The 99168-nt window shown below is 72.7% G+C and carries 93 protein-coding genes, 2 pseudogenes and 1 riboswitch; of the genes and pseudogenes, 44 read left to right on the forward strand and 51 right to left on the reverse strand.

Features of this window, described 5'->3' with window-relative positions; genetic code table 11:
- Positions 1-189, forward strand: a 189-nt coding sequence (locus ACFWBN_RS25570) for a hypothetical protein (protein WP_385179375.1), incomplete at its 5' end; no start/stop codon positions are given.
- 171 nt (positions 190-360) lie between these two features.
- On the opposite strand, the gene ACFWBN_RS25575 is transcribed toward ACFWBN_RS25570, so the two are convergent.
- Positions 361-1002 (reverse strand): DNA-3-methyladenine glycosylase, encoded by a 642-nt coding sequence (locus ACFWBN_RS25575; RefSeq protein WP_385179376.1) that lies wholly within the window; start codon positions 1000-1002, stop codon positions 361-363.
- A 97-nt stretch (positions 1003-1099) separates the two neighbouring features.
- Between ACFWBN_RS25575 and ACFWBN_RS25580 the strand changes: the two genes are divergently transcribed.
- The 3 genes from ACFWBN_RS25580 (at position 1100) to ACFWBN_RS25590 (ending at position 3121) form a co-directional block, all read left to right on the forward strand.
- Complete coding sequence (locus ACFWBN_RS25580) at positions 1100-1882, forward strand: sporulation protein (RefSeq protein WP_385179378.1); 783 nt, start codon at positions 1100-1102, stop codon at positions 1880-1882.
- Between the two features lie 52 nt (positions 1883-1934).
- Entirely contained in the window at positions 1935-2468 is a 534-nt protein-coding gene (locus ACFWBN_RS25585; RefSeq protein ID WP_385179380.1) for a YbhB/YbcL family Raf kinase inhibitor-like protein, read from the forward strand.
- A 149-nt stretch (positions 2469-2617) separates the two neighbouring features.
- Positions 2618-3121, forward strand: coding sequence for an HNH endonuclease (locus ACFWBN_RS25590; RefSeq protein ID WP_215011623.1), 504 nt, complete (start codon positions 2618-2620; stop codon positions 3119-3121).
- A 48-nt stretch (positions 3122-3169) separates the two neighbouring features.
- Here ACFWBN_RS25590 and ACFWBN_RS25595 read toward each other — a convergent pair whose 3' ends face one another.
- From ACFWBN_RS25595 to ACFWBN_RS25610, 4 genes are all read right to left on the reverse strand, one after another.
- On the reverse strand, positions 3170-3940 hold the full coding sequence (locus ACFWBN_RS25595; RefSeq protein ID WP_385179523.1) for a sulfite exporter TauE/SafE family protein: 771 nt from the start codon (positions 3938-3940) through the stop codon (positions 3170-3172).
- Positions 3941-4036: 96 nt separating this feature from the next.
- Positions 4037-5023, reverse strand: coding sequence for an SPFH domain-containing protein (locus tag ACFWBN_RS25600; protein WP_385179382.1), 987 nt, complete (start codon positions 5021-5023; stop codon positions 4037-4039).
- Positions 5024-5107: 84 nt separating this feature from the next.
- Positions 5108-5539, reverse strand: coding sequence for an NfeD family protein (locus ACFWBN_RS25605; RefSeq protein ID WP_385179384.1), 432 nt, complete (start codon positions 5537-5539; stop codon positions 5108-5110).
- A 59-nt stretch (positions 5540-5598) separates the two neighbouring features.
- Complete coding sequence (locus ACFWBN_RS25610) at positions 5599-6399, reverse strand: ABC transporter ATP-binding protein (RefSeq protein WP_385179386.1); 801 nt, start codon at positions 6397-6399, stop codon at positions 5599-5601.
- Positions 6400-6532: 133 nt separating this feature from the next.
- On the opposite strand from ACFWBN_RS25610, the gene ACFWBN_RS25615 reads away from it, so the two are divergent.
- A complete protein-coding gene (locus ACFWBN_RS25615; RefSeq protein WP_385179387.1) occupies positions 6533-7315 on the forward strand; it encodes a hypothetical protein in 783 nt (260 codons plus the stop codon).
- 286 nt (positions 7316-7601) lie between these two features.
- Here the strand turns inward: ACFWBN_RS25615 and ACFWBN_RS25620 are convergent, their stop codons facing one another.
- The 3 genes from ACFWBN_RS25620 to ACFWBN_RS25630 all read right to left on the reverse strand — a co-directional run bounded on the left by ACFWBN_RS25620 (position 7602) and on the right by ACFWBN_RS25630 (position 9776).
- The gene (locus ACFWBN_RS25620; protein WP_385179525.1) at positions 7602-7847 is read right to left on the reverse strand and encodes a chaplin; all 246 of its coding nucleotides are present in this window, start codon (positions 7845-7847) and stop codon (positions 7602-7604) included.
- Positions 7848-7996: 149 nt separating this feature from the next.
- Entirely contained in the window at positions 7997-8650 is a 654-nt protein-coding gene (locus ACFWBN_RS25625; protein WP_385179389.1) for a response regulator, read from the reverse strand.
- Positions 8643-9776, reverse strand: coding sequence for a GAF domain-containing sensor histidine kinase (locus ACFWBN_RS25630; protein ID WP_385179527.1), 1134 nt, complete (start codon positions 9774-9776; stop codon positions 8643-8645). The genes ACFWBN_RS25625 and ACFWBN_RS25630 overlap by 8 nt, the downstream gene beginning before the upstream one ends.
- A gap of 173 nt (positions 9777-9949) precedes the next feature.
- Between ACFWBN_RS25630 and ACFWBN_RS25635 the strand changes: the two are divergent.
- The 3 genes and pseudogenes from ACFWBN_RS25635 to ACFWBN_RS25645 form a co-directional block, all read left to right on the forward strand.
- A pseudogene (locus ACFWBN_RS25635) lies at positions 9950-10654 on the forward strand (SDR family NAD(P)-dependent oxidoreductase); the annotation flags it as partial.
- 299 nt (positions 10655-10953) lie between these two features.
- Positions 10954-11946: an S-adenosylmethionine:tRNA ribosyltransferase-isomerase gene (locus ACFWBN_RS25640; RefSeq protein WP_385179529.1), complete on the forward strand. Its 993-nt coding sequence runs from the start codon at positions 10954-10956 to the stop codon at positions 11944-11946.
- Between the two features lie 309 nt (positions 11947-12255).
- On the forward strand, positions 12256-12912 hold the full coding sequence (locus ACFWBN_RS25645) for a transglycosylase SLT domain-containing protein (RefSeq protein WP_385179391.1): 657 nt from the start codon (positions 12256-12258) through the stop codon (positions 12910-12912).
- Between the two features lie 103 nt (positions 12913-13015).
- Here the strand turns inward: ACFWBN_RS25645 and ACFWBN_RS25650 are convergent, their stop codons facing one another.
- Complete coding sequence (locus tag ACFWBN_RS25650; RefSeq protein WP_385179393.1) at positions 13016-15580, reverse strand: FHA domain-containing protein; 2565 nt, start codon at positions 15578-15580, stop codon at positions 13016-13018.
- 221 nt (positions 15581-15801) lie between these two features.
- On the opposite strand from ACFWBN_RS25650, the gene ACFWBN_RS25655 reads away from it, so the two are divergent.
- Both ACFWBN_RS25655 and serB read left to right on the forward strand, forming a co-directional pair.
- Positions 15802-17517 (forward strand): streptophobe family protein, encoded by a 1716-nt coding sequence (locus ACFWBN_RS25655; protein WP_385179395.1) that lies wholly within the window; start codon positions 15802-15804, stop codon positions 17515-17517.
- 786 nt (positions 17518-18303) lie between these two features.
- Positions 18304-19503, forward strand: coding sequence for a phosphoserine phosphatase SerB (serB, locus tag ACFWBN_RS25660; protein WP_385179397.1), 1200 nt, complete (start codon positions 18304-18306; stop codon positions 19501-19503).
- Positions 19504-19589: 86 nt separating this feature from the next.
- Here serB and ACFWBN_RS25665 read toward each other — a convergent pair whose 3' ends face one another.
- From ACFWBN_RS25665 to ACFWBN_RS25680, 4 genes are all read right to left on the reverse strand, one after another.
- On the reverse strand, positions 19590-20111 hold the full coding sequence (locus ACFWBN_RS25665) for a SixA phosphatase family protein (RefSeq protein ID WP_385179398.1): 522 nt from the start codon (positions 20109-20111) through the stop codon (positions 19590-19592).
- Between the two features lie 91 nt (positions 20112-20202).
- Positions 20203-20442, reverse strand: coding sequence for a hypothetical protein (locus ACFWBN_RS25670; protein ID WP_385179400.1), 240 nt, complete (start codon positions 20440-20442; stop codon positions 20203-20205).
- Positions 20443-20600: 158 nt separating this feature from the next.
- A complete protein-coding gene (locus ACFWBN_RS25675) occupies positions 20601-20720 on the reverse strand; it encodes an SGM_5486 family transporter-associated protein (RefSeq protein ID WP_385179402.1) in 120 nt (39 codons plus the stop codon).
- Between the two features lie 5 nt (positions 20721-20725).
- A complete protein-coding gene (locus tag ACFWBN_RS25680) occupies positions 20726-22051 on the reverse strand; it encodes a CynX/NimT family MFS transporter (protein WP_385179404.1) in 1326 nt (441 codons plus the stop codon).
- 57 nt (positions 22052-22108) lie between these two features.
- Here ACFWBN_RS25680 and ACFWBN_RS25685 point away from each other — a divergent pair, with 57 nt between their 5' ends.
- The gene (locus ACFWBN_RS25685) at positions 22109-22786 is read left to right on the forward strand and encodes a FadR/GntR family transcriptional regulator (protein WP_385179406.1); all 678 of its coding nucleotides are present in this window, start codon (positions 22109-22111) and stop codon (positions 22784-22786) included.
- A 19-nt stretch (positions 22787-22805) separates the two neighbouring features.
- On the opposite strand, the gene ACFWBN_RS25690 is transcribed toward ACFWBN_RS25685, so the two are convergent.
- From ACFWBN_RS25690 to fabG, 3 genes are all read right to left on the reverse strand, one after another.
- Positions 22806-23237, reverse strand: coding sequence for a hypothetical protein (locus tag ACFWBN_RS25690; RefSeq protein ID WP_385179407.1), 432 nt, complete (start codon positions 23235-23237; stop codon positions 22806-22808).
- Between the two features lie 211 nt (positions 23238-23448).
- Positions 23449-24219, reverse strand: coding sequence for an enoyl-ACP reductase FabI (gene fabI, locus ACFWBN_RS25695; RefSeq protein ID WP_385179409.1), 771 nt, complete (start codon positions 24217-24219; stop codon positions 23449-23451).
- Between the two features lie 5 nt (positions 24220-24224).
- Positions 24225-24944, reverse strand: coding sequence for a 3-oxoacyl-[acyl-carrier-protein] reductase (gene fabG / locus ACFWBN_RS25700; RefSeq protein ID WP_385179410.1), 720 nt, complete (start codon positions 24942-24944; stop codon positions 24225-24227).
- A gap of 145 nt (positions 24945-25089) precedes the next feature.
- On the opposite strand from fabG, the gene ACFWBN_RS25705 reads away from it, so the two are divergent.
- Genes ACFWBN_RS25705 through tyrS form a run of 3 tightly spaced genes read left to right on the forward strand, consistent with a single transcriptional unit; the run spans position 25090 to position 29367 of the window.
- Positions 25090-26652, forward strand: a complete 1563-nt coding sequence (locus ACFWBN_RS25705) for a TldD/PmbA family protein (RefSeq protein ID WP_385179412.1) — start codon at positions 25090-25092, stop codon at positions 26650-26652.
- Positions 26652-28046: a metallopeptidase TldD-related protein gene (locus ACFWBN_RS25710; RefSeq protein ID WP_385179414.1), complete on the forward strand. Its 1395-nt coding sequence runs from the start codon at positions 26652-26654 to the stop codon at positions 28044-28046. The genes ACFWBN_RS25705 and ACFWBN_RS25710 overlap by 1 nt, the downstream gene beginning before the upstream one ends.
- A gap of 52 nt (positions 28047-28098) precedes the next feature.
- Positions 28099-29367: a tyrosine--tRNA ligase gene (gene tyrS / locus ACFWBN_RS25715; RefSeq protein ID WP_385179416.1), complete on the forward strand. Its 1269-nt coding sequence runs from the start codon at positions 28099-28101 to the stop codon at positions 29365-29367.
- 91 nt (positions 29368-29458) lie between these two features.
- Here tyrS and ACFWBN_RS25720 read toward each other — a convergent pair whose 3' ends face one another.
- Positions 29459-29737, reverse strand: coding sequence for a GlsB/YeaQ/YmgE family stress response membrane protein (locus ACFWBN_RS25720; RefSeq protein WP_385179418.1), 279 nt, complete (start codon positions 29735-29737; stop codon positions 29459-29461).
- Positions 29738-29978: 241 nt separating this feature from the next.
- Here ACFWBN_RS25720 and ACFWBN_RS25725 point away from each other — a divergent pair, with 241 nt between their 5' ends.
- Together ACFWBN_RS25725 and ACFWBN_RS25730 are read left to right on the forward strand one after the other, a co-directional pair.
- A complete protein-coding gene (locus ACFWBN_RS25725) occupies positions 29979-30257 on the forward strand; it encodes a DUF3099 domain-containing protein (protein ID WP_385179531.1) in 279 nt (92 codons plus the stop codon).
- Between the two features lie 136 nt (positions 30258-30393).
- A complete protein-coding gene (locus ACFWBN_RS25730; RefSeq protein ID WP_385179420.1) occupies positions 30394-30654 on the forward strand; it encodes a hypothetical protein in 261 nt (86 codons plus the stop codon).
- Positions 30655-30675: 21 nt separating this feature from the next.
- Here the strand turns inward: ACFWBN_RS25730 and moaA are convergent, their stop codons facing one another.
- The 3 genes from moaA to ACFWBN_RS25745 all read right to left on the reverse strand — a co-directional run bounded on the left by moaA (position 30676) and on the right by ACFWBN_RS25745 (position 33833).
- A complete protein-coding gene (moaA, locus tag ACFWBN_RS25735) occupies positions 30676-31665 on the reverse strand; it encodes a GTP 3',8-cyclase MoaA (protein ID WP_385179422.1) in 990 nt (329 codons plus the stop codon).
- 177 nt (positions 31666-31842) lie between these two features.
- Positions 31843-33471, reverse strand: a complete 1629-nt coding sequence (locus ACFWBN_RS25740; RefSeq protein WP_385179424.1) for a cation acetate symporter — start codon at positions 33469-33471, stop codon at positions 31843-31845.
- On the reverse strand, positions 33468-33833 hold the full coding sequence (locus ACFWBN_RS25745) for a DUF485 domain-containing protein (RefSeq protein ID WP_385179425.1): 366 nt from the start codon (positions 33831-33833) through the stop codon (positions 33468-33470). The genes ACFWBN_RS25740 and ACFWBN_RS25745 overlap by 4 nt, the downstream gene beginning before the upstream one ends.
- Before the next feature lie 257 nt (positions 33834-34090).
- On the opposite strand from ACFWBN_RS25745, the gene ACFWBN_RS25750 reads away from it, so the two are divergent.
- The gene (locus tag ACFWBN_RS25750; RefSeq protein WP_385179427.1) at positions 34091-35638 is read left to right on the forward strand and encodes a S8 family serine peptidase; all 1548 of its coding nucleotides are present in this window, start codon (positions 34091-34093) and stop codon (positions 35636-35638) included.
- Between the two features lie 65 nt (positions 35639-35703).
- Here ACFWBN_RS25750 and ACFWBN_RS25755 read toward each other — a convergent pair whose 3' ends face one another.
- From ACFWBN_RS25755 to ACFWBN_RS25765, 3 genes are read right to left on the reverse strand one after another with little or no spacing between them, the layout of a single operon-like run.
- On the reverse strand, positions 35704-36747 hold the full coding sequence (locus ACFWBN_RS25755; protein ID WP_385179429.1) for a zinc-dependent alcohol dehydrogenase family protein: 1044 nt from the start codon (positions 36745-36747) through the stop codon (positions 35704-35706).
- 49 nt (positions 36748-36796) lie between these two features.
- Positions 36797-37483 carry a lysoplasmalogenase gene (locus ACFWBN_RS25760; RefSeq protein WP_385179430.1) on the reverse strand — a complete coding sequence of 229 codons (687 nt, stop codon included), beginning with the start codon at positions 37481-37483 and terminating at the stop codon, positions 36797-36799.
- Positions 37480-38442, reverse strand: a complete 963-nt coding sequence (locus ACFWBN_RS25765) for a sterol desaturase family protein (RefSeq protein WP_385179432.1) — start codon at positions 38440-38442, stop codon at positions 37480-37482. The genes ACFWBN_RS25760 and ACFWBN_RS25765 overlap by 4 nt, the downstream gene beginning before the upstream one ends.
- Positions 38443-38556: 114 nt before the next feature.
- On the opposite strand from ACFWBN_RS25765, the gene ACFWBN_RS25770 reads away from it, so the two are divergent.
- Entirely contained in the window at positions 38557-41616 is a 3060-nt protein-coding gene (locus ACFWBN_RS25770; protein ID WP_385179434.1) for an NACHT domain-containing protein, read from the forward strand.
- A gap of 22 nt (positions 41617-41638) precedes the next feature.
- On the opposite strand, the gene ACFWBN_RS25775 is transcribed toward ACFWBN_RS25770, so the two are convergent.
- The 4 genes from ACFWBN_RS25775 to ACFWBN_RS25790 are packed head-to-tail and all read right to left on the reverse strand — an operon-like array spanning position 41639 to position 45844.
- Complete coding sequence (locus ACFWBN_RS25775; RefSeq protein WP_385179436.1) at positions 41639-42859, reverse strand: amidohydrolase family protein; 1221 nt, start codon at positions 42857-42859, stop codon at positions 41639-41641.
- Positions 42856-44148, reverse strand: coding sequence for an amidohydrolase family protein (locus ACFWBN_RS25780; protein WP_385179438.1), 1293 nt, complete (start codon positions 44146-44148; stop codon positions 42856-42858). Before ACFWBN_RS25780 ends, ACFWBN_RS25775 begins: the two co-directional genes overlap by 4 nt.
- Before the next feature lie 12 nt (positions 44149-44160).
- Positions 44161-45045 (reverse strand): SDR family NAD(P)-dependent oxidoreductase, encoded by an 885-nt coding sequence (locus tag ACFWBN_RS25785; RefSeq protein WP_385179439.1) that lies wholly within the window; start codon positions 45043-45045, stop codon positions 44161-44163.
- Between the two features lies 1 nt (position 45046).
- Positions 45047-45844, reverse strand: coding sequence for an acetoacetate decarboxylase family protein (locus ACFWBN_RS25790; protein ID WP_385179440.1), 798 nt, complete (start codon positions 45842-45844; stop codon positions 45047-45049).
- A 138-nt stretch (positions 45845-45982) separates the two neighbouring features.
- Here ACFWBN_RS25790 and ACFWBN_RS25795 point away from each other — a divergent pair, with 138 nt between their 5' ends.
- The 6 genes from ACFWBN_RS25795 to ACFWBN_RS25820 all read left to right on the forward strand — a co-directional run bounded on the left by ACFWBN_RS25795 (position 45983) and on the right by ACFWBN_RS25820 (position 52495).
- Complete coding sequence (locus tag ACFWBN_RS25795; RefSeq protein WP_385179442.1) at positions 45983-46651, forward strand: TetR/AcrR family transcriptional regulator; 669 nt, start codon at positions 45983-45985, stop codon at positions 46649-46651.
- A gap of 152 nt (positions 46652-46803) precedes the next feature.
- Positions 46804-49413: an MXAN_6230/SCO0854 family RING domain-containing protein gene (locus ACFWBN_RS25800; protein WP_385179444.1), complete on the forward strand. Its 2610-nt coding sequence runs from the start codon at positions 46804-46806 to the stop codon at positions 49411-49413.
- 43 nt (positions 49414-49456) lie between these two features.
- The gene (locus ACFWBN_RS25805; protein ID WP_385179446.1) at positions 49457-50437 is read left to right on the forward strand and encodes a DEDDh family exonuclease; all 981 of its coding nucleotides are present in this window, start codon (positions 49457-49459) and stop codon (positions 50435-50437) included.
- Positions 50438-50573: 136 nt separating this feature from the next.
- Positions 50574-50807, forward strand: coding sequence for a hypothetical protein (locus tag ACFWBN_RS25810; protein WP_215011552.1), 234 nt, complete (start codon positions 50574-50576; stop codon positions 50805-50807).
- Positions 50808-50935: 128 nt separating this feature from the next.
- On the forward strand, positions 50936-51730 hold the full coding sequence (locus ACFWBN_RS25815; RefSeq protein WP_385179448.1) for an SURF1 family protein: 795 nt from the start codon (positions 50936-50938) through the stop codon (positions 51728-51730).
- 9 nt (positions 51731-51739) lie between these two features.
- Entirely contained in the window at positions 51740-52495 is a 756-nt protein-coding gene (locus ACFWBN_RS25820; protein WP_385179450.1) for an SDR family oxidoreductase, read from the forward strand.
- A gap of 351 nt (positions 52496-52846) precedes the next feature.
- On the opposite strand, the gene amaP is transcribed toward ACFWBN_RS25820, so the two are convergent.
- From amaP to ACFWBN_RS25860, 8 genes are all read right to left on the reverse strand, one after another.
- Positions 52847-53404: an alkaline shock response membrane anchor protein AmaP gene (gene amaP, locus ACFWBN_RS25825; RefSeq protein WP_385179451.1), complete on the reverse strand. Its 558-nt coding sequence runs from the start codon at positions 53402-53404 to the stop codon at positions 52847-52849.
- Between the two features lie 4 nt (positions 53405-53408).
- Positions 53409-53954, reverse strand: coding sequence for a DUF6286 domain-containing protein (locus ACFWBN_RS25830; RefSeq protein ID WP_385179453.1), 546 nt, complete (start codon positions 53952-53954; stop codon positions 53409-53411).
- Positions 53951-54334, reverse strand: coding sequence for a hypothetical protein (locus ACFWBN_RS25835; protein ID WP_385179455.1), 384 nt, complete (start codon positions 54332-54334; stop codon positions 53951-53953). The genes ACFWBN_RS25830 and ACFWBN_RS25835 overlap by 4 nt, the downstream gene beginning before the upstream one ends.
- 7 nt (positions 54335-54341) lie before the next feature.
- Entirely contained in the window at positions 54342-54527 is a 186-nt protein-coding gene (locus tag ACFWBN_RS25840; RefSeq protein ID WP_385179456.1) for a hypothetical protein, read from the reverse strand.
- Between the two features lie 17 nt (positions 54528-54544).
- A complete protein-coding gene (locus ACFWBN_RS25845) occupies positions 54545-54979 on the reverse strand; it encodes an Asp23/Gls24 family envelope stress response protein (protein ID WP_385179458.1) in 435 nt (144 codons plus the stop codon).
- A gap of 195 nt (positions 54980-55174) precedes the next feature.
- Positions 55175-55954 carry an enoyl-CoA hydratase/isomerase family protein gene (locus ACFWBN_RS25850; protein ID WP_385179459.1) on the reverse strand — a complete coding sequence of 260 codons (780 nt, stop codon included), beginning with the start codon at positions 55952-55954 and terminating at the stop codon, positions 55175-55177.
- Between the two features lie 168 nt (positions 55955-56122).
- Positions 56123-56344 carry a helix-turn-helix domain-containing protein gene (locus ACFWBN_RS25855; protein WP_030010789.1) on the reverse strand — a complete coding sequence of 74 codons (222 nt, stop codon included), beginning with the start codon at positions 56342-56344 and terminating at the stop codon, positions 56123-56125.
- A gap of 353 nt (positions 56345-56697) precedes the next feature.
- Complete coding sequence (locus ACFWBN_RS25860) at positions 56698-58296, reverse strand: ABC-F family ATP-binding cassette domain-containing protein (RefSeq protein ID WP_385179461.1); 1599 nt, start codon at positions 58294-58296, stop codon at positions 56698-56700.
- A 277-nt stretch (positions 58297-58573) separates the two neighbouring features.
- Between ACFWBN_RS25860 and ACFWBN_RS25865 the strand changes: the two genes are divergently transcribed.
- Together ACFWBN_RS25865 and ACFWBN_RS25870 are read left to right on the forward strand one after the other, a co-directional pair.
- A complete protein-coding gene (locus tag ACFWBN_RS25865; protein WP_385179463.1) occupies positions 58574-59464 on the forward strand; it encodes a neutral zinc metallopeptidase in 891 nt (296 codons plus the stop codon).
- A 60-nt stretch (positions 59465-59524) separates the two neighbouring features.
- Positions 59525-59920, forward strand: coding sequence for a VOC family protein (locus ACFWBN_RS25870; protein WP_385179465.1), 396 nt, complete (start codon positions 59525-59527; stop codon positions 59918-59920).
- 46 nt (positions 59921-59966) lie between these two features.
- Here the strand turns inward: ACFWBN_RS25870 and ACFWBN_RS25875 are convergent, their stop codons facing one another.
- Together ACFWBN_RS25875 and ACFWBN_RS25880 are read right to left on the reverse strand one after the other, a co-directional pair.
- A complete protein-coding gene (locus ACFWBN_RS25875; protein WP_385179467.1) occupies positions 59967-61382 on the reverse strand; it encodes a hypothetical protein in 1416 nt (471 codons plus the stop codon).
- Between the two features lie 127 nt (positions 61383-61509).
- Positions 61510-62652 (reverse strand): alpha/beta hydrolase family protein, encoded by a 1143-nt coding sequence (locus ACFWBN_RS25880; RefSeq protein WP_385179469.1) that lies wholly within the window; start codon positions 62650-62652, stop codon positions 61510-61512.
- A 321-nt stretch (positions 62653-62973) separates the two neighbouring features.
- Between ACFWBN_RS25880 and ACFWBN_RS25885 the strand changes: the two genes are divergently transcribed.
- From ACFWBN_RS25885 to ACFWBN_RS25915, 7 genes and pseudogenes are all read left to right on the forward strand, one after another.
- Positions 62974-64242 carry an anion permease gene (locus ACFWBN_RS25885; RefSeq protein ID WP_385179471.1) on the forward strand — a complete coding sequence of 423 codons (1269 nt, stop codon included), beginning with the start codon at positions 62974-62976 and terminating at the stop codon, positions 64240-64242.
- Between the two features lie 28 nt (positions 64243-64270).
- Entirely contained in the window at positions 64271-64492 is a 222-nt protein-coding gene (locus ACFWBN_RS25890; RefSeq protein ID WP_385179472.1) for a hypothetical protein, read from the forward strand.
- A 193-nt stretch (positions 64493-64685) separates the two neighbouring features.
- Positions 64686-64772, forward strand: a riboswitch (cobalamin riboswitch).
- Between the two features lie 58 nt (positions 64773-64830).
- On the forward strand, positions 64831-65805 hold the full coding sequence (locus ACFWBN_RS25895; protein WP_385179474.1) for a cobalamin biosynthesis protein: 975 nt from the start codon (positions 64831-64833) through the stop codon (positions 65803-65805).
- A pseudogene (locus ACFWBN_RS25900) lies at positions 65802-67319 on the forward strand (cobyric acid synthase); the annotation flags it as partial. The gene ACFWBN_RS25895 and the pseudogene ACFWBN_RS25900, both read left to right, overlap by 4 nt.
- Positions 67320-67615: 296 nt before the next feature.
- A complete protein-coding gene (locus ACFWBN_RS25905; RefSeq protein WP_385179476.1) occupies positions 67616-69730 on the forward strand; it encodes a putative cobaltochelatase in 2115 nt (704 codons plus the stop codon).
- On the forward strand, positions 69730-70329 hold the full coding sequence (cobO, locus tag ACFWBN_RS25910; protein ID WP_385179478.1) for a cob(I)yrinic acid a,c-diamide adenosyltransferase: 600 nt from the start codon (positions 69730-69732) through the stop codon (positions 70327-70329). Before ACFWBN_RS25905 ends, cobO begins: the two co-directional genes overlap by 1 nt.
- On the forward strand, positions 70323-71876 hold the full coding sequence (locus tag ACFWBN_RS25915; RefSeq protein ID WP_385179480.1) for a cobyrinate a,c-diamide synthase: 1554 nt from the start codon (positions 70323-70325) through the stop codon (positions 71874-71876). Before cobO ends, ACFWBN_RS25915 begins: the two co-directional genes overlap by 7 nt.
- 2 nt (positions 71877-71878) lie before the next feature.
- Here ACFWBN_RS25915 and ACFWBN_RS25920 read toward each other — a convergent pair whose 3' ends face one another.
- Positions 71879-72604 carry a ZIP family metal transporter gene (locus ACFWBN_RS25920; RefSeq protein WP_385179482.1) on the reverse strand — a complete coding sequence of 242 codons (726 nt, stop codon included), beginning with the start codon at positions 72602-72604 and terminating at the stop codon, positions 71879-71881.
- 127 nt (positions 72605-72731) lie between these two features.
- On the opposite strand from ACFWBN_RS25920, the gene cobC reads away from it, so the two are divergent.
- On the forward strand, positions 72732-74153 hold the full coding sequence (cobC, locus tag ACFWBN_RS25925) for an Rv2231c family pyridoxal phosphate-dependent protein CobC (protein ID WP_385179483.1): 1422 nt from the start codon (positions 72732-72734) through the stop codon (positions 74151-74153).
- Between the two features lie 118 nt (positions 74154-74271).
- Positions 74272-75507: a CapA family protein gene (locus tag ACFWBN_RS25930; RefSeq protein ID WP_385179485.1), complete on the forward strand. Its 1236-nt coding sequence runs from the start codon at positions 74272-74274 to the stop codon at positions 75505-75507.
- 58 nt (positions 75508-75565) lie between these two features.
- On the opposite strand, the gene ACFWBN_RS25935 is transcribed toward ACFWBN_RS25930, so the two are convergent.
- Positions 75566-76486, reverse strand: coding sequence for an SCO1860 family LAETG-anchored protein (locus ACFWBN_RS25935; RefSeq protein ID WP_385179487.1), 921 nt, complete (start codon positions 76484-76486; stop codon positions 75566-75568).
- A 326-nt stretch (positions 76487-76812) separates the two neighbouring features.
- Positions 76813-77916: an amidohydrolase family protein gene (locus tag ACFWBN_RS25940; RefSeq protein ID WP_385179489.1), complete on the reverse strand. Its 1104-nt coding sequence runs from the start codon at positions 77914-77916 to the stop codon at positions 76813-76815.
- Between the two features lie 64 nt (positions 77917-77980).
- Here ACFWBN_RS25940 and ACFWBN_RS25945 point away from each other — a divergent pair, with 64 nt between their 5' ends.
- Positions 77981-79063, forward strand: coding sequence for a pyridoxal-phosphate-dependent aminotransferase family protein (locus ACFWBN_RS25945; RefSeq protein ID WP_385179490.1), 1083 nt, complete (start codon positions 77981-77983; stop codon positions 79061-79063).
- A gap of 5 nt (positions 79064-79068) precedes the next feature.
- Here ACFWBN_RS25945 and ACFWBN_RS25950 read toward each other — a convergent pair whose 3' ends face one another.
- From ACFWBN_RS25950 to ACFWBN_RS25985, 8 genes are all read right to left on the reverse strand, one after another.
- The gene (locus ACFWBN_RS25950) at positions 79069-80124 is read right to left on the reverse strand and encodes an aminotransferase class V-fold PLP-dependent enzyme (protein WP_385179491.1); all 1056 of its coding nucleotides are present in this window, start codon (positions 80122-80124) and stop codon (positions 79069-79071) included.
- Positions 80125-80194: 70 nt separating this feature from the next.
- The gene (locus tag ACFWBN_RS25955) at positions 80195-80902 is read right to left on the reverse strand and encodes a DsbA family oxidoreductase (protein ID WP_385179493.1); all 708 of its coding nucleotides are present in this window, start codon (positions 80900-80902) and stop codon (positions 80195-80197) included.
- 66 nt (positions 80903-80968) lie between these two features.
- On the reverse strand, positions 80969-81460 hold the full coding sequence (locus ACFWBN_RS25960; RefSeq protein ID WP_385179495.1) for a GNAT family N-acetyltransferase: 492 nt from the start codon (positions 81458-81460) through the stop codon (positions 80969-80971).
- Between the two features lie 63 nt (positions 81461-81523).
- Positions 81524-82972, reverse strand: a complete 1449-nt coding sequence (locus ACFWBN_RS25965; protein WP_385179497.1) for a peptidoglycan D,D-transpeptidase FtsI family protein — start codon at positions 82970-82972, stop codon at positions 81524-81526.
- A gap of 62 nt (positions 82973-83034) precedes the next feature.
- Complete coding sequence (locus ACFWBN_RS25970) at positions 83035-83712, reverse strand: response regulator (protein WP_385179498.1); 678 nt, start codon at positions 83710-83712, stop codon at positions 83035-83037.
- Entirely contained in the window at positions 83709-84995 is a 1287-nt protein-coding gene (locus ACFWBN_RS25975; RefSeq protein WP_385179500.1) for a sensor histidine kinase, read from the reverse strand. Before ACFWBN_RS25975 ends, ACFWBN_RS25970 begins: the two co-directional genes overlap by 4 nt.
- Complete coding sequence (locus ACFWBN_RS25980) at positions 84995-85981, reverse strand: hypothetical protein (RefSeq protein ID WP_385179502.1); 987 nt, start codon at positions 85979-85981, stop codon at positions 84995-84997. Before ACFWBN_RS25980 ends, ACFWBN_RS25975 begins: the two co-directional genes overlap by 1 nt.
- A gap of 177 nt (positions 85982-86158) precedes the next feature.
- A complete protein-coding gene (locus ACFWBN_RS25985) occupies positions 86159-86941 on the reverse strand; it encodes an IclR family transcriptional regulator (RefSeq protein WP_385179504.1) in 783 nt (260 codons plus the stop codon).
- 127 nt (positions 86942-87068) lie between these two features.
- Here ACFWBN_RS25985 and ACFWBN_RS25990 point away from each other — a divergent pair, with 127 nt between their 5' ends.
- The 4 genes from ACFWBN_RS25990 to ACFWBN_RS26005 all read left to right on the forward strand — a co-directional run bounded on the left by ACFWBN_RS25990 (position 87069) and on the right by ACFWBN_RS26005 (position 90642).
- A complete protein-coding gene (locus tag ACFWBN_RS25990) occupies positions 87069-88592 on the forward strand; it encodes an aldehyde dehydrogenase (NADP(+)) (RefSeq protein WP_385179506.1) in 1524 nt (507 codons plus the stop codon).
- Positions 88593-88812: 220 nt separating this feature from the next.
- Positions 88813-89034, forward strand: a complete 222-nt coding sequence (locus ACFWBN_RS25995; RefSeq protein WP_385179508.1) for a hypothetical protein — start codon at positions 88813-88815, stop codon at positions 89032-89034.
- 72 nt (positions 89035-89106) lie between these two features.
- A complete protein-coding gene (locus ACFWBN_RS26000; RefSeq protein WP_385179532.1) occupies positions 89107-90363 on the forward strand; it encodes a TerD family protein in 1257 nt (418 codons plus the stop codon).
- Positions 90364-90465: 102 nt separating this feature from the next.
- A complete protein-coding gene (locus ACFWBN_RS26005; RefSeq protein ID WP_385179510.1) occupies positions 90466-90642 on the forward strand; it encodes a hypothetical protein in 177 nt (58 codons plus the stop codon).
- Between the two features lie 34 nt (positions 90643-90676).
- Here ACFWBN_RS26005 and ACFWBN_RS26010 read toward each other — a convergent pair whose 3' ends face one another.
- Positions 90677-92116: an alkaline phosphatase PhoX gene (locus ACFWBN_RS26010; protein ID WP_385179511.1), complete on the reverse strand. Its 1440-nt coding sequence runs from the start codon at positions 92114-92116 to the stop codon at positions 90677-90679.
- Between the two features lie 191 nt (positions 92117-92307).
- On the opposite strand from ACFWBN_RS26010, the gene ACFWBN_RS26015 reads away from it, so the two are divergent.
- Positions 92308-92880: a GNAT family N-acetyltransferase gene (locus tag ACFWBN_RS26015; protein ID WP_385179513.1), complete on the forward strand. Its 573-nt coding sequence runs from the start codon at positions 92308-92310 to the stop codon at positions 92878-92880.
- A gap of 81 nt (positions 92881-92961) precedes the next feature.
- Here ACFWBN_RS26015 and argG read toward each other — a convergent pair whose 3' ends face one another.
- The gene (gene argG / locus ACFWBN_RS26020) at positions 92962-94407 is read right to left on the reverse strand and encodes an argininosuccinate synthase (protein WP_385179514.1); all 1446 of its coding nucleotides are present in this window, start codon (positions 94405-94407) and stop codon (positions 92962-92964) included.
- Between the two features lie 79 nt (positions 94408-94486).
- Complete coding sequence (locus ACFWBN_RS26025; RefSeq protein ID WP_385179515.1) at positions 94487-95968, reverse strand: hypothetical protein; 1482 nt, start codon at positions 95966-95968, stop codon at positions 94487-94489.
- 343 nt (positions 95969-96311) lie between these two features.
- Here ACFWBN_RS26025 and ACFWBN_RS26030 point away from each other — a divergent pair, with 343 nt between their 5' ends.
- From ACFWBN_RS26030 to ACFWBN_RS26040, 3 genes are all read left to right on the forward strand, one after another.
- Positions 96312-98153, forward strand: coding sequence for an endonuclease/exonuclease/phosphatase family protein (locus tag ACFWBN_RS26030; RefSeq protein ID WP_385179517.1), 1842 nt, complete (start codon positions 96312-96314; stop codon positions 98151-98153).
- A gap of 71 nt (positions 98154-98224) precedes the next feature.
- Positions 98225-98680, forward strand: a complete 456-nt coding sequence (locus tag ACFWBN_RS26035; RefSeq protein ID WP_385179519.1) for a GNAT family N-acetyltransferase — start codon at positions 98225-98227, stop codon at positions 98678-98680.
- A gap of 175 nt (positions 98681-98855) precedes the next feature.
- Entirely contained in the window at positions 98856-99110 is a 255-nt protein-coding gene (locus tag ACFWBN_RS26040) for a hypothetical protein (RefSeq protein ID WP_385179521.1), read from the forward strand.
- Positions 99111-99168 lie beyond the last annotated feature (58 nt).

A 99168-nucleotide genomic window follows, 5' to 3' on the forward strand; every position in this document is an offset into this window, starting at 1 on the left:
TTTGGCACGCTGTTGAGTTCTCAAGGAACGGACGCTTCCTTTGTACTCACCCTCTCGGGCTTTCCTCCGGGCTTTCGTTCTGTTCTTGCGTTTCCAACTCTACCAGATCATTTCCGTGTCGTTTCCGACTTGGATTTGAATTCCAGTGGCCGTTGGGGGCCTTTGCCTTTCGGCGCTCCACCACATTAGCGCTTATCCCTTGCGGCTCATAATCGAGTCACCGGCCGGGAATTCGGGCATGCCGAATAGGACCCCGCCAGGGGTAAGTCGTAGGTAGTGGGTTGGCCGCTCTGGGGGTCTGCCGATAGCAGTGCCCCGTTCAAGCGGCTCGGGCTACGTTAGGCGTCCGGCAGGGCCGAGTCAAGTTGAGCGCCGGCGTGGCGCGTGGGCTCGGTACGGGCTCACCGTCGGGTCGTGCGTGATCCAGAAGCGGTACGGGTGGGCCGCGCCGGCGCCGCCGACGCCCGTGCGGGGACCACTGCTCACCAGGTCGGGTGAGGTGGCGGTGCCCGTAAGGAGGGACAGGGGGGACTCGGGGCCCCCGCAGAGGTCGGTGCCGTCGAGCGAGCGGTCCACGTCCAGGGCCGTGGCCAGGCGGGCCGGGCCTTTGGCGAGTTCTCGTGGGTATCTGGCGGAGAGTCGGCGTTTGGCGGCCAGCTCGGCGCCCACCGTGATGTCGCCGGCGCGGATCAGGACCCCGCTCGCGCGGTCGGCCGGGCCGCACACCAGGTTGAGGCTGAACCACATGCCGTAGATGAAGTAGACGTACGCGTGTCCGGGTGGACCGAACATCGACGCGTTGCGCGCCGTGCGGCCGCGGTAGGCGTGCGAACCGGGGTCGGACTCCCCCTCGTACGCCTCCACCTCCGTGATGCGCAGTTCGATGGGGCCGTCCGGGGTACGGCGTACCAGGGTGCGGCCGAGGAGGTCCGGGGCCACCGTGAGGACCGGGCGGTCGAAGAAGGACCTGGGCAGGGGCGTACGGTCGGGGCGCGCGCTCATCCGGTCGAGCGTAGTGGAACGCGCACACCTGCAACCGGGGCCTAAGGTTCCGCGTTGATAAGGGGTAGTCGCACAAGCCTTCAAGGGGAGTCAGAGCATGGGGTTCAGGAAGCTGTTCGCGAGCCTGGGTGCCGGTGGTGCTTCGGTGGACACGATCATCACCGAGCCGAACGTCGTGCCGGGCGGCATCGTCCAGGGCGAGGTCCGGATCCAGGGCGGATCCGTGGAGCAGCAGATCGAGGGGCTGTCCGTCGGGCTCCAGGCGCGGGTCGAGGTGGAGGGCGGCGACCAGGAGTACAAGCAGGACGTCGTCTTCACCAAGCAGCGCCTCGGCGGTGCCTTCCAGGTGCAGGCCGGCGCGCTGCACGTGGTGCCCTTCGGGCTGGAGATCCCGTGGGAGACGCCGATCACCCACTTCGGGGGTCAGCACCTGCACGGGATGAACATCGGGGTCAGCACCGAGCTGGAGATCGCGCGGGCGGTCGACGCGGGCGACCTCGACCCGATCAACGTGCACCCGGTCCCGGCGCAGCAGGCGATCCTCGACGCGTTCCGTCAGCTGGGCTTCACCTTCCGCAGTGCGGACATGGAGCGCGGGCACATCCGCGGGACGCGGCAGACGCTGCCCTTCTACCAGGAGATCGAGTTCCTTCCGCCGTCGCAGTACCGGGGGCTGAACCAGGTCGAGCTCACCTTCGTCTCGGACGGCCGGGAGATGGACGTGGTCCTGGAGATGGACAAGAAGCCGGGGCTGTTCAGCGAGGGCAGCGACACCTACCGCTGCTTCCAGGTGGGGTTGCAGTCGTACCAGGGCACCGACTGGGCGGCGTACCTGAACCAGTGGATCGCGTCCGTCGGTTCCCAGCGCAACTGGTTCTAGGCTCCTAGGCTCGGGCCGTTACACGTATCCGATCCGAGCAGGAGGATCAGCAGTGACCGAGCAGAGCAGGGCTCCTCTTCCGCACGACTTCCATCCCGAGGTGCACGAGTTCACCGTGACCAGCACGGATCTCGCGCCCGGTGCCGATCTGGGTGACGCCCAGGTGAAATCGGGCGGGGACCGCTCGCCGCAGCTGCGGTGGGAGGGTTTCCCGGAGGGGACGAAGAGCTTCGCCGTGACGTGCTTCGACCCGGACGCGCCCACGGGCAGCGGGTTCTGGCACTGGGTGCTCTTCGATCTGCCGGTCTCGGTCACCGAGCTGCCGGCCGGGGCGGGCGGCGGGAAGTTCGAGGGGCTGCCCGCCGGGGCCGTGCACGTACGGAACGACTACGGGACCAAGGACTTCGGCGGGGCGGCTCCGCCGGCCGGGGAGCGGCACCGGTACGTCTTCACCGTGTACGCGGTGGATCGGGAGAAGCTCGGTCCCGGTGACGACGTGTCCCCTGCCGTGGTCGGATTCAACCTCCGCTTCCACGCGCTCGGGCGGGCTCAGCTGATCGGCGAGTACGAGGCGCCCGCGCACTGATCTTTCTCCGAGCGTTTGCCCGGTCCTGGTCTAAAGAAGGCCTGGACCGGGCATTTTTATTGCGTTGTCCCGCGTGGCGCGCGCGGCCAGAGTGGTCGCGGGCCCTGCCGCCGCTGTGGTCGCGGGCCTGCACACGGGAGGTGGGCGAGATGCGGGACACGCTGGTGCTGAATGCGAGCTTCGAGCCGCTGTCGACGGTGACCTTGAACCGGGCGGTGGTCCTGGTGCTCCAGGACAAGGCCGTCGTCGAACAGTCGCACCCGGATCTGCGTGTGCGCGCGGCCACCATGGATCTTCCGATGCCCCGGGTGATCAGGCTCTGCAGGTACGTCCGGGTGCCCTTCCGAAGACATGCTCCCTGGTCGCGGAGGGGGGTGTTGGTCCGGGACCAACACCGGTGCGCGTACTGCGGGAAGCGCGCGACGACCGTGGACCACGTGCTGCCCCGCGCCCAAGGGGGTGGGGACACCTGGTTGAACACGGTGGCCTCCTGCGCCGAGGACAACCACCGCAAGGCGGCCCGGACTCCGGAGGAGGCGGGGATGCCGCTCCTCCGGAAGCCCTTCGTGCCGTCTCCGGCGGACGCGATGCTGCTGGCGCTGGGGGTGGCCGGGCGGGAGGCGCTGCCCGAGTGGCTGGAGCGCTCCGCCTAGTAAGCCCGCGCGGTGGGCGACGTAGCGTGCGTAATTTCGCTACGTCGCTCAGCGGACCAGCAGCTGGACGATCGCGAGGAGGCCGACGGTCACGATGACCGCGCGCAGGACGGTCGGCGGGAGGCGGCGGCCGACCTTGGCCCCGATCTGGCCGCCGATGGTGGAGCCGACGGCGATGAGCAGGACGGCCGTCCAGTCGAACTCGGCGACGAAGAGGAAGAAGACGGCCGCGATGCCGTTCACCATGGCCGCGATGACGTTCTTGACGGCGTTGATGCGCTGGAGGTCCTCGCGGAGCAGCAGGCCCATGAGGCCGAGGTAGAGCACGCCCTGGGCGGCGCCGAAGTAGCCTCCGTACGCGCTGGAGACAAGCATTCCGGTGAGGAGGGCCGGGCCGCCGTCGGGGTGGCCCGGCTCCGCGCCCTGGGCTTCCTGGCGCTTGCGCAGGGCGGCGGCGAGCCGCGGCTGGAGGACGACGAGGACGAGGGCGAGTCCGATGAGGACCGGCACGATGGTGTCGAAGGAGTCGGACGGCAGGGTGAGGAGCAGGATGGCGCCCGCGAGCCCGCCGACGAGGGATACGGCGCCGAGCCGCAGGATGCGGGCGCGCTGGCCCTGGAGCTCCTTGCGGTAGCCGATGGCTCCGCTGATGGAACCGGGCACCAGGCCGAGGGTGTTGGACACGTTGGCGGTGACCGGTGGCAGACCGGTGGCGAGCAGCACCGGGAAGGTGATCAGGGTGCCTGAGCCGACGATCGTGTTGATCGTGCCTGCGCCGATGCCGGCCGCGAAGACGGCGAGTGATTCCCAGATGGACATGGACATGGACGGAGCCATCCCCTTTGCGTGAGTGAGTCGCCTCCCCGCCATGAAGGTCGAGGGGCCTCACTGATCATGCCGGAGGGGATGCCCCGCTCAGTCGATGGGGGGCTGTTCGCGGCGGGCGGCGCCGGACTGGTCGGCGGCGTTGCCGTTGTTGCCGCCGTCCTTGCCGGAGTTCTGCGGGTTGAAGCCCGAACCGCCGCCCATGGGGCCGAAGTTGCCCATGGCGCCGGAGAGGCCCTTGAGGGCGTCGCCGATCTCGCTGGGCACGATCCAGAGCTTGTTGGCATCGCCTTCGGCGATCTTCGGGAGCATCTGGAGGTACTGGTAGGCGAGGAGCTTCTGGTCGGCGTCGCCGGCGTGGATGGACTCGAAGACCGTACGGATGGCCTGCGCCTCACCCTCGGCGCGCAGGGCGGCGGCCTTGGCCTCACCCTCGGCGCGCAGGATGGAGGACTGCTTCTCACCTTCGGCGCGCAGGATTTCGGACTGCCGGACGCCTTCGGCCTGGAGGATCGCGGCGCGCTTGTCGCGGTCGGCGCGCATCTGCTTCTCCATCGAGTCCTGGATGGAGGTCGGCGGCTCGATGGCCTTGAGCTCGACGCGGTTGACGCGGATGCCCCACTTGCCGGTGGCCTCGTCGAGGACCCCGCGCAGGGCGGCGTTGATCTCCTCGCGGGAGGTGAGGGTCCGCTCCAGGTCCATGCCGCCGATGATGTTGCGCAGCGTGGTGACGGTGAGCTGCTCGATGGCCTGGATGTAGCTGGCCACCTCGTACGTCGCGGCGCGGGCGTCGGTCACCTGGTAGTAGATGACGGTGTCGATGTTGACGACCAGGTTGTCCTGGGTGATGACCGGCTGCGGCGGGAAGGGGACGACCTGCTCGCGGAGGTCGATCCGGTTGCGGATCGAGTCGATGAACGGGACGACGATGTTGAGGCCCGCGTTGAGGGTGCGGGTGTAGCGGCCGAAGCGTTCGACGATGGCGGCGCTGGCCTGCGGGATCACCTGGATCGTCTTGACCAGTGCGATGAAGACCAGAACCACCAGAATGATCAGGACGATGATGATCGGTTGCATGCGGTTCCCCGTGCCCTTCCGGCTGTCTGTGCTGCCCCGTTGAACGGAGTCTCGCAGACCGGGGGCCCGCGAGCAGGCTGCTTGTCACATGACGACCGCGGTCGCCCCGTCGATCTCCACCACGTCCACGGACTGGCCGGGTTCGAAGCTGCTGTCCGCGTCGAGGGTGCGCGCGGACCAGATCTCGCCGGCCAGCTTGATGCGGCCGCCGGAGCCGTCGACGCGTTCGAGGACGACGGCGCTTCTGCCCTTCAACGCGTCGATCCCGCTGCGGTGTTGGGGTCGCTGGTCGCGGTGCCGGTTGGCGATGGGCCGGACGACGGCGATGAGGGCGACCGACACGATCACGAAGACGAGGACCTGGGCCACCACTCCCCCGCCGAGGGCCGCCGTGACGGCGGCCGCCACCGCGCCGACGGCGAACATGCCGAACTCCGGCATCGCGGTCAGGACGAGGGGGATGCCCAGTCCGACCGCGCCGACGAGCCACCACACCCATGCGTCGATGTCGTCCACATGGTCATGGTAGGTCGGGTGGGCGCGGTCGGGACAGGGTGCGAGCGCCTGTTGCCGTACTAGCGGAGCGGCAGGCCCTGCGCGGTCCAGCGGTCGTGGTCGTTGCGCTCGACGATCAGCGGGAGGCCGAAGCAGAGCGACAGGTTGCGGGAGGTCAGTTCGAGGTCGATGGGGCCCGCGGCGACCACCTTGCCCTGGCGGATCATCAGGACGTGGGTGAAGCCGGGGGCGATCTCCTCGACGTGGTGCGTGACCATCACCATGGAGGGGGCGAGCGGGTCGCGGGCCAGGCGGCCGAGGCGGCGTACGAGGTCCTCGCGGCCGCCGAGGTCCAGGCCGGCGGCGGGCTCGTCGAGGAGCAGCAGCTCGGGGTCGGTCATCAGGGCGCGGGCGATCAGGGTGCGCTTGCGCTCGCCCTCGGAGAGGGTGCCGAACTTGCGGTCGAGGTAGTCCGACATGCCGAGGCGGTCGAGGAACGCGCGGGCGCGCTGCTCGTCGATGTCCTCGTACTCCTCCTGCCAGGTCGCGGTCATGCCGTAGGCGGCGGTGAGCACGGTCTGGAGGACGGTCTGCCGCTTGGGCAGCTTGTCGGCGAGCGCGATGCCGGCGACGCCGATGCGCGGGCGCAGCTCGAAGACGTCGCTGCCGGGCTTGCCGAGGGTGCTGCCGAGGATGGTGGCGGCGCCCTTGGTGGGGAAGAGGTAGCTGGAGGCGAGGTTCAGCAGCGTGGTCTTGCCGGCACCGTTGGGGCCGAGGATCACCCAGCGCTCGCCCTCCTTCACCGACCAGGAGATCTGGTCCACCAGCGCCCGGCCCTCGCGGACCACGGATACGTCCACCAGCTCCAGAACATCGCTCATGAGCGTGTTGTCACCCCTTGCAGTCACGGTTCTGTGCGCGCCTGTAGGCGCGGCCCCAGGGGAAAACCTACGCCACTCGGGGAGGGGTCCGGGGCCGGGGCCCCGGCCCGGGACCGATCCGTAAAGTAGGGGGATGCTTTTCGAACCACGTTCAGGGCGGCTGGCCGCCTGGGGGAACGCTCTGCTGGCCGGTCTGGTCTCGCCCGACGAGGCCGTGTTGTCGATCGTGGGCGAGGACGCCGTGCACCGGGTGGAGGGCCTGCCCGGGGAGGCGGGTCCGGTGGGGCTCACGCTGGCGCTGGGGCGCCTGCGGGCGCTGGGGGTGTCCGGGCTGCGGGTGGCGCTGCCGGCGCCGGGGCATCCGCTGGGGCTGAGCGGGCCGCCGGAGTTCAACGCGCGGGCGCTGGACGCCGAGGAGGCGGTGATCGCGGTGGGCGCGGCGGTGGGGCTGGTGCCGGAGGTGTACGAGGCCGGGCCGCCCGGGGACGTGCACGTGTCGGTGACCTGGCACTGCCTGCCGGTACGGGAGGCTCCGCCGGCGGACGTGCCGTCGCTCGGCGAGGCGGAGCGGGAGCTGGCGGAGGCGCTGCGCGAGGCGACCGTGGCGCTGACCCGGCTGGACGTGGCGGGGTCCGGGCCGGTGGCGGATGCGGCGCTGTCGGCGTACCGGGCGCGGGCGGAGGCGGGGCGGGAGGTTCTGGCCCCGGGGTATCCGCCGCGGGCGGTACGGGTGCTGGCGCTGGCGCAGCGGGTGGACCTGATGGTGTCGCTGGCGTACGAGAACGGGCACGGCGGGGCCGTGGCAGCCTCGGAGATGGCGGCTCGGGCGGAGGCGTTGCGGCCCGTGGAGCGGGTGGCTCGGCGGGCGCTTGTCGCCGCGTACAACTCGGCCGTTGAGGGGCGGGAGCCGGGCTAGCCGCTGGCCTCCGGCTCGGGGGGCGGGGTGCGGGGTGGCTGCGGCCGGCCTCCTGGGGCTCCGCCCCAGACCCCGCGCCTCAAACGCCGGCGAGGCTGGATTTGCCCGCCCTGAGTGTGCGGGTGCGGCTACAAGATCGGGGCTCCGCCCCGGACCCTCCCCCAGACTCCGTCCGGGGGGACCCCCGCGCCTCAAACGCCGGCGGGGCTGGATTCAAGGGCTCGGCCCCGCTTCCCGGGGAGAGGGGGGACGCGGGGCCGAGGTGGTGCCGGTTAGGCGGGGGGCATCAGGCGTTGATGCCGGTGTTGCCCCAGACAGGGTTCAGCAGGCCGATCACGTTGACCGAGTTGCCGACCGCGTTGACCGGGACGTGCACGGGAACCTGGACCAGGTTCCCGGAGGCCACGCCGGGCGAGTTCTGGGCCACGCCCTCCGCCGACGCACCGCCGTGCGCCGCGGAGACACCGGCGCCGGCGGCGACGAGGCCGCCCGCGATCATGGTGACGGCTGCGGCCTTCTTGAAGTTCTTCACGTTCTCGTCCTCCAGTACGTCTGCCGCGACCAGCCGTCGCGGCACGTCATCAAGAACGGTCATCCGACGAACGGGATACGCCATGTGGGCGACATACACCCGACCGTATGAATCCCAGGTCGGAAGGAGACGCTCCGTTCAGTGCCTGTTCAGTCCGTGATTCCGTGTCTGACCGCCCACAACGCCGCCTGTGTCCGGTCCGAGAGGTCCAGCTTCATCAGGATGTTCGAGACGTGGGTCTTGACCGTCTTTTCGGAGAGGACCAGCGCGCGGGCGATCTCCCGGTTGGAGCGGCCGTCCGCGATGTGGCCCAGGACCTCGCGTTCGCGGTCGGTCAGCGTGCCTCCGCGGCCGGCCGACGGGCTCTGCTCCTCCTGCGCGAGCAGGGTCGACGCCACCTCCGGCTGGAGGAGGACATGGCCGGCGTGGACGGAGCGGATGGCTCCGGCCAGGGCGTCGGGGTCGATGTCCTTGTAGACGTATCCCGCCGCGCCGGCCCGCAGGGCGGGGACCACCGTCCGCTGTTCCGTGAAGCTGGTGACGATGAGGACCCGGGCCGGGTTCGCCTGGTCCCGCAGCCTGCGCAGGGCTTCGATGCCGTCGGTGCCCGGCATCTTGATGTCCATGAGGATCACGTCGGGTCGCAGCTCCTCGGCGCGGGCGATGCCCTCCTCGCCGTCGGAGGCCTCTCCGACCACCTCGATGTCGTCCTGGACCTCCAGGAAGGTGCGCAGGCCCCGGCGGACCACCTGGTGGTCGTCGACCAGCAGGACGCGGATTCGGCCGGTGCCGTTGTCAGCCACCGGGGACCTCCATCTCGATCGTGGTGCCCTTGCCGGGCTCCGAGTGCACGGTGAGCCGGCCGCCGACACCGCTCGCGCGGTCCCGCATCGAGACCAGGCCCAGGTGGCGGCCCGCGCGGCGGACCGACTTGGGGTCGAAGCCCTTGCCGGAGTCGGTGACCTTGAGGACCGCTCCCCCGCTGCCGGACCGGGCCAGGGTGACCTCGACGCGGTCGGCGTCCGAGTGGCGCAGGGCATTGTGGAGGGCCTCCTGGGCCACGCGCAGCAGGGCGTCCTCCTGGGTCGCGGGGAGGGCCCGTACGCCGTCACAGGTGAAGGTGACGTGGGCGGTGTGCGCGCGGTCGAGCACGTGGACGTGGGTCCGGAGGGTGGCGACGAGGCCGTCCTCGTCCAGGGCGGCCGGGCGGAGCTCGGTCACGGCGGCGCGCAGTTCGTCGGCGGCCTCGGCCGCGAGGGCGGCGACCTGCTGGAGCTCGCCCTTGGCGCGGGCCGGGTCGCGGTCCACGAGGGCGGCGGCGGCCTGTGCGGTGAGGCGGAGCGAGAAGAGCTTCTGGCTGACGGCGTCGTGCAGCTCGTGGGCGAGCCGGGAGCGCTCCTCGGCGATGGTGAGCTCGCGGCTGCGCTCGTAGAGCCGGGCGTTGGTGAGGGCGATGGCCGCGTGCTGGGCGAGGAGGGAGAGGAGTTCCTCGTCCTCGTCGGTGAAGCCGTGCGGACCCTTCTTGTTCGCGAGGAAGAGGGCGCCGAGGATCTCCTCGCCGTCCCGCACGGGCAGGCCGAGGAAGTCGGACATCTCGGGGTGGGCGGACGGCCAGCCCTCGAAGCGCGGGTCCTGGCGTACGTCGGCCAGCCGCTGGGGGCCGTCCTGGTGGAGCATCGCGGCGAGGATGCCGTGCTGGCGGGGCAGGGGGCCGATGGCCCGCCACTGCTCCGCGCTGACGCCGTCCACGACGAACTGGGCGAAGCCGCCGTGGTCGTCCGGGACGCCCAGGGCCGCGTACTCGGCGTCCAGGAGTTCGCGGGCCGACACGACGATCGTGCGCAGGACGTCGCGGACCTCCAGGCGGCGGCTCATGGCGAGCAGCGCGGTGCTCACGGCGGCGAGGCCGCTGCGGGTTCCGCCGTACATGGGGCTACCGGTCATGGCCTCACCGTACCCGCGGCTCTGACCTGCGGAATCGGGCTGTGGGCGTAGGTCGAAGGGACCTCCCGGGGTGGGGCTCGCGGCCGACGCGGGGGTGGGGTCCGGCTTCCTAGCGTGGGGGCATCTGCTGATGGGGACGGAAGGCAAGGGGTGCGGTCATGTCGGTGGCGTTGGTGACGGGGGCTTCGCGGGGGCTGGGCCGGGCGCTGGCCGGGGAGCTGGCGGCGCGCGGCTGGGACCTGGTGCTGAGTGCGCGGGGGGCCTCGGCGCTGGAGGAGACGGCGGCCGGGCTGGCAGGGGCGGCGGGGGTCCGGGTCGTGGCGGTGGCGGGGGACGTGTCCTCGGGGGCGCACCGGGCGGCGCTGGTGGCTGCGGCGTGGGAGCTGGGCGGGCTGGACCTGCTGGTGAACAACGCGGGGGTGCTGGGGGCGGAGCCGCTGGTGCCGCTGGCGGAGCACTCGCTGGACGGGCTGCGGGAGGCGTTCGAGGTGAACGTGGTGGGGCCGCTGGGGCTGGTCCAGGAGGCGTTGCCGCTGCTGCGGGCCGCGGAGGCGGGGGCGGTGCTGAACATCAGCTCGGACGCGGCGGTGGTGGCGTACGCGACGTGGGGGGCGTACGGGGCGACGAAGGCGGCGGGGGACCTGATGTCGGCGGTCCTGGCGGTGGAGGAGCCGGGGCTGCGGGTGTGGTGGGCGGATCCGGGGTCGATGCGGACGCGGATGATGGCGGCGGCCGAGCCCGGGGAGGACCTGGCGGGGCTGCCGACGCCGGAGGAGGTTGCCCCGGCGCTGCTGCGGCTGGTGGCGGAGCGGCTGCCGAGCGGGCGGTACACGGCCGAGGGCCTCGCGGCGGGCCGGGCGGACGAGGACGGTGGCGGGCTGCCGGCGGAGCCGGGGGGTGCGGAGGCTGGAGACACGGACCGAGGAGGCGAAGAGCCGGGAGGCGCAGTCTCCGGGTCGCCGGGGGCCGGTGCGGCACCATCCGGTACGCCGGGGGCGGGCGCGGTGGGGTCCGGCGCCGCGCGGACGGGCGCGGGTGTGGCTGTGGGGATGGAGGGCGGGCGGTGAGGGGGGCGGCGGCGCTACCGGAGAAGGGACTGCATATACCGGACATTCCGCCAGGGCTTTCGGCCCGGGTGCCTGCCGAGCAGCGCGGTCCGGGGATGGGGCGGGACTCGGTACGACTGCTGGTCTCGCGGGGGGCCGCGGAGGTGTCGCTGCACGCCTTCCGGGAGCTGCCGGGGCTGCTGCGGGCCGGGGACGTGCTGGTGGTCAACACCTCGGCCACGCTGGCGGCCGCCGTGGACGGCCGGCTGGGCCGCCAGGAGGTGGTGGTGCACTTCTCGACCCGGGGGGACGACAGCCGCTGGGCGGTGGAGCTGCGGGACCCGGCCGGCCGGGGCACGACCCGGCCGCGGGCCGGGGGGCCCGCGGGGGCCCTCGTAGGGCTGCCGGGCGGGCACGGCCTCGTACTGGAGGAGCCGCTCGCGGCGGGGGCGGACCGGCTGTGGTGGGCGCGGCCCTCGACGGATGACGTGCCGGGCCTGCTCGCGGCGTACGGGCGGCCGATCCGGTACGCGTACACGGAGCGGGACCAGCCGCTGTCGGCGTACCAGACGGTGTTCGCGGTGCCGGCCGCCGACGGCGCGGGGTCGGCGGAGATGCCGAGCGCCGGGCGGCCCTTCACCGCGGAGCTGGTGGCGCGGCTGGTGACGCGGGGGGTGCGGTTCGCACCGCTGACCCTGCACACGGGGGTGGCATCGCAGGAGGCGCACGAGCCGCCGTACCCGGAGCGGTACGAGGTGCCCGCGACGACGGCACGGCTGGTGAACGCCGCCAGGGCCGACGGCGCGAGGGTGATCGCGGTGGGGACGACGGCGGTGCGGGCGCTGGAGTCGGCCGCGGACGGGGCAGGGGTGGTGCGGGCGGCCGGGGGCTGGACGGATCTGGTGGTGACTCCGGAGCGCGGGGTGCGGGTGGTGGACGGGCTGCTGACCGGTCTGCACGAGCCGGAGGCGTCCCATCTGCTGATGCTGGAGGCGGTCGCGGGGCGTGCGGCCGTACGGCTCGGGTATGCGGAGGCGGTGGCCCGGCTCTGCCTTTGGCACGAGTTCGGGGACGTCCATCTGCTACTCAAGGATGAGAGCGGTCACTGATTGCGTTGCTACAGCAACGCACGGTGAGACTGTTACGTGCTCGATGTGAGCCCGGGCATAGGACGCACATCACTTACGAAGGACCCTAGTGGACGGATAAAGGTCCCGTCAGCACGGGTGCGCGTAGCGCCGAGGCCGGAAATCGGGCCTCGGCGCCCGCCCGTGATCCACTAAGCGGGATCGTACGTCACACCTTTGCCACAAGTTTTTGCCACCGCTAAGAATTGCCCTCGTCGCACAGCGCCGCGGATCCCCGATCGTCGCGGCGCTTTCCTGCGGCCCCCGCTATTCGAAGAGGTTGCCCCCGCCATGTCTGCTTCCAGCACTCCCGGTCACAGTCGTCTGACGAAGGCACACAAGCTGTCCATCGCCGGTGTCGCCACGTTCAGTGCCGCCGCGCTCGCCTTCTCCCTCGTCCCGGCCGACGCCGCCGAGGCCGAGACCGTCGCCATCGCCCCCGTCGCCTGGTCCCAGGTCGTCGACGGCGTGCAGACGAAGGCCGTACAGCAGCACCTCTCCGTGCAGCAGGTCGTCGCCGACAAGGCCGCGAAGGACGCCGCCAAGGCCAAGGCCGAGGCCGCCGCGAAGAAGGACCGCGAGCAGAAGGCGGCCGCGAGCCGCTCCGCCGCCCGCACCCCGGTCTTCGCGAACAACCTGGACGGCTGGATCAAGGAAGCCCTCTTCATCATGAAGAAGGAGGGCATTCCGGGCACCTACGCCGGAATCCACAAGAACATCATGCGCGAGTCCAGCGGTAACCCGATGGCGATCAACAACTGGGACATCAACGCCCAGAACGGCATCCCCAGCAAGGGTCTGCTCCAGGTCATCTACCCGACCTTCAAGACGTACCACGTCAAGGGCACCAAGTTCGACCAGTACGACCCGGTCGCGAACATCGTCGCCGCCTGCAACTACGCGGCCGACCGCTACGGCTCCATGGACAACGTCAACAGCGCCTACTAGGCCCTGCCGACTTCTCCATCCCCCATGCGCCTCAGGGCGGCACCCGGTACCGGGTGCCGCCCTGAGGCGTTTCGCATGTGCGTACGGGTGACCGTACGGGGTGTTACTTGCCGGCCCGCATGACCTCGGGCTCGTGGCGGCGCAGCAGGCGCTGGACCAGGAAGCCGCAGGCGATGCCGATGAGCAGCAGGACGATGATGTTCAGGCTCCACTGGCCGACCGTGGCGTCCCAGAGCGGGTCGGTGTTGGTCGGGTTGTCGCGGTCCCACGGCGGCATGAGCTTGCCGAGGTTCAGCGTGGTGCCGGCGGCGGCGACGGCCCAGCGGGACGGCATCAGCCAGGCGAACTGCTCCAGGCCCGGGGAGTCGTAGACCTGGAAGAGGATGCCGGTGAAGACGACCTGGATGATCGCGAACATGACCAGCAGCGGCATGGTCTTCTCGGCGGTCTTCACCAGCGAGGAGATGACCAGGCCGAACATCATCGAGGTGAAGCCGAGCGCGATGACCGACAGGCAGAGCTCGACGGCCGGCGGCATGAGCAGGCCCTCAGTGGGCAGGTCGCGCGGGGTGAAGCCGATCGCGCAGATGATCACGCCCTGGATGGCCGTGATGACGCCGAGGACGATCACCTTCGACATGAGGTACGCCGACCGGGACAGGCCGGTGGCGCGCTCACGCTCGTAGATGACCCGTTCCTTGATCAGCTCTCGGACCGAGTTCGCCGCACCCGAGAAGCACATGCCGACGCAGAGGATCAGCATGATCGTGCCCGCGTCGCCGTTGAACTGGGACGGCGGCGTCGGCGGCGCGAGGCCGAAGGTCGCCGGGATCACCGTCGAGACCACGCCCAGGACCGCCGGCAGGATCAGCATCAGGCCGAGGAAGCCCCGGTCGGAGGCGATCACGGAGACGTAGCGCCGGATCAGCGTGAGGAGCTGGGAGCCCCAGCCCTGCGGCTTCGGCGGGCGCATCTGCTGGGCCGGGGGCATCGCGACGGACTGCGGGGCGACCGCGTCGATGTCGGCGGCGTAGAGCTGGTAGTGCTGGGAGCCCTTCCAGCGGCCCGCCCAGTCGTAGTCGCGGTAGTTCTCGAAGGCCGAGAAGACGTCCGCCCACGTGGTGTAGCCGAAGAAGTTCAGCGCCTCGTCCGGCGGGCCGAAGTACGCGACCGAACCGCCCGGGGCCATGACCAGCAGCTTGTCGCAGATGGACAGCTCGGCGACCGAGTGGGTGACGACGAGGACCGTGCGGCCGTCGTCGGCGAGGCCGCGCAGCAGCTGCATGACGTCGCGGTCCATGCCCGGGTCGAGGCCGGAGGTCGGCTCGTCCAGGAAGATCAGGGACGGCTTGGTGAGCAGCTCCAGGGCCACGGACACGCGCTTGCGCTGACCACCCGAGAGCGCGGTGATCTTCTTGTCCTTGTGGATGTCGAGCTTGAGCTCGCGCAGCACCTCGTTGATCCGGGCCTCGCGCTCGGACTCGGCGGTGTCGCCGGGGAAGCGGAGCTTGGCCGCGTACTTGAGCGCGGTGCTGACCTTCAGCTCCTTGTGCAGGATGTCGTCCTGCGGGACCAGGCCGATGCGCTGGCGGAGCTCCGCGAACTGCTTGTACAGGTTGCGGTTGTCGTAGAGGACGTCGCCCTCGTTGGCGGGCCGGTAGCCGGTCAGCGCCTTGAGCAGGGTCGACTTTCCGGAACCGGACGGGCCGATCACTCCGATCAGCGACTTCTCCGGGACGCCGAAGGTGACGTCCTTGAGGATCTGCTTGCCGCCGTCGACCGTGACCGTGAGGTGGCGGGCCGAGAAGGAGACCTCGCCGGTGTCGACGAACTCCTCGAGGCGGTCGCCGACGATGCGGAACGTCGAGTGGCCGACGCCGACGATGTCGTTCGGTCCGAGCAGCTGGGTGCCGGACTTGGCCAGCGGCTGGCCGTTGACGTAGGTGCCGTTGTGGCTGCCGAGGTCGTGGATCTCGAAGCGGCCGCCGGGCATCGAGCGGAACTCGGCGTGGTGGCGGGAGACCTGGAGGTCGGAGACGACCAGCTCGTTCTCCAGCGCACGGCCGATCCGCATGACGTGGCCCAGCGAGAGCTGGTGGAACGTCGTCGGGCTGCGGTCGCCGCCGTAGCCGGGGGCCGCGCCCTGCGCCGGGCGGGAGGCGGCGGGGCCGCCGCCCTGCTGCTGCGGGAGGTGCGGCTGGGGCTGCGCCTGCTGCTGCGGGTACTGCTGCTGCTGCGCGTGCTGCTGCTGTTCCCAGGCTTGCTGCTGGGGCTGCTGCTGCGGGGCCTGGTAGGCCGGGGCGGCCGCCTGCTGCGGCTGGGCGTACGCCTGCTGGGCCTGCTGGGCCTGCTGGGCCACGGCCGGTTGGGGCGCCGCGGCGGCGACGGGATTCAGCCGCGGGCCGTCGGTGGCGTTGCCCAGGTGGACCGGCGTGCCTGGCACGAGCTCGGCCTGCTGCACCCGAGCCCCGTGCACGTAGGTGCCGTTGGTGCTGCCGTGGTCCTCGATGCCCCAACCACGGCCGTTCCAGCTGATGGTGGCGTGTCGCCACGACACCCGGGCGTCATCGATCACCACATCTCCCTGGGGATCACGCCCCAGCGAGTACGACCTGGACGGATCGAGCGTCCAGGTCCTTCCATTCAATTCCAGTACGAGTTCCGGCACTCCAGCCCCACTTAAGTCCCCCGAGATCCCCCATGACGTCAGGGAGTCTAGGGATGGCGAACATCCGGGGGAACTATTTCAGGCCCACAGCCGTATGTGGAATCCGGGCCTTGCCGGGGCGTCTACGACCGCCCGTTGACGGGGTCGAAAGTCGCCCGGAGAGTGAGATACGGGACTTCTCGCCCGGCCTGCTCGGGCCGACGCTCATCGGGGGACCGCGCATGCGCCGTATTCGTTGGGGAGACGTGATCCTGTCCGGTGTCGCCGCCGTGGGCTGGTCCCTGGCCGTGATGGCGGGGGTCGCCGCGCTCGGACTGCACCTGCTGGGCGCGGACGAGGCCGGGGGCTCGCTCGGGGCGATGACGGCGGCCGTGGTGGTCCTGGCCGTCGGCGGGACCGTGACCCCCTCGGGGGACCTCTCGGTCTTCGGGGTCGGCGGGGCCGGGGCCGAAACCTCCCTGGACGTCATGCCCTTGGGGGTGGGGCTGGCCGGAGCCCTGGTCCTGGCGGGGGTGTTCCTCCGCTCGCTGCGGACCGGTGCGGCCGCCGGCGAGCAGGTCGCGCGGGCGGTGGTGGTCGTCGCACTGCTCGTCGGCGCGGCGGGTGGGCTGGCGTGGGTCGGGCACGACATGGTCACCCTCGACGGGGCCGTGCTGCCGCTGCCGAAGGTTCCGCCGAAGATCGAGATCCCGGGGGTCGGGGACATCGGCGGGCTGCTCCCGGACCGCGTCGGGGACCTGATCGAGGCGCGGGCCCGGGTGGGGTTCTCGGTGGAGCCGGGGCCGACGCTGGTGGGCGCGGGCCTATGGGCCCTCGGGGTCCTGGCGGTGGCCCTCGCCGCCTCGCGGCGCGGACCGGCGGCGCTCGCCCGCATCCGGCCGGCCGTGACGGCGGTGGTGACGGTGCTGCTGGTGGCGGTGGCGGCCGGGCTGGCCGCGGCGGTGTGGGCGGCACTGGGCGACGAACATCCGCGGCAGGTGCTCGGGGCCGCGCTGCTGGGGGCTCCGAACGGGGCCTGGCTGGGGGTGCTGCTCGGGCTGTTCGTACCGCTGCGGGGGCAGGCCACGGGGGCGGCGGGGCGGCTGCTGCCCGATCCGGTGGACGAGTTGCTGGGCGCGGGTGCGGGTGCGGGCGCGGGCACCCGGGAGCCGGTGACGGTGTTCCGGCTCGCGGAGTACGACGGGCGGGTGTGGCTGCTGGTCGTGGGGGCGGGCCTGCTGCTGCTTGCCGCGGGGGTGCTGGCGGCCGTACGGACTCCAGGGCGCGGGATCGGGGGGTGCGCGGCGCGGCTGTCGGTGGTGACGGGGGTGGCGGCGGGCGTGGTGGTGTGGGGAACGGGGCTCTCGGCCGACGCGTCGGTGGCGGTGCTGGGGGTGGACGCGGTGGGGGCGGGGGTGGAGCTGCGGGCGGTGGCGGCGTACGCGGTGCTGCTGGGGGCGGTGTGGGGCGCGGCGGCGGGGGCGGCGGGCGCCCTCCTGGCGGGCCGCCCCCGCCGATCCCGCCCGACGCCGACCCGGCCGGCCCCGGCCTGGCCTGACCCGGCCTGGCCTGACCCCACCCGGCCGAACCCTGCGTGGCCCGACCCTGCCCGGTCGGACCCCGGCTGGCCCGACCCTGCCCGGTCCGACCCCGCCCGGTCGGACCCGCGGCCCGGAGCGGGGGCTGGGCCCGACGCGCCGACGGCCCCGGGGTTGCCCGGCCCCGATGGGGGGACGGCCCCGTACGACCACGGCCACGGCCACGACCACGGCCATCGGGGCGGGGCCCACCCGTACCGGGATCCGGACGTCTCCTGGGACGTGACGGTCACCGGCATCCCGCCGCGGCCCCCTCGGCCCGCGCGTCCTTCCCGGCGGCCGCCGTTCACCCCGCCTCCCCCGCCGGAAGCTCCGCCGCCCCCGCCCAAGCCGCAGGGTCCGCCGGACCCGCCCCGGTGACGGCCGGTGCCGCTGCGCGGAGCTGGTCCCCTACCCGCCCTTCCACCGTTCCCCGGGCTCTGCCCGGACCCGGTCCTCAAACGCCGGACGGGCTGAACAGATGCCGGCGAGGCTGGATGGGGCCGGTGGGGCTGGGCGGGTGCGGCTCAAGGATTCGGGGCTCCGCCCCGGACCCCGCTCCTCAAACGCCGGAGGGGCTGGAAGTGCCCGGCGGGGCTGGAAGTGCCCGGCGGGGCTGAAGGGGTCCGGGGCTGAAGGGCGCGGAGCGCCATTTCAGCCCGCCCGGCGTTTGAGGGCACGGGCGCGCAGCGCACGTACAGGGGTCCGGGGCGGAGCCCCGGGGAACGGTGGAAGGGCGGGTAGGGGACACGCCCCGCAGGGCCACCCACACGCCACCGACCCACCGCCCTCCAGACCACGCCCAACTTCGCCTCCGCCTCCGCGCCCGCCTCCCCCACCGCCGCGCCCGCCCACCCACCTGCTCACCCGCCCGGCTGCCCGCTCACCCGCCCGGCCGCCCGCTCACCCACCAGCCGGCCCGCTCCCACAAGGGCAGCGCCCACGACCACGGCCGGCCCCCGACCAGGCACCGGCGGACGGAGTCCGACGCAGCGGCGCGAAGCCGGGGAGGCCCCCCAGGGGCGAGCCGCGTGAGTGGTGCGTCGAGAAGGAGCGGCCCCCCAGGGCCGAGCCGTGCGAGTGGCGCGTTAAGAAGGAGCGCCGGGGCGTCTGACAGGTGGGACGGGGGTCCTGGTGACGGGGTGGGGAAGATACGGTGAGGGCACCATGAGCGCATCGCAGACCTCCGACGTCCCCACCCTCCTCGTCAAGATCTTCGGCAAGGACCGTCCCGGGATCACCGCCGGGCTGTTCGACACCCTCGCCGCCTACTCCGTCGACGTCGTCGACATCGAGCAGGTCGTCACCCGTGGCCGCATCGTCCTGTGCGCCCTCGTCACCAAGCCCACCGTCGGCTCCGAGGGCGAGCTGCGGGCCACCGTCCACAGCTGGGCCGAGTCGTTGAAGCTCCAGGCCGAGATCCTCTCCGGTACCGGTGACAACCGGCCGCGCGGTAGTGGCCGTTCCCACGTCACCGTGCTCGGGCACCCCCTCACCGCCGAGTCGACGGCCGCCATCGCCGCCCGGATCACCGCGACCGGCGGCAACATCGACCGTATCTTCCGGCTCGCCAAGTACCCGGTGACGGCGGTGGAGTTCGCCGTCTCCGGCGTCGAGACCGAGCCGCTTCGCACCGCGCTGGCCACCGCCGCCTCGCACATCGGCGTCGACGTGGCCGTGGTCTCGGCCGGGCTGCACCGCCGGGCGCAGCGCCTGGTCGTGATGGACGTCGACTCGACGCTCATCCAGGACGAGGTCATCGAGCTGTTCGCCGCGCACGCCGGCTGCGAGGCCGAGGTCGCCGAGGTCACCGAGCGCGCCATGCGCGGCGAGCTGGACTTCGAGCAGTCGCTGCACGCCCGCGTGGCGCTGCTGGCCGGCCTGGACGCCTCCGTCGTGGACAAGGTGCGCGCCGAGGTGCAGCTGACCCCGGGCGCCCGGACCCTGATCCGCACGCTGAAGCGGCTCGGCTACCAGGTGGGCGTGGTCTCCGGCGGTTTCACCCAGGTGACGGACGACCTCCGCGAGCGGCTGGGGCTGGACTTCGCCTCCGCCAACACCCTGGAGATCGTCGACGGGAAGCTGACCGGCCGGGTCACCGGGGAGATCGTGGACCGGGCGGGCAAGGCCCGGCTGCTGCGCCGCTTCGCCGCGGAGGCCGACGTACCGCTGTCCCAGACGGTGGCCATCGGTGACGGTGCCAACGACCTGGACATGCTGAACGCGGCCGGCCTGGGCGTGGCCTTCAATGCCAAGCCGGTGGTCCGCGAGGCCGCGCACACGGCGGTGAACGTGCCGTTCCTGGACGCGGTGCTGTACCTGCTCGGGATCACCCGCGAGGAGATCGAGGCCGCCGACCTCGCCTGATCGATCCGTAGGACGTCGCACGAGCGGGCCCGGCTGCGGCCGGGCCCGCTCACGTCTACCGCGTACCGCGTACCGCGCACCGCCGGTCAGTGCTCCTTGGGGGTCCAGAAGTCGAGCAGCGTGCCCACGCCGTGCTCCAGGGACTTCCACGAGCCGGTGAAGGAGACGACGGCGAGGGCCGCGGTCGGGAATCCGGTACGGGTCATCCGTGCCAGGGTGTCGCCCTCGGCGCGCCCGGAGAGGGCGTCGGCCAGGGCGTGCATCCCGGGGTTGTGGCCGATGACGAGGAGGTTGTCGACCTCGTCGGAGGTCTCGTTCAGCAGGGCGATGAGCTCGCCCAGCGAGGCGTCGTAGAGCCTCTCCTCGTACGAGGTCTTCGGCCGGTGCGGCAGCTCCTGGACGGCGAGCTTCCATGTCTCGCGCGTGCGGGCGGCGGTGGAGCAGAGGGCCAGGTCGAAGGCGATGCCGGTTTCGGCGAGCTTCAGACCGACGGCCGGTGCGTCCTTGCGCCCGCGCTCCGCCAGCGGGCGGTCGTGGTCGGACACCTGGGGCCAGTCGGCCTTGGCGTGCCGGAGGAGGGCGATCCTGCGGGGTGTGTCGGCGCTCATGACTCCCAGCTTCGCATGAAACGAGCCACGGGGCGCAGGGTGTTGAGGGGCCGCACCCGCCGGTGTGACGCACCCCGGCGCACGCGGGCTCTCAGCCGACGGCGCCGACGGCGTGCAGGAACTGCCGGCTGACGTGGAGCAGCCCGGAGGCTTCGCCGGAGGCCGCGTGGGCCTCGCCGGATCCGGCGAGGAGCAGCAGCAGGAGGCCGAAGGCGAGGGCGGGGAGGGCCAGGGCCCACCAGTGCAGGCGGGCGTCGGCGACGCCCGTCCGGGTGGCGGGGCCGACGCCGTGGCGGGAGGGGAGGGACCGGGGGTGCGTGGGGGCCGACATGGCCGCCTCCGTGGGTGTGCGGGTGGGCTGGCTCGCTGTCTTCGAATCTATGGATTCGAGGAAGCGGTTCCCATCCGGGGCGCACCCCACTTCACCCTGAGCCTGGCCCCCTAGGGGTTGGTGGGGGTAGCCCTACCCGTCCCCGGGGGCCGCCCGGGTCATGGGGAGGCGAGCGTCGCGATCACGGAGATGATCACGGTCACGAGCAGCATCCCGCCGAGCACGAGGCCGAGCTTCTTGTGGCCGTTCTGCGGGTTCGGTTCAAGTACGGGCGACATGCCGATCAGTCTCGCATGCCGCATTCGTCCTCGATCGTGCGGTCCCGGCCGGCCAGGACGCCCAGGAAGATCTGCGGGACGAGCAGCCCCGCCATCAGGGCGAGCGGCAGGTCCCAGCCGCCGCTGTGCTGGTAGAGGGTGCCGATGAGGAGGGGGCCGGGGATGGAGATGAGGTAGCCGGTGCTCTGGGCGAAGGCGGAGAGCTTGACGACGCCGGCCGGGGACTTGGCGCGCAGCCCGATGAGGGTGATGACGAGCGGGAAGGCGCAGTTGGAGATGCCGAGCATGAGCGCCCAGGCCCAGGCGCCGGCGGCGGGCGCGAGGTAGAGACCGAGGTAGCCGGCGAAGCCGAACAGGCCGAGGGTGACGGCGATGGCGCCCTGGTTCTTCATCCGGCCGGCGAGGCCGGGGATGACGAAGGCGAGCGGGACGCCCATGACCATGGTGACGGCGAGCAGCACCCCGGCGGTGGAGGCGGAGACCCCGGCGTCGCGGAAGATCTGCGGGAGCCAGCCCATGGTGATGTACGCGCCGGTGGCCTGGAGGCCGAAGTAGCAGGCCAGCGCCCAGGCGGTGCGGCTGCGGACGACGGACGGGCCGGCGCTCTCGCGTACGGCGGCGGGCGCGGCGGCCTTCTCGCGGCGGCTCGCGGCGGCGATGGGCAGCCAGGGCAGTACGGCGACCAGTGCGAGCACGGCCCAGATCAGCAGGCCGGTGCGCCAGCTGCCGCCGAGGGCGTCGGTCAGCGGGACGGTCGCGGCGGCGGCGAGCGAGGTGCCGGCGGCCAGCGCCATGGAGTACAGGCCGATCATGGTGCCGACGCGGTCCGGGAAGTAGCGCTTGACGATCACCGGGAGCAGCACGTTGGTCAGGGCTATGCCGGCCAGGGACAGGGCGCTGGCCGCCAGGAATCCGGCGGCGTTGTCCGTGAAGGGGCGGATCAGCAGGCCCGCGGCGACGGCGGCCATGCCGGCGCAGACCACGGCGGCGGGGCCGAAGCGGCGGGAGAGCCGGGGCGCGGTGACGCCGAAGACGGCGAAGCACAGGGCGGGGACGGAGGTGATCAGTCCGGCGACGGTGCCGCTCATGCCGAGGCCCGTGCGGGTCTCCTCGAAGAGGGCGCCGAGGCTGGTGATGGCGGGCCGCAGGTTGAGGGCGGCGAGCACGATGCCGACGATGAGCACCGGACCGAGCCAGGTCGGCTGCGCCGTCGGCTCCGGGGTGGCGGCCGTGGTGCGGTCTGCGGCGTCCCGGGCCGCGCCGGCGGCCGACCGCGCGGGCTTGTGGCCCCCGGCGGGTCGGTCGAGCGTCTGGATTTCTTCGTCGGACATTCAACCATCATAGAATCATGGGATGATTGGTTGTCCAGTCGCCCTTGAGAGGAACCCATGCCGCTGACCTCGCCCCGGCGCTCCGCGCTCGTCGACCAGGTGATCGCCCAGCTGCGGAACCAGATCACCTCCGGCGAGTGGCCGGTCGGCGCCCGCATCCCCACCGAACCGGAGCTGGTGGAGCTGCTCGGCGTCGCCCGCAACACCGTGCGCGAGGCCGTACGGGCGCTGGCGCACAACGGCCTGCTCGACATCCGCCAGGGCTCGGGCACCTACGTCATCGCCACCAGCGAGCTGGCCGGGGTGATGCACCGCCGCTTCGCTGGGGCCGAGCCCCGGCACATCGCGGAGCTGCGCTCGACGCTGGAGTCCTCGGCGGCCCGCCTCGCGGCGGAGCGGCGGACCGAGCGGGACCTCGTACAGCTGGACGCGCTGCTTGCGCGGCGCGAGGAGGCCTGGGCGAGCGGGGACGCGGAGCTGTTCGTGGCGGCGGACGTGAGCCTGCACATGGCCGTGGTGACGGCCTCGCACAACGACGTGCTGATCGAGCTGTACGCGGACCTCGGCGATCTGGTGGCGGACTGGCTCCGGTCGGACGTCGGCACGGAGCTGGACCCGGCCTCCCACCTGGACCACGCCCGGCTGATCGAGGCGATCCGGCGCGGGGACGGGGACGCGGCCGCCTCGGAGGCGGCGGGCTATCCCTTCGTCTGCCTCGGCCGAGACCCTCGGTAGGGGTGTCCCCCGGGGCCGCTCACGGGCGCTGGTGGCTGACCCAGGCCGAGCGGACCTCCTTCCAGCAGCGGCTGGTGAGTTCGATGCGCCCGGCCGGGCCGACGGCCACGGCGGGGCCGTCGTTGTCCACGTCCCACCAGCGGTCGCACTCGACGTGCAGCCGTACGAGGTCGGTCTCCGGGTAGCCGTTGTGGCAGTACGCCGTCACCTGCGAGCCGTTGATCTCGGTGTCGCAGTCCGCGCCGAAGAGCTCCCGCGGGGCGGTCCGCGCGGGCTGTACGGGTGGCTCGACGGGGATCTCGGCGAGGTCGACGACGGCCGGGGCCCCCACCTCGGGGCCGGGCGCCGCCTCCTCGCCCGCGGGCTCCGCGGCCGCCCCCGGAACCATGAGTCCCGTCAGGATCACTGAGGTGACCAGCAGCGATACCGCTCGGCTCGGCCTCGCGCGCACTCCCGTACCTCCTCCCCGCAGGAGCCGGGAAGATCCCGACTCGGCCAGTTTGCAGGCATCTGTCCCGGTTTTCGACTCGGGAAGATCCGGTCGGCCGGTGAACATCCGATCGAACCCGGCGCCGCGGCCCCTCCCGCAGCGCGCGAAAACGGCGGCGGCCGCGCCTCCCCGGAGGAAAGCGCGGCCGCCGCCGTACGGACGCGAGGGGCCGTCAGGCACCCATGGCGTGCAGGCCGCCGTCCACGTGGACGATCTCGCCGGTCGTCTTCGGGAACCAGTCGGACAGCAGGGCCACGACGCCCTTGCCCGTCGGCTCCGGGTCGCTCATGTCCCAGTCCAGCATGGAGCGGGAGTTCCACACCTCGGCCAGCTCGCCGAAGCCCGGGATGGACTTCGCGGCCATGGAGCCGATCGGACCGGCCGAGATCAGGTTGCAGCGGATGTTCTCCTTGCCCAGGTCGCGGGCGAGGTAGCGGCTGGTGGCCTCCAGCGCGGCCTTGGCCGGGCCCATCCAGTCGTACTGCGGCCAGGCGAACTGCGCGTCGAAGGTGAGGCCGACGACGGCCGCGCCCTCCGCCGGGAACAGCGGCTTGCAGGCCATGGTCAGCGACTTCAGCGAGAACGCCGAGACGTGCATGGCGGTCGCGACCGACTCGAACGGGGTGTTCAGGAAGTTGCCGCCGAGGGCGTCCTGCGGGGCGAAGCCGATGGAGTGCACGACGCCGTCGAGGCCGCCCAGCTCCTCGCGGACGAGGCCCTCCAGGCGGGCCAGGTGCTCGTCGTTGGTGACGTCGAGCTCGATCACCTTGACCGGCTTGGGCAGCTTCTTGGCGATGCGCTCGGTCAGCGACGGACGGGGCCACGCGGTCAGGATGACCTCGGCGCCCTGCTCCTGGGCCAGCCTGGCGGTGTGGAACGCGATGGAGGACTCCATCAGCACACCGGTGATGAGGATGCGCTTGCCCTCGAGAATTCCGCTCATGGTGATCAGTGACCCATGCCCAATCCGCCGTCAACGGGAATGACGGCTCCGGTGATGTACGCGGCGTCGTCGGACGCCAGGAAGCTCACGGCTGCCGCGATCTCCTCGGGCTGCGCGTAACGGCCGAGCGGCACCTGGCCCACGATGCCGGCGCGCTGCTCGTCGGTGAGCACCTTAGTCATGTCCGTGTCGACGAACCCGGGGGCGACCACGTTGAAGGTGATGTTGCGGGAGCCCAGCTCGCGGGCGAGGGAGCGGGCGAAGCCGACCAGCGCGGCCTTGGAGGCGGCGTAGTTGGCCTGGCCGGCCGAGCCCAGCAGGCCGACGACCGAGGAGATCAGGACGACGCGGCCCTTCTTGGCGCGGAGCATGCCGCGGTTCGCGCGCTTGACCACGCGGAAGGTGCCGGTGAGGTTGGTGTCGACGACCGACGCGAAGTCCTCCTCGGACATGCGCATCAGCAGCGTGTCCTTGGTGATGCCGGCGTTGGCCACCAGCACCTCGACCGCGCCGTGCGCGTCCTCGATCTGCTTGTAGGCCTGCTCCACCTGCTCGGAGTCCGTGATGTCGCAGCGGACCGCCAGGACGCCGAGCGCCGTGAGCTCCGCGGGCGGCTCACCCGACCGGTACGTGATCGCGACCTTGTCGCCGGCCTCCGCGAAGGCTCGGGCGATGGCGAGGCCGATGCCCCGGTTACCTCCGGTGACGAGAACCGAGCGGCTCAACGGATCACCCTTTCGCTAGCGGTCTGAATACCGAAAACCTATAGGTCGCACCGCTCGTACGGAGAATCGACCTCCGACAGGGCCTTGCGACGGGCTCTGTCGAGTCCCTACAGAAAGATGTAGGCACAAGGGCCGCGATCGCGACATGATCGGAGCGACCGGCCCCGACCCCGGGAGGACTTCCGTGCCCCATTCCATCGACGCGGCCTTCACCGCGCTGCCCTTGCGGGCGCTCGCCGACGCGGCGCTCGCCCGGGCGCGTGCGCTGGGCGCCGACCATGCCGACTTCCGGCTGGAGCGGATCCGCAGCGCCTCCTGGCGGCTGCGCGACGCCAAGCCCTCCGGAGGGTCCGACACCACCGACCTCGGGTACGCGGTCCGGGTGGTGCACGGGGGCAGCTGGGGGTTCGCCTCCGGTGTGGACCTGACCATGGACGCCGCCGCCCGGGTGGCCTCGCAGGCCGTGGCCATGGCGAAGCTGTCGGCCCAGGTGATCAAGGCGGCCGGTTCCGACGAGCGGGTGGAGCTGGCCGAGGAGCCGGTGCACGCGGACCGCACCTGGATCTCCGCCTACGACGTGAACCCCTTCGAGGTGCCGGACGCGGAGAAGGCGGCGCTGCTCGCCGACTGGAGCTCGCGGCTACTGGCGGCCGACGCCGTCACGCACGTGGACGCCTCGCTGCTCGCCGTGCACGAGAACAAGTTCTACGCCGACACCGCGGGCACATCCACCACGCAGCAGCGGGTGCGGATCCACCCGCAGCTCACGGCGGTCGCGGTGAACGAGACCACCGGCGAGTTCGACTCGATGCGCACCATCGCCCCGCCCGCCGGGCGCGGCTGGGAGTACCTGACCGGCACCGGCTGGGACTGGAACTCCGAGCTGGAGCAGATCCCCGACCTGCTCGACGAGAAGATGCGGGCGCCGAGCGTGCAGGCGGGGCGCTACGACCTGGTGGTCGACCCGTCCAACCTGTGGCTGACCATCCACGAGTCCATCGGCCACGCCACCGAGCTGGACCGGGCGCTGGGCTACGAGGCGGCGTACGCGGGGACCTCCTTCGCCACCTTCGACCAGCTGGGCAAGCTCAGGTACGGCTCCCCGATCATGAACGTGACGGGCGACCGCACCGCCGAGCACGGGCTGGCCACGATCGGCTTCGACGACGAGGGCGTCGAGGCGCAGAGCTGGGACCTGGTCAAGGACGGCACCCTGGTCGGCTACCAGCTGGACCGGCGGATCGCGAAGCTGACCGGCCTCGGGCGCTCCAACGGCTGCGCCTACGCCGACTCCCCCGGGCACGTGCCGGTGCAGCGCATGGCGAACGTGTCGCTCCAACCGGATCCGGGCGGCCTGTCCACCGAGGACCTGATCGGCGGGGTGGAGCGCGGGATCTACGTGGTCGGCGACCGCTCCTGGTCGATCGACATGCAGCGCTACAACTTCCAGTTCACCGGGCAGCGGTTCTTCCGGATCGAGAACGGCCGGCTGGCCGGGCAGCTGCGCGATGTCGCGTACCAGGCCACGACCACCGACTTCTGGGGCTCGATGGAGAAGGTCGGCGGTCCGCAGACCTACGTCCTGGGCGGCGCCTTCAACTGCGGGAAGGCCCAGCCGGGCCAGGTCGCGGCGGTCTCGCACGGCTGCCCGTCCGCTCTGTTCCGCGACGTGAACATCTTGAACACCACGCAGGAGGCCGGACGCTGATGTCGATGATTCGCACGAAGCCCCACGAGATCGTCGAGCGGGCGCTGGAGCTGTCCACCGCGGACGGCTGTGTCGTCATCGCCGACGAGGAGTCGACGGCCAATCTGCGCTGGGCGGGCAACGCGCTGACGACGAACGGCGTCACCCGCGGCCGGACCCTGACCGTGATCGCGACGGTCGACGGCAAGGAGGGGACGGCCTCGGGGGTCGTCTCGCGCTCCGCCGTCACCGCCGAGGACCTGGAGCCGCTGGTGCGGGCCGCCGAGGCGGCCGCGCGCGGGGCGGGACCGGCCGAGGACGCCCAGCCGCTGGTGACCGGGACCCCGGCTTCGCCGGACTTCACCGACGCCCCGGCCGAGACCTCCTCCGCGGTGTTCGCGGACTTCGCCCCGGCGCTCGGCGAGGCCTTCGCCCGGGCCCGCGCGGGCGGCCGGGAGCTGTACGGCTTCGCCAACCACGAGCTGGTGTCCACGTACGTCGGCACCTCGACGGGCCTGCGGCTGCGCCACGACCAGCCCAAGGGCACCCTGGAGCTCAACGCCAAGAGCCCCGACATGCAGCGCTCGGCCTGGGCCGGCCGCGCCACCCGGGACTTCAAGGACGTGGACCCGACCGTGCTGGACGCGGAGCTCGCCGTCCGCCTGGGCTGGGCGCAGCGGCGGATCGAGCTGCCCGCCGGGCGGTACGAGACGCTGCTGCCGCCGACGGCCGTGGCCGACCTGCTGATCTACCAGATGTGGTCGGCGGCGGCGCGGGACGCGGTGGAGGGCCGCACGGTCTTCTCCAAGCCCGGCGGCGGCACCCGGCTCGGCGAGAAGCTGTCCGAGCTGCCGCTGACCCTGCGCAGCGACCCGAACGCGCCGGGCCTGGAGTCCGCGCCGTTCGTCGTCGCGCACAGCTCCGGCGACGACGCCTCGGTGTTCGACAACGGCCTGCCGGTCCCGGCGACCGAGTGGATCAGCGGCGGCGAGCTGGCCCGGCTGACCACGACCCGGCACACCGCGGGGCTGACCGGCCTGCCGCTCTCCCCCGCCTTCGGGAACCTGATCCTGGACGGGGGCGGCGACAAGTCGCTGGAGGAGATGGTGGCGGCGACCGAGCGGGGTCTGCTGCTGACCTGCCTCTGGTACATCCGCGAGGTCGACCCGGCCACCCTGCTGCTCACGGGCCTGACCCGGGACGGCGTGTACCTGGTGGAGAACGGGCAGGTCACGGGGCAGGTCAACAACTTCCGGTTCAACGAGTCCCCGGTGGACCTGCTGTCGCGGGCCACCGAGGCCGGCCGGACCGAGAAGACCCTGCCGCGCGAGTGGGGAGACTGGTTCACCAGGGCCGCGATGCCGGCTCTCCGTATCCCGGACTTCAACATGAGTTCGGTCAGCAAGGGCGTCTGACCCACCTAGACTGACCTTGGCAATTTCAGACATTCAAAGGAGTCGAGAGACCGTGACGGACATCGTCGACGAACTGAAGTGGCGCGGGCTGTTCGCCCAGTCCACCGACGAAGAAGCGCTGCGCAAGGCGTTCGCGGACGGTCCGGTCACGTTCTATTGCGGCTTCGACCCGACGGCCGCCTCGCTGCACGTGGGGCACCTGGTCCAGGTGCTCACCGTGCGCCGGCTCCAGATGGCCGGGAACCGGCCGCTGGCGCTGGTCGGCGGGGCCACCGGGCAGATCGGCGACCCGCGGCCGACCGCGGAGCGGACCCTGCACGACCCGGAGACCATCGCGAACTGGGTGACGCGGCTGCGCACCCAGATCGAGCCGTTCCTGTCCTTCGAGGGCGAGAACGCGGCGGTCATGGTGAACAACCTGGACTGGACGGCGGGCATGTCCGCCATCGAGTTCCTCCGGGACATCGGCAAGCACTTCCGCGTCAACAAGATGCTGACGAAGGACTCGGTCGCCAAGCGGCTCGACTCCGACCAGGGCATCAGCTACACCGAGTTCAGCTACCAGATCCTGCAGGGCATGGACTTCCTGGAGCTGTACCGGCGCCACGGCTGCGTGCTCCAGCAGGGCGGCTCCGACCAGTGGGGCAACCTGACGGCCGGTCTCGACCTGATCCACCGTCTGGAGCCGGGCGCGGTCGTGCACGCGCTGGCGACCCCGCTGATGGTCAAGGCGGACGGCACCAAGTTCGGCAAGTCCGAGAGCGGCGCCGTCTGGCTCGACCCGGAGATGACCACCCCGTACGCGTTCTACCAGTTCTGGCTGAACGTAGACGACCGGGACATCTCCACCTACATGCGGATCCTGTCCTTCCGGAGCCGTGAGGAGCTGGAGGAGCTGGAGGCGCAGACCGCCGAGCGGCCGCAGGCGCGCGCCGCCCAGCGGGCGCTGGCGGAGGAGCTGACGACGCTGGTGCACGGGGCCGACCAGTGCGCCGCCGTGATCGCCGCGTCGAAGGCGCTGTTCGGTCAGGGCGAGCTGGCGGACCTGGACGAGGCCACGCTGGCCGCGGCCCTGTCCGAGCTGCCGCACGCCCAGGTGGCGGAGCCCGGCCTGGTGGTGGACCTGCTCGCGGAGACCGGGCTGGTCGCGAGCAAGTCGGCCGGCCGCCGGACCGTGAAGGAGGGCGGGGCCTACGTGAACAACGTGAAGGTCACCGCCGAGGACGCGGTCCCCGCCAAGGAGGACCTGCTGCACGGGCGCTGGCTGGTGCTGCGCCGGGGCAAGAAGAACCTGGCCGCGGTCGAGGTCACGGGCGCCTGACGCACCGTAGGACGCACGGCACACGGCGAAGGGGCCGGCCGGACACCATTGTCCGGCCGGCCCCTCCGTCGTGCCCCCGCGCCGGGGGCCGCTAGGTCATCTGCTTCCTGCCGCCGCGGATCGCTCCGTAGGCCATGTCGCCGACACCGACGACCAGGACGGCTCCGGCAAGCTGCAGCAAGTGCCGGATCCAGTCGATGCCCTTGGTGTCCTCGACGCCGATCCACCGCGAGACGGCGTTGCCGAGGAGCGCTCCGGCGATGCCGAAGAGGGTGGTCAGCCACAGGGGCTGGTGCTGCTTGCCCGGCAGGATGGCCCGGGCTATCAGGCCCAGCACGAAACCGACGATGATCGCCCACAACCATTGCATGTCGAGCCTCCTCGTGGCGCGTTGTGCGCATGTGGGCCCAGTCTCGACCCGTAGGGCGTACGACGCATTTCGGACAGCTCCATTCGGGGGCACCCCCTCTCCTCGCGGGCGGGGCGGCGGCGTACCGTGGAAGGGGTCCGGGCCGGGGAGTGTCCGGCGGCTGATCGGGTGGTGGAGCGTGGAGCGGACGAAGCGGCAGAAGCGGAACGGGGCCGAGGTCTTCCGGATCACCGGGGCGCGGATGGGTCTCGCCGAGGACGTACGGGGCCGCCAGCGCCGCTACGTGGTGTCCATGGTCATCAGGACCCTGTCGGTCATCGCGACCGTGGTCTTGTGGAACGTGCAGCGCGAGGTGGCGATCGTGACGCTGGTCGCCGGCGCCCTGCTCCCCTACGTCGCCGTGGTCATCGCGAACGCGGGGCGCGAGTCGGCCCCTTCGCTGCCCTCGCACTTCATCCCGGCTCCCGTACGGCCGGCGCTGGACGCGGGAAACCTCAGGAAGAGCTCAGATCAATCATGAAGTTCCGGTGCACCGCACCGGGTCCTGCGTGACATACTGCCTACGCGCTCCGCATCCCCCGTCGGAGCGACGGACCGACGCCGGGCAGCTCCCCCCGTGGCTGCTCGGCGTCGCCTTTCCGTTCTAGGGTTGAGGCGTGACTTCCTCTGACTTCCCCGGCAACTCCCCCGGCCCTGAGACCGAAACCCCCAGCTGCTCCGCCAAGGGCTGCCGTGACGCGGCCGTCTGGGTCCTGGCGTGGAACAACCCGAAGCTGCACACGCCGGAGCGGCGCAAGACGTGGCTGGCGTGCGAGGAGCACCGCGAACACCTCTCCCAGTTCCTGGGGGTCCGCGGTTTCCTCAAGGACGTCGTGAAGCTCGACGAGTGGGTGCAGCCGGAGGGCTCGGAGCGCTAGCCCCGGCGCCCGGCTTCGGCGCTAGCCGCCGATCGCCGACATCGGGCGGTCGGGCTGGAGGAAGGACGGGTCGTCGAGGCCGGATCCGGCCTTCTTCCCCCACATCGCCAGCTTCCACAGCCGGGCGATCTCCTCGTCCGGGGCGCCCGAGCGCAGGGCTGCGCGCAGGTCCGACTCCTCGGTGGCGAACAGGCACGTACGGACCTGGCCGTCGGCCGTGAGCCGCGTACGGTCGCAGGCGCCGCAGAACGGGCGGGTGACCGAGGCGATGACTCCGACGGTGGCCGGGCCGCCGTCGACCACCCAGCGCTCGGCCGGGGCGGAGCCGCGCTCCTCGGCACCCTCCTCGGTGAGCGTGAAGCGGGTGCGCAGCGACTGGAGGATGTCGCCGGCGGTGATCATGCCCTCGCGCTTCCAGCCGTGCTGGGCGTCGAGCGGCATCTGCTCGATGAAGCGGAGCTCGTACTCGTTCTCCACGGCCCAGGCCAGCAGGTCGGGGGCCTCGTCGTCGTTCAGCCCCGGCATCAGCACGGCGTTGACCTTGACGGGGGTGAGGCCGGCCTCGCGGGCCGCGGCCATGCCGTCGATGACGTCCTTGTGCCGGTCACGGCGGGTGAGGGTCTTGAAGACCTCGGGCCGCAGGGTGTCCAGGGAGACGTTCACCCGGTCCAGGCCGGCGGCCTTCAGGGCCTGCGCGGTGCGCTTGAGGCCTATGCCGTTGGTGGTCAGGGACATCTTGGGGCGGGGCTCCAGGGCCGCGCACTGCTCGACGATCCCGACCAGGCCGGGGCGGAGCAGCGGCTCGCCGCCGGTGAAGCGGACCTCGGTGATCCCGAGCTGGGTGACCGCGATGCGGATCAGCCGGACGATCTCGTCGTCACTCAGCAGGTCGGACTTCCCGAGCCACTGCAGTCCCTCCTCGGGCATGCAGTACGTACAGCGCAGATTGCACCGGTCGGTGAGCGAGACGCGCAGGTCAGTGGCCACGCGGCCGTAGGTGTCGAGAAGCACTGTGGGCCCCCTCCCCTGTCCGGATGTAGAGGTACGCGCGAGGTTGGATCTACTTCACGCGTTCTATTTCGAGACTACGCGACGCGCATGTCCAGGAGAGGTGCCCGAATGAACGATACGTAACGTGGCCGCGTCGTAGGGACCTACGACGCGGCCACGCTGGGTGTTCGGAGGATCTCAGTGAGCGCCTGTTCCGGTGAGGGAGCGGACTTCCAGCTCGGCGAACTTCTCGGGGTCGGCCTTCTCCTTGGACAGGACCGTTCCCAGCCACCCGAGGAGGAAGCCGAGGGGGATGGAGATGATGCCCGGGTTCTCCAGCGGGAACCAGTAGAAGTCGGCGTCCTTGAACATCGAGGTGGGCTTGCCGGAGACCACCGGCGAGAAGAGCACCAGGCCGACCGCCGAGATCAGGCCGCCGTAGATGGACCACAGCGCGCCCTGGGTGGTGAAGCGCTTCCAGAAGAGGCTGTAGAGGATCGTCGGCAGGTTGGCGGAGGCGGCGACCGCGAAGGCGAGCGCGACGAGGCCGGCCACGTTCAGGTCGCGGGCCAGCGCCCCGAGCCCGATGGCGACGGCGCCGATGACCACGGTCGACCAGCGGGCCGCGCGGACCTCCTCCTGCTCGGTGGCCTTGCCCCTGCGGATGACGTTGACGTAGAGGTCGTGCGCGAAGGACGAGGAGGAGGCCAGGGTCAGGCCCGCGACCACCGCCAGGATGGTGGCGAAGGCGACCGCGGAGATCACGGCGAGCAGGATCGCGCCGCCGGTGGAGCCCGCGCCGCCGCCGATCTCCTGGGCGAGCAGCGGGGCCGCGGTGTTGCCGGCCTTGTTGGAGGCCAGGATGTCGGCCCGCTTGAGCAGGGCGGCGGCGCCGAAGCCGAGGGCGATCGTCATCAGGTAGAAGGCGCCGATGATGCCGATGGCCCAGTTCACGGACTTGCGGGCGGCCTTGGCGGTGGGGACGGTGTAGAAGCGGATCAGGATGTGCGGCAGGCCGGCGGTGCCCAGGACCAGGGCGAGGCCCAGCGAGATGAAGTCGAGCTTGGTGATCCCGTCCTTGCCGTACTTCAGCCCCGGCTCCAGGAACTTGACGCCCTGTCCGCTGTTCTCGGCGGCCTTGCCCAGCAGGTCGGAGACATTGAAGTTGAACTCCAGCAGCACCAGGAAGGTGATCAGCAGCGCGCCCGCGATCAGCAGGACGGCCTTGATCATCTGGACCCAGGTGGTGCCCTTCATGCCGCCGATGGTCACGTAGACGATCATCAGGACGCCGACCAGCGCGACGACGGCGACCTTGCCGCCGTCGCTCGTGATGCCCAGGAGCAGCGAGACGAGCACGCCGGCGCCGGCCATCTGGGCAAGCAGGTAGAAGATCGAGACGACGATGGTGGAGGTGCCGGCGGCGGTACGGACCGGCCGCTGGCGCATCCGGTACGCGAGGACGTCGCCCATCGTGTAACGGCCGGAGTTGCGCAGCGGCTCGGCGACGAGCAGCAGGGCGACCAGCCAGGCGACGAGGAAGCCGATGGAGTAGAGGAAGCCGTCGTAGCCGAAGAGGGCGATGGCGCCGGCGATGCCGAGGAAGGACGCGGCGGACATGTAGTCGCCGGAGATCGCCAGGCCGTTCTGGAAGCCGGTGAACTGGCGGCCGCCGGCGTAGAAGTCGGCGGCGTCCTTGGTCTGGCGGCCGGCCCAGATCGTGATGATCAGGGTGGCCACGACGAACAGCCCGAACAGGGTGATGATCAGCGGACGGTGTTCGGTGGCGCCGGCGGCGACCGTCGTCAGCGGGAGCGCGGCGCTCATTCTCCGGCCTCCATGCGCTTCTTGATGGCAGCCGCCTTGGGGTCGAGCTTGGCGGCGGCGTGCCGGGAGTACAGCCAGGCGATCAGGAAGGTCGTCGCGAACTGGGCGAGGCCGAGGACGAGTGCGACGTTGATGTTGCCGAAGAGCTTCGTCCCCATGAAGCCGCCCGCGTAGTTGGACAGCAGGACGTAGAGCAGGTACCAGGCGATGAAGGCCACGGTGAGCGGGAAGGCGAAGGAGCGGTAGGAGCTTCGCAGTTCGGCGAACTCCGCGCTCTGCTGGACGTGTCCGAACTCTTCGGCCGTGGGGCGCGCCAACGGCGTTCCCGCGCTGCCCGGCGGCGGCGCTGCTTCGGTGGTCACGGGGGACTCTCCTTGTGACGCGGGTGCGGTGGGGACGACGGACAAAACAACCTCCGTGTGGGGGGACGGTGGTGCTGATCCCCCCTGTCAACGGCACGGCCGGCGTGTCGGGACGGTTCAACACCCACTGTTTCTTCGGAAACTGATTTCTCGAACTGATGGCGTAGAGGGGAACAGCGGCGCTAGGTTCCCTTGTCATGAACCCGTCCGCCGTGACCGCGACCGGACGGCTTTTTCAAGGATGATCTGGAGAACCCATGGCTCATCTGGGATCCGGCCGCCGGCGTGCTCTCGCCGTTCCGGTCGGCCTGGTGCTCACCGCCTCGCTCGCCTTCCTGCCCTCGGTAGCGGCCTCCGCCGCGCCGCTCGGCAACACGGCGGACTCGGCGACGGCCTCGAAGGCCGACACCACCGGCCCCAAGCTGTCCTACGTGGCGAACCTGACCGCGTACGGCACGGTGAAGCAGGCGAAGAAGGCCATCGAGCGCGCCGGTGGAACGGTGGTGACGTCCTATGAGCAGATCGGGGTCGTCGTCGCACATTCCCAGAACCCGGACTTCGCCAAGCAGCTGCGGACGCAGCGCGGCCTCTTCGTGTCGGTGGGCGCCACCCGTACGGCCCCCCTCCAGACGGTGCAGACCACCGAGGAGGGCTCGACGCAGCAGCTGAGCGCGGCGGACGCCGCCAAGGCGGCGGCAGTAGCCCAGGAGGGTCAGGAGCCGCTGGAGCCCAACCAGTGGGACCTGCGGACGATCAAGGCCGATCAGGCGCACAAGATCAACGATGGCAGCCGGAACGTCACGGTGGGCGTCATCGACACGGGTATCGACGACACCCACCCGGATCTCGCCGCGAACTTCTCCAAGGAGCAGTCGGCCAACTGCGTCGGCGGCGTCGCGGACACCAGCGAGGGCGCCTGGCGCCCGTACGCGGACGGCAGCGACCACGGCACGCACGTGGCCGGCACCATCGCGGCCCCGCGCAACGGCGTGGGCGTCAGCGGTGTCGCGCCCGGCGTGAAGGTCGCCGCGATCAAGGTGAGCGAGCCCGGCACCAGCCTCTTCTTCACCGAGGCGGTCGTCTGCGGCTTCATGTTCGCCGCCGAGAAGGGGATCGAGGTGACCAACAACAGCTACTACGTCGACCCCTGGCTCTACAACTGCAAGACGGACGACGACCAGAAGGCGCTGGTGGAGGCCATCGGGCGGGCCAGCAAGTACGCCGAGCGCAAGGGCGTGCTCAACGTGGCCTCGGCGGGCAACTCCGACCACGACCTGGCCGGCGACTCCATCCTGGACAACACCAGCCCGGACGACACCACCACGCCGGTGCCGCGCACCATCGACCCGAAGGTCTGCCTGGACCTGCCCACCCAGCTCCCGGGTGTGGTCACGGTCTCGGCGACCGGCGACAAGGGCCTCCGGTCGTACTACTCCAGCTACGGCCTCGGGGTCGTGGACGTCGCCGCTCCCGGTGGCGACAAGTGGCAGATCCCGGCCACGCCGGACGCCAACGGCCGCGTGCTGTCGACCGTGCCGGGCGGGCTCTACGGCTACAAGCAGGGCACCTCGATGGCCGCCCCGCACGTCGCGGGCGTCGCGGCCCTGATCAAGAGCGCGCACCCGGGGGCGACCCCGTCGCAGATCCAGGCGATGCTCAAGGGCCAGGCCACGAAGACGGCCTGCCCGGCCCAGATATACGACAGCACGGGCACGCTGATCAACGCGACCACCTGCGCCGCCAAGTGGGGCCAGACGGGCTACTACGGCTACGGCGTGATCGACGCGCTGAAGGCCGTCAGGTAGTCGACGGACACGCGAACGGGCCGGGCGGGGATGCTCCCGCCCGGCCCGTTCGTCCGTTCACCGGGTCAGGGCTTGATCAGCACCTTGAGCGCGCTGCGGTCGTCCATCGCGCGGTAGCCGTCCGGGACCTCGTCCAGGGACACGGCCCGGTCGAAGACGGGCGCCGGGTCGATCGCGCCGCTCAGCACGTCCTCCAGCAGCTCCGGGATGTAGGCCCGGACCGGGGCCACGCCGCCGCGCAGGGTGATGTTGCGGTCGAACATGACGCCGAGGTCGAGTCCGGTGCCGCTGCCGTGCGGGACGCCGACGTAGCCGATGGCCCCGCCGTCGCGGGTGATGTTCACGGCGGTGCGCATCGACTGCTCGGTGCCGACCGCCTCGATGACGGCGTGCGCGCCCCGGCCGCCGAGCAGCTCGCGGACGGCCGCCTCGGCGGCTTCGCCGCGCTCGGCGACGACGTCGGTGGCCCCGAAGAGCTTGGCGATGTCCGTACGGGCCGTGTGGCGGCCCAGTGCGATGATCCGGTCGGCGCCCAGGCGCTTGGCGGCGAGGACGCCGCACAGGCCCACCGCGCCGTCGCCGACGACGGCGACCGTGGAGCCCTCGCGCACGCCGGCGCCGAGCGCTGCGTGGTGGCCGGTGCCCATGACGTCGGACAGCGCGAGCAGACCGGTCAGCAGGTGGTCGTCGGAGACGGCCTCGGCGGGCAGCTTGACCAGGGTGCCGTCGGCGTGCGGGACGCGGACGGCCTCGCCCTGGCCGCCGTCGTGGCCGACCGAGCCCCAGAAGCCGCCGTGCTCGCAGGAGGTGTACAGGCCCTCGGAGCAGTACTCGCAGGTGCCGTCGGACCACATGAAGGGGGCGACGACGAGGTCCCCGGCGCGCAGGCCCGAGACGGCGGAGCCGGTCTCCTCGACGACGCCGAGGAACTCGTGGCCGATGCGCTGGCCGGGCTGGCGCGCGGCCTCGCCGCGGTAGGCCCACAGGTCGCTGCCGCAGATACAGGCACGCAGGACGCGGACGACGGCGTCCTCGGGTCGCTGGATCGCAGCGTCGGGCACCTCCTCCACGCGTATGTCGTGCGGGGCGTGGATGACGGTGGCGCGCATGGTGGTGCAGTCCTCCGGCTCGGGATCGTTCAGTCTTGTATGACCCGACCTACCGTACGCCTCGTCGCGCGGCGAGCGCGCCAGTGGCCAGCAGGTACTGGGCGGCGACATAGGTGGCCATGATCCAGAAGTCGGGGCGGGGCAGCTGGGGCCACTCGGCCACGCCGGTGGCGATGAGGGTGTCGGAGAGCAGGAACAGCGCCCCGCCGATGCCCGCGGCGCGGCCGAGGGCGCTGGAGCGGTAGGCCATGGCGGTGAGCAGCAGGCTGTAGCCGGCGACGGGGATGCGCAGATCGGCCGGGAGGTCCGCCCAGAGCAGGGCGACGGTCCCGACGAGCGCGAGTCCGTACGCGCCTCCGAGCAGCGGGTTCGTGGCGCGGCGGCCGAAGAGGACCAGGTAGCAGACGTGCCCGGCGGCGAAGGAGCCCATGCCGACGAGGAAGGCGGGCTCGGCGTCGAAGAGCAGGGCGAGGTCCCCGCCCCAGCCGAACAGCAGGGCGGCGACCAGCAGCCGGGGCCCGCCGCGGGTGATGACGTAGGCGACGAGCAGCGGCATCAGCAGCGGCTTGGCGAGCACGTGTCCGAGGTGCCAGTCGGCGAGCAGCGAGCCGAGGTCGACGGCGGTGGCCGCGGCGAAGCCGGCGAGGGCGGCCCGGGCGAGGCGGGCCCGGCCGGGCGTCGCCCGGGCGGCGGCCCAGGAGGGGGCGGGGCGGCCCGGGGACTCTGCGGTGCTCACGCGCTGGTCTCCCGTACGGACGCCCGGACGTCGGCGGCGATGACCGCGTCGGCGGCGGGAGCCGCGGCCGGAGCCTGGTCCTTGGCCTCGGCCTTGATCTCGGCCTTGATCTCGGCCTTGGCCGGCGAGGCCACGGGCTGCCAGCCGGGGCCGCGGAAGACGCGGCCCGCTCGCTCGCGCCAGCTGCCGGCGGCCCGGACGTCGCGCGCGATGGCGGCGTACTCGTGGGTGGCCACGCGCAGCGGATTGTGGGTGCCGATGTTCTTGGTGAGCCCGTAGACGGGCCGCTCCGTCTCCCCCACCCAGGAGCCGAACATCCGGTCCCAGACGATCAGGATCCCGCCGAAGTTGCGGTCCAGGTACCCGCCCTGGGAGGCGTGGTGGACGCGGTGGTGGGAGGGGGTGTTGAAGACGTACTCGTAGGCGCGGGGCAGCTTGCCGATGCGCTCGGTGTGGACCCAGAACTGGTAGAGGAGGTTGATCCCGTAGCAGAACGGGATCGCCGCGGGGTGGACGCCGAGGGCGACCATCGGCAGGTAGAACCACCAGGTGGTGGCGCTGGTCCAGGGCTGGCGCAGGGCGGTGGTGAGGTTGAACCGCCGACTGCTGTGGTGCACCACGTGGCAGGCCCACAGGATGCGGATGACGTGGTGGAGCCGGTGCTGCCAGTAGTAGAGGAAGTCCTGGGCGAGCAGCATCAGCAGGGCGGTCCACCACAGGAACGGCACCCTCAGCGGGGTGAGTTCGTAGACCGCGGTGAAGACCGCGACGACCGGGATCTTCCAGAGCAGGTCGAAGCCGATGCTGCCGAGCCCCATGGTGACGCTCGTGACCGCGTCCTTGGTGTCGTACCCGGCGGCATCCTCGTCGGGATGGAGGCGGTAGCTCACCAGCTCTATGACGGTGAGCAGCACGAAGGCTGGTATGGACCACAGCACGACATCGGGCAGGTTCGGCATGTCCGCACCATAGAGGCGCTCTCAGGGGTGCCGCTAGGGGTTGTTACCGATCGGTATCCATCCGGGTTACCGACGGTTCGCGAGATGATGTCCGAGCCAAGGGGAGGGCGGGGGATGACGGGTTTCGAGACGGTTCTCTTACGGGTGGCGAGTACGGCGGCGGGGTCACTGCTGAGGTCGCGCCTCGGGCAGGTACCCGGCGCCGGTCTCACGGACGAACCGGTACGTCCGGCGCAGCGCTGGCGCCGCCCGGCGCAGCTCGGCACGACCGAACTCCGCCGGCTCGCCGCAGGTTTGGCGGACCGGCTGGGCGAGGCCGCGGCACGGCTGCCGGAGCACGAACGGCTGGCGGCGCTGGACGCGGTCGCCGACGCCTTCGCCGGACTGGGCGAGGTCGACGCCGATGCCCTGTTCGCGGCGGACCTGGATCCGGCGGTTTTGGCGGCCCGGCTGCCGGTGCCGGCGGCGGCCGGCCTGAGCCCGGCGGCCGAGGCCGCCTGCCGGGACCTGATCCGACTGGCGTGCGCCCACTCCGTCGAGTACCTGACGACGCTGCCGGGGTTCGGGGCCCGGGCCGACGTGGAACTCGTCCGCCGGACCGGCGAGCTGACCCGTGCGGTGGACCGGCTGGCGGACCGCTCCGACGGGACGGCGCACGCCTTCGAGGAGCGGTACGCGCGGTACGTCGCCGAGACCCACGGCCGCCTCCAGCTCTTCGGGCTCACCCTCAGCCGCTCCCGCCAGGAATGGCCGCTGGACGTGGCCTACATCAGCCTCGCGGTCAGCGGCGAGCAGCTGGTGGTGCCGGGCGGGCCGGAGGTGCATCAGACCCCGGTGAGGGCCGAGCAGGCCCTGGCCGCGAGCGAGCGGGTGCTGCTGCGCGGCCCGGCCGGCTCGGGCAAGAGCACCCTGGTGCAGTGGCTGGCCCTCAACGCGGCCCGGCAGACCGACGGGCCGTGGAGCACATGCGTCCCGTTCGTGCTGCGCCTGCGCTCCTTCACCTCGTCCGACAGCCTGCCGCTCCCCGAGGACTTCCTTCGCGCCTCCGGCGTCCCCCTGTCCGCCCCGCCCGGCTGGGTGGAGGACCTCATGGTCAGCGGCCGGGCACTGGTCCTCGTGGACGGCGTCGACGAGGTCCCGCAGCGGCTGCGCACCCGTACGGAGACCTGGCTGCGCTCCCTCGTCTCCGCGTTCCCGCAGGCCCGGTACGTGGTGACCACCCGGCCGTCCGCGATCCCGGAGGACTGGCTCGCGGGCCAGGGGTTCACCACGCACTCAATGCTGGCGATGGAGCAGAAGGACATCCGGACCTTCGTCGCGCACTGGCACGCGGCGGCCCGGGCGGCGGGGCAGGAGGTGGACGCGTACGAGGCCTCGCTGCTGGAGGCGGTCGGCAGCCGGCGCGATCTGGCCCGGCTGGCGACCAATCCGCTGATGTGCGCACTGCTGTGCGCGTTGAACCAGGACCGGCGGATGCAGCTGCCGCGGGCCCGCAAGGAGCTGTACGACGCCGCCCTGGAGATGCTGCTGGTCCGGCGGGACACGGAGCGGGAGATCAGCGGGGTCGAGGGGGTCTACCTGACCCGCGACGAGCAGCTGGCACTGCTGCAGCGGTTCGCGTACTGGCTGATCCGCAACGGGCAGGTGGAGGCGGGCCTCGACGAGGCGGTCGAGATGGTCGGCGAGTGGCTCGGCGCGATGCCGCAGGTACAGGGCACCGCGGACCAGGTCTTCTCGCACCTGCTGATCCGCAGCGGGCTGCTGCGCGAACCGGTGAAGGGCTCGGTGGACTTCGTCCACCGCACCTTCCAGGACTACCTGGGCGCCAAGGCGGCCGTCGAGTCCCGGGACTTCGGCGTGCTGGTGAAGAACGCGCAGGACGACACGTGGGACGACGTGGTCCGCATGGCGGTGGGCCACGCCCGCCCGGACGAGCGGATACGCATCCTGCGGGGTCTGCTGAAGCGCGCCGACAAGGTCAAGGGCGCCCGCAGCCGGCTGGTGCTGCTGGCGGCAGCCTGCCTGGAACACGCTCCGGAACTGGACCCGGCCCTCCGCGCCGAGATCCAGTCCCGGATGGCTGAACTCATGCCGCCGCGCAGCCGCCGCCAGGCCGAGGCCCTGGCCAAGGCGGGGGACCTCGTCCTCGAACTGCTCCCCCGCGACGGTGACCTGGACGACTCGACAGCCGAGGCAGTCGTCCTCACCGCAGCCGAGATCGGCGGCCCCCGGGCCCTGGAGGTGATCGCCCGGTTCCGGTCGGACGGGCGCACGGGCGTGGGATACGCAGTCTCCGAGAGCTGGGGCCGCTTCGACACTGCGGAGTACGCCGCCGCGGTCCTCAGCGGCGCCGACCTGGGCCTTGCGAGCCTGCTGGTGAGCACGGCGGAGCAAGCCGCACACCTCGACCGGCTCACCCACCTCAAGCGGGTGAACCTGCATTGGGCTCCGGGCCTGTCCGGCGTACTGGAGCACCGCCGGGACCTGGAGTGGCTGTTCGTCTTCCGCAACGAGGCCCTGACCGAGCTGGCCCCGCTGCGCCGCCTCGATCGCCTCGACTTCCTCGGTCTGTCCATGTGCCCCAACATCAGCGACCTGGGGCCCCTGGCAGACCTCCCGCTGCGGAACGTGAGCCTTTTCGGCCTCCGGGACGGACTGCCGCTCGGTTCGTTGCGCGCACTCGCCCTTGAATCGCTGAGCCTGGGCTACCGGGCCCCGGTGGACCGTGTCGGCGATCTGCCGGTCTCCGAAGGGTTGCAGTCGCTGACCCTGGGCCTGGACGCCCGCCACATTCCCCTCGACGGGCTGGACCGCTGGCCGGAGCTCCGCAGTCTGGCCGTATGCGGCGACGATCAGGTGCGGCAGCTCGTGACGCACCGCCCCCGCCTGACGGTGACCCACCTGAACATCGCCGAGGCAACGGTCGATCCGGCCCGGCTGAGCCGTTTCGACCAGCTCACCTATCTGTCACTGACCCGGTGTGAGATCACGGGCTCGCTGGAGCCGCTCGGCTCGCTTCCGCACCTCAGCAGCCTCGTCTTCAACCAGCGCGACGGCTGCGTGGACCTCACCCCGCTCGCGGGTGCGGAGCGGCTCACGATCCAGGTGAACGGCGAGGTGGCGGTCAGCGGGGCCGAGGCCATCCCGCCGGAGCGGCTCACCTACGTCTGGTGAGCCGCCCGGCGGGAGCCGTTCGTCACCAGACCCGGACCGAACCCCCTCGCGCGAAGGCCGGGCTGGTGGCCTCCGGCGGGACGGTCGCCAGCGGCTCGGCGATCTCCGCGACCGTCGGGCCGTGCTTGGCGGCCAGCGCGTCCAGCTGCGCGAGGTCGAAGCCGTAGACGCGGGCCGCGTTGCCGCCGACCATCGCGGCGACCTCTTCCCGGGGGAGGCCCGCGTAGGCGATGCGGAGGCCCTCGCGGGAGAAGGGCGTGGTGCCCTCGTCGTGGGGGTAGTCGCTGCCCCACATGATCTTGTCGAGGCCGATCCGCTCCCGCAGCGGGACCTCGTGGGGGCGCATGAAGCTCGCTCCCACGAAGCAGTTGTCCCGCCAGACCTCGCCCGGGCCCTTGCCCATCGCCTCCGCGAGGCCCGCCCCGAATTTGGACTCGGCCGTGGCCGTCGCCGCGACCAGGCGGCCGTGGTAGTAGTCCAGCATCTCCATCACGCCCGGGATCCAGCCGGAGCCCTGTTCCGTCAGGACCAGCTTGAGGCCCGGGTGGCGGCGGAAGGCGCCGCCGAAGATGAGGTGCCACAGGGCGCGGTGCGAGAACCAGGTGGTTTCGACCATGAAGACCGCCCGGGCCGCCGGTTCGTCGCCCAGCGGCGGGGACGCCGACCCGCCGTGGTGGTTGACCGGGACGTCCAGCTCGTCGCAGACCGCCCAGATGGGGTCGTACGCGGCCGAGTAGAGCTCGGGCACCGACGAGCCGGGCGGGACTCCGGGCAGCAGGACGCCGCCCGTGAGGCCCGCCTCCTTCGTGCGGCGGATCTCCCGCACCGCCGCGTCCACGTCGTTGAGGAGGATCTGCGCCACGCCCGCCCGCCGGCCCGGCGCGTCCGCGCAGAAGTCCGCCAGCCAGCGGTTGTGGGCCTGGAGCCCGGCCCAGCGCATCTCGTACTCCGCCGCCGTCGGGGGCTGGGCCATCAGGGAGGCCTTGGGGAAGAACGGCGGGATGGTGTTGGGGAAGACGACCTCGGCGACGATGCCGTCCGCCTCCAGCTCGGAGAGGCGCCGCCGGGAGTTCCAGTTGCGGTCCGCCGTGTCCGCGAGGAGGTCCTCGTACGGGTTCACGTAGCCGGTGGCCCAGGCGTCGAAGTCGTCGTGGTACCGCTTCTCCAGGTACGGCTTGTAGTCCAGGAGGTCGGCGCCCGCGTGGCAGTCCGCCGAGATCACGGTGTAGCGGTCGCCGGTCATTCCGAGACCCCCAGTACCGGGAAGTCGTTGTCCGTCAGCCAGTGCCGGCCCACCTCGCGGGAGCGGGCCCAGGAGGCCTCCACCGCCGCCTGGTCGGGGCTCTGGCCCAGCTCGGCCGGGGTGGGGCCGATCCGGCGGGCGATCGGGGCGAGTGTGGCGGTGTCGAAGCCGAAGACCTCCGCGGCCGCCAGACCGAGCATGCGGCGGGTCTCCTCCACCGGGATGTCGTGGAAGGTCTTCTTCAGCCAGTTGCGGGTGGCCGGCCAGGTGCCCTCGGGGTGCGGGAAGTCCGAGCCCCACAGGATGTTGTCCACGCCGATCTCGTAGCGCTGGGCGAGCTCCCGGCGCTTCGTGTTCGTCGCGCAGATGAAGACCTGCCGGTCGAGGTACTCGCTCGGCGGGCGCTTGAGCTCCTCGAACGGGGACAGCTTCTTGCCGCCGTGGGCGCCGAGGTAGAGGCGGTCCATGAACCAGAGCTGGTTCGGCAGCCACCAGCAGCCCGATTCCGCCACGCCGAACTTGAGGCCGGGGTGCCGCTCGAAGACCCCGGACCACAGCAGGAACCAGAGCGGGCGGGCCGGCCACCAGGTGACCTCGGAGACGAAGATGCCCAGGTGGTCGCCGTACTCGTGGCGCGGCGAGGAGCCGGAGTGGGTGACGATCGGCATCTGCGTCTCGGCGGCCGCCGCCCACACGGGGTCGTAACGGCGGTCGTGGTAGGGCGCCTTGTCCACCCACATCGCGGGGATCATCAGCGCGCCCAGCCCGGACTCCTTGGCCCGGTGGATCTCCGCGACGACCTTGTCCGGCTCGCCGGTGATGGGGAGGAGGGCGACGCCGCAGTGGCGTTCGGGATGCTCGGAGACGAACTCGGCCAGCCAGCGGTTGTGCGCCTGCGCGCCAGCCATGCCCAGCTCGGGGTCCTGGTCGCCGGAGAGGCCCAGGCCCACCCCGAAGGGGGCCGCGGTCTGGCTGTCGACGGCGTCCGCGTCGGGGAAGACGACCTCGGCGGCCACGCCGTCGCCGTCGAGTTCCTTCAGCCGCTGCCCCGTGTCCCAGCCGCCCTTGAGGCCTTCCTCGTGGTCGTGGAACCACTTCTCGGCGAAGGCCTCGTTGCGGACGCCCAGCCGGGTGGCCTCCGCGCGGCGCGCGACGCGCTCGCCGAGGAACTCGTCGAACTGGGGGTGGAAGCGGGAATCGAGGTAGGGGCGGTACTGCTCGGTGGGCAGGCCGGCGTGGCAGTCGGAGGAGATGATCAGGTACGGGTCTTCGTACGGTGTGTCACTCACGCGAAACGCTCCTCAGTCGAGGATGAAGCTCTCCAGGTAGGCGGGGTTGGCGCGGTCGAGCATCGACTGCGACCGGGCGCGGATCTGCCGGTCGCTGTGCTCGCTGGCCGGAAGCATCCAGAAGCGGTCGGCGCGGATGCCGTCGAGGACGTGCTCGGCGACCTCCTCGACGGGGGTGAAGTTCACCTCGTGGCCGGCCTGCTTCATCGCGGCCTCGTACTGGTCGAGGCTGCGGTACGGGGTCTTGCGCGGGCGCTGCTTCGCGTAGCGCTCGGGCCGGTTGCGGTGGGACTCCCACAGTCCCGTGCGCAGCATGTGCGGCCCGGGGAAGAGGACGGAGGCGCCGATGGCCGCGCCCTCCGCCTTGAGGTGGGCGTAGAGGGACTCGGTCATGGTGACCACGGCCGCCTTGGTGACGGCGTAGACGGAGGCGGTGGGCAGCGGGGCGATGCCGCCGTCGCCGGATGAGGTGTTGACGACGTGGCCGGGGCCGCCGCTCGCGATCATGCGGGGGACGAAGGCCTGGATGCCGTGGAAGACGCCCCACACGTTGACGGAGAAGGCCCACTTCCAGTCGTTGGGCTCGTGTTCCCACATCCGGCCCTCGGCGCCCGAGCCGACGCCCGCGTTGTTGCAGAGCACGTGCACGGCGCCGAAGGTCTCGTACGCGGCGTCGGCCAGCGCGATCACGGAGTCGCGGTCGCTGACGTCGACGGTCCTGGCGAGTACCTGGGCGCCGTCGGCGACGAGTTCGTCGGCGGCCTTGCGCAGGGCGCCCTCCTCCACGTCGGCGAGGACCACCTTCAGTCCCTCGGAGGCAAAGCGGCGGGCCATCGCGAGGCCGATGCCGCTGGCGGCGCCGGTGACGACGGCCACCTGTCCGGGTTCGAGTCGCACGTCACACGCTCCCCTCGGGCGGCCCGTCCAGGATCTGCATCGGGTCGTCGTAGCGCTGGTGGATGTACGGGAGCAGGGCCTGGGCGCTGACCCGCTCCACGACCCTGCCCTTCTGGTCGGTGGTCTTCTCGCCGATGGTGATCTCCACGATCCGGCGGACGGGGAGGTCGGCGACGGGGTCGAACATCGACTCGCGGAGCACCACGTCACCGGTGATGTGCTCCAGCTTGCGGACCTTCTCGTTGCGCGTGCAGTGCACGAGGACCGGGTCGGCGTCGAAGCCCGAACCGTCCACCGCGGGCAGGAACTTGAAGTAGAAGTCGGTCTTCTGCGTGGGCTCGGGCAGCGGCAGCTCGCGGTCCACCGCCCCGCGCACCTCGACGAAGGCGATCCCGTGCCGGGCGAGGGAGGCCCGTACGACGAGCCCCTCGCGCTCGACGGTGATCTCGCCCAGCTTCTTGGGCTCGCCGAAGACCTCGCGGCCGCCGATCAGGGCGCGCTCCAGGCTCATCGGCATGACCAGCGGGTACCAGCCCTCGACGCCGCCGTGCTGGGCGGCGACGGCCACCGAGCCGGCGCCGAGCGGGTAGCCGGGCAGGTCGACCTTGCTGATGTTGGCCCGTACGAGGGGCCGGTCGGCGGGCTTGAGCGGCGGCGGCAGGACCGCCGCCACCACGTCCGGGTCGCTCTCCCAGACGGCCACCACGCCGGTGGACCAGATGTCGGGGAGGTTGGAACTCTTCTCGCGCGACGCCGCGATCTCGGCCTCGGTGCGCGCTCCGTACCGTACGCGTGCCATGTCTCGCACCACCCTTCTGGGCCCCTCCCGGCGGCAGCCGGGGAAGGTTCTGTAACACAGTTACACCGCCACCGATGAAGGGTAAAGACCCCTGCACGCACGAGAACTGACGTTCCGACAGATTGGCGGCCCGCTGACATGGCCAGAAGCACGCTGACCCGCCGGGAGGTACTGGACGCCGCCGCGTCCCTGGTCAAGCAGCACGGCCCGGCCGCCCTCACGATGCGCAAACTCGCCGCCGAGCTGGGCACCGCGGTGACCTCCATCTACTGGCACGTCGGCAACCGCGAATCGCTGCTCGACGCGCTCGTGGAGCGGACGGTCGAGGAGATGGGCGCGATCAGCCCCGCCGGCCGCACCCCCGCCGAACGGATCCTGTCGGTGGCCCGGATCCTGCGCCGCGAACTGCGCGAGCGCCCGCACCTGATCGCGATGGTCCACGAACGCGGGCTCACCGAGCGGATGTTCCTGCCCGCGCAGCAGGCGCTCGTGCACGAGGTGCACGCGGCCGGGCTGCGCGGCGCCCGGGCGGCCGACGCGGTGCGGGCGATCCAGTTCCAGGTCGTCGGCTTCCTCCTCGTCGAGCGCAACCGCGAACGCTCCCCCGCCCAGTCGCCGGCCGAGAGCGAGCTCTGGGACCCGGTCGACGCCCCCCACGACCCGGCCCTCGCCCGCGCCCTGGCCCGGCCCGCCGACCCGGAGCGGATCTTCCTGCTCTCCGTACGGGCCCTGGTGGCCTCCCTGCTGGCGGGGCCGCGGGGGCCGGCCGCGGTGCCCCGGGGGCGGGCCGGTGAAGCGGGCCCGTAAATCGGTTTGCGCCTGCCCGCGGCCGTGGTTGGATCTGTTTCCGCGGGGGCGGCTCCGCGATGTGCTTCCTTCTCATCCTCCAATGACACCGCAGCGCATCCCCTCTCCGCCCCCGCCCCACCTCTCTCCCCGGTTCCGGAGGAATCCCCCCTTTGCCCGAGCTGTCGACCGTCCTGTTGCGCCGTCTGCACACCGTCTACGTCGACCAGGCCGGGCCGCGCCCGGGCGATCCGCCGACAACCGCGGGCCTGACGGCCCTGGAGGCCGAACTCCTCGACCGTGGCCACGTCCTGACGGCCCCGCTACGGGCCGCGCTCGCCTGGCTGGGCCCCACCGGACTGGCCCAGGCCGGCACCCAGCTGGTCCGCGACATCGACACCTTCCTGGGCGCCGACCGCACCCACATGCCGCTGTTCCGCACCTTCCCGGCCTCCGTGCCCGACGACACCCACGGGCTCTGGGTCGACCGCGTCCGCACACTGCTCGCGCAGTGGCCGGACCAGCCGTGCGTGCTCTGCACGACCGCGGGCAGCGTCCACCCCGTCTCCCCGTGCGCCCACCTGGTGTGCCGGACCTGCTGGGACGGCGCCGACTACAGCGGCTGCCCGATCTGCCACCGGCGCGTGGACCCGGCCGACCCGTTCCTGCGGCCCGCCGCCGTCAGCGCGGCGGGCGGGACGAAATCCGCGGGGGACGACGGGTACGCGGGACCGCTGCGGCTGCTGTCCTTCGGCACCGACCGGGCGGGCGACTCGGTCACCGCGCTCGGCAAACTGCTCGCGCGCCGCACCCCCCTCTCCCCGCAGGACACCGAGGAGACCCGGGTGCTCCTCGCCCACGCCCCCGCCGACCTCGGCTGGCTCCCCGACGCGATACCCGTACGGGAGACCAAGGCCCTGCTCCTCGGCACCCTGCTGCGCGAACGCCGCACCCGCGAGACCGTCCGGGCCCTGCTGCCCGAGCGGCTCACCACCGCGACCGACGTGCTCCGCCTGCTCGCCGTGTGGTCCGGCGGGGAGGCCGACCTGCTGGAACCGCCGCGGCTGCGGTCGCTGCCCCGGCCGCTGCGCCGCGAACTGCTCGCCGTCCTGGACGCGCTCGCCCCGGCCGTGCTCGTCGAGGACGTCCTGCGCCACGCCGACCTGTGGAAGCGCGCCGCCGAGATCCTCCACCCCTTCGAGCAGTACGCCCGCCACCCGCGCGCCGCGCTCGCCTTCGCCGTGCTGCGCGCAACCGCCACCACGGGCACCGCCCTCGGCGCCGCCCTGCTCGCCACCGCCGCCGCGCACCCGGACGCCGTACGCGTCGACGGCGACCGGATCCGGGCGGCCACCTGGAAGGGCCGGGCCGAGGAGGCCCTGCGCGGCACGGACCCGGACCGCGCCCTCGCCGTGCTGGCGGAGCGGCCCGGAGAACTCGTACGGCGCCTCGACCACCTGCTGCGCCGGTACGCGGCCGACACCCTGCCCGACCAGGTCGCGGAGGTGCTGGCGGAGCGGCTGCCGAAGGCGGGGCCCGGGCCGGTGCTGTCCGCGCTGGGGCGGCTGCGGATCCGCCATCTGCCCGGTACCCGGCGGGTGTTCTTCCCCCGCGGCCAGGTCGCGCACTCCTTCACCGTGGACGACGTCCGGGCCCCGCTGGCCGAGCCGGTGACCCGTGCGGTGAGCGAGCTGTTCGAGCGGGAGGTGCTGCGCCGGCTGGCGGCTGCCGACCCGTACGACGTTGCGGTCCTCGACTCGCGCCTGGCCCACCTGCACGTGCCCTCCGCCGAGCGGGCGGCGGCCAAGGCGCTGGTCACCGTCCCCAAGGGCAGTTTCCAGGCGCTGCCCGACGGCGAGGTGCTGCGGATGTTCCTGCACTGGATGGAGCCGCCGAAGAAGACCGTGGACCTCGACCTGTCGGTGGTGCTCTTCGACGCCGACTGGAACTACGCGGGCCTGTGCGACTACACCAACCTCGTGTACGGCGGGCGGGCCGTCGTCCACTCCGGGGACCTCACCTCCGCCCCCGCGCCCGCCGGGGCGAGCGAGTACGTGGACATCGACCTCGACGCCCTCGCCGACACCGGTGTGCGCTTCGCCATGCCGGTCGTCTTCAGCTACAACAACATCCCCTTCGAGCTGCTGCCCGACGCCTTCGCCGGCTTCATGGCACTGCCGAGCCGCTCCGGGCGCACCGCGCGCTACGACCCGCGGACCGTGCGGCAGCGCTACGACCTGGTCGGGAACTCGCGGATCCACGTGCCGCTCCTCGTCGACCTGGAGCGGCGCGGCTTCCTGTGGACCGACGTGCACCTGCCGGATGACGAGGGCTACCACAGCGTGCGGGCGCACCAGGAGGACCTGGCCCGGATCGGCCGCGACCTGTTCCAGTACTTCTCCACCGGCCGTACCACCCTGTGGGAGCTGGCGGGCTGGCACGCGGCCGCGCGCTGCGGCGAGGTCGTCGTCCTGCGGCGCACGCCCCGGCCGAGCGACCCCGACGAGCTGTGGACCTACCGGCGGCGTGCGGGCGAGGACACCGCGGCCTTCGCGGCGCGGCTGGTCGCGCTGGGCGATCCGGACACCGTGCTGGCCTCGCCGGAGGTGGAGGCCCTCGCGGGCGCCGCGGCCTCGGGGAGGTCCGTCCTCCTCGCGCTGGTTGACGGCGACGTGGCGCCGGCCGGTGCGCGCGGGTCCGTATACCGCCTGCTGCCGGGGCCCGTTGACGGCTGCGGCCTCGAACAGCTGGCGGCCGGCGACCTCGTCGCGGCGCTGGGCTGATCCCCGGCGGGGCCACGGCTGTCAGTCCGTGCCGATATCCTCTGTGACCATGCTCGACGACCGTACGACCGCAGAGACGATGTGGCCGACCGCGTACCCACAGGGGTACGCGGTCGTCGACGTGGAGACGACCGGGCTCGCTCGCGACGACCGGATAGTCTCCGCCGCCGTCTACCGGCTCGACGCCCAGGGCAATGTGGAGGACCACTGGTACACCCTGGTCAACCCGCAGCGGGATCCGGGGCCGGTGTGGATCCACGGTCTGACCAGTGCGATGCTCGCCGACGCTCCGCTCTTCAAGGACATCGCCGAGGAGTTCGCCGACCGGCTCGCGGACCGGGTGCTCGTCGCGCACAACGCCATCTTCGACTGGCAGATGATCGCCCGGGAGTACGCGCGGGCCGCCGAGACCGCGCCCGTCCGCCAGCGGCTGTGCACCATCGCCCTGTCGAAGGAGCTGAACCTCCCGCTGCCCAACCACAAGCTGGAGTCGCTCGCCGCGCACTTCGGCGTGGTCCAGCAGCGCGCCCACCACGCGCTCGACGACGCCCGGGTGCTGGCGGAGGCCTTCCGCCCGTCGCTGCACGCGGCCGCGCGGGACGGCGTGCGGCTGCCCCTGCTGGAATGCCGGCCGCTGACGGAGTGGTCCGACTCCCCCGCCACCCCGCGGGTGGGCTACCAGGCCTCCTACGGGGGCGGCGGCACCTGGCGGGCCTCGCGCAAGCGGCCGCCGTGCCCGTACCCGAACCCGGGGCGCTTCGAGGACGGCAAGCCGCTGAAGCAGGGCATGCGGATCGCCTTCTCCGGTGACACCTCGGTGGACCGGGAGCTGCTGGAGGACCGCGCGGTCGAGGCCGGCCTGCACGTCGCGACGAGTGTGTCGCGGCTCACCAGCCTGCTCGTGACGAACGACCCCGACTCGGCGACCTCGAAGACCGTCAAGGCGAAGTCCTTCGGCACCCCGGTCCTCGACGAGGCGGCCTTCACCCAACTCCTGCGGGACGTGGCGGCGGCCGAGGACTGAGCGGGGCGGATCGAGGAGGGGCGAAGCGGTCCGGAAGGGCCGGATCCGCGCGGGCGTTGCGCCGGGTGGGTGCAGGCGCGGCGACTCACCCCGGTGGATCTTGTTCCCACCCGCCGTCGTGCGGAGCATGCGGCGCATGGCACGTTGTGAGGTCTGCGGAAACGATTACGGCATGTCCTTCGAGGTGCACGCGCAGGGCGCCGTGCACGTCTTCGACTGCTTCTCCTGCGCCATTCACCGCATGGCGCCCATCTGCGAGCACTGCCGGGTCCAGATCATCGGGCAGGGCGTCGAGGTCGAGGGGCAGTGGTTCTGCGGGGCGCACTGCGCCCGCGCCGAGGGGAAGGTGGGCGTTATCGACCGCGTCTGAGCCCCTCCCGCACGCACGGCTCCGGGCACGAGTCCCGGTACGCATCCCGCCAAGGCTCCCCGTACACCCCGACCCCGGACGGCCACCCGGCCGCCGGGGTCGACCGCGCTGGGGGTACCGTCGTGGGCGTGTACCGCTTTGTGCTGACCCGGCAGTGGGTGTGCCTCACCCTCATCGCCCTCGTCCTGATCCCTGCGATGATCAAGCTGGGGTTCTGGCAGTTCCACCGCCATGAGCACCGGGTCGCGCAGAACCAGCTCATCGACGCGAACCTGCGGGCGAAGCCGGTCCCCATGACCGAGATCACCTCCCCCGGCCACACGGTCCCGCGCGCGGACTTCTGGCGCGCCGTCACCGCGGCCGGCACCTACGACACCGCGCACGAGGTGGTCGTACGGATGCGGACCTCGGGCGACGACAAGGTGGGATTCCACGTCCTGACCCCGCTGGTGCTCGGCGACGGCCGGGTGGTGCTGGTCAACCGGGGCTGGGTGCCCGGCGGTGACGACCCGCGCGCCTACCCGCCGGTGCCGGCCGCCCCCGCGGGCGAGGTCACCGTCACCGGCCGGCTGAAGGCCGACGAGACCAGCGCCGGCAGCGGCATCAAGGACCGCAAGGGCCTCCCGGACCGCCAGGTGATGCTGATCAACAGCGCGCAGCAGGCGGAGTACCTGGGCAGGCCCGTCCTCGGCGGCTACCTCGAACTGACCGCTCCGGACCCGGCGGACGGCAGCCCCGAGATCATCCCCGAGCCCGACCACGACTCGATCGGCGCACACATGGCGTACGCCGTCCAGTGGTGGCTGTTCGCGTCCGCGGTGCCGGTGGGCTGGGTGATCCTCGTACGGCGCGAGAAGCGCGACCGTGAGGAAGCCGCCGCGAAGGCCGAATCCGGCGCCGAACCGGAGCCCGCGACGGCGTAGCGTGTCGGCATGGATCTTGGACTGAAGGACCGTGTCTACATCGTCACCGGGGCCACGCGCGGCCTCGGCTTCGCCTCCGCCCGTGAACTGATCGCCGACGGCGCGAAGGTCCTCGTGACGGGCCGGGACGAGAAGCGGGCGGCCGACGCGGCCGCCGAGCTCGGCCCGAACGCCGTGGGTGTGGCGGCCGACAACTCCGACCCGGAGGCCGCCGGGCGGCTCATCGCGACCGTGCGCGAGCGGTTCGGCCGCTTCGACGGCATCCTCATCAGCGTCGGGGGCCCGGCCCCGGGGATGGCGGCGGACAACACCGACGCGCAGTGGTCGACGGCCTTCGAGTCGGTCTTCCTGGGCGCGGTCCGCCTCGCGCGGGCGGCCGCCGCCGAGCTGGGCGACGGCGGGGTCATCGGCTTCGTGCTGTCGAGCTCGGTGCACGAGCCGGTCCCCGGCCTGACCATCTCCAACGGGCTGCGCCCGGGGCTGGCGGGCTTCGCGAAGTCCCTCTCCGTGGACCTCGGCCCGCGCGGGATCCGGGTGGTCGGCCTGCTGCCGGCGCGGATCGACACGGACCGGGTGCGGGAGCTGGACGAGCTGACCGGCGACGCCGCCGCCACCCGGGCGGGGCGCGAGTCGGGCATCCCGCTGCGGCGATATGGCGCCCCGGAGGAGTTCGGCCGCGCGGCGGCCTTCCTGCTGTCCCCCGCGGCCTCTTACCTGACGGGCGTCATGCTGCCGGTGGACGGCGGAGCCCGGCACGGCTTCTGACCCGCCGCCCCTCGGGGCCCCGCCCCGCACCCCGCGCCTCAATCGCCGGCGGGGCTGGATTTCGGCTCGCGCCGCGGCTTGCCTGCGGGCCGTCTGCTGGGGCTCCGCCCCAGACCCCGCGCCTCAAACGCCGGCGGGGCTGGATTTGGCTCGGCTCCGGGTGAACGAGCCGCACCTGGCAGACGGCCGGGGGCAAAAACCAGCCCCGCCGGCGTTTGAGGCGCGGGGCGCGGGGCGGAGCCCCGGTGTTTGAGCCGCACCGGCGCGCCGGCGCGAGCCAAATCCAGCCCCGCCGGCGATTGAGGCGCGGGGGCGTGGGGGCGGAGCCCCCGGGCGGCGCCGCGCCACGGGCTACGTCACGCGCTGGGCCCGGTGCGACGTCACCCTCAGGCGCGCCTCCGTCGGGAGATCGGCGAGGCCCGCCGAGGTACGGGCATGGGTCAGGACCGGACCCGCGAGCGCGGCCAGGGTGTCGGCGGGGACCGCATGGGGCTCCAGTTCCAGCGCGACCCGCAGGGCCGGCGAGCCGCGCCGCCCGCGCAGGGCGACCCGGCAGCGGGCCACCCCCTCCAGCGCACCCACCTCCGCGGTCACCGCCTCCTCCAGCGCGCGCCCCCGCAGCAGGGCGAAGGCCCCGTCCCCGGTGTCCACGACCACCGCCTGCAGCCGCGAGCGCCTCAGCTGGGACAACAGCCACCACAGCGCCAGCAGGACGCACAGCCCGAGCCCCGCGAGCAGCGCCCACCACCACCAGCCCTCGACATGCCAGTACCGGCGCCGGGCCTCCTCCGTCAGCAGCGGCGCGTGCCGGCCGCCGAGCGGCCACGACGCCGTCAGCACCGAGACCCCGGCCGCCAGCAGGACCAGCCCGGCCACCGCCAGCAGGATCCGGTTCACCACCCCGAGCATCCGCTCACCTCCTGACCCGTACCCGCGGATGCAGCGGGTGCGCGAGTCCCAGTTCCTCGATGCCGACGGCGAGCACGGCGTCCAGGTCGGCCCGTACGTCGTCCAGCTCCCGGAAGTGCGAAGTGGCCCGTACCCCGACGTGGGACCGGCCCACCTTGACGCGGACGGACCGCACCCCGGACACCTCCAGGGCCCGGTCCCGCAGCACCTGCGCCGCGTCCTTCCGCCCGAGCCCGGCCCGTACGGCGGCGCCCACGGCCGGATCCGGGGTCCGCATCGGCAGGATCCCGCGCAGCCCGGGGGTGAGCGCCAGCAGCAGGAGCACCGCCCCGACCACGGCGAGGGCCCCGCCGCCCAGCAGCACCCACAGGTCCGCCGGAGTGTGCCGGTCCAGCTGGTCGGCGAGCTGGCGGCGCCAGCTCATGCCGGGCCGGTCGGCCCGTACGGCGGCCAGGTCGTACAGGAACAACCCCGCCACCCCCAGCAGCACGAGGGCGGCGAGCGCGGCCGGGATCCGCCGGGCGGAGCGGAACCGGCGCGTGCCGGTCACCGCAGCCGCCGGTCCCGGCCGGCGGCGGACCGGGTGTGCGTGGAGTGCAGGTGCTCGATGTCGATGTCCACCTCGGGTACGGACATCTGCGCGTACTCCTCGATGCGCCGGGCCACCCGGCTGCGTACGGCGGCGCACTGGGCGGCGAGGTCGGAGGGGTAGTCGAGCTCCAGGCTCACCCGTACGCGTGCGATGTCGTGGTGCACGGTGACGGTCGCGTGCGGAGCGGCGGCCTGCTCCGGGCGCCGCTCCGGGCGTGCGGTGAGTGCCTCCCGGGCGGCCTGGGCCGCGATCTTGGCGACGACCCGGTCGGCGATACGGGTGGCCCCCCGCTCGGCGGGCGGCACCCTGGGCGGCGTGGTCCGGGGCGGAGTGCTCATCGGCGGCTCACCCGCGCCGGTCGTCGCGGCGGCGGAAGAGGTCCCCGGGTTCCAGGTCCCCGTCGAGGAACCGTCCGACGACGAAGCCGATGGCGCCGAGGGACGCCACCAGCAGGAAGGCTCCGAAGCCGCCGAAGTAGCCGGCGAACGCCAGGGCCATGCCGGCGAAGAGACCGGCGATCGCCATGCTCATTGCGTGGCTCCTCTCGGCTACTGGAGCCGGGATTCGGGTTCCTCGTCGGGCTCGTCGGGCAGTTTGACGTCGCTGACCGCGATGTTGACCTCGACGACTTCCAGGCCGGTCATCCGCTCGACCGCCGAGATGACGTTCTCACGGACCGCCCGGGCCACGTCGCGGATCGACACGCCGTAGTCGACGACGATCTCCAGGTCGAGGGCGGTCTGCACCTCGCCGACCTCCGCCTTGACCCCGCGGCTGACGGCGGCCTTCTGGCCGCCGGGGACGCGGTCGCGGACGGCGCCGAAGGTACGGGAGAGGCCGCTGCCGCTGCCCATGGCGTGGACGCCGACCACTTCGCGCGCGGCGAGCCCGGCGATCTTCTCGACCACTCCGCCCTCGATGGTGGTGCGGCCCCGGTCGCCGGGCTCCTTGGCGGAGCCGCCGCCTGATGCGGATTCGGTCATGGCGTGTCCCTTCGCGCGTGCGGAGTCACTCCGCACCACGGTAAGCGTGCGACTCCGGCCCCGCCCCGGGACTAGGCCGGTCGGCCGGAACCACGCCTCAATCGCCGGCGCGGCTCAAAGATCCGGGGCTCCGCCCCGTACCCCGCTCCTCAAACGCCGGAGGGGCTGGATATTCCAGCCCCGCCGCACCCGCGGTCAGTCGGACAGGCCCGCCAGGTCTCGCAGGCGGCGTGCCTGGGCGGCACGTTCGGCCGTGCGCTGGTCGTCGTACGCCCGCGTCGGCGCGGCCCGCAGGAGGGCCTTGGTCTCGATCACGGCGTCCCTCGGCGGGGCCAGCAGTGCGGTGGTGAGGTCCTGGACGGCGGCGTCGAGCTCCGCCACCGGGACCACGAGGTTGGCGAGGCCGACCCGCTCCGCCTCCTCGGCATGCACGAAGCGGCCCGTGGCGCAGATCTCCAGCGCACGGGCGTAACCGACCAGCGAGGTCAGCGGCTGGGTGCCGGCCAGGTCGGGCACCAGACCCAGGCTGGTCTCGCGCATGGCGAACTGCACGTCGTCCGCGACCACGCGCAGGTCGCACGCGAGCGCGAGCTGGAAGCCGGCGCCGATCGCGTGCCCCTGCACGGCGGCGACGGAGATGATGTCGTTACGCCGCCACCAGGTGAATGCCTCCTGGTATTCGGCGATGGTGGAGTCGAGCAATTCGTCCGAACCGCGTGCCAGGTCGAGGAAGGACGGCTCGCCCTCGAAACCCTCGGGGGTGAACGCCTGCCGATCGAGCCCGGCGGAGAAGGACTTGCCCTCGCCGCGCAGCACGACGACCCGGACGGTGCCCGGCAACGACCTTCCGGCCTCCGCCAAAGCCCGCCAGAGCGCGGGGGATTGGGCGTTTCGCTTGGCCGGATTGGTCAGTGTCACCGTGGCGACCGTGTCGTCGACGGTGAGTCGTACGCCGTCCTTGTCGAGCAGAGTCATCTGTATGCCTCCGGGTGTGCAGTCGGCCGCGAGCCGGGCCTAAGTGACTGCACAGTAACCACCCAGTCGACCGCATGGCCGACCGGGGGTCACCGAAGGTACCGCTGCAACATATGACGCCTTTTGGAGCCTAGAAGCGGTGAAGCGTCGGAACCACTGAGGCCGGGGTCAGGCCGTAGCCGCCTTCTTGCCCCGCGTCGCGCCACCGCGACCGCGCAGCGAAACCCCGGACTCACTGAGCATCCGGTGGACGAATCCATAGGACCGGCCGGTCTCTTCGGCCAGCGCCCGGATACTCGCACCGGAGTCGTACTTCTTCTTCAGGTCTGCCGCGAGCTTGTCGCGCGCGGCGCCGGTTACCCGGCTGCCCTTCTTCAGAGTCTCGGCCACCCGTGCCTCCTCATGGGAAGTGCGCTCTGGACTTCTCATGATCACCCCTCCCACGCTTCCTGGCCACCCATTCAGCAAGGTCGGTACGACGGCATTTCCCGACTGGTGGACACCCGAGCAGAACGGAATCTCCTCTTCCGCCGCATGACCTCCGTCACACTTCACCGCCCTCGCGGGGAATCGCCAGGTCAGGGGCGGGGCGCCGGAAAACGCAAGACCCCGGCCGCCCCCGCTCGGGGGTGCGGCCGGGGCCGTCGTGCGCCGTGCAACGGTACGAGACCGTCTCACTCAGATGATGGATCACCCCTGAGCCGAATGATCCATAAGGAATTGGATCAGGGGCCCGGGAGCGGTCAGGCGAGGGCCACCAGGTCCCGGTAGTCCGGTCCCCACAGGTCCTCGACGCCGTCCGGGAGCAGGATGATCCGCTCCGGCTCCAGCGCCTCCACGGCGCCCTCGTCGTGCGTGACGAGGATGACGGCGCCCTTGTACGTGCGCAGCGCGCCCAGGATCTCCTCGCGGCTGGCCGGGTCGAGGTTGTTCGTGGGCTCGTCGAGCAGCAGCACGTTCGCCGAGGAGACGACCAGCGTGGCCAGGGCCAGGCGGGTCTTCTCGCCGCCGGAGAGCACGCCGGCCGGCTTGTCCACGTCGTCGCCGGAGAACAGGAAGGAACCCAGCGTCTTGCGTACGGCGACCAGGTCCAGGTCGGGCGCGGAGGACCGCATGTTCTCCAGGACCGTGCGCTCCGGGTCCAGGGTCTCGTGCTCCTGGGCGTAGTAGCCGAGCTTGAGGCCGTGGCCGGGGACGACCGTGCCGGTGTCGGGCTTCTCGGTGCCCGACAGCAGGCGGAGCAGGGTGGTCTTGCCGGCGCCGTTGAGGCCGAGGATGACCACGCGGGAGCCCTTGTCGATGGCCAGGTCGACGTCGGTGAAGATCTCCAGGGAGCCGTACGACTTCGAGAGGCCCTCGGCGGTCAGCGGGGTCTTGCCGCAGGGCGCCGGGTCCGGGAAGCGCAGCTTGGCGACCTTGTCGGAGACGCGGACGGCCTCCAGGCCGGAGAGCAGCCGCTCGGCGCGCTTGGCCATGTTCTGCGCGGCGACGGTCTTGGTCGCCTTGGCGCGCATCTTGTCGGCCTGCGAGTTCAGGGCCGCGGCCTTCTTCTCCGCGTTCTGGCGCTCGCGCTTGCGGCGCTTCTCGTCGGCCTCGCGCTGCTGCTGGTAGAGCTTCCAGCCCATGTTGTAGACGTCGATCTGGGAGCGGTTGGCGTCGAGGTAGAAGACCTTGTTGACGACGGTCTCGACCAGGTCGACATCGTGGGAGATCACGATGAAGCCGCCGCGGTAGTTCTTCAGGTAGTCCCGCAGCCACACGATGGAGTCGGCGTCGAGGTGGTTGGTGGGCTCGTCGAGGAGCAGGGTGTCGGCGTCCGAGAAGAGGATCCGGGCGAGCTCGACGCGGCGGCGCTGACCACCGGAGAGGGTGTGCAGCGGCTGGCCGAGGACCCGGTCGGGCAGGCCGAGGGCGGCCGAGATGGTCGCGGCCTCGGACTCGGCGGCGTACCCGCCCTTGGTGAGGAACTCGGTCTCCTGGCGCTCGTACTGGCGCAGCGCCTTCTCGCGGGTGGCGCCGGAGCCGCTGGAGATGCGCTCCTCGTTCATCCGCATCTTCTTGAGCAGGACGTCGAGGCCGCGTGCGGACAGGATCCGGTCGCTGGCCAGGACGTCGAGGTCGCCGGTGCGCGGGTCCTGCGGGAGGTAGCCGACCTCGCCCGAGCGGGTGATGGAGCCGGCGGCGGGCTGGCCCTCGCCGGCGAGGCACTTGGTGAGGGTGGTCTTGCCCGCTCCGTTGCGGCCGACCAGGCCGATGCGGTCGCCCTTGGCGATGCGGAAGGAGGCGGACTCGATGAGGACGCGGGCGCCGGCGCGCAGCTCGACGCCGGTGGCGGTGATCACGGAAATACTCCAGGGCGGTGGGGACGGCGGAAGGGGGGCAGGACGCGATGCTTCGACGCCGCTAATCCGCGAGGAGATTTGCCATGGGATTCATTCTACCGGGGGTGCGCAACCACTTTTGGGGGTGCCGGGGCCTCGGGGGCCTCTCGATGGTGTCCCCCGTTCGGCTCAGGGAGCGCACCGGTGGGCCGTGGGACGTATCAGGATGAAGAGGTTGATACTCGCCGCAGGGGCGGACGCGTGGCCCCTGGGGTCCACGAATCGAGGGCGGTGCGGGATGCAGTTCGACGACGACGCCAATCTGGACACTTCCGAGGTCAAGGATGTGCGCGGGAGCCGCATCCCGGGCGGGAGGGCCACGGTCGGCGGCGGCATCATCGGCTTCATCGCGCTGCTCCTCGGACTGTTCTTCGGCGTGGGCCCGGAGCAGCTGGGGCTGTCCTCCGGGGACCAGGAGCCCGCGCCGTCCTCCTCGTCCGTCAACCAGGTGCAGCAGTCCTGCAAGACCGGGCAGGACGCGAACGCGCGGGAGGACTGTCGGCTGGTCGCGGTGGTGAACAGCACACAGGACTTCTGGAAGCAGGAGTTCACCAAGCGCGGGGGCACCTACTCCCCGGCGTCGACGGTCTTCTTCACGGGCCGCGTGAACACGGCCTGCGGGGCGGCGACCGCCGCGGTGGGCCCCTTCTACTGCCCCGGCGACCGGCAGGTCTATCTGGACCTGGGCTTCTTCAACGACCTGCGGACGAAGTTCGGCGCGAGCGGCGGCCCCTTCGCCCAGGCGTACGTGGTCGCGCACGAGTACGGGCACCACATCCAGAACCTGACCGGGACGCTCCAGCGGGCCCAGGACGGGCGGCCGGGCGCGAACAGCAACGCCGTGAAGGTGGAGCTGCAGGCCGACTGCTACGCCGGGGTGTGGGCGCACAACGCGACGCGCACCCCGGACGAGTCCACGGGGCGGCCGCTGATCACGAAGCTGACCGACGAGGACATCAAGGACGGGCTGGACGCGGCGGCCGCGGTCGGCGACGACCGGATCCAGGAGAAGTTCCAGGGCCGGGTGACCCCGGAGTCCTGGACGCACGGATCCGCCGAGCAGCGCCAGCAGTGGTTCTACCAGGGCTACCGCACCGGTGACATGGCCCAGTGCAACACCTTCCGCTGACTGTCGGTGGCGCCTGCCATGCTGTGGCGTGGGTCACAAGCACGAGAGGGAGTGATGGCCATGGCAGGCGTTCCGTCCATCTGTCCGACACTGCTCTACCGCGACGCCAAGGCGGCGATCCAGCAGCTCACGGAGGCGTTCGGGTTCACCCAGGTCGCCGTGTACGAGGGGGACGACGGCGCGGTGATGCACGCCGAGCTGTCGTACGGGAACGGCCTGGTGATGCTCGGCAGCAAGGGCCGCGGCGGCGCCTTCGACAAGGCCATGGAGGCGGCCGGGCCCACGGGGGTCTATGTGGTGGTCGAAGACGTGGACGCCCACCACCGGCGGGCCGCGGAGCACGGCGCGGAGATCCTGATGGAGCCCACCGACCAGGACTACGGCTCCCGCGACTACATGGCCAAGGACGCCGAGGGCAACATCTGGAGCTTCGGGACGTACGCGCCACAGGCCTGAGCCCTTCGGGGACCCGCGGCGCGTCCGTCCGTACCGCTACGGGGCGCTACGCGCCGCCGGTGTGGAGCTGGAAGGCCGCCCGGCGGACCGCCTTGGCCAGGGCCGGGTCGGGATGGGCGGCGGCCAGTGCGACCAGGACCTGCACGGTGCGCGGATGCCCGACCGCCCGGACCTCGTCCAGCAGCCGCGGGACCGTGGTCCGGACGGCCGAGTCGAGGTGGCGGGCCAGCAGGTCGGCTTCCCCGTGGTCGGCGATGGCCGCCGCGGTGTCCACCCAGAGCCAGGTCGACTCCTCGCGGGTGAGCACGTCCTGCGCCTCGTCGGGGTCGACCCCGTCGTGCTCGGCGAGCCAGAGCAGTGCGTAGGGGCGCAGCGCGGGTTCCCGTACGGTGGCGCGCACCTCGGGTTCGGCGGGGGCGCCGACCACGCGCAGCGCCTCGAAGGCGAGGCCGCGCAGCAGGGCGTCCTCGCCGCGGGCGGCCTGGAGGAGCTCGGCGACGGCGTGCCCGACGGGGCGGGCGGCGAGCCAGGCCTGGTACTCGGCGCGGGCCGGGCCGGGGGTGAGCCGGGCGCAGCCGTGCAGCATGGCGGCGGCGGACTGCTCGATGTTCCCGGCGGGGCTCTGCGCGGCGACGCAGATCTGCTCCAGCTTGACCCAGACCGCCCAGCTGCCGAGCGGGGTGAGGGTGGCCCGGGCGGGGCCGAGGGTGACGGCGTCCACGGCGGCGAGTCCGCCGAGTGCCCAGCGCAGCAGCCGGGCGAGCGGGACGGGCCGGTTCTCGGCGGTGCCGGCGGCCGGGGCCGCGGACTCCGCGTCGTACGGGACTTCGCACCGCTCGTCGCGCAGTTCGGTGACGCGCTGCCCGAGCAGGTCGAGGAGGTCGGGGACGGTCACGGGGCCGGCGGACAGCTGGAGCAGGGACAGGAGTTGGGGCATCGCCTCGACGACCTCGGCGACGGCCGCGGGGGCGATGTCGGCCGGGGCCGGGTGGACGAGCGACCAGGCGTCGAAGAGCGCGACCCAGCCGCGCAGTACGGCGGTGTCGTCGCGGTCCCACGCGCGCAGCCGCCAGCCGGGCCGGGCGTGGCCGCCGTGGACCTCGACGAGGCCGGCGAGCCGGGCGCGGTCCCAGCCGACTCTGATCTGGCCGTGCGTCAGGTTCAGTTCCCCGGCGGCGCGTTCGACGTCGGCGGCGGGCAGGGCGCCCGCGGGGGCGGGCCGGCCCCCGTCCCCGGCACCGAGGTTGCGCTCGGCCCAGCGGGTCAGGCACACGGCGTCGGCGAGCGAGGCCCTGGCCCGGTTCGCGAGGTCGGCCGTGGCGGGCGTGCCCGCCGGAGGCCTCGGGGCGGGCCGGGTACGTCGGTCCGTCACCGCCTTGCGGGCCGTGGCGACGGAACGCGGCGAGACGAGTCGGAGTCTGGAGTCGCGAGCCAACTGCTCATCAGGCTTTCGGGACGTCACGGAAGCAGTCTCGCCCGTCACTGGCCGAAAGCCCAAACGGAACCGGCCGTTTCCACTCCCCGCCGAGGTGCATACCGGCACGAACGGCCCTCGGGGCCCCGGCCGCCACAACCCCTTTACCGCGGCGTCACATGAGGGGGGTGAGGAAACGGCGCAGCGCTTCCTCGTATCCGGCCGGGTCGGCGTTCCACATCGCCCCGTGTCCGGCCTCGCGCACGGTGCGCAGGGTGACGAGATCGGGGCGGGCGGCGGCCAGCCTGCGGGAGGGCTCCCAGGGGGCGAGCGTGTCGTCCGGGCCGTGGAAGATCAGTACGGGCACGCGCAGCGCGCCGGGGTCCGCGCCCGGGGCCCGGCGGTCGGCGCGCAGCCCCGCGCGGCTCTCGGCGGCCCGGACCGCGAGCGGCAGCACCACGGCCGGGGTGTGGCGCGCCGCGGCGAGTGCGCGCAGGGTGGCGTGCCAGTCGAGTACGGGCGAGTCCAGTACGAGACCGGCGATGCGGTCGGCCAGCGCCGAGCGCTCGGCGGCGTGCAGGGCCATGGCGGCGCCGGTGGACCAGCCGTGCAGGATCACGCGCCGGGCTCCGTAGCGCAGGGCGTAGCGGATGGCGGCGTCCACGTCCCGCCACTCCGACTCGCCGAGGTGGCCGAGGCCGTCCGGGGAGGCGGGGGCGCCGAGGTCCCCGCGGTAGGCGAGGTCGAGGACGGGCATCCGGTGGCGGTTCAGGAAGGGCATGACCACCATCGGGTGCTCCCGGCTGCTGCCGAGCCCGTGCACGGTGATGACCCAGGTGTCGCGGGCGGCGGGTACGAACCAGGCGGGCAGCGCGCCGAGCTCCCCGGGGATGTCCACGTCGGCGTGGTCGAGGCCGAGGGCGGTGCGCGGGTTCCCGAGGTGGACCTGGGGGGTGAGGGTGACCCGGGTGCCGGGGTCGAGGCTGCCGTGGGTGACGGCGACGAGCCGGCGCACGACGGTGTCCGGGCCGTGTTCGGCGTCGGGGAGGACCGGCCCGACGACGGCGTGCACCCCGGGCGCGTCGAGTCCGTACGTGCCGGGGCGCAGGGAGCCGAGGGAGCGGGTGAGGGCGACCCGGCCGGCGGCGGTGGAGTGGACGGTGAGGCGCGGCCCGCCGGGCAGCGGGCGCCCCGGTTCGGGGCGCAGGGCCGCGTCGGCGGCATACCGGGCGCCCGCGACGGCGGCCGCGACCGCGGCCGCGCCGGCTCCCAGGAGGGTCGTGGTGACGGCTGCTGCCGTCGCTGTGGCGGTACGCACCGCTCCAGTGTCGAGGCGCACGCTCCGGCGGGCCACCGGAGGAGATCGTTCCCTCCGCCGTCCACGGGGGGCGGAAGCGGAGTGATGTGGGTCTCTTTCGGGGTCCCGGAGGGGGCGGCCGAGGGGGTGGACCAGCCGTGCGGAGGGGACCGTTCACCCGGCTTTGACGTGCATTAATCGATATATCTGCGGCAGAATCCGGACGAACAGCCCGATCGCGTGCCGTCCCAGTACACCGCTCCGCCCGGGTCAGTTCACCTTCCGTTCATCCAGGTTGCCTACGGTCGCCGAGCCACTGACGTCAAACAGAAGCCTGGGTAAATGGAGCACATAACGCTTCTCCTCGGGATCGTGATCATCACCGCTCTCGTGTTCGACTTCACGAACGGTTTCCACGACACAGCCAACGCGATGGCCACCACCATCTCGACCGGCGCCCTCAAGCCCAAGACGGCGGTGGCCATGTCCGCCGTGCTCAACCTCGTCGGCGCTTTCATGTCCGTGGAGGTCGCCAAGACGATCTCCAAGGGCCTGGTCAACGAGGAAGGCATCCAGCCAGAGGTGATCTTCGCCGCCCTGGTCGGCGCGATCCTCTGGAACCTCGTCACCTGGCTGGTCGGACTGCCCTCCAGCTCCTCCCACGCCCTGATGGGCGGCCTGATCGGTGCCGCGGTCGCGTCCGCCGGCCTCGACGCCGTCAACGGCAGCGTGGTCGTCACCAAGGTGCTCATCCCCGCGATCGCCGCGCCGATCGTGGCCGGTGTGGCCGCGATGCTGGCCGCCAAGGTCACGTACAAGCTGGGCAACAAGGTCGGCGAGAAGACCTCCACCAAGGGCTACCGCACCGGTCAGATCGCCTCGGCCGGTCTCGTTTCCCTCGCCCACGGCACCAACGACGCTCAGAAGACGATGGGCATCATCACCCTGGCGCTCGTCGCCGGCGGCGCGCTCTCCCCCGGCTCCAACCCGCCGGTCTGGGTCATCGTCTCCGCCGGCATGGCCATCGCCATGGGCACCTACCTGGGCGGCTGGCGCATCATCCGCACCATGGGCAAGGGTCTGACCGACCTCCAGCCGCAGCAGGGCTTCGCCGCCCAGACCTCGGCCGCCAGCGTCATCCTGGCCTCCTCCACCCTCGGCTTCTCCCTCTCCACCACCCACGCGTGCTCCGGCGCCGTCATGGGTGCGGGCCTGGGACGCAAGGGCGGCGTGGTCCGCTGGTCCACCGCCACCCGCATGTTCATCGCCTGGGGCCTGACCCTGCCGGCCGCAGCCCTCGTCGCCTCCGGCGCCGAGCTGGTCATGCGCACCGGTGACGTCGGCGTCGCCGCCGTCGCGGTCTTCCTGGTCGCCTCCTGCGTCGCCATCTGGTTCATCTCCCGCCGCCAGGTCGTCGACCACCACAACGTCAACGACGTGCAGCCGGCCGGCGCCGAGGAGCCGGGTGTCGTCACCACGGCGATGGCGGCCGTCACCGTTCCGCCGACCGTCGCCGCCGCCGGTACCACCGCGGCAGTGACCGACGAGGACCTCAAGGCCACCATCCCGGCCGCGACGGCAACCCCGACGGCTCCGGCCGCCGCGGTCTGACCCCGAGAACGACAGAGGAATCAGCGGTATGAAGATCGACTGGGAAGCCCTCGGCTCCGTCTTCGGAGTCAGCCTCTCCGCCACCGTCGCCCTCGTGGCCCTGTTCACCCTGGGCCTGGTGGGCCTGTCCAAGCACGAGGCCGCCACCGAGCAGGGCGGGACCGCCACCCTGGCCCGCAGCGGCGCCTACGCCTGCTTCGCGCTGGTCGCGGCGGCCGTGGGGTACGGGATCTACCTGATCGTCGCCTGACGCGCACGTCACCGTGTGAACGCTCCCTCCGGGTTTCCCCGGGGGGAGCTTTCGCATGCCCGCCACGCATCCCGCCTCACATCCCACCGCATGTCCCGCCACACGCCCCACCGCAGCCCCGCCGCAGGTCAACGGCGAGTTGACGGGCGTTCGCGGTGCGTGGTGGACTGCCCGAGCCAATACGGCGGCATGGAGAGGAAGTCCGGTGCGAATCCGGCGCGGTCCCGCCACTGTCACCGGGGAGCGCACAACGCCAGTGCGACCCGGGAGCCAGGAACTCTCGCCGCCGGACACGTCGAACCAGGGCGCGGACCCTGAGTGAGGACATACCTGCCACCATGCGTGCCGACCGCGTCTTCGCGTACGGCGTCACGGCGGGCCTGATCGGCGACCGGATCCTCGGGGATCCGCGCCGGGGGCACCCCGTGGCCGCCTTCGGACGAGCCGCCGCCGCCGTCGAGGGCGCCCTGTGGCGCGACGACCGCGCCCGGGGCGTCCTGCACACCCTGGTCTGCGCCGGGGGCGCGGCCGCCGTCGGCGCGCTGGGCGCCCGCGCCGTGCGCTCCCGGCCCGCTGCCTCCCGTATCGCGCTGACCGCCGCCGCCACCTGGGCCGTCGTGGGCGGCACCTCGCTGGGCCGGGAGGCCCGCGCCATCGGCGGGGCGCTCGCCGCCGGGGACGCCGAAGTCGCCCGGGAGCGGCTGCCGCACCTGTGCGGGCGCGACCCGCAGGCCCTGGACGAGCAGCAGATGGCCCGCGCGGTGGTCGAATCGGTCGCCGAGAACACCTCCGACGCCGTGGTCGGGGCCCTCGTGTGGGGCGCCGTCGCCGGGGTCCCCGGGCTGCTCGCCTTCCGCGCCGTGAACACCCTGGACGCGATGGTCGGCCACAAGTCCCCCCGCTACCTGCGCTACGGCTGGGCCTCCGCCCGGCTCGACGACCTGGCGGGCTGGCCGGGGGCCCGGCTGACCGCGCTGGCCGCCGTCCTGGCAGGCCCCGACCGGCGGGGAGCCGTACGGGCCTGGCGCGCGGACGCCGCCGAGCACCCGAGCCCGAACGCCGGGCCCGTGGAGGCCTCCTTCGCGGGGGCCCTCGGCGTACGGCTGGGCGGAACCCTGGCGTACGGCGGGCGGGTCGAGCACCGTGCGGTCCTCAACGGCGCGGCGGGCCGGCCCGTGGAGGTCGCGGACATCGAACGGGCCGTGCGGCTGTCGCGGCAGGTCACCTGGCTGGCCCTGGGCGCCTGCGTGGCCGCCCGGGCGCTGGCCGCACGAGTACGGAAGGGCTGCCACATGAGGGGGGCGGGGGCATGAGCGGCGCGAAGCGCGGCGGCGGACTGCTGGTCGCGGGCACCACGTCGGACGCGGGCAAGAGCGTGGTCACGGCGGGCATCTGCCGCTGGCTGTCCCGGCAGGGCGTGAAGGTGTCGCCCTTCAAGGCGCAGAACATGTCGCTGAACTCCTTCGTGACCCTGGAGGGCGCCGAGATCGGCCGCGCCCAGGCCATGCAGGCCCAGGCGGCCCGGGTGGAGCCGACCGCGCTGATGAACCCGGTGCTGCTCAAGCCCGGCAGCGACCGCAGCAGCCAGGTGGTGCTGCTGGGCAAGCCGGTGGGCGAGATGAGCGCCCGCGGCTACCACGGGGGCCGGCAGGAGCAGCTCCTCGGCATCGTCACGGACTGCCTGGAGCAGCTGCGGGGCACGTATGACGCCGTGATCTGCGAGGGGGCGGGCAGTCCGGCGGAGATCAACCTGCGCCGGACCGACATCGTGAACATGGGCATCGCGCGGGCCGCGCGGTTCCCGGTGGTCGTGGTCGGGGACATCGACCGGGGCGGCGTCTTCGCGTCCTTCTTCGGGACGACGGCGCTGCTGTCGCCGGAGGACCAGTCGCTGATCGCCGGGTACATGGTCAACAAGTTCCGCGGCGACGTGACGCTGCTGGAACCGGGCATGGAGATGCTGCGCGGGCTCACGGGCCGGTCGACGTACGGGGTGCTGCCCTTCCGGCACGGCCTGGGCATCGACGAGGAGGACGGCCTGCGGGTCTCCCTGCGCGGTGCCGTACGGGAATCGGTGGTGGCCCCGCCCGTCGGCGAGGACGTGCTGCGGGTCGCCGTGTGCGCGGTGCCGCTGATGTCGAACTTCACGGACGTCGACGCGCTGGCGGCGGAGCCGGGGGTCGTGGTGCGGTTCGTGGACCGGGCCGAGGAACTGGCCGACGCGGACCTGGTCGTCGTACCGGGTACGCGGGGCACGGTGAAGGCGCTGGAGTGGCTCCGGGAGCGGGGGCTCGCGGACGCGCTGGCGCGGCGGGCCGCGGAGGGGCGGCCGGTGCTGGGCATCTGCGGCGGGTTCCAGGTGCTGGGCGAGCGGATCTCCGACGAGGTCGAGTCCCGGGCGGGGGAGGTGGAGGGCCTCGGGCTGCTGCCGGTGCGGGTCCGCTTCGAGCGGGAGAAGACCCTGGCGCGGCCGGTGGGTTCGGCGCTGGGCGAGGACGTCTCGGGGTACGAGATCCACCACGGCGTGGCCGAAGTCCTGGGCGGGGAGCCCTTCCTGGACGGGTGCCGGGTCGGGGCGGTGTGGGGCACGCACTGGCACGGCTCGCTGGAGTCGGACGGCTTCCGCCGGGCGTTCCTCCGGGAGGTGGCCTCGGCCGCCGGGCGCCGCTTCGTGCCGGCTCCGGACACGTCGTTCTCCGCGCTGCGGGAGGAACAGCTGGACCTGCTGGGCGACCTGATCGAGGAGCACGCCGATACCGGTGCGCTGCTGAGCCTGATCGAGTCCGGTGCCCCGGCCGGGCTTCCGTTCCTGCCCCCGGGTGCGCCGTGACGGGCCGTGCCCTGCGGGGCTCTCCCCCACCCCGCCCCTTCCCGAAACCGGGGCTCCGCCCCGGACCCCTCAGCTGTGCGGCGCCGCTGCCGGGGGCTCTGCCCCCGGACCCCCGCGCCTCAATCGCCGGCGAGGCTGAGTTTGCCTCCGGCAGCGGCCAAATCCAGCCCCTCCGGCGTTTGAGGAGTGGGGGTCCCCCCGGACTGAGTCTGGGGGAGGGTCCGGGGCGGAGCCCCGGCAACGGCGCCGCACACGGCAACGGTCCGCACCACCCTCGAAGGAGTGAACAACACATGAGCACCCCCTACCCGTTCACCGCAGTCGTCGGCCAGGCCGACCTGCGGCTGGCGCTCCTGCTCAACGCCGTGAGCCCAGCGGTCGGTGGTGTGCTCGTGCGCGGCGAGAAGGGGACCGCCAAGTCCACCGCCGTGCGCGCGCTGTCGGCGCTGCTGCCGCAGGTGGACGTCGTGCCCGGGTGCCGGTTCTCGTGCGCGCCCGGCGCGCCGGATCCGGCCTGCCCCGACGGCCCGCACGAGCCCGGCCCCGGCCAGGCCCGCCCCGCCCGCATGGTGGAGCTGCCCGTCGGCGCCTCCGAGGACCGGCTCGTCGGCGCCCTCGACATCGAGCGGGCCCTCGCCGAAGGCGTCAAGGCCTTCGAGCCCGGGCTGCTCGCCGACGCGCACCGCGGGATCCTGTACGTCGACGAGGTCAACCTGCTCCACGACCACCTGATCGACCTCCTCCTGGACGCCGCCGCGATGGGCGCCTCGTACGTCGAGCGCGAGGGCGTCTCCGTCCGGCACGCCGCCCGGTTCCTGCTCGTCGGCACGATGAACCCCGAGGAGGGCGAGCTGCGGCCGCAGCTCCTCGACCGCTTCGGGCTGACCGTCGAGGTCGCCGCCTCCCGCGAGCCCGCCCAGCGCGTCGAGGTGGTGCGCCGCCGGCTCGCCTACGAGGACGACCCCGCCGGTTTCGCGACCCGCTGGGCCGATGACGAACACGACGTACGGGCCCGGGTCGTGGCCGCGCGGGCCCTGCTCCCGAAGGTGGCGCTCGGCGACACCGCGCTGCTGCAGATCGCCGCGACCTGCGCCGGCTTCGAGGTCGACGGCATGCGGGCCGACATCGTGATGGCCCGGACCGCGACCGCGCTGGCCGCCTGGGCCGGGCGGACCGACGTACGGAAGGAAGACGTACGGCAGGCCGCGCTGCTGGCGCTCCCCCACCGGCGCCGCCGCAACCCCTTTGACGCGCCGGGTCTGGACGAGGACAAGCTGGACGAGATCCTGGACCGGTTCGAGGACGAGGAGCCGGAGCCCGACCCGGACCCCGAGCCGGGGCCCGAGGGCCCGGACGGCGGCGGCGGTGACGGTGACGGCGGCGACGGCCCCGACGGCGGTGGAGTGCCCCCGCAGGGCAACGGCCCCCAGGCGTCCGACGCCCCGCCGGAGTCCACCGAAGACGCCCCCGCGGACGCCCCCGAGTCCCCGCAGCCCTCCGCCCGGGGAGCCGGTGGGCCCGAGCAGGCCGCCGTACGGGCCTCCGAGCCGTTCCGGACCCGGATGCTGAGCGTGCCGGGGCTCGGCGAGGGCGCCTCCGGGCGGCGTTCGCGCGCCCGCACCGCCCACGGCCGGACCACCGGGGCCCAGCGCCCCCGGGGCCACCTGACCAAGCTGCACCTGGCGGCCACCGTGCACGCGGCCGCCCCGCACCAGAAGGCGCGCGGGCGCAGCGGGCCCGGTCTGGTCATCCGCAAGGACGATCTGCGTCAGGCCACGCGGGAGGGCCGCGAGGGCAACCTGGTCCTCTTCGTCGTCGACGCCTCCGGCTCGATGGCCGCCCGGCAGCGCATGAGCGCGGTCAAGGGCGCCGTCCTGTCGCTGCTGCTGGACGCCTACCAGCGCCGGGACAAGGTCGGCCTGATCACCTTCCGGGGTGCCACGGCCGAGCTGGCGCTGCCGCCCACCTCCTCGGTGGACGCCGCCGCGACCCGGCTGGAGCGGCTGCCCACCGGCGGCCGCACCCCGCTGGCCGCGGGGCTGCTGAAGGCCCGGGAGGTGCTGCGGATCGAGCGGTTGCGCGATCCGAGCCGCCGGCCGCTGCTCGTCGTCGTCACCGACGGGCGGGCCACCTCGGCCGGTGCCGTCGGCGGCCTGCCGGACAGTACGCCGCGGGAGCTCTCCGCGCGCAGCGCCCGGCTGCTGGCCGCCGAAGGGGTCGCGTCGGTGGTCGTGGACTGCGAGACGGGGCCGGTCCGGCTGGGGCTGGCCGGGGTGCTCGCCGCCGACCTGGGCGGGCCCGCCGTCACGCTCGACGGGCTGCGGGCCGACTCGCTGGCCGGGCTCGTGAAGAACGTACGTACCGCGGTGACATCTGCCGCATCCGACACCAACAGGAGGGCCGCGTAATGCCTCAGGGACAGCCGTCCGTCGTTCCGGAAGACGGACTCACGACGCGCCAGCGCCGCAACCGTCCGCTCGTCTTCGTCCACACCGGCCCCGGCAAGGGCAAGTCCACGGCGGCCTTCGGGCTGGCGCTGCGCGCCTGGAACCAGGGCTGGCCGATCGGGGTGTTCCAGTTCGTCAAGTCGGCGAAGTGGAAGGTCGGCGAGGAGAACGCGCTCAAGGTGCTCGGCGCCTCCGGCGAGGGCGGCTCCGTCGTCTGGCACAAGATGGGCGAGGGCTGGTCCTGGGTCCAGCGGGACGCGCAGCTCGACAACGAGCAGGCGGCCAAGGAGGGCTGGGAGCAGGTCAAGCGCGACCTGGCCGCCGAGACGCACAAGCTGTACGTGCTCGACGAGTTCGCGTACCCGATGCACTGGGGCTGGATCGACGTCGACGAGGTCATCGAGGTGCTGCGGAACCGTCCCGGTACGCAGCACGTGGTGATCACCGGGCGCAACGCGCCGGAGAAGCTGCTGGAGTTCGCGGATCTCGTCACCGAGATGACCAAGGTCAAGCACCCGATGGACGCCGGCCAGAAGGGCCAGAAGGGCATCGAGTGGTGACGTCGTTCAACGTTCCCCGGCTGGTCATTGCCGCGCCGTCCTCCGGCAGCGGCAAGACCACCGTGGCCACGGGCCTGATGGCGGCCTTCTCGGAGCGCGGCCTCGCCGTGTCCCCGCACAAGGCCGGGCCCGACTACATCGACCCCGGCTACCACGCGCTGGCCACCGGCCGGCCGGGGCGCAACCTGGACGCCTTCATGTGCGGGCCGGAGCTGGTCGCTCCGCTGTTCGCGCACGCGGCGGCCGGGTGCGGGCTCGCCGTGGTCGAGGGCGTGATGGGCCTCTACGACGGGGCCGCGGGCCGGGGTGAGCTGGCGTCGACGGCGCACGTGGCGAAGCTGCTGCGGGCGCCGGTGGTGCTGGTGGTGGACGCCTCGTCGCAGTCGCGGTCGGTGGCGGCGCTGGTGCACGGCTTCGCGTCCTTCGACCCGCAGGTGCGGCTGGGTGGCGTGATCCTGAACAAGGTCGGCTCCGACCGGCACGAGGCGATGCTGCGGGAGGCGCTCGATGAGGCGGGGATGCCGGTGCTCGGCGTCCTGCGGCGGGCTCCGCAGGTGGCGGCGCCGTCGCGGCACCTGGGTCTGGTGCCGGTCGCCGAGCGGCGGGCCGATGCCGTTGCCGCGGTGGCGGCTCTCGCGGACCAGGTCCGGGCCGGCTGCGACCTGGACGCGCTGCTGGCCCTGGCCCGCACGGCCCCGGCGCTGTCCTGCGAGGCCTGGTCGCCGGCCACTGCGCTGGCGCGCAGCCGGGGCTCCGCCCCAGACCCCGCTCCTCAAACGCCGGAGGGGCTGGAAGTGCCGCTCGGGCTGGGCGCGCAAGCAGGGTGGGAAGCACCCGCGCCAGGCGGACGGCAGTGGCCACATCCAGCCTCGCCGGCGTTTGAGGCGCGGGGTCTGGGGCGGAGCCCCAGCAGCGGCGCCGCAGCCGCAGACACCGGCCGGCGGCCCGTCGTCGCCGTCGCGGGCGGGGCCGCGTTCACGTTCTCGTACGCCGAGCACGCCGAGCTGCTCACCGCGGCCGGGGCGGACGTCGTCACCTTCGACCCCCTTCGGGACGAGGCCCTCCCCACCGGCACCACCGGCCTGGTGATCGGCGGCGGGTTCCCCGAGGTGTACGCGCCCGAGCTGTCCGCCAACGAGCCGCTCCGCAAGGCCGTCGCCGGCTTCGCCGCGGCCGGCGGACCCGTGGCCGCCGAGTGCGCCGGGCTGCTGTACCTGGCCCGCTCGCTGGACGGGAAGCCCATGTGCGGGGTGCTCGACGCCGACGCCCGGATGTCGGAGCGCCTCACCCTCGGCTACCGCGAGGCGGTGGCGGTGTCCGACAGCGCGCTCGCACCCGCCGGGACCCGGCTGCGCGGGCACGAGTTCCACCGGACGGTGATCGAGCCCGGTGCCGGTACCGCCCCCGCGTGGGGGTTCACGCACCCGGAACGCCGCGTCGAGGGCTTCGTACAGCAGGGTGTGCACGCGAGCTACCTGCACACGCACTGGGCGGCGGAGCCGTCCGTCGCCCTCCGCTTCGTCGAAGCGGCGGCGGCCCGGCCGTGAGATCAGTCCGCGAGGCCCACCACGAGCCAGATCCCGGCCACCCCGCCCACCGTGCACATCAGCGTGGACAGGGCGGGGTGCTTGTGGTGCGCCTCGGGCAGGATCTCGGCGGCGGCCAGGTAGAGCAGGACCCCGCCGAAGAAACCGAGGTACGCGCCGAGCGGTTCCTCCGGAAGGGTGAACAGCAGAGTGGACGCCGCGCCGACCACGGGTGCGGCCGCGTCCGCGAAGAGCATCAGCAGGGCCTTGCGGCGGGCGTTCCCGTAGAGGCTGGTGAGGGTGTACGTGTTGAACCCGTCGGCGAAGTCGTGGGTGATGACGGCCAGGGCCACGGCCACGCCCATGCCCCCGCCGACCTGGAAGGCCGCGCCCAGCGCGACGCCGTCGGCGAGGCTGTGGCCGACCATCGCGGCGGCGGCCGTCAGCCCGACCTGCGGGACGCGGGCGCCGTTCTCGGCTCCGTGCGCGGCCTGACGTACGGCCAGGAGCCGTTCCACGACGTGCGCGACGAGGAACCCGCCCACGAAGAGCAGCAGGGCGAGGGGGACGCCGAAGACCTCTGCGCCCGCCGCGTGGAGGGCCTCCGGAAGCAGGTCGAGGCCGACGACGCCGAGCATGAGCCCGCCGGCCAGGCCCAGCACGAGGTGGCGGCGGTCGGTGACGCGTTGCGCCGTCCATCCGCCCGCCAGGGTCATCAGGAACGCGCCCAACGCCACCAGTACGGCCATGTGCCCCTGAATACCGACTCCTCGCCCCGCGCGCACTTCCGCGCGCGGGTGGCCTGTGGCGGACTGTTGACGACTGACCGGTGGCGGTGACGTGCCGGTGACGGTGACTACGGAGGGAGGACCCCCGGTGGGCGAGTACGACACGCAGCTGGTGGTCGGGGTCGGCGGACGCGCGGGGGTTTCCGTGGCGGAGGTCTGCGCCCTGGTCGAGGAGACGCTGCGGGGGGCCGGGCTGGCCTCGGGGGCGGTGACGGCGCTGGCCACGGTGGACTCGAAGGCGGGCGAGTCGGGGATAACGGGCGCGGCGGAACGTTTCGGCGTGCCCCTCCTCAGCTACCCCGCCCAGCAGCTGGCCGCGATCACGGTGCCGCATCCCTCGGACGCGGCGCGCACCGCCGCCGGCACGCCCTCGGTGGCGGAGGCCGCGGCGCTGGCGGGGGGCGGGGAACTCCTCGTACCGAAGCGGCGGTCGGTGGCGGCGACCTGCGCGGTGGCCACGGCCCAGGCTCACGACCTGCGCCATCACGGGGACGCGGAAGTGATGGACGCGGGCTCGGCGCTGGTGGACCTCGCGGTCAACGTACGGGCGGACACACCCCCGGAGTGGCTCAAGCAGCGGATCGCGGCCTCCCTCGGGGATCTCGCCGCGTACCCCGACGGGCGGTCCGCCCGCGCGGCGGTGGCGGCTCGGCACGGGCTGCCGGTCGAGCGGGTGCTTTTGACGGCCGGGGCGGCGGAGGCCTTCGTGCTGATCGCGCGGGCCCTGGGCGCCGTACGGCCGGTCGTGGTGCATCCGCAGTTCACCGAGCCGGAGGCGGCCCTGCGGGACGCCGGGCACCGGGTGGAGCGGGTGGTGCTGCGGGCGGCGGACGGGTTCCGGCTCGACCCGGCGGCGGTGCCCGAGGAGGCGGACCTGGTGGTGGTCGGCAATCCGACCAACCCGACGTCGGTCCTGCACCCGGCACAGACGCTGGCCTCGCTGGCCCGCCCGGGCCGGATCCTGGTCGTGGACGAGGCGTTCATGGACGCCGTCCCGGGCGAGCGGGAGGCCCTCGCCGGGCGGATGGACGTGCCGGGTCTGGTGGTGCTGCGGAGCCTGACGAAGACGTGGGGGCTGGCGGGGCTGCGGATCGGCTACGTGCTGGCCGAGCCCGAGGTCATCGCGAAGCTGGCGGCGGCGCAGCCGCTGTGGCCGGTGTCCACGCCGGCGCTGGTGGCGGCCGAGGCCTGTGTGGCTCCGGCGGCGCTGGCCGAGGCGGAGGAGGCCGCGCGGCGGATCGCGGTGGACCGGGCGCACCTGCTGGCCGGGCTCGCGGAGTTCGATGAGGTCACGGTCGTCGGGGTGGCGGAGGGGCCGTTCGTCCTGATCCAGGTGGCGGGCGGGGCGGAGGTCCGCACCCGGCTGCGCGCGCTGGGCTTCGCCGTCCGCCGCGGGGACACCTTCCCGGGGCTGGGCCACTCCTGGCTCCGGCTGGCGGTCCGCGACCGGGCGACGACGGGCCGGCTGCTCCAGGCCCTGGACCACGCCCTTTCGCTGGCCGCGCACTGACCGAACCGGCGCGGCCACCCAGCCACTCCTGAAGGCGCATACCGCCCAACGGGCCTACCATCAGGCCTGGGGGCGGGCGCACGAGCCCTCATGGGGCGTGTGGCAACAGGGGGCAGCGATGAAGGCATCCGCACGCATGGGCGTGGCCGTGGCCGGGCTGGCCGTCGTGGGCGGCGGGGTCCTCGCCGTGCCACGACTGCTCGACGACGGCGGCAAGGCGGCGGAGCAGCGGCTCCAGGGCGGCCCCGCCCCGGCGGTGAGCGCCACGTCCCCCGCTCCCGCCGGGCCAGGGCAAGGGCAAGGGCCGTTCACGCTGGTGGCGACCGGCGACATCATCCCGTACCCCTCGATCGTCCAGCGGTCGGCGGACGACGCCGGCAAGGCCGGGGAGTACGACTTCCGGAAGATACTCGCCGGGGTCAAACCCCTGGTCTCCGCCGCCGACCTGGCGATGTGCCACCACGAGATACCGTACGGGCGGCCCGGCGGCCCCTACACCGGCTACCCGACCTTCAAGGCCCCGCACCAGCTGGCCGACGCCCTCAAGGACGCCGGGTACGACAGCTGTTCCACCGCCTCGAACCACACCCTGGACGACGGCTACGAGGGTCTCGCCCGCACCCTCGAACACCTCGACCGGGTCGGCGTCGGGCACGTCGGCTCGGCCCGCAGCGCGGAGGAGGCCAGGGCCCCGGCGCTGGTCTCGGCCGGCGGCGCGAAGGTCGCCCAGCTCTCGTACACGTACGGCACGAACGGCATACCGCTCCCCCAGGACAAGCCGTGGGCGGTCAACCTGATCGACAAGGACCGCGTCATAGCCGACGCCCGCGCCGCCCGGGCGGCCGGCGCGAACGTGGTGACGGTGAGCGTCCACTGGGGGACCGAGTGGCAGACCGCGCCCGATGAGCAGCAGCGCGAGCTGGCGCAGGCGTTGACCGCCTCCCGCGGCGCCGACGGCCTCCCCGACATCGATCTGATCCTCGGTACGCACAACCACGTGCCGCAGCCCTACGAGAAGATCAACGGCACCTGGGTGGTCTTCGGCATGGGCGACCAGGTCGCCAGCTTCGTGCCGGCCGACAAGCTGCGCGGCAACCAGTCGTCGATCCCCCGGTTCACCTTCGCACCGGCGGCGGCCCACAAGGGCCGCTGGGAGGTGGTGAAGGCCGAATTCCTCACGCAGTACTCGGACATGGGGCCGCCGTTCCGCGTCGTCTGCGCCTCCTGCGCGGCGTCCGACGGCTCGCTCCCGGCCGCCAAGCGGAGCGAGTACGCCCGGATCGACGAGCAGGTCAGCGCCGCCGTGCTGTCACGCGGCGCGGCCGCGCAGGGCCTGGAGCACGCCACCCGCTGAGCGGCCGCCCGCCGAGCACTCCCCTCCGTGTGCTCCTCGGGCGGCGCGCCCGGCGGTGCTACGAGGCCCTGCCCCGCCGGGAGACGACGAGCGCGCCCGCCCCGATGCCGAGCAGGATCAGCGCGCCGCCCGCGACGTACGGGGTAAGCGAACCGCCGCCGGTCTCGGCCAGGTTGGCGTTGGTGGTGAGGGCGGACCCGGTCCCGGACCCCGTCCCGGCCTGGGGCTTGACGTCGGGCTTCGCGGGCGGGGTCGGCGCCGGCCCCGTCGGGGACTCGCAGTGCGCCTCGGCGAGTACGACCTCTCCCTCCACCTCGGCCACGTTGAGGTTCAGCGGGTTCACCGACACCTTCAGGCGGAGCGCGGCCGCGGCGGCCGTGGTGGAGGTGGTCTGCGTACCGGACAGCTCCAGGCTGACCAGGCCCACGCCCGGGACCTCGACCTTCGTGGGGCCGCCCGCCGTCAGGGTGATCCTCTTGCCGAGCGCGGTCACCGTCCCGAGGACGTTCGCGCTGGCCACGGGCTGCTTGCCGGCTTCGCAGACGGCCTTGGATGTGACCTTCTCGACCTCGATGAGGGAGAGCGCCGGCAGGCCCGGCACGTGCACCCGGGCCTTGGCGAGGTTGGCCTCCGCCTGGGCCCGGGTCTTGTCCGCGGTCGCCTTGGAGGTGGCCACGTCGGCGCGGAGCACACTGACCGGCGCACCTCCCTCGACCCCGTCCAGGGTGACCGTCAGCGCCGTCTTCTCGGCGGGCGCCGCCGGGGCGCTGACCTCGTTGAGGGTCGCCTTCAGCGGGACGTGCACGGTCTTGTTGAGCAGGCCCACGTCCAGTCCGGTGCGCAGGACGACGGCGCCGGCCTTGCCCTCGCTCCCGGCCCCGGCGCCGCCCGTGGCGAAGGCGGGCGGGGCGGTGAGCAGGGCTACCGCTCCCGTGGCGAGCAGGACGGCCGCGGGCATGCGGAAGGTGTTGCTGTTCAAGATGGTGGAACCCCCAGGGAGATGGGTGCCGTCGCGCCGCCGATGGGGGACATCGCGCGCGCCGACGGCTTCGTCCCCGGAATCTTTACGCACTGTGAGTGAACGGGCGGCAACCTGACGTGAGTTCACCCCAAAGGGTGGTTTCCACGCATGTATTCGATTTTCTGCGCCTCACGAAGAACGTGCGTGCCCTCCTTTCACAGCCGTGCCGGACACCGGCCGCCCGGGCGGGCGTTCACAACGACCGAAGGGCCGCCGATGTCACGCGTCGTCAACACGGAGACGGGACGTCGGCAGGTCGCGCCCGGGCGGCGAGGGCGTGCCGCTCAGGCCCGGACCGTGCCGTTCACGACGACCCGCAGCGGCTGCGCCAGCGCCCGTACGTCCTCCCGCGGGTCGGCGGCGTAGACCACGAGGTCCGCCGGCGCCCCCTCGGTCAGACCTGGCCTGCCGAGCCACGCGCGTGCCGCCCAAGCCGTCGCCGAGAGGGCCTCCAGCGGCGGGATCCCGGCCTTCACCAGCTCCGAAACCTCCGCCGCGACCAGGCCGTGCGGCAGGGAACCCCCCGCGTCGGTGCCGACGTACACCTGGATACCCGCGTCGTAGGCGGCCCGGACGACGTCGTACCGCTTCTCGTGGAGCCGCCGCATGTGCGCCGCCCAGTCCGGGAACTTCGCCTCGCCGCCCGCCGCCAGCTTCGGAAACGTCGCGGTGTTCACGAGCGTCGGGACGATCGCGACCCCGCGCTCCGCGAACAGCGGAATGGTCTCCTCGGTGAGGCCCGTGGCGTGCTCGATGCAGTCGATCCCCGCCTCCACCAGGTCGCGCAGCGATTCCTCGGCGAAGCAGTGCGCCGTCACCCGGGCGCCCAGCCGGTGCGCCTCGGCGATGGCCGCCTCCACCTCGGCGCGCGGCCAGCAGGCGGTCAGGTCCCCGACCCCGCGGTCGATCCAGTCGCCGACCAGCTTCACCCAGCCGTCGCCGCGGCGCGCCTCGCGGCCCACGTACTCGACGAGGTCGGCGGGCTCGATCTCGTGCGCGTAGTTGCGGATGTAGCGGCGGGTGCGCGCGATGTGCCGGCCGGCCCGGATGATCTTCGGCAGGTCCTCGCGGTCGTCGATCCAGCGGGTGTCGGAAGGCGATCCGGCGTCGCGGATGAGGAGGGTGCCGGCGTCCCGGTCGGTCAGGGCCTGGCGCTCGGCGGTCGCGGCGTCGACCGGGCCGTGCGCGTCCAGGCCCACGTGGCAGTGCGCGTCGACCAGTCCGGGCAGGGCCCAGCCGGTCACGGTGGTGATCTCGCGGGCGGCGGGCGGCCGCTCGTAGGAGATCCGGCCCCCGACCACCCAGAGTTCGTCGCGGACCTCGTCGGGCCCGACGAGCACCCGCCCCTTCACGTGCAGCACATCGCTCGCGGCGCTCACATCGCTCATGTCGGCACTGTACGTGCGGGCTCGGTACGCTCGGCGGGTAACCCCGGACGAAGAGAGCACCACCGTGACCCACCCCCTCCTGGACCTTCCGCCGCTCACCGCGGAGCGCTTCGCGTCGATCGAACAGGGGGTCGCGGACCTCCTCGCCACCCGGCAGGACGTGGTGATCACCCAGGGCGAGGCACTGCTGCCGCTGGAGGGGTGCATCCGGTCGGGCGCCCGGCCCGGTTCGACGGCGCTGAACGTCGTCACCGGCCCCTACGGGACCACCTTCGGCAACTGGCTGCGCGACTGCGGCGCCACCGTGGTGGACCTGGCGGTCCCCTTCGACACGGCGGTGACGGCGGAGCTGGTGGCGGGAGCGCTGGCCGAGCACCCGGAGATCGACTTCGTCTCGCTGGTCCACGCGGAGGCGGCGACCGGCAACACGAACCCGGTGGCGGAGATCGGCGAGGTCGTACGGGCGCACGGGGCGCTGTTCATGCTGGACGCGGTGGCGTCGGTGGGCGCGGAGCCGCTGCTCCCGGACGCGTGGGGCGTGGACCTGTGCGTGATCGGCGCGCAGAAGGCCACGGGCGGCCCGGCGGGCGTGTCCGCGGTGTCGGTGTCGCAGCGCGCGTGGGAGCGGTTCGCGCAGAACCCGGCGGCGCCGCGCCGCTCGTACCTCTCGCTCCTGGACTGGAAGGAGCGCTGGATCGACGGCGGGCGCGAGACCCTGCTGCACGCCCCGGCGCAGCTGGAGATGCTGGCGCTGGAGGCCTGCCTGGACCGGATCGCGGCGGAGGGGCTGTCGTCGGTGACGGCCCGCCACGCGGCAGCCGCGGCGGCGACGCGCGCGGGCGCGGCGGAGCTCGGCATCGCCCCGTACGTGGGCCGGGCGGCGGAGGCCGCGCCGGTGGCCACCACCCTCAGGATCGCGGGCGCCTCGCAGGTGGTGGCCAAGGCCCTGGCCGCGGACCCGTCGGCCCCCCTCGCCGCGGGCGGCGGCGCGCTCGCGCAGGAGATGGTGCGGGTCAACCACTACGGCACGGCGGCTTCGCTGCCCGTGGTCCGGGCCTCGCTGACGGCCCTCGCGGCGGCCCTGGGGGCCGAGCCCGCCGCGGCGCTCGCCGCGGCGGAGTCGGCCTGGGCGGCCGCTCGGGCCTGAGCCCGTCAGGACAGGGCGTCCAGCAGCCGGTCCACGTCCGCCTCGGTGGTGTAGAGGTGGAACGAGGCCCGCAGGGCGCCCCCGCGGGCGGAGGTGGCGATGCCGGCCGCCAGCAGGGCGGGCTGGCGGTCGGCGAGCCCCGGCACCGAGACGATGGCCGCCTCGCCGGGCACCGGCGCGTGGCCCAGGCGGGCGAGGCCGGCCCGGTAGCGGGCGGCCAGGGCGGTGTCGTGCGCGTGGATGGCCTCGATGCCGATCCGCTCCAGCAGGCCCAGCGAGGCCTCGGCCGCGTGGTAGGCGAGGAAGGCGGGGGACTCGTCGAACCGCCGTGCGTCGTGGGCCAGTTCCCGCATGGGTCCGTAGATGTCGTCCCACAGGGACTCCGCCGTCACCCAGCCGGCGTGCAGCGGGGTCAGGGTGCGCTGGGCCTCCTCCGACACGGTCAGGTACGAGGCCCCGCGCACGGCGAGCAGCCACTTGTACCCGCCGGTGACCGTGTAGTCGTACGGGGAGGCGTCGAAGGGCAGCCAGCCCACCGCCTGCGTCGCGTCGACCAGCATCCGGGCCCCGTGCGCGGTGGTCGCCGCGCGCACGGCGGCCAGGTCCGCCATCCGCCCGTCCGCGGACTGCACGGCGCTCAGCGAGACCAGTGCGGTGTCCGGGCCGACGGCCTCGGCGAGGGTCTCCAGCGGCGCGAAGCGGACCTTGAGGTCGCCCCGCACCATGAAGGGGTTGATCACGGAGCCGAAGTCGTCCTCCGCGCAGAGGACTTCGGCGCCGGACGGGAGGGAGGCGGAGACGAGGCCGACGTGGGTGGACACGGCCGAGCCGACGGCCACCCGCTCCACGTCCACCCCGACGAGCCTCGCGAAGACGGCCCGGGCCCCGTTCACCCGGTCGAAGTCGCCGAATCCGGCGGGGATTCCGGCCCCCGCCGCCTCGGCCAGCTCCCGTACGGCGGCGACGGCGGAACGCGGCAGCACCCCGCAGTTGGCGGTGTTGAGGTAGGCGGTGGAGTGGGTGAACTCGGCACGGGCCGCTTCGGCGAGGGGAAGATCCATGCGTTCCACTCTGCGCCAGGACGGACCCAAAGTCCATTGCCTGGTTTTACGTGTCGAGCCAAAGAAGTGCTTATACCTGCGGGACCGCACACGCCCCGTCGGGCTCGCACGCCTCGGCTCCGGCGGCCGGTTCGGGCACCTCGCGCCCGGCCCAGGCCTGCTCCAGGGCGCGGGTGAACACCTCGGCCGGCTGTCCGCCGGAGATCCCGTAGCGGCGGTCGAGGACGAAGAACGGCACGGCGTTGGCGCCCAGTTCGGCGGCCTCGCGCTCGTCGGCCCGGACCTGGTCGGCGTAGGCGGAGTCGTCGGCGAGAACGGCGCGGGCCTCGGCCTCGTCCAGCCCGGCCTCGACGGCGAGCGCGACCAGCACCTCGGGGTCGAAGACGGACCGCTCCTCACCGAAGTTGGCCCGGTAGGCCAGGTCGAGGAGCTCCTCCTGGCGGCCCCGGGCCTCGGCCAGGTGCAGCAGCCGGTGGATGTCGAAGGTGCTGCCGTGGTCCCGCCCGTCGATCCGGTACTGCAGACCCTCGGCGCGGGCACTGGCCGCGACGTGCTCCTCCATGCCGCGCGCCTCTTCGAGGGTGCGGCCGTACTTCTTGGCGAGCATCTCGGTGACGGGCGCGGTGACGCCCTTGGCGGCGTTGGGGTCGAGCTCGAAGGACCGGAAGACGACCTCCACCTCGTCGCGGTGCGCGAACTCGGCCAGCCCCTTGGTGAAACGGGCCTTGCCGATGTAGCACCAGGGGCAGGCGATGTCGCTCCAGATCTCGACGCGCATGATCCTTCTTCTCTCCGGGTCCGGTGGGACGAAACAGTTCTCGCTTCAACGACCCGGGGGCCCGTCTCATTCCCCGGACGGCGGGGGCACCGAGAGCCACAGGACGCGGTGGGAGCCGGCGGCGGCGGAGTGCGGGTCCGGGAGCCAGCCGTGGGTGGCGTAGAAGGCCTGGGCGCGGAGGTTGTGCGCGTAGACCTCGAGGCGGACCCGGTGGATTCCGGCGCGGCGCCAGGCGTCGAGGCAGGCCGCGTGGAGGGCGGCCCCGGTGCCCTTGCGCCAGTGGACCGGGTCGACGTGGAGCTGGGTGAGGGTGGTCTCGCCGTCCGCGGTGCGGAAGGCGGCGACCCCGGTGAGTTCGCCGTCCTGCTCGGCGCACAGGACCCCGCCGTCGGCCTGGGCGCGGGCGACGGCCCGGGACCAACCCTCGCGGGTGCGGGCGAGCTCGGCCGCGCCGCTGTAGACCTCCTCGGGGACGCGGCCCTTGTAGTAGGTCGCGCGGGCCCGGGTGTGGAGGGCGGCGATCGCGTCGAGGTCGGCGGGGCGCGCGGCTCTGATCATGGAAAGGGAAACGCGCCGGGAACCTTGTCGGTTCCCGGCGCGTCGGCCGCACGGCCCGCGTGGCTACTTCTTCAGCCACGCCTCCATCATCTTCTGGGCGATGGGGGCGGCCAGCTTGCCGCCGCCGATCTCGGAGCGGTCGGTGTCGGAGTTCTCGATCACGATGGCGACGGCGATCTGCTTGCCGTTCAACTTTCCGTACGAGGTGAACCAGGCCAGCGGAGGCAGGCTGTTGTTCACGCCACGCTGGGCGGTACCGGTCTTGCCGCCCACCTCGGCGCCCGGCACCTGGGCGCTCTTGCCGCCGCCCTCGGTGGCGACCGTCTTCATGGCGTCGCGCAGCATCGAGGCGGTCTTCTCGCTCATGACCTGCTGGGACTTCGGGTCCTTGAAGCTCTCCAGCACGTTGCCGCCGGCGTCGGTGACCTCGGAGACCATGTGCGGGGCGACGAGCTTGCCGCCGTTCTCGATCGCGGCCGTCACCATCGCCATCTGGAGCGGGGTGGCCTGCACGTCGAACTGGCCGATACCCGTCTGCGCGACCTGGTCGACGGACATCTTCTTCGTCGGGTACTTGCTCGGCGGGTTGGTGCGGACCGGGGTGTCGATCTGCGTGTTGAAGCCGAGCTTCTCGGCCATCGCGCGCATCTTCTCCTGGCCCAGCCTGTGCGCGAGGTCGGCGAAGACGTTGTTGCAGGACAGCCTGAGGGCGGTGCGCGGCGAGACGTTGTTGCACATCTCGTCCGGCACCTCGCTCTTCAGCTTGGTCTTCGTGCCGGGGATCGTGTAGTCGCCGGGAACGGAGGTGTTCTGGTCGATGGAGGAGACCAGCCCGTCCTCGATCGCCGCGGCGAGGGTCACCAGCTTGAAGGTGGAGCCGGGGGCCTGCGGCTTGCGCAGGGCGACGTTCTCCATCGCCTTGCCCTTGTCGGCGGACAGCTCCTCCCAGGCCTCCTGGTCGTTGGCACCCGTGATCCGGCCCGGGTCGAAGGAGGGGTTGTTGACGACGCCGAGGATCCGGCCCGTCGCGGGGTCGATGGCGACGGCCGCGCCCTGCTTGCCCTGGAGCGCGTCGTACGCGGCCTTCTGCACGTCCGGGTCGATGGTGGTCAGGACGTTGCCCGGGGCGGCCCGCTTGTTGGTGAGCATGTCCATCATCGTCTTCAGCCGGCTGTCGGAGCCGTTGAGGATGTTCTTGTAGACACCCTCCAGCATGCTCGTGCCGAAGGCCTGGGAGCTGTAGCCGGTGATCGGCGCGTAGAGCGGGCCGTTGGTGTAGGTCCGCTTGTAGCCGAAGTCCTTGCCGCCCGTCTTGGCCGAGCCGGTGATCGCCTCCCCGCCCACGATGATGTTGCCGAGCGGGTTCTCGTACTGCCCGATGAGGTTCCGCCGGTTGTTCTTGTCGTCTGCGAGGGCCTGGCCTTGGTATGCCTGCACCCAGGTGACACGGACCAGCAGGGCCAGCACCAGAAGCAGACAGAAGACCGACGCACGCCTGATCGTCTTGTTCATCCCCCAGAAGGACGCACCAGCGGCCCCGGGCGTTCCGCTCTGCCCCGATTGTGGCGGGGTTCTCAGCTTTTCCTCATGAAACCTCCCTCGTAGGCCGCGATGACGGCCTGGGTGCGGTCGCGCGAGCCGGTCTTGGCGAGGACCGCCGCGACGTGGGTCTTGACCGTCTGCGGGCCGACCCCGAGGCACTCGCTCATCTCGTGGTTGGACAGTCCGGTGGCCATCAGGCGCAGGACGTCGGCCTCCCGGTCGGTGAGCCGGGCCACCCAGGGCGCGGCGGGCGGGGCGCCGGCCGTGTGCGCCGCGGCGAGGGAGCGGACGGCGGCCGGGAAGAGCAGCGAGTCCCCGCGGGCGACGAGCCGGACCGCGCCGATCAGCTCGTCCGGGTCGGCCCGCTTGAGCAGGAACCCGGAGGCTCCCGCGCGCAGCGCCCCGTAGACGTACGAGTCGTTCTCGAAGGTGGTGACGACCACGATGCGGGGCGGCTCGGCCATGGTCGCGAGGATCTGCTCGGTCGCCCGGATCCCGTCGATCTCGGGCATCCGGACGTCCATCAGCACCACGTCGGGCGCGAGGGACCGGACCAGCGGCACGGCCTCGGCGCCGGTGGCCGCCTCGCCCACGACCTCCAGGTCGGCTTCGGATTCGAGGATGACCCGCAGGGCGGTGCGGACCATCCGCTCGTCGTCGCAGAGCACGATGCGCAGGGGCGGCCGGGCCGCCGGGGCCGGTGCGCTCATCGGTCGCCGCCCGCGAGCGGGAGGACGGCCCGCAGCCGCCACCGGCCCTCGTGCGGGCCGGCCTCGACACTGCCGCCGAGGAGCGCGGCCCGTTCGGCGGCGCCGCGCAGACCGCGGCCCCCGGTGGTCCGGGGCTCCCGGTCCTGCGGTGCGGCGGGCGGATTGGTCATGGTGATCTCCAATTCACGGTGTCCGGTCCCTTCCCGGCCCCGGACGCGGATCCGCAGTTCCACCGGGCCCGCGCCGTGGCGCAGTGCGTTGCTGAGGCCTTCCTGGACGATCCGGTACGCCTCGCGGGAGGCGATGGCCGGAAGGCCCTCCCAGTCCTGGGCGGGTCCCGGGTCCTGGTGGGCGGTGACGGGGGTGCCGGCGGCCCGGGTGCGGGCGAGGAGCCCGTCGAGGTCGGCGGCGAGGGTCGGCGCGGGCGCGGCGTCCGGCCGGGCCGGGTCCCCGTCCCGCAGCAGGCCCAGTACGGCGTCCAGCTCGCCCACCGTCCGCCGGGTGGTGTCCTCGATCGCGGCCAGCGCCTCCCGTACGAAGGCGGGGTCGCTGTCGAGCACCCGGCGGGCGGCGACCGCCTGGAGGGTGACGGCGCTCAGCGCGTGCCCCACCGCGTCGTGCAGCTCCCGGGCGAGCCGGTTGCGCACGGCCAGGTCCGCGGCCCGCTCCTCGGCCGCGGCCAGCCGGTCGGCGGCCGTCGGCCCGAGCAGTACGGGCGCCAGCCGGGCCAGCAGCGCCCCGGCCCCGGCGGCGCACAGCGCGAGGGCGGCCAGCAGGCCGAACCCGAGCAGGGGGGCCACGTACGGATCGGCGCTCGTGGAGAACCAGCCCAGTCCGAGCTCGATCGTCCGCGGTTCGCTCACGAGCGGCAGGCTGATCAGCAGCACCGCCATGGGCGGGACCGCCAGGGTCATCCCGCTGATCACCGCGCCGACCCCCAGGTGCAGGGTCCACCAGGCCGAGGCCCGTCCCCGAGCGGCCCAGGACCGCGCCGGCCCCTCGGCCAGCCCCTCCCCCGGCACCCCGCACATGGCCCGTACGGCGGTCACCGACAGCGGCCGGACGAGCCCGAAGACGGCGGTGGCCGCGGCGATGGGCAGGGCCGCCGCGTAGGCGGCGAGCATCAGCGGGAAGGAGCTGAAGGCATTGACCCCGCCGGCCGCCATGCCGACCCCCACCTGGGCGAGCAGGAAGTAGGGCATCAGCAGCGCCCCGCCGAGGATCAGGTGGATCCAGCGCAGCCGGGCCCGCGCCCCCAACAGCCTGCTCAGGCCCTCGCGCATCACCCCTCGCGTCGGGATATGAGGAACCGGGCGAGGACGGCGGCGGCGAGTGATCCGGTGATCATCTGGCCAGCGTAGATCAACTGGGCCGTCCCGGAGGGCCCTTCACCACCGTCCAACTGCGGTCCCAGCGTGGCGATCAGCATCCAGGTCCCCCAGCTCAGGGTCGCCCCCGCCCCGATCCAGGCGAGGCCGAGCGGCCACCGCGCCCGTATCTCCCCGCCGCGGGCCAGGAGCAGCGCCCCCGCTCCGGCGCCTAGCGCGCACATCCCGTGGACCGCGGTGACCACGGCCCTCGCCGTGGAGAACCCGGCCACCTGCTCGGCATCCAGCCCGGCCGTACCGCCGAAGGCCCAGTAGGCGTGCACCGCCGCGATCGCCAGACCGGTCGCTGCCGCGGCTGCCGCCACCACCCCCGTGGACGACGGCAGCCCCAGCCCCAGCACGCCCTGCCACCGCCGGCCCCAGCGCTCCCGCGCATAGGGCACGAACAGTCCGGCCAGGGCGAGTCCTTGGACCGTGAATCCGGTGTAGACGACGTTGAACACCCAGGGATCCAGGAAGGGCTCCCGCACCGCCTCGGCGGCGGGATCCGCCCCGAAACCGAGCGCCCGTATGAGCAGTTGCCCCGGGAACGCGAGGAGGATCGGGGTCAGCAGTCCGGTCGCGACGAACACCGGGACGGCGAGCGTCCAGGCCGGCACCCGTATGCCCCAGGGCCTGGTGAACACCAGCACGAGCAGGATCACGCAGGCGTCCATCGCCACCGTGACGGCATTCGCCGCGATGAGGAACGGCTCCGGATCCAGCAGCGGGCTGCCGTCCGGTATCCCGATCCGGCTCCCGGCCAGCCAGGCGGTCTTGAGCGCCAGATAGGGCACGGTGGCGGTCAGGGCGACCGCCCGCAGGATCTGCCGCCCGGTCCCCGGGGCGGGGGCCGACCGCTGGGACTCGTACGTCGACGGGTGGACTGCTCGTGTGGTCATGCCTCAACGGTCCCGTGTCCGCCGCCCCGCCACCTCCCCCTCCAAGGGGAACCGCCTCCCCCGGGCGGGGGAGGAACCGTCACCTCCGCCGCGTCACCTCCGCCGCGTCACCTCCGCCGCGCGACCTCCGCCGCCTCGGATCCACCGCCTCGGATCCGCCGCCTCGGATCCGCCCCGTCACATGCGCCGCGTGACCACCGACAGCCGGTCCCGCGCCTCGAACAGCGCCGCCTTGATGACCTGTTCGTGCCCCGCCGTCAGCCGCGCCACCGGCACCGAGCAGCTCACCGCGTCCCGCGCCGGCGTCCGGTACGGCACCGCCACCCCGAAGCAGCGCAGCCCGAGCGTGTTCTCCTCCCGGTCCACCGCGTACCCCTGCTCCCGCACCAGCGCCAGCTCCTCGATCAGCTGCTCCCGGTCGGTGATCGTGTGCTCGGTGACCGCTTCCAGCCGCCGCGGCAGCAGCCCCCGCACCTCCTCGTCCGTGTGCGTGGCCAGCAGCGCCTTGCCCAGCGCCGTGGAGTGCACCGGCAGCCGCCGCCCGACCCGGGTGAAGGGCCGCAGGTAGTGCTGGGACTGACGGGTCGCGAGGTACACCACGCTCGTCCCGTCCATCCGGGCCAGGTGGATGGTCTCCGTCGTGTCGTCGGAGAGCCGGTCCAGGGTGGGCCGGGCCGCGGCGACCACCTCGTCGCCGTCGATGTACGAGCTGCCGACCAGCAGCGCCCGTACGCCGATGCCGTAGCGCGTGCCCGTCGCGTCCGTCTCCACCCACCCCAGGTTCACCAGCGTGCGCAGCAGCATGTACAGGCTGGACTTGGGCAGGGAGAGGTCGTTCTGGATGTCGGCCAGGCTGTGCAGCCCGGGCCGGGCCGCGAAGTGTTCCAGCAGCACGACGGTCCGGACCGCCGATTTGACCGCCGCCGCCTGGGCCGGGGGCCCCGCCTCGGTCGTCGTCATGCGCGCGCTTCCCCTCTGGTCGCCTCTTGTCACGCGGAGGACGCGGAAATAGAGTCCGCAGCAGATGTGATCATTCATCCACCGGAACGGCGTTCAGAATACTGAACGATCCAGGAGGCAGCGGGTCATGACGACGACACCAGTCTGGAGTGTGGACCCCCGCACCGGGAAGCAGCGCGAGCAGGTTGCGGTGGAGGCCACACCCCGGGAGGTGGACGAAGCCGTACGAGCCGCCCACGCGGCCCGCGGCGCGCTCGCCGACGCCGGCGCCCGCGCCGCCTTCCTGCGTACGGCCGCCGCGCTGCTCGACGAGGCCGCCGCGCACGTCATCGAGGCCGCCGATGCCGAGACCGCGCTCGGCCCGGGCCGGCTCACCGGCGAGCTGGCCCGCACCACCGGCCAGCTGCGCGCCTTCGCGGACGCCGTGGACGAGGGGGCCTACCTCGACGTCCGGATCGACCGCGCCGATCCCTCCCTCAGCCCCCCGCGCCCCGAACTGCGCCGCTACAAGGTGCCGCTCGGCGTGGTCGCCGTCTACGCCGCCTCCAACTTCCCGCTCGCCTTCTCCGTCCCCGGCGGGGACACCGCGAGCGCCTTGGCCGCCGGCTGCCCGGTGGTCGTCAAGGCGCACCCCGACCACCCCGCCACCTCCGAGCTGTGCGCCTCGCTGCTGCGCCGGGCGGCGGTCGCCGCCGGGCTGCCGGCCGAGGTGGTCTCCGTGGTCCACGGGTTCGAGGCCGGTCTGGAGCTCATCCGCCACCCGCTGGTGGCCGCCGCCGGATTCACCGGTTCCATCCGGGGCGGGCGGGCCCTGTTCGACGCGGCCGCCGCCCGGCCCGTGCCCATCCCCTTCCACGGGGAGCTCGGCTCCCTCAACCCCGTCGTGGTCACCCCGGCCGCGGCCGCCGAGCGCGCCGAGGAGATCGGTACGGGCCTCGCGGGCTCGGTCACCCTCGGCGTCGGCCAGTTCTGCGTGAAGCCCGGCCTGGTCCTGGTCCCCGAGGGCACGGACGGCGACCGGCTGGCCGGTGCGCTGACCAAGGCGCTCGGGGAGACCGAGCCGGGGGTGCTGCTCGACCACCGGATGCGGGAGAACTTCGTCGCCGGGGTCCGCGAGCGGGCCGCGCTGCCCGGCGTCGCCGCACCCGTCACCCCCGGCTCGGGCGGGGAGCACACCGTCGGGGCGGGCTACCTGACCGTGCCGGCGCCGCGCCTGCTGGAAGGCGGGTCGTACGAGGTCCTGCTGGAGGAGTGCTTCGGTCCGGTGACCGTCGTCGTCCGGTACGCCGACCAGCGCGAGGCGGCCGCGGTGCTCGGCCTGCTCGACGGGAACCTGAGCGCCACCCTCCAGCTGTCGGCCGCCGAGACCGAGGGCGCGCCGGGCCCGGCCTCCGAGCTGATCGCCCAGGTCACGGGGCTGGCGGGCCGGATCGTGGTCAACGGCTGGCCGACCGGGGTCGCCGTGGCCCCGGCCCAGCACCACGGCGGGCCGTACCCGGCCGCGACCTCGCACTCCACCTCCGTCGGCGGGACCGCCATCGAGCGCTGGCTGCGGCCGGTGGCATACCAGTCCGTGCCGGACGCGCTCCTTCCGGCCGAGCTGCGCGAGGCCAACCCGCTGGGGCTGCCGCGCAGGGTGACGGGGGGCTGAGCGGAGGCGGCCACGGGCCGGTCCGGGGCCGAAGGCGCCACGGGGCCGGGCCGGGGCCGCCACGGGTCGGGACCGGGGCCCGGCGGTCCGGCGGTCCGGGCCGGGCGAAGGCCGCCGGGTCGGTGTCGGGACACCGACAGCCGGGCGGGGTGCCGGGCGGCGGCTCCGATGCCGCTAATTGCGTTGCCGCCTCCGCCCCGGGCGGGGCAGGCTGCGGCTCATGCCGAAGCCGCACGGGTTCACGTACGAACAACACCGCGACCACTCCGTCGTCATCACCCACCAGGGCCGCACCGCAGCCACCCTCCGCGGGAGCCGGGCCGACAAGTTCCTCGCCGAGGTGGGGGCCGGCGACGCGCAGCTGGTGATGGCCCGCTGGACCGGCTCGTACAAGTTCGGCAACGAGCGGACGGCGAGGAACCACCCCCGCAACCGTCGCTGAATCCGTACGGAATCCCGCGCGAGGGTAAGGGAACGGCAAAGCACCCTCGGTCGTTCTCCGGGCATGACCGCTATGACCCCTGGATCCAACCTGCCGCTCAATGCCGTCCGTGTGACGGTGGACGTGGCCGCGCCGGTGCGACTCGACGTATCGGCCCTGCTCCTCACGGCGGACGGCAAGGTGCGCTCCGACGCCGACTTCATCTTCTTCAACCAGCCCACCGGGCCCGGCGTCGGCTACCGGTCCGGCGGCGGCGCGGCGCCCGACTCGATCACCGTGGACACCGGCGCCCTGCCCCCGGGCATCGAGCGGATCGTGGTCACGGCCAGCCCCGACGCGGCCGGGCAGACCTTCCAGGGCGTCGAGCCCACCGCCACCGTGCGCAACGCCGACGGCGGCGCGGTGATCGCCACCTTCACCCCGCCGCAGCTGGGCTCCGAGACCGCGCTCGTCGTGGTCGAGGTCTACCAGCGCGGCGGCGTGTGGAAGGTGCGCGCGGTCGGCCAGGGGTACGCGAACGGCCTCGCCGGCATCGCGACCGACTTCGGCGTCTCCGTGGACGAGGAGCCGGCGGCCGCGGCCCCCGCGCCCGCGGCCGTCGCCCCGCCCGCGCCTCCGGCGCCCCCCGCTCCCCCGGCCTCCTACCCGGCCTCCCCCTGGCTCGGCGGCGCCACGACGCCCACGCAGCCGACCCCGGCCGCGCCCCCGGTCCCGGCGGCCCCCGCCCCCGCGGCCGCCGCACCCGGCACCGGGAAGATCAACCTGGACAAGGGTCGGGTGAGCCTCCAGAAGAACCAGACCGTCTCCCTGGTCAAGGGCGGCCGCCCGCTGCTCTCCCAGGTCAAGATGGGCCTGGGCTGGGAGCCCGCCTTCGGCGGCCGCGCCATCGACCTCGACGCGTCCGTCATCGCGTACGGCCCGCAGCGCAACCACATCGACAGCTGCTACTTCGGCAAGCTGTCGATCCTCGGCGGCGCGATCAAGCACTCGGGCGACAACCTGACGGGCGAGGGCGCGGGCGACGACGAGGTCATCGTCGTGGACCTCGGCCGGATCCCCGCCGACGCCACCGGCCTGGTCTTCACGGTCAACTCCTTCTCCGGGCAGAAGTTCACCGAGGTGGCCAAGGCCTACTGCCGGCTGATCGACGCGGCGAGCGGAGAGGAGCTGGTGCGCTTCGACCTCACCGGTGCCGAGCCGCAGACCGGGGTCATGATGGCGAAGCTGATCAAGCAGTTCTCCGGGGAGTGGGAGATGACGGCCATGGGCGAGTTTGTGAAGTCCCGCACAGTGCGCGGGATGGTCAAGCCCGCCGCACAGGCACTCTGAGCAGGTGGGCGGGCACATGGCGGCACACCGGGATGCGGCGGGTGATGGATGCCACGCGTAATCCGGGGGTGGCTGTCAGTGTCCGCCCGTAGCCTTGAAGGCATGCACCAGTCACTCACCCCCGCGGGGCCCGCCCGCCCGTCCGCCGCAGAGGCGAACGAGGCGATACGGCACCTTGTCGAGACCCGGGTGGACGGCGAGTGGCCCTCGGAGGCGTATGAGTTCCTCCTCGCCGAGTGGGCCGCGGCCTCCCGGTCGGAGGTTTCCGCGGCCCAGTAGGCGCCGCCGCGCCGGCGGCGTCGGCGGCGCGGCGTCAGTGCGCGCGCCGCCACGGCCCGGTGATGGCCAGCATGATGCCCGGGTCCTGGATGTTGGCGTACAGCGTGCGCCCGTCGGGCGAGAAGCAGACACCGGTGAACTCGGAGTACTCCGGCTCCTCGGCCGTCCCCACGTTCAGCTCGTTGCGCGCCAGCGGGTAGGTGCGGCCCGATTCGGTCGCGCCGAACAGGTGCTGGAGGCCCGAGCCGTCCTCGGCGATGACGAGGCCTCCGTACGGCGACACGGTGATGTTGTCGGGGCCGTCGTAGCCGCCGTCCACCGACGGGTCGGCGTTCACCCCGATCAGGACGGTCAGCCGGACCGTGCGCCGCTTGGGGTCGTAGAACCACACCTGGCCGTCGTGCGCCGCGCCCGGGCTCTCCTCACGGGCGTAGGAGGAGACGAAGTACGCGCCGCCGTCGGCCCACCACATGCCCTCCAGCTTGCGCGCCCGCGTCACGACCCCGTCCGCGAACTGCTTGCGCACGGGCACGGTCCGCGCGTCACGGTCCGTCACGTCCACCCAGTCGACCCCGTACACGGTGCCGATCTTCGTGGCGCGCGAGAGGTCGTCGACGAAGCGGCCCGAGCTGTCGATGCACTTGGCGGCCTGGAGCACGCCGGCGTCGGCCGCGAGCGTACGGAGCCTGCCGCGCCCGTGGCGGAAGCCGCGGGGCGGGGTCCATCGGTAGAGCAGTCCGTTGGGGCCGGAGGCGTCCTCGGTCAGGTAGGCGTGGCCCTGGCGCGGGTCGATGACGACGGCCTCGTGCGCGTACCGCCCGAAGGCCTTGATCGGCTTCGGGTCGCGGTTGGCGCGGCGGTCGTGCGGGTCGACCTCGAAGACGTAGCCGTGGTCCTTGGTCATGCCGTTCTTGCCGGCCAGGTCCTCGGTCTCCTCGCAGGTGAGCCAGGTGTCCCAGGGGGTGGACCCGCCCGCGCAGTTGGTCGACGTACCAGCGACGCCCACCCATTCGGCGACCTCGCCGCCGCGCCTGACCTCGACGACCGTGCAGCCGCCGGCCGCGGCCGGGTCGTAGACCAGGCCCTCGGTGAGCGGGACGGGGTGGGCCCAGCTCTCCCGCTTGCCCTTGAGCTCGTGGTTGTTGACGAGGAGGGTGACCCCCCGGTGGCCCTCGAAGGCGGCGGTCCCGTCGTGGTTGGACGGGGTGATCTCGCCGGACTCCAGCTTGGTGACCCCGCTGTGCGTGATCACGCGGTACGCGAATCCGGCGGGGAGGGCGAGGATGCCGGCCGGGTCGGGGACGAGGGGGCCGTAGCCGGGCTCGCAGGGCCGCCCGTGCTCGTCGCGGCTCGCGCTGTCGTCCGCGGCCAGTGCCCCGGGTGCGGTGGCGAGGGCGCCGACGGTCCCGGTGAGCGCGACTCCCGCGCCGGCGATGACGGTGCGGGCGGTGAAATCTCTACGGCTGAGCGGCATCGGGTCTCCAGGGGTGGGGAGGTGGTGCGCCTGTCGTGCGGTCGTCGGCGCACACGCTCCCGCCCGCAGGTGAACGGCGGCTGAACTACCCGCTACGCCGAGCCGACCCCTTGTCCGCGGCCGGAATGGCCAACTCCGCCCCATGAACGGCGCGTTGTCGACGCCCTGCCCGGACGTGACAGTGTGGTGCCATGACCATTGAGGTGCGACCGGCTTCGGTGTTCGGGGACGTCCGTGCGGTGCTCGGGCCGAAGTCGCCGACGGCCAACGTCTGCTGGTGCCTGAGCTACCGGATCCCGTCCAAGCTCAACAACGAGCTGCGCGGGCCGGAGCGCGGTGAGTACGTCGCCGGGCTGTGCCGTGCGGACCCCCCGCCGGGGGTGCTCGCCTACGACGGCGACGAGCCGGTCGGCTGGGCCGCGGTGGCACCGCGCTCGGACACCGCCTTCGCGCACAGCCGGAAGATCCCGCACGTCGACGACCTGCCGGTCTGGTCGCTGTGGTGCGTCCGCGTGCGACCCGGCCACCGGAAGCAGGGGATCTCGCACGCCCTCATCGCGGGCGCGGTCGATTTCGCCCGCGCCCAGGGCGCGCCGGCGATCGAGGCGTACCCGCTCGACAACGGCGACGCCAAGGTCGACCTGACGATGGCGTACGCCGGGATCCGGAAGAACTTCGAACGCGCCGGGTTCACCCACGCCGCCGACACCACCTCGGTGCTGGCCGGTCATCCCCGGATCCTGATGCGGCTCGACCTGCGCTGAGGGAACGGAAACGGCCGGCCCGGCGCCGTGGGCGCCGAGCCGGCCGGGGGACAGTGCGAGGTCCGGGCCTGGGTCCGGTCCTTAGTCCGTGCCGAATTCCATCGCGGCGCGGTCCAGCATCTCCTCGTCTTCGGAGACCTCACCGCGGGAGGCGATGGCCTCGGCGCCGCCCTCCGGCATGCTGCCGATCAGCCCGGTCGCGGCCGCCTGGGCGGCGCCGATGGCGGGGCTGCCGGTGCCGATCAGGCCGAGGCCGGCGTACTGCTCCAGCTTGGCGCGCGAGTCGGCGATGTCGAGGTTGCGCATGGTGAGCTGGCCGATCCGGTCCACCGGGCCGAACGCGGAGTCCTCGGTGCGCTCCATGGACAGCTTGTCCGGGTGGTAGCTGAACGCCGGGCCCTTGGTGTCGAGGATCGAGTAGTCCTCGCCGCGCCGCAGCCGCAGGGTGACCTCGCCGGTGACGGCGGAGCCGACCCAGCGCTGGAGCGACTCGCGCACCATCAGCGCCTGCGGGTCGAGCCAGCGGCCCTCGTACATGAGGCGGCCGAGGCGCCGTCCCTCGTTGTGGTACTGCGCGAGGGTGTCCTCGTTGTGGATCGCGTTGACGAGGCGCTCGTACGCGGCGTGCAGCAGGGCCATGCCCGGGGCCTCGTAGATGCCCCGGCTCTTGGCCTCGATGATCCGGTTCTCGATCTGGTCGGACATGCCCATGCCGTGGCGGCCGCCGATGAGGTTGGCCTCCATCACCAGGTCGACGGGAGAGCCGAACTTCTTGCCGTTGATCGTGACGGGGCGGCCCTGGTCGAAACCGATCGTCACGTCCTCGGTGGCGATCTCGACCGAGGGGTCCCAGAACCGCACGCCCATGATCGGCTCGACGGTCTCGACACCCGTGTCGAGGTGCTCCAGGGTCTTGGCCTCGTGGGTGGCGCCCCAGATGTTGGCGTCGGTGGAGTAGGCCTTCTCGGTGCTGTCGCGGTAGGGGAGGTCGTGGGCGAGGAGCCACTCCGACATCTCCTTGCGGCCGCCGAGCTCGGTCACGAAGTCGGCGTCGAGCCAGGGCTTGTAGATCCGCAGGTGCGGGTTGGCGAGCAGACCGTAGCGGTAGAACCGCTCGATGTCGTTGCCCTTGAAGGTCGAGCCGTCGCCCCAGATCTGGACGTCGTCCTCGAGCATCGCCCGGACCAGCAGGGTGCCGGTGACGGCGCGGCCGAGCGGCGTCGTGTTGAAGTAGGCGCGCCCGCCCGAGCGGATGTGGAACGCGCCGCAGGTGAGCGCGGCCAGGCCCTCCTCGACCAGCGACGCGCGGCAGTCGACGAGGCGGGCGATCTCGGCACCGTAGGTCTTCGCACGGCCGGGCACCGAGGCGATGTCGGGCTCGTCGTACTGGCCGATGTCGGCGGTGTAGGTGCACGGGACGGCACCCTTGTCGCGCATCCAGGCGACCGCGACGGAGGTGTCGAGGCCGCCGGAGAAGGCGATGCCGACGCGTTCGCCGGCGGGCAGGGAGGTGAGGACCTTGGACATAGGAAGAGTATGCATCACTGCGTATGTTCATGCAAAGGGTCCAGGTCCGATCGCCTCCCGAGCCGGGCGGGCGGCCGCGTCAGGGCCGCCGGGACCGGGCCTTGAAGGCGGCCTTGCGGGCCTCCTTCGCGGCCTTCTTGTCCGGGTGCAGCCGGCCCATCGCCTCCAGGACGTAGGCCGTCGACGGGTGCTCCACCCGCCACACCTCGTCGAAGAACCCCGCGTGGTGGGCGGTCAGGGTCTCCATGAGGAGCGGCAGCTCCTCGGTCTCCCCGTCGGCGGCGAGCTGCGCCGCGATCGTGTCGACCGTCAGCCAGAACACCATCGTCCCGTCCGGCGCCGGTACGTCGGCCACCCCGCGCTCGGCCAGCCAGACGCGGGCGAGCCCCCCGAGCTCGCCGTCGTCCAGCACCGCGCGGACCGCGGGCTCGGCCTCCGGCCCGGCCGGGGCGAGGGCCTGCTGGCAGCGCAGCCGGCGCAGCGGGGCGCCCGGGTCGTCACCGCGCGCCGCGTCCAGCAGCTCGGCCACGGCGGCGGGTACCGCGCGGCGGGCCAGCCACAGTTCCATCTCGGCCTGGGCGGCGCCCTCGGGGTAGGCGGAGACCACGTCGAGCAGCGCGTCCGCGCCCTTGTCGGCCAGTTCGCCGACCGCGGGGGCCTCGACCCCGGCCTCCAGCATCCGGGCGCGGACCCCGTACAGGCCGAGCGGGGTCAGCCGGACCATTCCGTAGCGGGAGACGTCCTCGTCGTCCGGGCCGGCGCCCGCGCCCGCTGCGATCTCTTCGTCGTCCGCCTCCGCCATCAGCTCCTCGTCGACCGGCTGGTACTCGACCAGCCCGATCGGCTCCAGCTGCCGGAACTGGTCGTCCAGGCGCATCATCGCGTCCGAGACCTGTTCCAGGACCGCGTCCGTCGGCTCCCCCATGTCGTCGGGCACGACCATGGACGCGGCGAGCACGGGCAGCGGAACCGGTCCCTCCGCCGCCCCGCCCTCGGCGACGGTGAGCAGGTAGAGGTTGGCGAGGACCGCGTCGAGGAAGTCCGCCTCCCGGCGCGGGTTCCAGTCCAGCTGGTCGAAGTCGATCTCCCCGCCCGCGTCCAGCGCGTCGACGAGGTCGTCCAGGTCGGGTACCGCCGCGTCCGCGAGCACGGTGTCCAGGGCGGCCAGCCACAGGTCGAGCACGTCGCCGGGCGCACCCCCCGTCACCAGGGCCAGGTCCTCACCGGGCTCGGCGGTGCCGGCCTCTTCCGCTCCGGAGTCCCCGCCCTCCTCCTCCGGTTCGGTCACGTCGACCAGGCCGGTGTCCACGGCCACCCGCCAGGCCTGGCTCGCGTACACCGCGGACTCCGGGTCGGCCGCGTCGAGGCCGAGCACCTCGGCAGCCTCGGGGAGCTGGGCGGCGACGAGTTCACCGCCGATGTCGATGCGGGTGTCGGGCCCGGCCCAGCGGGCCAGCCGCACGGCGCGGGCGAACAGCGGGGCGACGAGGGCGTCGCGGGCCAGTTCCGCATCGGAGTGCAGCCGTACCGGCGGCAGCGTGGGGTGCGGCTCTGCGGACATGGGGCGGTTCTCCTCGCGGACGCGGTGGGACGCGGTGGGGGCGGGCCGTGACGGTCCGTCGGACGGTTCGCCCGGTCGGCCCTTCGACCCGGTCGGACGGCCGCTTGGTCGGCCGGTCCGGCGTCCCAGCGTAGACGCAATTCGGGCGCGGGCGGCGGGCCATCGCCTTTGGTTCATCCCACAGTCAGCTGCCGTCTTCCCTGGAGGCCTTGACAACTTTGCTGGGCACACAGGAAATTGACGCGCGTAGATGTTTCGGGAGCCGCAAGCCTCCCGCAGATCTCGCGGATCTCACTGCCACACCCTCATGCTTCTCACTCATCCCACACCGGAGTTCCCGCCCATGCGCTCCTCGCATCCCCGTTCCGCCGCCGTCGCGGCCCTCGTCGCCACCGCGCTGGCCACCGGCCTGCTCGCGGGCTCCGCCGACGCGGCCGAAGGCGCCGTGTCCGCCGATCCGATACGCATCCACGACATCCAGGGCACCACCCGGATATCCCCGCTCAACGGCAAGCAGGTCGCCGATGTCGAGGGCATCGTGACGGGCGTGCGCACGTACGGCTCGCGCGGTTTCTGGATCCAGGACCCGAACGCCGACGACAACGACGCCACCAGCGAGGGCGTGTTCGTCTTCACGAGCTCCGTCCCGACCGTCGCCGTGGGCGACGCGGTCAAGGTCTCCGGCACCGTCGGCGAGTACGTCCCCGGCGGCCTGAACTCCGGCAACCAGTCGGTGACCCAGATCTCCAAGCCGACGGTCACCGTGGTCTCCTCGGGCAACGCGCTCCCCGAGGCCACCGCGATCAACGAGTACTCGGTGCCCGCCGAGTACGCCCCGGCCGGCGACCCCGCCGCCGCCGGCAGCATCAACGGCCTGACCCTGGAGCCCTCGCGCTACGCCCTGGACCACTACGAGTCCCTGGAGGGCATGAACGTCAAGATCGGCACCTCGCGCGTGGTCGGCGCCACCGACCCGTACTCGGAGCTGTGGGTCACGGTGAAGGGCTGGGAGAACACCGCCAAGCGCGGCGGGACCATCTACGGCTCCTACGAGTCGCAGAACACCGGCCGCCTCCAGATCCAGCAGCTCGCGCCGATCGCCCAGCAGCCCTTCCCGGTGGCCAACGTCGGCGACAGGCTGACCGGCACCACCGAAGGCCCGCTGGACTTCAACCAGTTCGGCGGCTACACCCTGGTGGCCCGCACCCTCGGCACCGTCAAGGCGGGCACCCTCGCCCCCGAGAAGACCAAGGCGCAGGCCGCGAACGAGCTCGCGGTGGCCACGTACAACGTCGAGAACCTCGACCCGACCGACCCGCAGGAGAAGTTCGACAACCTGGCGAAGGCGGTCGTCGAGAACCTGGCCTCCCCCGACATCCTCGCCCTGGAGGAGATCCAGGACGACAACGGCGCCAAGAACGACGGCACGGTCTCGGCCGAGCAGACGCTGACGAAGTTCACGGCGGCGATCGCGGCCGCGGGCGGCCCCGCCTACCAGTGGCGGACCGTCAACCCGGAGGACAAGAAGGACGGCGGCGAGCCCGGCGGCAACATCCGCCAGGTGTTCCTCTTCAACCCGGCGCGGGTCTCCTTCACCGAGCGCGCCCCGGGTGACGCGGTGACGGCGACCGGCGTGGTCAAGGAGCAGGGCAAGGCCGCCCTGACCCACTCCCCCGGCCGGATCGACCCCGCGAACCCGGCGTGGGCCGACAGCCGCAAGCCGCTGGCCGGCGAGTTCACCTTCCGCGGCAAGACGGTCTTCGTCATCGCCAACCACTTCGGCTCCAAGGGCGGCGACGAGGGCCTGACCTCGCACCACCAGCCGCCGGTGCGCTCGTCGGAGGCCAAGCGGCTGCTCCAGGCGCAGGCCGTGAACGGCTTCGTGAAGGAGATCCTGGCGGCGGAGAAGAACGCGAACGTCCTCGTCCTCGGCGACATCAACGACTTCGAGTTCTCGGCGACGACGAACGCGCTGGCCGACGGCGGCGCGCTGTACCCGGCGATCAAGTCGCTGCCGAAGGCGGAACGGTACTCCTACGTCTTCCAGGGCAACGCGCAGGTGCTGGACCAGATCCTGACGAGCCCGGCGATCAAGTCCTTCACGTACGACAGCGTGCACATCAACGCGGAGTTCTCGGCGCAGAACAGCGACCACGACCCGCAGGTGCTGCGCTTCCGCCCGTAGTCCGGCGGATCCCCCAGGCTGCAGAGGGCCCGGCCGCCGTCCCGGCCGGGTCCTCTGCCACACTCCTGGCCATGATCTTCCGTACCGCCACGCGCGAGGACCTGCCCGCCGTGCTCGCCCTGCCGGCCGACGAGGAGCGGGTGGTGGACCCGGCCTCGATCGTGGTCGGCGAGGCGCACGAGCGGGCCTTCGCCGCCATCGAGGCCGACCCCCGCAACGAGATGCTCGTGCTCGCGGAGCCGGGCGGCGGGAGGGTGGTCGGCTGCCTGCAGCTGACGTACGTGCCGGGCCTCGGGCAGAACGGCCGGGAGCGGGCGCTGGTGGAGGCGGTACGGATCCGAGCGGACCGGCGCGGCGCGGGGCTCGGCGAGGAGCTGATGGGGCTGGCGGTGGACCGGGCCCGCGAGCGCGGCTGCGGCCTGGTCCAGCTGACCAGCAACAAGCGGCGCGGTGCCGCGCACCGCTTCTACGAACGGCTGGGCTTCGCGCGCAGCCACGAGGGTTTCAAGCTGTCCCTGGAGCCGTAGCGGGGCGGTGACGGGGAGCCCTGGCAGGGGCCGTTCCCGGACAAGGTGGGGACTTTCGGCCCTGGCGTGACGCTCACCACATCCCTACCCAATCGACCGCATGTGGTGTTGAGTGGCCCCACGCCCGATCTTGCACCGCCTCGTACCCCGTACTCCGCACTCTCCGGAGGACCGCGTGTTCCCCTCCATCTCCCTCGCCCAGGAAATCGGCCTCGCCGTCCTGCTCGTCGCCGCCCTCGTCTGGGTCGTCGGCCTCGGCCACATGCTGTGGGACAGCCGCTTCCACCACCCGGAGCCCGGCGCCTTCGAAGGCCTGTCGGTGATCCCGGCCCAGCGCACCGCCGCCGCGCACCCGATGGAGTCGGTGGAGCTGACCGAAGCGGAACAGCAGGCCTTCGCCGGCCTGATCCGCACGATCCCGCTGCGCTGACGCGAGGCACACCCGCGACGACGGCGACGCCCTCCCACCCCGGACGGGGTGGGAGGGC

This window comes from Streptomyces sp. NPDC059989 (genome assembly GCF_042736975.1).
In the GTDB taxonomy this organism is placed as follows: domain Bacteria; phylum Actinomycetota; class Actinomycetes; order Streptomycetales; family Streptomycetaceae; genus Streptomyces.

Coding starts and splice junctions, on each gene's coding strand:
- ACFWBN_RS25575 (WP_385179376.1), bottom strand. CDS start 1,002: ATGAGCGCGCGCCCCGACCGTACGCCCCTGCCCAGGTCCTTCTTCGAC.
- ACFWBN_RS25580 (WP_385179378.1), top strand. CDS start 1,100: ATGGGGTTCAGGAAGCTGTTCGCGAGCCTGGGTGCCGGTGGTGCTTCG.
- ACFWBN_RS25590 (WP_215011623.1), top strand. CDS start 2,618: ATGCGGGACACGCTGGTGCTGAATGCGAGCTTCGAGCCGCTGTCGACG.
- ACFWBN_RS25595 (WP_385179523.1), bottom strand. CDS start 3,940: ATGTCCATCTGGGAATCACTCGCCGTCTTCGCGGCCGGCATCGGCGCA.
- ACFWBN_RS25600 (WP_385179382.1), bottom strand. CDS start 5,023: ATGCAACCGATCATCATCGTCCTGATCATTCTGGTGGTTCTGGTCTTC.
- ACFWBN_RS25610 (WP_385179386.1), bottom strand. CDS start 6,399: ATGAGCGATGTTCTGGAGCTGGTGGACGTATCCGTGGTCCGCGAGGGC.
- ACFWBN_RS25615 (WP_385179387.1), top strand. CDS start 6,533: ATGCTTTTCGAACCACGTTCAGGGCGGCTGGCCGCCTGGGGGAACGCT.
- ACFWBN_RS25630 (WP_385179527.1), bottom strand. CDS start 9,776: ATGTACGGCGGAACCCGCAGCGGCCTCGCCGCCGTGAGCACCGCGCTG.
- ACFWBN_RS25640 (WP_385179529.1), top strand. CDS start 10,954: ATGGGGCGGGACTCGGTACGACTGCTGGTCTCGCGGGGGGCCGCGGAG.
- ACFWBN_RS25645 (WP_385179391.1), top strand. CDS start 12,256: ATGTCTGCTTCCAGCACTCCCGGTCACAGTCGTCTGACGAAGGCACAC.
- ACFWBN_RS25655 (WP_385179395.1), top strand. CDS start 15,802: ATGCGCCGTATTCGTTGGGGAGACGTGATCCTGTCCGGTGTCGCCGCC.
- serB (WP_385179397.1), top strand. CDS start 18,304: ATGAGCGCATCGCAGACCTCCGACGTCCCCACCCTCCTCGTCAAGATC.
- ACFWBN_RS25665 (WP_385179398.1), bottom strand. CDS start 20,111: ATGAGCGCCGACACACCCCGCAGGATCGCCCTCCTCCGGCACGCCAAG.
- ACFWBN_RS25670 (WP_385179400.1), bottom strand. CDS start 20,442: ATGTCGGCCCCCACGCACCCCCGGTCCCTCCCCTCCCGCCACGGCGTC.
- ACFWBN_RS25675 (WP_385179402.1), bottom strand. CDS start 20,720: ATGTCGCCCGTACTTGAACCGAACCCGCAGAACGGCCACAAGAAGCTC.
- ACFWBN_RS25680 (WP_385179404.1), bottom strand. CDS start 22,051: ATGTCCGACGAAGAAATCCAGACGCTCGACCGACCCGCCGGGGGCCAC.
- ACFWBN_RS25685 (WP_385179406.1), top strand. CDS start 22,109: ATGCCGCTGACCTCGCCCCGGCGCTCCGCGCTCGTCGACCAGGTGATC.
- fabI (WP_385179409.1), bottom strand. CDS start 24,219: ATGAGCGGAATTCTCGAGGGCAAGCGCATCCTCATCACCGGTGTGCTG.
- ACFWBN_RS25705 (WP_385179412.1), top strand. CDS start 25,090: ATGATCGGAGCGACCGGCCCCGACCCCGGGAGGACTTCCGTGCCCCAT.
- ACFWBN_RS25710 (WP_385179414.1), top strand. CDS start 26,652: ATGTCGATGATTCGCACGAAGCCCCACGAGATCGTCGAGCGGGCGCTG.
- ACFWBN_RS25720 (WP_385179418.1), bottom strand. CDS start 29,737: ATGCAATGGTTGTGGGCGATCATCGTCGGTTTCGTGCTGGGCCTGATA.
- ACFWBN_RS25725 (WP_385179531.1), top strand. CDS start 29,979: ATGGGTCTCGCCGAGGACGTACGGGGCCGCCAGCGCCGCTACGTGGTG.
- ACFWBN_RS25740 (WP_385179424.1), bottom strand. CDS start 33,471: ATGAGCGCCGCGCTCCCGCTGACGACGGTCGCCGCCGGCGCCACCGAA.
- ACFWBN_RS25750 (WP_385179427.1), top strand. CDS start 34,091: ATGGCTCATCTGGGATCCGGCCGCCGGCGTGCTCTCGCCGTTCCGGTC.
- ACFWBN_RS25755 (WP_385179429.1), bottom strand. CDS start 36,747: ATGCGCGCCACCGTCATCCACGCCCCGCACGACATACGCGTGGAGGAG.
- ACFWBN_RS25765 (WP_385179432.1), bottom strand. CDS start 38,442: ATGCCGAACCTGCCCGATGTCGTGCTGTGGTCCATACCAGCCTTCGTG.
- ACFWBN_RS25770 (WP_385179434.1), top strand. CDS start 38,557: ATGACGGGTTTCGAGACGGTTCTCTTACGGGTGGCGAGTACGGCGGCG.
- ACFWBN_RS25775 (WP_385179436.1), bottom strand. CDS start 42,859: ATGACCGGCGACCGCTACACCGTGATCTCGGCGGACTGCCACGCGGGC.
- ACFWBN_RS25790 (WP_385179440.1), bottom strand. CDS start 45,844: ATGGCACGCGTACGGTACGGAGCGCGCACCGAGGCCGAGATCGCGGCG.
- ACFWBN_RS25795 (WP_385179442.1), top strand. CDS start 45,983: ATGGCCAGAAGCACGCTGACCCGCCGGGAGGTACTGGACGCCGCCGCG.
- ACFWBN_RS25810 (WP_215011552.1), top strand. CDS start 50,574: ATGGCACGTTGTGAGGTCTGCGGAAACGATTACGGCATGTCCTTCGAG.
- ACFWBN_RS25820 (WP_385179450.1), top strand. CDS start 51,740: ATGGATCTTGGACTGAAGGACCGTGTCTACATCGTCACCGGGGCCACG.
- amaP (WP_385179451.1), bottom strand. CDS start 53,404: ATGCTCGGGGTGGTGAACCGGATCCTGCTGGCGGTGGCCGGGCTGGTC.
- ACFWBN_RS25835 (WP_385179455.1), bottom strand. CDS start 54,334: ATGAGCACTCCGCCCCGGACCACGCCGCCCAGGGTGCCGCCCGCCGAG.
- ACFWBN_RS25840 (WP_385179456.1), bottom strand. CDS start 54,527: ATGAGCATGGCGATCGCCGGTCTCTTCGCCGGCATGGCCCTGGCGTTC.
- ACFWBN_RS25845 (WP_385179458.1), bottom strand. CDS start 54,979: ATGACCGAATCCGCATCAGGCGGCGGCTCCGCCAAGGAGCCCGGCGAC.
- ACFWBN_RS25850 (WP_385179459.1), bottom strand. CDS start 55,954: ATGACTCTGCTCGACAAGGACGGCGTACGACTCACCGTCGACGACACG.
- ACFWBN_RS25865 (WP_385179463.1), top strand. CDS start 58,574: ATGCAGTTCGACGACGACGCCAATCTGGACACTTCCGAGGTCAAGGAT.
- ACFWBN_RS25870 (WP_385179465.1), top strand. CDS start 59,525: ATGGCAGGCGTTCCGTCCATCTGTCCGACACTGCTCTACCGCGACGCC.
- ACFWBN_RS25885 (WP_385179471.1), top strand. CDS start 62,974: ATGGAGCACATAACGCTTCTCCTCGGGATCGTGATCATCACCGCTCTC.
- ACFWBN_RS25890 (WP_385179472.1), top strand. CDS start 64,271: ATGAAGATCGACTGGGAAGCCCTCGGCTCCGTCTTCGGAGTCAGCCTC.
- ACFWBN_RS25895 (WP_385179474.1), top strand. CDS start 64,831: ATGCGTGCCGACCGCGTCTTCGCGTACGGCGTCACGGCGGGCCTGATC.
- ACFWBN_RS25905 (WP_385179476.1), top strand. CDS start 67,616: ATGAGCACCCCCTACCCGTTCACCGCAGTCGTCGGCCAGGCCGACCTG.
- cobO (WP_385179478.1), top strand. CDS start 69,730: ATGCCTCAGGGACAGCCGTCCGTCGTTCCGGAAGACGGACTCACGACG.
- ACFWBN_RS25920 (WP_385179482.1), bottom strand. CDS start 72,604: ATGGCCGTACTGGTGGCGTTGGGCGCGTTCCTGATGACCCTGGCGGGC.
- ACFWBN_RS25930 (WP_385179485.1), top strand. CDS start 74,272: ATGAAGGCATCCGCACGCATGGGCGTGGCCGTGGCCGGGCTGGCCGTC.
- ACFWBN_RS25940 (WP_385179489.1), bottom strand. CDS start 77,916: ATGAGCGATGTGAGCGCCGCGAGCGATGTGCTGCACGTGAAGGGGCGG.
- ACFWBN_RS25950 (WP_385179491.1), bottom strand. CDS start 80,124: ATGGATCTTCCCCTCGCCGAAGCGGCCCGTGCCGAGTTCACCCACTCC.
- ACFWBN_RS25955 (WP_385179493.1), bottom strand. CDS start 80,902: ATGCGCGTCGAGATCTGGAGCGACATCGCCTGCCCCTGGTGCTACATC.
- ACFWBN_RS25960 (WP_385179495.1), bottom strand. CDS start 81,460: ATGATCAGAGCCGCGCGCCCCGCCGACCTCGACGCGATCGCCGCCCTC.
- ACFWBN_RS25965 (WP_385179497.1), bottom strand. CDS start 82,972: ATGAACAAGACGATCAGGCGTGCGTCGGTCTTCTGTCTGCTTCTGGTG.
- ACFWBN_RS25970 (WP_385179498.1), bottom strand. CDS start 83,712: ATGAGCGCACCGGCCCCGGCGGCCCGGCCGCCCCTGCGCATCGTGCTC.
- ACFWBN_RS25975 (WP_385179500.1), bottom strand. CDS start 84,995: ATGCGCGAGGGCCTGAGCAGGCTGTTGGGGGCGCGGGCCCGGCTGCGC.
- ACFWBN_RS25980 (WP_385179502.1), bottom strand. CDS start 85,981: ATGACCACACGAGCAGTCCACCCGTCGACGTACGAGTCCCAGCGGTCG.
- ACFWBN_RS25985 (WP_385179504.1), bottom strand. CDS start 86,941: ATGACGACGACCGAGGCGGGGCCCCCGGCCCAGGCGGCGGCGGTCAAA.
- ACFWBN_RS25990 (WP_385179506.1), top strand. CDS start 87,069: ATGACGACGACACCAGTCTGGAGTGTGGACCCCCGCACCGGGAAGCAG.
- ACFWBN_RS25995 (WP_385179508.1), top strand. CDS start 88,813: ATGCCGAAGCCGCACGGGTTCACGTACGAACAACACCGCGACCACTCC.
- ACFWBN_RS26000 (WP_385179532.1), top strand. CDS start 89,107: ATGACCCCTGGATCCAACCTGCCGCTCAATGCCGTCCGTGTGACGGTG.
- ACFWBN_RS26005 (WP_385179510.1), top strand. CDS start 90,466: ATGCACCAGTCACTCACCCCCGCGGGGCCCGCCCGCCCGTCCGCCGCA.
- ACFWBN_RS26010 (WP_385179511.1), bottom strand. CDS start 92,116: ATGCCGCTCAGCCGTAGAGATTTCACCGCCCGCACCGTCATCGCCGGC.
- ACFWBN_RS26015 (WP_385179513.1), top strand. CDS start 92,308: ATGACCATTGAGGTGCGACCGGCTTCGGTGTTCGGGGACGTCCGTGCG.
- argG (WP_385179514.1), bottom strand. CDS start 94,407: ATGTCCAAGGTCCTCACCTCCCTGCCCGCCGGCGAACGCGTCGGCATC.
- ACFWBN_RS26025 (WP_385179515.1), bottom strand. CDS start 95,968: ATGTCCGCAGAGCCGCACCCCACGCTGCCGCCGGTACGGCTGCACTCC.
- ACFWBN_RS26030 (WP_385179517.1), top strand. CDS start 96,312: ATGCGCTCCTCGCATCCCCGTTCCGCCGCCGTCGCGGCCCTCGTCGCC.
- ACFWBN_RS26035 (WP_385179519.1), top strand. CDS start 98,225: ATGATCTTCCGTACCGCCACGCGCGAGGACCTGCCCGCCGTGCTCGCC.